This window comes from Chryseobacterium jejuense, assembly GCF_900100075.1.
Lineage (GTDB): Bacteria > Bacteroidota > Bacteroidia > Flavobacteriales > Weeksellaceae > Chryseobacterium > Chryseobacterium jejuense.
Genome location: NZ_FNEG01000002.1, coordinates 519,043 through 634,385, shown reverse-complemented (window position 1 = coordinate 634,385; position 115,343 = coordinate 519,043). Strand labels below are relative to the sequence as shown.

Below are 115,343 nucleotides of genomic sequence, written 5' to 3'. Positions count from 1 at the left end.
TGTTATATTTTCAAACTGTGGATATTGATGTTCAGAAATAATAACATTAATTCCTCTGTCTATAGCAGCTTCAATGAACTTCTCACCAGAATTTTTATGGGTGTTGATCGCTATAAAAGCCATATTTTTAATTGAATAAATAATCCTGCTGTCATAGGCTATATTTTTAACCACTAAATTCTTGTCTCCAATAACTTCTGCATTGGTGATCTCTGCAATTTGTTGTACTGTATAGTTCATTGGTACCCTTTCTGCTTTATTTTAAGGTGAAATTGCAAAAAGGTAAAATTGCAAAGAGGGCAGAAGAGCTCATTGTTGTAAGCAGATCTCCTTTTGAAATTTTACAATATTGCTTTTTCGTTTTTCATTTATATTATATGAAGTGAATATATTTTTATGGTTTCGAGTTTTTATCTCTTTCAGTTATTTTCTTTTTGAAAGTACTTCATCAATAAAAACACGACGGCTTACGGCTTCGTAGCTTTCAGTTTCACCCAGCTCTACCAGATTATCTCCTTGGGAGGTTCTCATAGAATAGTTGGCAAGGTTACCTGTTCTCTTACAAATAGCATGCACTTTCGTTACATATTCTGCAGTAGCCATCAAATTAGGCATAGGCCCGAAAGGACGGCCGAGAAAATCCATATCTAAACCTGCAATTACCACTCTCACACCACTGTTAGCCAATTGATTGGCTATCTCAACAATGCTTTCGTCAAAAAACTGAGCTTCATCTATTCCTACCACATCACAATTGGATGCCAGCAGAAGAATCTCATTCGGATTATCTACTGCAGTACTGCGGATTTTATTCTGATTATGAGAAACAACATCCTCTTCAGAATACCGGATATCCAGTTTCGGTTTAAAAATTTCTACATTCTGTCCTGCCATTTCTGCTCTACGTAATCTTCGGATCAACTCCTCGGTTTTACCCGAAAACATAGAGCCACAAATCACTTCCATCCAACCACTTTGTTTGGAATGATTAATTGTATTTTCTAAAAACATTTGTTAAATTAGCCGTATATTTTCAACATCAAAAGTAAGCAATTTTAATAAGAATCTTATCATGCAAAATATCCAAGATTTAAAGGAAAAGATTTTATTTGAGGCTAAGAATATCATTGATAATCTTGACAAAATAAATAACGTAGACGAATTACTTTCCAAGCAAGATCTTGTGGATGAGCTTGCTAACAGGATTTCTTTTTTGAAATTACTGGAAAAGAATATCGAATATTTCATAGCAGAAGAACCTGTTTTACATTCAGACAGTCTTCCTGTTTCTTTTGTTTCAGGTGAAGCAGATCATCATCATCATGACTCAGGAAACGAAGTAACGGAAGAAGAAGCCATTTTTAATAATGAGCTGAACGAAATTGATGAACATGAAAATGATAGTTTTATCACCGGAATTGAGGAAGAAGAGGTTTTTAATAATCAACTGAACGAGATTGTTGAAAATGAATTCCATGAAAACATCATAAGCTTTGTAGCAGAAAATAATGAAGAAAGAGCTGTTGAAAATGTTCAGAATTCAGTTGCTTCTGAAGAGGTAACGGAAGAAGAGGCAATTTTCAATAACCAGTTGAATGAAATTGAAGAAAATGAACATTCTATTGCCCCTGAAGCGGTTTTAAGCTTTGTGGATGAAGAGAAAATTCTTGCGGATGCTCACCCGGATTCAGATGAAGATATTAATGAAGATATGTTCGGGGATGAAGTGACAGAAGAAGAAGCGATCTTTAATAATCAACTGAATGAAATAGATACTGAAGACGACGAAGCAGAACATAAAAAAGAGGTAGATTTTGCAGAAGTAAGTAATACCAAAGAAAATAATGTCAGAGAAACCATTCCAAGTATCTTCGATACTGAAATGCTGGATGATGAAATACTGATTGAAGAAAATGAAGAACAATTTGTAACGTCTAATATATCTTTAGAACAAGGAGAACTGGCCTCTGAAACTTCCAATGTTGAAAATATTGTAAATGACATTAAAAATGACCATTTTGAAGAAGAAAAAGTGGAAGAAAAGGTTCTCGCTGAAGTATATGACAGAAGAAAAATTGTTGAAATAGACAAACCTGTTCCCGAAGAAACAGAAAGACATCCTTCTGATGAAAGTTTTGAGAATTTAGACGAATATCATCAGGAGAAAAAAATAAAATTAGCCAATATCAAAGGGTTGAAAGCAGTTCAGTCCCTGTTTGATGATGATCCGCTGGAAAGAGATTTTCCAAAAGAAAACCAGCCAGAATCTGTAAAAGAAGACACAGGAAGTATTCTGAAATCTAACATTCCTACCAACTTTATGGAAGTTGAGAAGCAAAAACCAGAGTTTAAACTGGATTTGAATGACAGAATTGCTTTTTCAAAAATGTTGTTTGATGGAAGCCAGGCAGATCTGAATGATGCAATTGCCTATCTGAACCAGTTCAGAACATTAGAAGAAGCCAAGGAATACCTGAGTGATCTTTATTATGATAGAAAATGGAGTAAGGTGGATGAATATGCTCAGCGACTTTGGATATTGGTGGAAAATAAATTTTTATAATTTTGAGCGGAATCCTATATTTTGTTCCCACACCCGTTGGGAACCTGGAAGATATGACTTTCAGGGCAATAAATGTCCTGAAAGATGTAGATTATATTTTATGTGAAGACACCAGAACTTCCGGAATACTTTTAAAACATTTTGAAATCTCTAAGCCTTTAAAATCGTATCATTTACACAATGAACATCAGGCAACGGAGAAAGTAATTACAGACCTTAAAAACGGTCAAAATATCGCAATCATAACTGATGCGGGAACGCCTGGGATTTCAGATCCGGGATATTTATTGGCAAAAGCAGGAGCAGACAATGATATAGAAATGATCTGTCTTCCTGGAGCAACAGCTTTAATCCCGGCTTTAGTAGTTTCCGGGCTTCCAAATAATGAATTTTTATTTGCAGGATTTTTACCGCAAAAAAAAGGAAGACAAACCAAATTAAAGCAGCTTGCTGAAGAAAAGAAAACCATTGTATTGTACGAAAGTCCGCACAAGATCAATACCACATTAGAGCAGATCAAGGAATTCTTTGGTGAAAATACCAGAGCAAGTTTAAGCCGTGAAATTTCCAAGAAATTTGAAGAAACCAAACGCGGAACAATCAATGAATTAATTGAATTTTCCAAGAGTAAAACTTTAAAAGGGGAAATTGTTCTTATTGTCAATAATTCTATTTAATTTTTAATTGAAAAAACTAATTTTTGTATTGTGTTCTACGGTTTGTATAGCGCAAACTAACCAATACACTAAGGTTCTTCTTTCCAAAAAGACAGGGAAGGAGGTAAGTTCATATTCTGATGGTTTTGGAATAGCCTATGATCCTGTTTCCAAAAAGCAGGGCATTGTAGATGCTAAAGGAAATATTACCTTCGAATCTTCGAATAGAGGTGGAATTTCTCACATTTTTAAAAACAGATTTATTCTTTATTCTGAGGAAGGAGACAGAAGAAAATCTGCAATTATTGATGAAAAAGGAAATGAGCTGGTTCCTCTTGAAGAACAGGATTTCAATACGCCATGGTGGAGTAAAGAACGTATTATTGCTTCCAGACAGGGAAAAGAAGCTGTTTATGATTTTAGCGGAAAACTCATTATTCCAGATTCAGACAAGGTTCGTTTTGCAGGAAAGGATGCTTTCTTTGTTTTAAAGGACAAAAAATGGTTCCTGTATGACTTTAATGGAAAACAGCTGAGTGATAGAGAATTTAAGGATGATTATAGTTTTGAAAATGGTAAAGCTCTTATCACTAATGAAGAAAATCAAAGAGAAATCATTGGGAAAAACGGACAAACCTTACATAAGTTTTCAAAGAATGTAGTAGATATTAATGCCTATCCTTATCTGATTACGCAAAATAAAGCTACCGGGAAATATGGTCTGATAGATACAGAAGAAAACATGATTGCTGATGAAATCTATAGCGATATCACTCCGGAATACTTTGATAAAAAAGAATACATCTATCTCAGAAAAAGCAATAAAACAACTGTTTTTTATAAGAAAGATCAAAAGCTTTATCCCAATAATTTTAAATATTTATACGCGTTATCCAATCATTTTTTCAGAGTTTACAGTGATAAATCAGATCAATCTGGTATTGTAGATCTGCAGGGGAATATGGTGGTTCCTCAGGAGTATGATTTTATTAAAAACTTTACAGTCTCCGGAAAGGATTTTATTTATCTTAAAAAAGGAAATGAAGAAAAACTTTTAGATAAGGAACTCAAAAATATTCTAAATGAAGGCGATCAGATTGTTGGGTTTTATCCTGAAAATATGATTATCCGAAGACAGAATCAGTATTATCGATTTTCTGTGACCAATAAGACCGCAATTGAACTTAAGGACGTGAGACAGATCAAGAATCAGGATGTTGAATACTTTAATATTCTGAATGAGTATTCAAAACCCCTTGTTTGTATGAATAGCGCAAATCTTTATGGTATTCTGGATGCAAAGGGTACGGAAATTGTTCCGTTTGCTTATGAAGATATTATTGCCTTTGAAAACTTTGAAAATGAAATTGTTGTAAAGAAAGAAGGGAAATATGGCGTCTTAAATTTTCAAAATGAACCATTAACAGACATTATTTACGATAAGTATACCTGGATGAAAGAAGTCTTGAAATTGAGCAAAGACAAAAAAACAGACTTGATTTATTTCACCAGATTTAGAAATGATGTATCAGAACTATAGTATTAAATATAGAAATTGAACAAAAAAGTTCAGTATTTTTATGTTTTCAATGTGTTGAATAACAATTTATAATATCTTTGCAAACCGTTTAATTCTGAAAAAGAATTATGATACTAAGTGAGTCAGCTTTCACTAGCTGAATGAGTTATAAAAAAATAATCGTCAAGAGATATGAAATTATTAGAAGGAAAGGTAGCACTAATTACCGGAGCTACGAGAGGAATCGGGAAGGGTATTGCTGAAATGTATGCTCAACAAGGAGCAAAAGTAGCATTTACTTATGCCGGTTCTGTAGACAAAGCTAAAGAATTAGAAGCAGCTTTAAGTTCTGTAACCCAAATTAAAGGATATCAGTCTGACGCATCAGATTATGATGCCGCTCAAAAATTGGTAGAAGAAGTAATGGCAGAGTTTGGGCAGATTGATATTTTGGTAAACAATGCTGGGATTACAAAAGATAACTTATTATTAAGAATGTCTAAAGAAGACTGGGATCAGGTAATCAAAGTAAACCTTGATTCGGTTTTCAACCTTACAAAAGCGGTTATCAAGCCGATGATGAAGGCAAGATCAGGATCTATCATTAATATGACTTCTGTAGTAGGAATTCAGGGACATGCAGGACAGGCTAACTATGCCGCTTCTAAAGCAGGTGTAATTGGATTTACAAAATCTGTTGCATTAGAACTAGGTTCCAGAAATATCAGATGTAACGCTATTGCTCCTGGATTCATTGAAACAGAAATGACTGCTATTTTAGATGAAAAAATAGTTCAGGAATGGAGAGATGGAATTCCAATGAAAAAAGGAGGGCAACCTGCTGATGTAGCAAATGCTTGTGTTTTCTTAGGAAGTGAAATGGCATCATACATTACCGGACAGACATTGAACGTTGACGGAGGAATGTTAACTTAAAAATATAAAGAGGCTACGCAAAATGGGTAGCCTCTTTTTTTGTTCTTTTAAGAATCATCAAGCTGATCTTATTGAAGCAGACTTCTTACATCTGCATTATCTGAAAAATCTGCGAGAAATTTATCCGTTAAAAATCTGATTTTCCTGTTCCTGAACTCTGATAAAAGTAGTTCGCTTGGAAAGTTCTTTAAGCTTGGAAGCTCCTACATACGTACATGTAGAGCGCACTCCACCTAAAATATCCTTCACAGTTTCAGCAACCGGACCTTTATACGCTACTTTTACGGTTTTCCCTTCAGAAGCGCGGTATTCGGCTACACCACCTGAATGCTTATCCATTGCTGTTTTTGAGCTCATTCCGTAGAATAAACGGTATTTTTTACCATTCTCCTCAATCATTTCACCACCACTTTCATCGTGTCCGGCAAACATTCCACCTAACATGACGAAATCAGCACCACCGCCAAAAGCTTTGGCTACATCTCCCGGAATTTTACAGCCTCCGTCTGCAATAATATGACCTCCTAAACCATGAGCAGCATCAGCACATTCAATAATAGCAGATAATTGCGGGTAACCAACTCCTGTTTTTACACGGGTTGTACATACAGAACCAGGCCCGATACCAACTTTTATGATGTCTGCTCCTACTAAAAGAAGTTCTTCCACCATTTCTCCGGTCACTACGTTTCCGGCTATGATGATCTTATCAGGGAAATTAGCCCTTGCCGTCTTCACAAACTGAACGAAATGCTCAGAATATCCATTGGCAACATCTATGCAGAGAAACTCGATTTTTGGATGCTTTTCAAGGATCAGTCTGATTTTTTCTTCATCTGCTTTTCCGGTGCCAGTGCTTAGAGCAATATACTGATGAATGCTTTCAGGCTGGCTTTGCAGAAACTGATCCCATTCTTCCGGTGTATAATGTTTATGAATAGCTGTGATGATTTTATCTTTAGCCAGTTCTACGGCCATTTCAAAAGTTCCTACAGTGTCCATATTAGCTGCAATAACAGGAACTCCACTCCATCTTTTTTTGGTATGTTTAAAGATAAATTCCCTTTCCAGGTTTACTTCTGAACGGGACTTCAATGTAGAACGCTTTGGGCGGAACATTACATCCTTAAACCCCAGTTTTATGTCATATTCTATACGCATTTTGTAATTATTTGTCAGAATAAAGGTAGTAAATAATCTGAAATGGATTATTTTTGAAGCAATGGATTTTCCTGTAACCTTTCATATTTTCGGCCAAACCATCCTTGCCCATCCTCTTTTTGAGGCGGTAGGAATGTTTCTGGGCATGCGGTATTATTTTTTCCTAAAAAGAAAATCAAAGGAGAAACTATCTTTCAATAGTTCTGCTGCCGTTTTGATAGGGGCAACAGCTGGAGCATTATTAGGATCCAAACTCATTGGAAATCTGGAAAATCCTTACACTATGTTTGATAATTTCAGTTTTCAAAAGTTTTGGTCCAGCAATACAATTGTTGGAGGACTGGCTTTTGGACTTCTGGGGGTAGAATTGGCTAAGAAAGCAGTTGGACATAAAGAAAGTACAGGAGATCTGATTGTTTTTCCCTTAATGCTAGCTATAATTATCGGAAGAATTGGCTGTTTTCTTACAGGAATTCACGAGGAAACTTATGGTATTCCAACAGATTCTGTTTTTGGGATGCATTTGGGAGATCAATATTTGAGGCATCCTGTTGCTTTGTATGAGATAGGCTTTTTGATTGGGCTTTGGATCGTTTTGAAATATGTTCAGAAACAGAAGAAGTATCCATCAGGGTTTCTTTTTCAGCTCTTTATGCTGAGTTATTTTATATTCAGGTTCTTTTTAGACTTTATTAAACCAAGGGTTGAAATTGCGGGAAACCTCGGGACGATTCAACTTGTATGTATTTGTGTAATTATTTACTACATTTATACTGTTAAAAACACTCAAATCACTTATTTAAAATATTCAAGATGAAAACTTTAACTTTTTTAGAAGGCGGTAGCCTTGCAGGTGTTTTTGTTATGATCGTTGGGATGATGGTTATAGGCGCTCTGTTTTTTTCTATAATTGTTACCTTTATTGTAAAGTTTGTCTATGAAAGTAAGGATAGCAGAAAATTCAGCAGAAAACAGTTTATACAGACCTTTGTTATTTGTTTATTGGTCTGCGGGCTAATCAGCGGATATATTTGTGGATAAGCATTTTAAAAATTAATTATGCCAGTAAGAAACTATACCTATTACGATTATACGATCAGTCTTTGTCCGGAATGCCTGAAAAGGGTAGGAGCGAAGATTATTATAGAGGATGAAGCCGTTTTCATGACCAAAAGATGTCCGGATCATGGCTTTTTCAAAACAAAAATTGCTTCTGATGTTCATTATTACAAAAATATAAGAAACTACAATAAAGCTTCGGAAATGCCCCTTCATTTCGGAACAGATGTGGAGTACGGATGTCCTTATGATTGTGGTCTTTGTGTAGATCATGAGCAGCATAGTTGTCTTTCCATTGTAGAAGTTACAGATCGTTGTAATCTGACCTGTCCAACCTGTTATGCAATGTCTTCTCCACATTATGGAAGCCACAGAAGTTTGGAGGAGATTGAGGCCATGTTTGATGTGATTGTTAAAAATGAAGGAGAGCCTGATGTAGTTCAGATCAGTGGTGGAGAGCCTACCATCCATCCGGAATTTTTTAAAATTATGGATATTGCCAAGTCTAAACCCATTAAACATTTAATGTTGAATACAAATGGGATAAGAATTGCCAATGATCCGGGTTTTGCTGAGAAACTGGCTACTTATGCTCCTGAGTTTGAAGTGTATCTTCAGTTTGATTCTTTTAAACCGGAAGTTTTGGAAGATTTCAGAGGAAAAGATCTTACTTCTGTAAGGATGAAGGCTCTAGAAAAATTGAATGAACTCAACCTTTCCACTACGTTGGTAATTGTTCTTCAAAAAGATAAAAATATTGATGAAATCGGAAAGATTATTGATTTTGCTTTAAAACAGAAATGTGTAAGAGGAATTACCTTCCAGCCAGTAGAAATTGCGGGAAGAAACAGAGAGGATTCTGCTCATGAGAAAATCACTTTAACGGAGGTAAGACAGGAAATTCTGAATCAGTTCCCGCTTTTAAATTCTGATGATATTATTCCGGTTCCGTGTAATCCGGATGCCCTTGCAATGGGCTATATATTAAAACTTCAAGGGGAGATTATTCCTTTAACCCGATATATCAATCCTGCCGATCTTCTGAATAATGAATCTAAAAATACCATTGTTTACGAACAGGATGCAGGGCTTCATATGCAGTTGCTGGATATCTTCAGCACTGGTATTTCAGTAGATAAAGTACAACCTAAAGTTAACCAGTTACTTTGTTGTTTGCCGGAAGTATGTGCGCCGGATCTTGATTATGATAATCTGTTTAGAATCATCATTATGAACTTCATGGACGCTCATGATTTTGATGTGAGAGCAGTGAAGAAATCCTGTGTTCATATAGTTAATAAAGATCTGAAATTAATTCCATTTGAAACCATGAACCTTTTCTACAGAGATGATAAGAAAAGCTATCTGGAAGAATTGAGGAAGGAAGATAAAGTGTTGTTTTAACATAGAAATAAATTAATATTTCAACATTTTTAAGCATAATCATCTGCGTTATCTGTCAAATCTTCGAGAACTAAAAAAATAAAAAGCGTGAAATCAAATTTCACGCTTTTTCTATCTTTAAATAGCAATTTTATTTAGTTTCTTTTACGGCATCAAAAGCCATTACTTCTTCCAACGTTTTCATATATTCATACGCTGTAAGGTCAAATTTTACCGGGACGATAGAAATGTATCCGTTAGCCAAAGCTGTTTCATCAGCATCTTCAGACTCATCCATATTGTTAAAGTAACCTGTTAACCAGTAATACTTTTTCCCGTGTGGATTTACTCTCTCATCAAAGCTTTCTTCCCATTTCGCATTAGCCTGTTTGCAAACTTTTATCCCTTTTATTTCTGATGCAGGAAGTTTCGGAATGTTCACATTCAGGACGATTCCTTTAGGCATTGGATTTTCAAGCGTTCTTCTTACAATATTCTGAATAAACTCTTTAGCCTGAGTAAAATCTGCTTCCCAACTGAAATCCAGTAATGAGAATCCAATTGCAGGAATTCCTTCTACACCAGCTTCTACAGCGGCAGACATTGTTCCTGAATAAATTACATTGATGGATGAATTGGCACCATGATTAATCCCTGAAACTACAATATCGGGTCTTCTTGTCAGAATTTTATCAAGAGCCATTTTTACGCAATCTACAGGCGTTCCACTACATGAATAATCTGTTTGTGGGCCATCAAGCTTAACTTCTTCATAGCTTAGTGTAGAATTAATAGTAATAGCGTGGCCTTTACCACTTTGAGGAGAGTCTGGGGCTACCACAATTACGTCTCCGATTTCGTTCATAAAGCTGATTAGATTTCTGATACCGGGAGCTGTAATTCCATCATCATTAGTAACCAGAATAAGCGGTCTTTCCATATATTATCTTAATTTTTTTATACAAATGCAGTACAATCTGTTCATTTGAGAATTGAACAAAAAGAATTTTCAACACATCAAATGTAGTTAAAAATAAGACGCAATAAAACAGCAGATTTGTCATTCTCTGATTTAATTTTAGGAATAAACCGTCTGTATTTTAGTAAGAAAAGAAAGCTGGGGGCAGGAAGAGAAAAGTTTTTAATGTTTAAATAACCATAAAATTTTAGTATCAATTGGTCCTCTCCAAATGGCAAATTACCATTGAAATGGAAGATGGAGTATTGCCATCCCTTATCATTCATCATTTATCACTCATGGCTTATTCCAACAGTTTTCTTCCTGTAATGATGTTATAAAGAACAACAATAATTGCAATGACAAGCAAAACATGTATTAAATAACCCGAACTGATTCCAGGAATTATTTCCAAAATTCCTAAAAACCATACCACTATGCAGATGACTGCAATTAACCATAATAAACTTCTCATGATATTACATTTTAAAGTTATCTATTTAATTATCAGCATATTTTATGCCCTTGTGTAATAAGTTACCTTTTGTAGTACCGCTTTATGAATATTTTATAAGTCTTTTCTCATAGATTATTTTTTTGAAGATGAAAGGAATAGGGCTTGTGTACTTTGTATGTGATGATAGTGAAGTGTTCAGAAAATAAAGCATAAAGATTTGATTGAATAAAAATTCTTAAAACTGTGTGATATTTATAAATAAGGTATTAAATTTGATAGTTTGTAACAGTCTGCAAATTATTGCTACTTATTACAATACTTATTTTTCAAAAAATTAATAAATAAAGACAGTTTATGTGGAAAAATTTCAAACTGAATAAATTTTTACTACTGATTCCATTAACCAGTCTAATGTTTTGCTTCAACTCGCCAAAGAACGATGATGAAAAGATGCAGACAATAATGGTGAGCGTAAAAAACACTCTTTCTTACCTGCATTATAGTCCAAAGCCTATCAATGATGCCTACTCAAAAGATGTTTATAAACATTATTTCGAATTGGTAGATCCTGCCAAAAGATATTTCCTGCAGTCTGATATGGATGAATTCAGCAAGCATGAAACAAAGCTTGATGATTATATCAATCAGGGCGATCTGAGTTTCTATAAACTTACAATTGACAGGCTTTATCAAAGAGTAGACGAGATTGATAAGATTACCCAGGACATTTTCAGTAAGCCTATTAACCTTCAGGAAGAAGAAACACTTACGCTGGAGCCAAAGCTTAAAAAAGTACCTGCCAACAAGCAGGAACAGTATAATGAATGGAAAAAATTCATCAAATACAACATCCTTCAGGAAGTTGAATCGATGAACAGCAAAGAAGAGGCTCAGAAAGAGAAGAAAGATTCTGTTCAGAAGTACAAATTAAATGATACCATCAAGCTTAAAGTTCTTACTCAGGATGAGAAGGTTAAAAAAGCTACAGATGAGGTGAAAGATCTTGTAAAAGAGACCTTTACCAGGTTCAAAAAGAGAAAAAAAATGGATTGGTTTACGGTGTATATGAATGCTTATACCGAAGTATTCGATCCACATACCAACTATTATTCTCCAAAAGATAAAGAAGACTTTGATACTCAGTTTACAGGAAAAGTAATCGGAATCGGAGCTTTAATCCAAGAGAAAAAAGGAAACCTTTATCTTGGTGCTCTTACTATTGGAGCCCCGGCATGGAAATCTAAGCAGCTTTCTGAAGGGGATAAGATTCTGAAAGTAAAATCTAAACCAAAAGATGATGCTGTAAATGTAGTAGGAATGCTTTCTGATGAAGCGGTAAGATTAATCAGAGGAGAAAAAGGAACCCCTGTTACCTTAACCGTTCAGAAAAAAGACGGAACAATCAAAGATGTAACTATGATTCGTGAAGAGGTTGCTATTGAAGATACTTTTGCAAGAAGTATTGTAGTAAATGCTCCGAATGGTAAGAAATATGGATTTATTAACCTACCAAGCTTTAACGCTGATTTTGAAAATTCAAAAGGAAGAAATGCTTCTGATGATATCAAAAATGAGATTGTAAAGCTTAAAGGGCAAAATATTGAAGGAATTATCCTTGATCTTAGAAACAACGGTGGTGGATCTTTAACGGAAGTAGGAGATATTATGGGACTTTTCATGGAGGCCGGACCTTATGTACAGGTGAAGGATGGAAATGGAAAAATACAGACCCTGAAGAACAAAAATGAGACTCCTATCTGGACAGGTCCGCTTGTGATTATGCAAAACGAGCTTTCTGCATCGGCTTCTGAGATCTTAGCAGGTGTAATGCAGGATAATGGAAGAGCTGTGGTGATTGGATCTCCACAATCTTTCGGAAAAGGGACTGTTCAGACTTTTGTAGATTTGAACAGATTCCTGAATACAGAAGATGATTTCGGATCTTTAAAACTGACTATTCAAAAGTTCTATAGAATTACAGGTGAGTCTACACAGAGAAAAGGAATTGTATCTGATATTCAGATGAAAGATTTCTTTACGTATGCCGAAGTAGGAGAGCGTTATGATGATTTTGCCCTGGCTTGGGATAAAATTCCAGCTACCAAATTCGAAAAACTGAATTTCTTTAACATTCAGGCCCTTGAGAAAGCAAGTGCAGACAGAATGGCTAAGAACAAAAACTACCAGCTTCTGTTAGAATCAGCTCAATGGAGAGAAAAGCTGGATAAAGAAGAAAACATTACACTGAACATCAATAAATTCAATGATGTCATGAAGCACAGAAAATCTCAGATTGAAAAATTCAAAGTGCTGACTAAGTTTGAGAACGGATTACAGTTTATTATGTATCCAAGTGAAGTTGAAAGAGAGAAAAAAGACGAAGCTTTCAAAAAGAAATCTGAAATGTGGATCAAGAATCTTAAAAAAGATCTTTACCTGCAGGAAGCAATGAATATTGTATCAGATATGGGAGTAAAGTCATAAACATAAAAAAACCGATAATGAAAATTATCGGTTTTTTTATTGTGTAAATAAATGATTACTTAATTTCTACACATCCCACTCTTCCTCCGGCATTTCCTGTAGGCTGAGTATGGAAATCGTCTGCTGCAGCGTGTACAATAAGACCTTTTCCGATGATGTTTTTAGATTCATCTGTACAACCAAGACACCATTTATCAGTCTTGAAAGTTAAAACGGCTGTACCGTTCTGATCGGCCACCAAATTTCCTATATCTCCCATATGGAAGTGCTCAGCTCCCCATTTTCCATGATCGTTCTTAGATGGGTTCCAGTGTCCGCCTGTAGAGGTTCCGTCTGCTGCAGAGCAGTCTCCTTTTTCATGAATGTGTACTGCATGGATTCCAGGGGTAAGATTCGTTACATTCAGTTTCATGATGACATCATTTCCCTGTTGGGTAAACTTTGCTGTTCCACCTGTTTGAGTTCCGCTTTTGGCATTTACGCTGTACGTTTTTGTAGTTCCGCATGAAACGGCTAAAAATGCACATCCTGCCAATAATGCTAATGTTTGTACTTTCATTTTTAAATGATTTATAGTGATATTTAGGTTAAATTTATAAAAGATTTTCCAGAACGCTTTATGATTACAGCCTTTTTTCTGAAAGAATATCTGAGGAAGCATCTTAATTATATCTTGTTTACCCTCACAATGTGTAGTTTTACCCTCATAATAATTTAAATTGAAAGACGAATAAAATTGTTTATTTTTATCTTTTTGGATGAAGGTCACAGTTTTCTTTTACAATCAATACCACACATTTGAAGAGCATTAAGAATGGTTATTCTATATACATTTATTAGTGAAGAGAAGCATCAGTATTTTTTAGATCAGTATTTAAACTCTTTTCCCGAGAGCTTTAGACTGGATATCTTGAAATACAGAAGGTGGCAGGATGCCCAGCTTTCCCTGTTAGGCAGGGTTCTTTTACAGTTAGGATTAAAGTCTCATTATCACATTGATGAGGTGCAGATCTTAAGGTTTCCTGATAATAAACCTTATTTGAAGGATCATCCTCTTCATTTCAATATTTCTCATTCTAGAGAACTTGTAATTTGTGCTATTGGAGAATTTCCCATAGGAATTGATGTCGAATTTATAGATGATAAAATCAATTATGTGGACTTTCAGTTTCAGATGACAAGGCGTGAATTCGATAAAATTGAACGTTCTGAAGATCAGATTAGAGATTTTTTCTTGTATTGGACACAAAAAGAATCGGTAATGAAAGCTCATGGGGGAGGCATGATGATTCCTCTAGATTCTTTTGAAATTGTAAATGATGAATGCGAGATTGAATGTAAAAAATTCTTTACAAAGGAAATATTTATTGATGAAAATTATCAGATTTGCATAGCTTCCGATGATAAAAGCATTAAAAAAAAGGCACTTTTTTTGGTAACTCCTGAAATTTGAGTTAATTGTTTTTAACACTTTGTAAACCCTTTTATTTGTGTGAATTTCAGTTATTTAATATCAATTATAAAATCATTGTTTAGTGATAAAAATTCATTTTTTTACCGTTTTTTTTTTGAAAATTCATTTTTAACATATATCTTTACTCGGAGAAAAAAAAATTATTTAAACACTAAGATTTAATACAAATGAAGAAAAAAGTATTACTGATGATTACCTTCAGTTTTAGCGTGCTTTCCCTTGCACAGGTCGGTATCAAAAAAGATAATCCCCATCTCAGTTCAGACCTTGAACTGGGCTCCAACAACAAGACACTTCTTTTAAACAGAGTTCCCAACACTGCTGCTGTCGCAAACCCCGTTAATGGTATGATGATTTATGACCAATCAGAAGAATGTGTAAAAGCATATCAGAATGGTAAATGGTCTAAATGTCTCGGGAAAGGACTGATCGGAAAAAAAGCATTAGCCAGTCCCATTTCTTTATTATGTACTTCGGCAACTGTATCTCCCAATCCTGTTTCAGGCCAGGCTTTTAAAGGAACTTTGACAATTCCCTATACGGGAGGAAACGGGAGTAGCTATGAAGCACAATCTATTCAGACCAATGGATTAACTGCTACTTTACCTGTAGGAAACTTCGTCGTAGGGAACGGAAGCTTACAGTATTCTATTACCGGAATCCCAGACCGGACGGGGAATATCACTTTTAATGCAAATATTGCAGGAAATACCTGTTCAGTTGTTTCTAAATAATGCAATAGACATTTTTCCGGTAACCAGTTTCAAATCATTGTAATATCATTAAGTAATTTCAATGTACACCCGTCATTACCTTGAGTAATATACAAGGTTTATGTACTACATCTATACAGATATTTAAGAATCTGTTTACTGGAACTTGCTATTCTTTATTTTCATTGCAACTTCAATGAAAGAATATTTATATAGACAAATTTTATTAAACCACAACAAAAATTCAACATGAAAAAAAAATTATTATTACCTATCTACATTAGTATTAGCTCTTTTTCCCTTGCTCAGGTTGGGATTAATCAACCCAATCCTAATTTAAGTGCAGATCTTGAACTGGGATCTAGCAATAAGAGTTTATTACTGAACAGAATTGCTAATACAGGAGTGATTAATAATCCGGTAAACGGAATGTTAATCTATGATGTATCAGAACAATGTGTAAAGGCTTTTCAAGGAGGAGCCTGGTCACAATGTTTTTGGAAAGAGAATCCGACTTTTGCTTTAAATTGCGGAGCGGCTGCATTTGCTCCTAGCTCTGCAACACAAGGACTATCGTATACAGGAACTTTGACTATCCCTTATACGAATGGGGACGGAAGTGCTTACGCTGGACAGACTTTTCAGGCTAACGGCTTAACTGTCACCCTTGCTCCAGGTACTTTTGCTACTGGAAACGGGACTTTACAGCTTTCTGTAAATGGCTTTCCTATCAGTTCCGGGACTACAACATTTAATGTTACCATAAACGGAAGTACATGTTCTAATCTTTCACTTGCAGTAAATCCCGGAACCCCTGTAATTCCATCAAACATAACACTGGAAGGAAGATATTTTATCGCTTCTGTTTATGATCAGGATTATTCACCATTTACTACACCTACAGGACCTGCTACAACAGCAAGACCTGTTGCGGCAGACGGAACTCCTGAAACACTGGTTGATCTTCAGGGAGTAATTCCTACATCTGGCCTTACCGTTTATATTCCTGCTACAGCTACTGGAAGTGGAACTGTTGGTGCATGGAGTCAAACGATTAATATTCCTGCTAATCTTACAGAAGATGGAATTTCAAGAAATATTACCCTTTCATGGAACTCTCAGTCATATAATGCGACTACTAAATCAATTACTGCAACTCTGAAATCTGAAGTGGGAACATTAAATGCACGTAAACTGGATGTAAATGCAGGGATTGGAAATGATTATCTTGGAGTGTTATTAGGAAAATTCTTATTCCCTAACTCCGGAACTCAGAAAGGATATGAGGTTCGTATCATAGCGGCTATTCCGGATAGAATGTTTAATGAACCTGATGTTCAGGGGAATTTCAATCATAACTTCCTTTATCTTCCAATACAGGCTGAAGATAATAATGTATGGTTGAATCACAATTTAGGAGCAGATTATACCAATGTGAACGGACCTAACTTTAATCTTGGTCAAAAAGCAACATCTTCATCTGATTATCGTGCATACGGATCCTTATTCCAATGGGGAAGAAGACCTGATGCTCATGAACTGATTAACTGGACAGGACCTAATAGCGGAACTCCTGCTAATGGAACTACAGGTACGAAAAGTGATGTACCACCTAATCCATTATTTATTGCTGTGGGTGGAGACTGGAGAGTAAACCCTAATTCTAATTTATGGGATAATTCAACGTCTACGAATAACCCATGTCCTGTAGGATTTAAAGTTCCAACGAGAGCTCAGTTGACAAACTATCTGAACACGAATGTCATAAATGGAGCTTCTGGAGCTTCTGCAAGTAAACTGGGCTTAACGGTTCCGGGAATAAGAGACGCAGGGCAAGGAACATTATCCTCTGTATATACAGGACAACAAGGATTTTATTGGAGTAGTACAACTGATGCTGTTGCTAATCCTGCAGCTTATGTATTACAGATTCCAACATTTGGAACAGCTAATACAACTAGTGGATCTTCCAAATCACAAGGAAGTTCAGTTCGTTGTATTAAAGAGTAAAAGAACCCTTGAAATATCATTATTTAATAGCGGCCTACAGTATGTTGGTTGCTATTAAATAATGATTAAATAATCATTAAAAGTAAAAAATATCTTCTTAAAATATTATTTTTGAATAAGAACACATGCTTAATAGATAAAAAAACATCTCATTCTTTATTGAGTTTAGATGGTGGTGAAAATCACATAAACCTTGAGGTATTTAGTCTGGCCAAGTAACACAGTCTGTTACTGGTTTTGATTAAGTAATGCTGCTGAAAAAACAATCTATACTCACTTTAATTCTAAATATTCACTCTTATATGCGAAGCTTGTTATAAAACAGGTTCCAGTTATTCTCTTTTGTAAATTCAAAGGTGAGGCTGCTGCTTATTGATATTCTGAAACATGTTTCAGGAAGGCTTCAAAGGAATGTAGTGAATAAAAAAACGTACCTAAACCTAACCTAATCTACCGTCCTTCGGGATATACTGCTATGAAGCTAACACCTTATCAATCGACCTTTTATAATGAATGGATACTAAATCCATCCAGAAGTGACTATAATATTATATTTGACCAGTCTATGTCCGGATATGTAGATATCCAGAGACTGAATTCAAGTTTAGTCAGATTTGTTAACAATAATTTACTATTGAACAGTAATGTTGTAAGTGAGTCAGAAAATTTGGTTTGGAAGCACAGACCTTTGCTTTCTGAAGAGGCACAAATATTAACATTTATTGCAGAGGAACCCAATCCTGATGAAGTTTTACAGCTTGCTTTGCATCCTTTTGATTTAGAAAAAGAGCAGCTGGCAAGATTTTATGCCATCAAGCTGAATAATGGCGGCTATAGAATCATTCATATATTTTCCCATATTCTTGTTGATGGATTGAGTGCTAACAGTATCTATGCTGAGCTCAGTACTTTTTACAATGATCTTAGCTATGTAAATCCTATCAGTCTTACAGCACAGGGGGAACGATATGAAAAACTGAGAAACCAACTTGAAGATATACTGGCGAAAGGAAAAACAGAAATGTCAGATTTCTGGAAATCAGGGTTGAAGGAAGTAGAAAATATCGGGTTTAAATTTTTACAAACTTCAGATTCACTTCTCCTTGATTTTCAGGAAAAAGAACATATTCTGACTAATCCGGTAAGTGAACAGCGATTTCATTTTCCCGAATCAGTATCTCTTAAAGTAAGACAACTGATTTCAAAATATAAACTGACGCCCTATACTTACGGGCAGCTGGTTTTTGCAGTTTTACTTCATAGGATTTCAGGAGTTAATGATTTGGTAATCAATTACCCTGTTGGAATTGCAGAAGGGCAGGACTTTATCTTTGGAGCCCATATTAATACCATTTTAAAAGGATACAGATTCGAGCAGAAGTCTTCTCTTCAGGATCTTATCCATCAAAATATAGAATATACTAATCAATTAAAAACAAGTAAGGCCAGATATCTACCTATTGAGGAACTTATCAGCTATGCACCAACTTCCAATATATTAGAATTTGGTTTTGTTCAAACCAGTCTTAAAGACGTGGTTATTCATTATGAAGGAGCCAGTAATGTAATCATTAACAGTGATTTGAATGTCGATTTGGTTGGGAAGTTGTCGTTCGAGCAGGAAGTAAGAGATGGACAGATTAATTATAAGGTTCGTTACGCGAATCAAAAACTTGATGCTGAACTGATTTCCAGTTTTGTAGACATGTATCAGAGACTGTTCATTGAAATATTGGAAGATTTATTGGAAGGGAATAATGATAAATTAATTTCTCAATACAAACTCTTAAATGAAAATTCCTATCAGACGATAATAAACAGCTGGAATACGATAGATTGGGATCATCAGAAGAGTAAAACAATTCATCAGGCCTTTGAAAATCAGGTGTTAAAAACTCCTGAGGATACTGCATTAGTGTATCAGGGTATTAAGCTCACTTACCAAGAACTTAATGAGAAGTCCAATCGTTTGGCTCATTATTTAATCAATGCTTTTGATCTTAAGCCAGATGAACTTGTTCCATTATGTCTGGAAAGATCTGAAAATATGGTGATTGCTATTTTAGCAGTATTGAAATCCGGAGCAGCTTACGTTCCTATGGATCCTTCTTATCCAGTAGACAGAATTGAGCATATTCTTCAAGATACAAGAGCCAGAGTGATTCTTGCAGAAGAGAGTACTGTGGATAAAGTAAATTACCTTTCTCCACAATATTTATCATTAAATGACCAGAACTTCAATAGTTTGATGAACTTACAACAGACATCAAATCCTGTAACTGAAGTTTCTGCATCTAACCTTGCTTATGTGATTTATACCAGCGGAACTACAGGACTTCCGAAAGGAGTAATGGTAGAACATCAGAGTGTCATTAATGTTGTAGATAAGGTAAGAGAAGCATATGGTTTTTCTGAAGGAGAAAAGATAACAGCCTATACTTCTTATGTTTTTGATGTTTCCGTATCGGAATTTTTCAATGCTTTGCTATACGGAAATGAGCTTCATGTATTGGATGAAACCACTAAAAAAGATGCAGATCTTATTAGTAAGTATTTATTAGAAAATAAGATTGCTTATACTTATTTACCACCGGTAATGCTATCTGTTTTACCACGAATAGATTATCCTTCAGTGAAAGGTTTCCTGTATGCAGGAGAACCGTGTGATTATGAAACAGGAAAATACTGGTCGGAAGAAAAGGTGCTTTATAACCTGTATGGCCCTACAGAAGCCACTATTTATGCGATCTACAAACAAATAGAGCATGGAGATGTTCATGTTATCGGTAGACCCGTAGGAAACAGTTCTGCATACATTATGGATGCATGTCATCAGTTGTCACCAGTAGGAGCAGTAGGAGAGTTATATCTGGGCGGAGTAGGCATTGCAAGAGGATATCTGAACCGTCCTGAACTTACTGAAGAACGTTTTATAGAAAACCCTTTCCAAACTGAACTCCAAAAGCATAAAAAAGTAAACGGGAAGTTATATAAAACCGGAGATCTGGTACGATGGCTTCCTGATGGAAATATAGAATATATTGGCAGAAACGATTTCCAGGTAAAAATTCGTGGTTACAGAATAGAATTAGGAGAAATTGAGGAAAGATTATCTCAGCACCCTGATATCAAGCAGTCTGTAGTTCTGGCCAAAGAAAATAATACGGGAATGAAATACCTGGCGGGGTATTATGTAGCTGAAGAAGAACTGGATGCTGAAAAGCTGACAGAATATTTATCAGAAACATTGCCTGAATACATGGTACCAAATGTTTTTGTTCAATTAACAGCTTTACCGTTAACGATTAATGGGAAATTAGACAGAAAACAGCTGCCTGAGCCTGAATTCAGTGGAGAAAGAGAATATACCGGTCCTAAAAATGAATTACAGGAAAAACTATGTACTATTTATGGTCAAATCTTAGGACTTGAGCCTGCAAGCATTGGTATTCATGATGATTTCTTCCGCCTTGGAGGAAATAGTATTATGGCCATTAAACTTATCAGTAAGATCAAACAGGAGCTGGAGATTCCGGTAAATGTATCCATGGTATTTGGGCATAAAACAGTGGCTTCATTGTCTCATATACTTGATAAAAACAATGCTGTTTCTGAACCCATAATCATCAACGCGATACCGGTTTCGAAACCTGAAGAGCAGCGTCTGTCTTTTGCACAGGAAAGGCTTTGGTTCATAGAGTCCTACGAAGGAAGCAGCAGTGTTTACAATGTTCCAATGGTATTTAAATTGGGAAAAAATATTTCCCGAGAATATCTTCAACAGGTTTTTGATCTGTTGATGCAGCGCCATGAAATATTGCGAAGTATTATTCTTACAACAGAAGACGGAGTAGGATATCAGAAGGTAACCGACCAAAAGATCAAGATTCATTTCGGACAGGTAGAAACCAGAACAGAACTTGACCAGGCTATAGATTATGTAGCGAATAAAGTTTTCCATTTAGATCAGGAACTTCCGATAAGTGCTTCTGTTTTCAGCATGGAGGAATATGATTATCTGTCAGTAGTGATTCACCATATCGCTTTTGATGGATGGTCTACGGAGATCTTCATCAATGAATTCAATATTATTTACCAAGCACTTATCGAAAGAAAAAATCCTGAACTTCCGGCATTACCTATTCAATATAAAGACTTTGCACTATGGCAGAGAAATTACCTCTCAGGAGAAGTACTTAATGAGCAGACTTCTTATTGGAAAAATAAACTAGAAGGATTCCAGACCCTGGATCTTCCTTTAGATTTTAAGAGACTTGCCCAAGTTTCTTATACAGGAGCAACAAATTATTTTGATCTTCCGGAACTGCTTGCTTCAGACTTACAACAGCTTTCAAAAGATCTTGGAGTAAGTTTATACAGCGTGATGCTGAGCGGATATTATCTGATGTTATCTGCTTATTCAGGACAGGATGATATCATTATAGGAAGTCCGGTTGCCAACCGTCATCATGCAGGCCTTGAAAATATCATAGGGTTCTTTGTTAACACTTTTGCTTTAAGAGAAACAATAGATCCCGATCAGCAGATAAAAGATTTCATTGTACAGGTTTCAGAGTCTATCACCAATGCTCAGTCTCATCAGGATCTTCCTTTTGAAAAACTGGTAGAGGAAATGGGTGTAGAACAGGATAATTCAAGAAACCCAATTTTTCAGGTGATGTTTGGGATTCAAAGCTTTGAAGAAAAAGGGTCCCATACAAATAACGATACAATACTTCTTCCTTTTGATGGAGATATTGATTATAAATCTGCCAAATTTGATCTGACAATGATGATTGATGTTCATGGAGACAGCATCCGTGGAATATTCAATTATGCAGTTGCACTTTTCAAAAACGAAACGATTATCCGTATGAAAGAGACGTATATGCTTATCCTGAACCAATTGGTTGAAACAGGAAATACCGTCTCAAAAAATAATAAAATTAAAAACCTTCAACTTCTGAATGATGAAGATTATCAGAAGATTACGAAGGATTGGAACGATATTGAAAACAATTATCCTGAAGGGTATACTATTCATCAATTATTTGAAGATCAGGTAGCAAAAACATCCAATGCTACGGCTTTGGTATATCAGAATATCAGATTATCTTATCAGGAATTGAACGAAAGAGCCAATCGCCTGGCTCATCATCTCATTGATGCATATAATGTGCAGCCAAATGAGTTGATTCCTATATGTTTAGAGCGCTCAGAAAATATGCTTGTAGCCATTTTGAGTGTTTTAAAAGCAGGTGCAGCCTATGTGCCAATGGATCCTCAATATCCGGCAGATAGAATCCAGCATATTCTTCAAGATACCCAAGCAAAAGTAGTCCTTACGGAAGAAACATCGAAAGATAAAATAGAAGCAGAGAATGTGCATATTATATCCTTAAATGAGCTTGCATTTAAAGCCCTTCTGGAAACAGCATCTTCTCATAATCCTGTTACAAAAGTTACTCCGGAGAACCTTTCCTATGTCATTTATACCAGTGGAACTACCGGAATGCCTAAAGGAGTAATGATAGAGCATCAGAATGTAGTGAATGTAGTTTCTCAGATCAGAGATGCCTATGGTTTCAGTGAGGGAGAAAAGATAACAGCCTATACTTCTTATGTTTTTGATGTATCGGTATCAGAATTTTTCAATACCCTGTTATACGGAAATGAGCTGCATCTCCTTGATGAAGCCCTTAAAAAAGATGCAGATTCCATAAGTCGTTACCTTTTAGATCACGATATTGCTTATACTTATCTGCCACCGGTGATGCTTTCGGTATTGCCAAGAATAGAATATCCTTCTCTGAAAGGAATGCTGTATGCCGGAGAACCTTGTGATTATGAAACCGGTAAATACTGGTCAGAATATACCAAACTTTATAACCTTTACGGACCAACAGAAGCTACCATTTATGCTACTTACAAACAGGTAGAACATGGTGATGTACATCTTATAGGACGTCCTGTTCATAATACTTCAGCATATGTATTGGACGCCTATTATCGTCCCGTTCCTGTAGGTGCTATTGGAGAACTTTATCTTGGTGGAAACGGTATTGCAAGAGGATATCTGAACAGACCGGATCTTACTTCCGAACGTTTCATTTTAAATCCTTTCCAGACTCCAATACAGAAAATCAGATGGAAAAATGGAAAAATCTATAAGACCGGAGACTTGGTGCGTCTTCATGCAGATGGAAATATTGAGTATATCAGTAGAAACGATTTCCAGGTAAAAATCCGTGGTTATAGAATAGAATTAGGTGAAATTGAAACCAGAATTCAGGAATATACAGGTGTAAAACAGGCGGTGGTTCTTGCGAAAGAAAATAAGGAAGGAATGAAGTTTCTTGTCGGATACTATGTGTCTGATGAGGTTATAGATCAGACTCAACTTTCTGAATTTTTATCGAAAACATTGCCGGAATATATGATTCCTGCAGTCTATGTGAATCTTGATGCCCTTCCTTTAACAATCAACGGAAAATTAGACAGAAGAGCATTACCTGAACCTGAATTTACAAGCATCCAAAAATATACAGCTCCACAAACAGAGCTTCAGGAAAATCTTTGCCGTATTTATGGGGAAATATTAGGCCTTGACGCTGAAGAGATCAGTATTCATGATGATTTCTTCCGTTTGGGAGGAAACAGTATTATGGCGATAAAGCTGATTAGTAAGATTAAAAATTATCTGGATCTTCGTATTCAGGTAACTTCTGTATTTAATCATAAAACCATTGCTTCTCTTGCTTCCTTTCTGGAAACGGAATTCCAGGAAGAGAATATACATATTGAGCCAGTCATGGTTTCCTCACCTGAGGACCAGCGTTTATCTTTTGCACAGGAAAGGCTTTGGTTTATCGAGGCGTATGAAGGCGGAAGCAGCGCGTATAATATTCCGATGGTGCTTACTTTGAGCCCGGATGTAAAGTTGGAGGAACTTCAACAATCTCTGGAAACGGTCATTATGAGACACGAAGTCCTTCGATCTGTAATAAAAACAACCGCAGAAGGAATAGGATATCAGGTTGTTACAGACTCTCTACCGGAATTTAAAATAGTAGATGTAAAAACTGAAGAAGAACTGGACGTAGCGATTAATTCTGTGGCTAATAAGGTATTCCGTCTGGAAGAAGATCTTCCTGTGGATATCACTTTGTTTAGGCTGAAAAATCAGTTTTATTTATCTGTTGTAGTCCATCATATTGCGTTTGACGGATGGTCTGTAGATATCGTGTTGAAAGAAATTCAGACGGTATATGAAGCTTTAATTAATAAAACCTCTCATCAACTTCCTGATCTTGCTGTTCAGTATAAAGACTTTGCCCTTTGGCAGAGAAATTACCTGAAAGGAGAAGTACTGGATAAGCAAATTAATTACTGGAAGGGTATATTAGAAGACTTCGAGTCACTTAATTTACCCCTTGATTTTAAACGTCCGGCTCAGATTTCTTATGAAGGAGCTGCCATTTATTTTGATTTGTCTTCAGAAGTGTCTTCAGGATTAAGAACAATTTCCAGAGACCTTGGAGTAAGTTTATACAGTGTGATGCTGGGAGGATATTATCTAATGCTTTCGGCTTATTCAGGTCAGGAGGATATTATTGTGGGAAGCCCAATCTCCAACCGTCATCATGCGGGTCTTGAAGATATTGTAGGTTTCTTTGTCAATACATTGGCACTGAGAGGAAACGTTAATTCTGAACAGAATTTTAAAAACTTTATTCTTAAGGGATCTCAATCTGTAACAGAAGCGCAGTCTCACCAGGACCTTCCGTTTGAAAAATTGGTGGAAGAGTTGGGTGTAGAACAGGATATGTCCCGTCATCCGGTATTCCAGGTGATGTTTGGTGTTCAAAGCTTTGGAAGGGAAACTCAAAAAGATGCTCTATTCTCCCTTTTTGAAGGTGAAATAGATTATCAGGCTGCGAAGTTTGATTTGACTACGATGATTGATGATGGTGAAGAGAAGATAAAAGGAATGTTTAATTATGCGGTTTCCCTTTTCAGTAAAGATACCATCCTGAAAATGAAAGACACCTATATTCTGCTTTTAGAACAGATTGCGGCGATAGGTGCTGAGAATGCAGCGAGTATTAAAATCAATGATTTCCAATTTCTTAACAATACAGAGTACAAAAAAGTAACAGAAGACTGGAATAACACCGTTTCTGAATATCCATCTGAAAAAACCATTCATCAGCTTTTTGAAGATCAGGCTGTAAAAACGCCAGATCATATTGCATTGGTATATCGGGATATTCAATTTTCCTACAAAGAATTAAATGAAAGATCAAACCGATTAGCCAACTATTTGATCGGAAAATATAATATTCAACCGGACGAAATTATTCCTCTGTGTCTGGAACGTTCTGAAAATATGCTGATTGCTATTTTAGGAGTTCTAAAATCGGGGGGAGCTTATGTGCCAATTGATCCGTCATATCCTTCAGACAGAATCAAACATATTCTTGAAGATACTCAAGCCAGATTAGTGATAGGTCAGGAAAGCACAGTTGAGAAATTAAAAGATCACAATATTGAATGTATTTCTCTGGATGAGGTTCAATATAAAGTACAACTGGAAATAGCTGACCCAAACAATCCAATTACTCAAACAAAGCCTGAAAATTTAGCATATGTAATCTACACCAGTGGAACAACGGGACTTCCGAAAGGAGTAATGGTAGAACATCGTGGAGTTTCAAACCTTACGACTCAATTTGCCGAAAACCTGGAGTTAAATACCAGAGAGGCTGCCACGAAAAATTGTCTTTGGTATGCTAACTATGTCTTTGATGCACACGTTGCAGAACTTTTCCCAGTCATTACCCATGGTCATAGCATTTATCTGTTAGATAAAGAAAAACAGACTGATATTGTAGCATTGCAAAACTATATCAGTGAAAATAATATCAGGATTGCAACCATTCCGCCTGTACTTCTTACTAAGGACTATATTTTACCTTTAGAGAAGCTTATTGTTGCGGGAGATGTAACCAATCCACAGCTGATGGCTCTTTATCAGGCAGAAGGAGTAGATATTGTTAATGCTTATGGACCTACGGAAGGAACAGTATGTGCAACCCTTCATTATTACAAAGAAGATAATAATCCGTTGAATATAGGGTGTCCAATTGGAAATATGACATCTTATGTTTTGGATGCTGATTTGCGCCCGGTTCCCGTTGGAGCAATAGGAGAGCTGTATATTGGAGGAACAGGGATTACTAGAGGATATCTGAATCGTCCCGAACTTACAGAAGAACGATTTATTATCAATCCTTTCCAAAGGTTAGAAGAAAAAGCGAAAGGTTTAAATAGTCGATTGTATAAAACCGGTGACCTGGTACGCTGGCTTTCTAATGGAGAGTTAGAATACATGGGAAGAAATGATTTCCAGGTAAAAATCCGAGGCTATAGAATCGAATTAGGAGAAATTGAAAATACGCTAGTACGTTATCCGGGAATTCGCCAGACAGCAGTTTTAGCTAAAGAAAATAAAGCCGGATTGAAATATCTGGCCGGTTATTATGTTTCAGATTCCGAAATAGATGCTCATCTTCTGTCTGAATATGTATCAGAATCTTTACCAGAATATATGGCTCCTGCAGTTTTCGTTCATCTAGAGGCTTTACCACTCACGATTAACGGAAAACTGGACAGAAAACAACTTCCGGAACCTGAATTTACAGGAAGCAAAAATTATATTGCTCCACAAACCGAACTTCAGACCAAACTATGCCAGATTTATGGTAGTGTATTGGGAATTGATGCTGAAACTATTAGTATTCATGATGATTTCTTTAGATTAGGAGGGGATAGTATCATCAGTATTCAGTTGGTGGGAAGAATCAGGCAGCAGCTTGAGGTAAAGGTAAGTGTAAAAGAGGTATTCACATCCAGAACAGCAGCAGTACTGTCTTTGCTTATTGAAGAGAAGAAACAGAACGAACAAACACAAATTGCAACAGAACAAGGGATCCTGGGGGGAGAAGTATCCTTACTTCCTGTTCAGGAGTGGTTCTTTAGCCAGAAAGAACAAGGATATCTGGGCGATTTCAATCATTGGAATCAGACCTTCCTTGTCAATGTTCCTGAACTTGATAAAGAATTATTGGAAGAATCTATCCAGCATTTGATAGAAAGGCATGATGCATTCCGGTTAAAATTTGAAAGAAGGAATAATGAATATATTCAGACCTATGGAAGCGCTCAGGTTTTCCCATCTCTTAAGTATCTGGATGTTTCAGCTCTGAACCAGGAAGATCTGTCAAAAACCCTAACAGAGTGGCAATCTGGTTTTGATATTGAACAAGGCTCATTGTTTCAGATAGGATACATTAGCGGATATGAAGATGGAAGTGCGAGACTTTATTTTGCTTTTCATCATTTGATTATTGATGCAGTAAGCTGGAGAATTATTACAGAAGACATAAAAAATATCTATCTGTCTCTTGAAAAAGGAGATAAAGAAAAAGTTCTTTCTCACACGAAAGGCAGCAGCTACCGTCAATGGGTGAATGCTGTAAAAAGCTATCGCTCTGAAGAGGCTGAATCCAGAATTAAAGAATTACTATACTGGAATACAAGTGCAGAAATAACAGAAGCTCATAATAAAGCACTGGATCGTTTAATAATAAAAGATTCTTATCGCAGTAGTCTGATTTTAAATAAAGAAATAACAGAAGCTTTAATCCGAAATACACATCACGTTTATCAGACTCAGATCAATGATCTATTACTTACAGCTTTGTCAATTTCTCTTTCAAAATTAACGGGAGAGGAATGTCATTCTGTTCTTTTAGAAAGCCATGGTCGTGAAGAAGTATTTCAGCATCTTGACATTACAGAAACCGTTGGGTGGTTCACTACAATGTTCCCTTTACTTTTGAAAAATGGAAAAGGATTGATAGATACCATCGTTTTGACCAAAGAATCCCTGAGAAGTATCCCTCATAATGGAATTGGCTATGGAAGCCTGGTAGGATATACAGAATGTGAGCTGCCAAAGATCAGTTTCAATTATTTAGGGCAATTAGATCAGGAAACAGGAGAAAAAAGTTGGTTTATTGCTGCTGAAGATACCGGATCAGGAATAGGAAAAAATAACCGCGACAGCCATTATATCAGCATGAATGGTGCTGTTGTAGATGGGCAATTACGCTTCGAAATTGCAGGATATCTTACAGAGGAGCAAATTAGATTGTTTACAGAAGATTTTAAAGCTAATATTGAAACCATCGTTGAAACCCTTTCTCAGGAAACACAAAGTTACCTCACTCCATCCGATGTAGATGATGTGGTAGACTTTGAGCAGCTTACAGAGATACAGAAAACGGCGGAAATAGAAGGTGTATATCTTGCCAACAGTTTACAGGAAGGGTTCGTGTATCATGCTTTGAATCAGGGGGAAAAAGATGATGCTTACAGAGTACAGCTATTATGGGATTACAATGCCGTTCTTGATATTGAAAATCTAAAGAAAGCCTGGGGGCTTACCCAAGCGGCTTATCCTTCATTAAGGATGAGGTTCGACTGGAATGGGGAGATTGTTCAGGTTATTAATAAAAATGGAAATGTAGACTGGCGCTATCAGGATATCAGTGAGATAGGTGATTCTGCTCAGGAAGCGTTGATTAAAGAAATTACAGCAAAAGACCGTTTTGAAGGGTATGATCTTTCCAAAGGGGATCTTTTCAGAGTGTATCTGTTTAAACGTTCAGAAAACCAATATACCTGTCTGTTCAGTAACCATCATGCTATCCTGGATGGATGGAGCATACCTGTTATTTTGAACAGTATTCATACAAATTACCTGAACCTTACTAAAAGTCAGGAGATTACCATTGTACCGGACCGCGCTTATACAGATACTCAGAAATACCTTCGGGATCATAAAGAAACGGGCAGAAAGTTCTGGAATACTTATATGAAATCTTTGGAAGATCATGAGGATTTAAGCGGATTAATTAAAGCATCTCAGAGACCTGTAGATTTAGGAACCTATCGTCACATTCAAGATCCTCAACAGGTAAAAATGAGGATAGCAGGGAATCAGTATGACTTGCTTAAAGCCTTTACAAAAACTCATGGATTAACTGTAAATGCTATCTTACAATATCTGTGGCACCAACAGCTGAGAATCTATAGCGGATTGAGTACAACAATTGTAGGAACAACAGTATCGGGACGAAGCTTACCGGTAGACGGAATAGAATTGTCTGCAGGATTATACATCAACACATTACCCTTAATTGTTACCCATGAGGAAGGAAAAGTAATTGACCAAATCAAAGAAATTCAGAACAGGATCAGTGATATTAATACCCATAGTGATATCAATCTGGCAGAACTTCACCATGATGGACGCAGAATTTTCAGCAGTTTATTTGTATTTGAAAATTATCCTGTACCAGAGGGGGAAGATCATAATGAACTTGGCTTTGTATTTAGAGACGCCGTGGAGAAACTGGATTATCCATTAGGAGTTGTGGCATTTGAAAGAGGAAATGAAATATCATTTACCTTAAATTACGAAGGCTACCTGTTCGAAAAAGATACGATGGATCAATTGATTGAAGGAATGGAAATGATTCTTAATCAGATTATTGACAATCAGGATATAACTTCAAATCAACTTTCTCTTTTAACGGAAAAACAATATAAAAACCTTACCGAGGACTGGAATGATACCTGGAATTTTATTTCCACACAAAAGACTATTCATCAGTTATTTGAAGATCAGGTTTTAAAAACTCCGGATCATACTGCGCTGATATTTAAAGATATACAATTCTCTTACAAAGAGTTGAATGAGCAGGCTAATCGTTTAGCTAATTATCTTAGAGGAAATTATAATATTAAGCCAGATGATCTGATACCGCTTTGTCTGGATCGTTCTGAGTACATGCTTATTGCAATTCTTGCTGTAATGAAAGCAGGTGCAGCGTATGTGCCGATAGATCCGTCATATCCTGCGGAAAGGACTCACCATATCCTTAAAGACACAAACCCTCTGCTGGTTCTTGCTCAGGAAAGTACAAGAGAGACCCTATCTCAAAATTTGGAAGAAAAGATAGATGTCTTATCTCTCGACAGCCCGTATTTCAGCAGTACGCTCGCAAGAATGAATGCCAATAACCCGCTTACTGAGGCTGGGGAAGAAAACCTTGCTTATGTAATCTATACCAGTGGAACTACGGGTATGCCTAAAGGGGTAATGATTGAACATAAAGGCGCGGTTAATTTAATTAATGATCTCTATCCTCGCTATGGATTAAACAGTTCTGATGTTATTCTGCAGTTTGCCAACTATGTGTTTGATGCTTCTATAGAGCAGATGTTGCTGGCTATATTAAATGGAAATACATTGGTATTTATAGAAAGTCAGAAGCTGTTACTTAACGAAGATGCTTTTGTAAAAACATTGATCGATCATAACGTTTCCTATATCCATCTTACCCCGTCAGTATTGCAAAGTATTGATATCACTAAGGTGAAAAGCTTACGTGTATTGAACTCAGGAGGGGAAGCCTTACCTACAGATCTGCATAACAAATTAAAGGATGAAGCATTTAAATTAGTCAATTCTTATGGCCCTACTGAGACTACAGTTACCTCTCTTGTTAATACCAATAACAAAGTAAATAATATTGGAAGACCCATCAGCAATACAAATATTTATGTGCTTGATGCTTACCATCGTCCGGTACCGGTAGGTGCTGTAGGAGAGCTTTATATTGGGGGTGCAGGTGTAGCCAGAGGCTATTTGAACCGCTTCGAACTCACTTTAGAGCGCTTTCAGGAAAATCCTTTCCAGACAGAAGAACAGAAAGGAAAAGGTGAAAACGGACGTATTTATAAAACAGGTGATTTGGTACGCTATCTGCCTTCCGGAGAGCTTGAATACATGGGCAGAAATGACTTCCAGGTAAAGATTCGTGGGTATAGAATAGAGCTGGGCGAAATTGAAAACAGGCTGCAGGAATATCCAGAGGTGAGGCAATCTGTTGTATTGGCTAAAGAAAATAAAGCAGGACTTAAATACCTTGTAGGCTATTATGTTTCAGACTCTCCAATAGATTCTGGAAAGCTTACTTCGTTCTTATCACAGACGTTGCCGGAATATATGGTTCCCGTAGCATTTATTCATCTGAATTCACTGCCGTTAACCATCAATGGAAAACTGGATCGTAGAGGTCTGCCTGAACCTGAATTTACAACAGGATCGGATTATACAGCTCCTGAAAATGAGTTGCAAGAACAATTATGTCACATTTATGCTCAGGTTCTTGGTCTTGATGCATCAAACATAGGAATTCATGATGATTTCTTCAGATTAGGAGGAAATAGTATCATGGCGATCAAACTTATTAGCAAGATTAAACAAGTTCTTGGAATCAGGGTAGAAGTAGCTGCAATTTTCAGTCATAAAACGATTGCGTCTTTGGCTGATGTTTTAATGGATGAAACTCATATTGAAGAGCAGGTTACAATTACCTCTATAAAAGTTAATGCTCCTGAAGAACAGAGATTATCTTTTGCTCAGGAAAGGCTTTGGTTCATAGAAACCTATGAAGGCGGAAGCAGTGCCTACAATATTCCAATGACGGCAATTCTGGATGAAAAAATTGATACTTCAGTCTTGCAGAAAGCTTTTGAAAAAGTTATTAAACGTCATGAAGTTTTACGCTCTGTCATTAAAACCACAGAAGATGGTGTAGGCTATCAGGTGGTTACAGACACTATGCCTGAATGGAAAGAGACCGAAATAAGTACAAGAGAAGGTTTAGATGAAGCCATAAACAGATGTGCCAATAAAATCTTCCGACTTGAGACGGAGATTCCTATTGAAATTAACATTTTCAAGTTTGAAAACAGACATTATCTGTCAGCAGTCATTCACCATATTGCTTTTGATGGATGGTCTACGGATATCTTCCTCAAAGAAATCCAAACAATCTATAAAGCTCTTGTTAATGATGAAAATGCTGAGGAACTTTCTCAGTTGCAGGTTCAATACAAAGACTATGCTTTATGGCAGCGTAATTATCTTTCAGGACAGCGTCTTGAAAACCAGATTAGCTATTGGAAGAATCAGCTTCAAGATTTTCAGAATCTGGATCTTCCGACAGATTTCAGAAGGCCTTCTCAAATTTCTTACGAAGGAGAAAATCTATATTTCAGTTTAGATGGAGAACAGAGCGAAAAACTGAGAGCTTTATCTAAAAATCTTGGAATAAGCCTGTATTCTGTTATGCTGGGAGGCTATTATCTGATGCTTTCTGCGTATTCAGGACAAGATGATATTGTGGTAGGAAGCCCTATTGCCAATCGTCACCATCCTGGGCTGGAAGATATCATTGGGTTCTTTGTCAATACATTGGCATTGAGAGAATCATTAGATCCCAAGCAAAACCTTAAAGATTTCCTTCTTCAGGTATCAAAATCAGTTACCGAAGCACAGTCTCATCAGGATCTGCCATTCGAGAAGCTTGTAGAGGAGCTTGGAGTAGAGCAGGATACCTCAAGACATCCTGTTTTCCAGGTCATGTTTGGTCTTCAGAGCTTTGGAGGTGATTCCTCTTCTCAAAATAATCAGGATGCCTTGTTTTATCCTTTTGATGGAGAAATAGACTATCAAGTGGCTAAATTTGATCTGACGACCATGATTGATGATGGAGAAGATCAGATCAAAGGAATGTTCAATTTTGCTAAAGCTATTTTCTCAAAAGAAACGGTAAGCAATATGATTCGTTCCTATGAATTTTTGCTGGATCAAATGACAGGAGATGGAGGGCAAAAAGGAATTAGACTATCTGAATTGAACTTAGTTTCTCATGTTCAATATAAAAAATTAACAGAAGAATGGAATGACACCTATAAAGCATATCCATCAGAAATAACAATCCACCAGCTTTTTGAAGATCAGGTGAAAAATACTCCTGCTCAAACAGCATTGGTGTATCAGAATACAAGCTTCTCTTATCAGGAATTAAATGAAAAGGCTAATCAGCTGGCTCATTATCTGATCGAGCATTATGGGCTTCAACCGGATGATCTGGTACCAATATGTCTGGAGCGATCTGAAAATATATTGATTGCCATTCTTGCCATACTAAAATCCGGAGCAGCTTATGTTCCGATGGACCCTTCTTACCCATCAGACAGAATACAGCATATTCTTCAGGATACTCAGGCGAAATTGGTTATTGGACAGGAAAGTACAGCAGGAAAACTGGAAACTACAGCTGTTGAGGTTCTCACTATAGATGAGGTAAGTCTTCAAGCACAACTTGAAATAATGTCATCTGGAAACCTTGTAACCCAGGCAAATGCTAATCACCTTGCTTATGTAATCTACACCAGCGGAACAACTGGATTACCAAAAGGAGTGATGATTGAACATTCAGGAGTGATAAACCTCATTGAATCAATGATAAAAGCTCACCGACTTCAAGAATATCAGGAAGTAGGTTGTTACTCAAACTATGTATTTGATGCCTTTGTATATGAAGCATTCCCGGTATTATGTAATGGAAATACTTTGTGGCTGTACAGTAATGAACTTAGAACATCAGTAGGAGAACTTAATGAGTACATCAAAGAAAATAATATTGAAGTTTCATTCATTCCACCGGTTCTGTTAAGAGAAATTGTAGAGAATGGAACCAACCTGAAACTGATATTTGCCGGAGGTGAAAGCTTCCCTGCTCTGGATAAAAATGTTGACGATATTATTTTTGTGAACGAATATGGTCCAACAGAAGGAACTGTTTGTGTTACACTTCATTACTATAAAGAAGATAGAAATCCATTGAATATAGGTGGTCCGATTGCCAATACCTATGCATATGTTCTTGATCAGCAAAATCGATTAGTGCCTGTTGGAGCTGTAGGCGAATTGTACATTGGTGGAGCGGGTATTGCAAGAGGGTATCTGAACCGCTCTGAACTTACCGAAGAACGTTTCATTTCAAATCCATTCCAGACTTCAGAACAGAAAGAAAGAAGAGAAAATACGCGTTTATACAAAACCGGAGATTTAGTTCGATGGCTACCAAATGGAGAGCTGGAATATGCAGGAAGAAACGACTTCCAGGTGAAAATCCGTGGCTATCGTATTGAATTAGGGGAGATAGAAAATACTTTATTAGGGTATTCTGAAATTCGTCAGGTTGCTGTATTGGCCAAAGAAAATAAATCCGGATTGAAATATCTGGCTGCGTATTATGTTTCTGATGAGGCTCTAGATTCAGAACTGCTTTCAGAATATCTATCTGTATCTCTTCCTGAATACATGGTTCCTGGTGCTTTTGTGCATTTAACGGCTTTACCGGTAACGATCAACGGAAAATTAGACAGAAAAGCACTGCCTGAACCGGATTTCACAGGCAGTAAAGAATATACAGCTCCGGAAACAACCCTTCAGAAACAGCTTTGCCAGGTTTATGGTGAAATATTAGGATTGGATGCAGAAACCATTAGCATTCATGATGATTTCTTCAGATTGGGTGGAAACAGTATCATGGCCATTAAACTGATCAGTAAGATTAAACAGGCTTTACAGATACAAGTAGAAGTTTCCAAAATATTCAATCATAAAACCATTGCTTTATTATCAACTGTTTTATCAGAAGAAACCCATGGAAATGATCATGTTATTATTACCCCGGTAGAGGTAAATACGCCTGAAGAACAGAGTTTATCTTTTGCCCAGGAAAGATTGTGGTTTATTGAAAATTATGAAGGCGGAACCAGCGCCTATAATATTCCAATGGCCTTCCTTTTGGATAAAAAAACAGATATTACAGCCCTTTGTAAAGCATTGGATGCTATTGTAATGCGTCATGAAGTGCTTCGTTCAGTCATTCGCACGACCGATGAAGGGAAAGGCTGGCAATTGGTTATGAATGATATTCCTGTTATTCATCAGTTTGAGGTGAAAACAATGCAGGAACTGGAAGAAAAAGTAAGCCGTGTGGCTAATAAAATCTTCAAGTTGGAAGAAGAACTGCCTATAGATATCAACATCTTTAAGCTTGAAGAAAACCATTATTTATCAGTCGTTATTCATCATATCGCATTTGACGGATGGTCTACAGATATTTTCTTAAAAGAATTAATCAGTATTTACAATGCAATTAAAGAAGGTAAACCACATGAATTACCTGCATTAAAGATCCAATACAAAGATTTTGCATTATGGCAGCGTAATTATCTTACCGGAGAAAGACTTGAACAACAGATCGGTTACTGGAAAAACAAACTTGGAGGATTTCAGAATCTTGATCTGGCAACAGACTTCAAGAGACCGGCTCAGATATCCTATGAAGGAGAAAATATCTATTTCAGCCTTAATGAGGAGCAGACTCAAAAGTTAAAAAACCTATCAAAAGATCTTGGAGTAAGCCTTTATAGCATTGTATTGGGTGGTTATTACCTTATGCTTTCTGCGTATTCCGGACAGGATGATATTATTGTAGGAAGTCCTATTGCTAACCGTCACCATGCAGGTCTTGAAGATATGATCGGATTCTTTGTCAATACCCTCGCACTCCGAGAAAATATTGACCCGAATCAGCAGATAAAAGACTTTATTTTACAGGTAGCCCAATCAGTAACAGAAGCACAGTCTTATCAGGATCTTCCTTTTGAAAAATTGGTAGAAGAACTTGGTGTAGAGAAGGATACTTCCAGACATCCAGTATTCCAGGTGATGTTTGGCCTTCAGAGTTTTGGGGAAGAAGTTTCCCAACCGGAAAATGAAACTACGTTGCTATATCCTTTTAATGGAAATATTGATTATCAGGTAGCTAAGTTTGATTTAACGACGATGATTAATGATATCGGTCATAGTTTACAGGGAATGTTCAACTATGCGAAATCTGTTTTCTCAAAAGAAACCGTTCAGAATATGTTGAATACCTATCTGTTCCTGCTTGGTCAGATTGCAGAAATCAATGATACTGAAAGCCTTGCTATATCCGAATTGGATTTGATTTCTGAAGAACAACATACAGCAGTTTCCAAACTCTGGTCTTCTGGGGTTCACTATCCAAGTGATACTACTATTCATAAGCTATTTGAAAATCAGGTTGAAAGAACATCAGATCATATAGCCGTTGTATATCAGGACGTAAGCCTCTCTTATCGTGAGCTAAATGAACGTTCCAACCGTTTGGCGAATTATCTTATAGAAACGTATGATATTCAGCCGGATGACCTTATTCCTTTGTGCCTGGAGCGTTCCGAAGAAATGCTTGTGGCTATTCTGGCAGTACTAAAATCCGGTGGAGCTTATGTTCCAATGGATCCATCATATCCTGCTGACAGAATCAAACATATTCTTACAGATACGGGCGCAAAAATTGTCATCACACAAGGCGGTTCTGAACTTAGTGTCCTTGAAGCCTGCGGAGAAGAAACTTCCATGCTTATATTGAACGATCCGGAACTGGAAACAGTTCTTGAAAACAGCAGCATTGAAAACCCGGTTACTTCTGTAGCTTCTAGTCATTTGGCGTATGTAATCTACACCAGTGGAACCACGGGAATGCCAAAAGGCGTAATGCAGGAACACCGCAATGTAGCGCGTTTATTCAGTGCCACCGATCATTGGTATCAGTTTAATGACAGGGATGTATGGAGTTTATTCCATTCCTATGTATTTGACTTTAGTGTATGGGAAATCTGGGGAGCCTTGTTTTATGGAGGAAAATTATTAGTACCATCATCTGAACAGACCAAAGACACGAATTTATTCTTCAACTTATGTTTAGAAGAAGGCTTAACGGTACTCAACCAAACCCCTACTGCCTTCTACCAGTTTATTGATACGGCACTTCAAAGAGAAGAACAGCTGGCAAACCTTCGCTATGTGATTTTCGGAGGAGAAGCGTTAAATCTGGCCTCTTTAAAACCTTGGTATGAGCGTTATCATTCTGCACCAACATTGATTAATATGTATGGAATTACTGAGACTACCGTCCATGTAACCTACAAGAAATTAAGTGCAGACGACTTGGATAAAGCATCATTAATCGGGGAGAATATTCCAGATCAGGGAATGTATATTCTAGATAAACACCTTCGAGCCGTTCCTGTAGGAGCTGTAGGAGAGTTGTATGTAGGCGGAGCCGGAATAGCAAGAGGTTATCTGAACCGTGAAGAACTCACTGCAGAACGTTTTATCAGCAATCCTTTCCAGACTTTGGAAGAAAAAGAGCAGGGAACGAACGGAATTCTGTACAAAACAGGAGACTTGGTACGCTATCTAGCTGATGGAGAACTGGAATATATTGGAAGAAATGACTTCCAGGTGAAGATCCGTGGCTACAGAATTGAGCTAGGTGAGATTGAAAACAGACTTCAGGAATATTCTGAAGTAAAACAAGCTGTGGTCCTCGCTAAAGAAAACAAAGCCGGATTGAAATATCTTGTTGGATATTATGTCTCAGAAAAAGCGAATGAAGTAAACAATCTTACTACATTTTTATCAGAAGTATTACCAGAATACATGGTTCCTGCTGCTTTTGTTCACTTAACTTCATTACCATTGACCATCAATGGTAAGTTAGACAGAAGAGCATTACCGGAACCAGAATTTACGGGAGGCAGAGAATATACGGCCCCAGAAACTGAATTACAGGAGAAATTATGCCAGATCTATGGCGAAGTCCTTGGATTAGATGCCTCAGGAATCGGTATTCATGATGATTTCTTCAGATTAGGTGGTGACAGTATTATCAGTATTCAACTTGTCAGCAGAATCAGACAAAGACTTGATATAAGAGTTAGTGTTAAAGATATTTTTACATCCAGATCAGTCTTAAAGCTTTCCGAATTAATGGAAAGTAAGGCCAAAGAAGAACAAACTCAGATTCTTACAGAGCAAGGTCAGCTTACCGGAAGTTTGTCTTTCCTTCCTATTCAGGAATGGTTCTTCAATTTGGTTGAAGAAGGGTATGTAGGAGATCTTAATCATTGGAATCAATCTTTCCTGATTACTGTTCCTGAGCTTACTACAGAATTACTGAAACAAAGTATAAAGCTGCTTATTGAAAAGCATGATGCCTTCAGAATCTATTATCCAAAAGAAAATAATACATACACTCAACAGTACGGAATAGAATATATACCGGAAATTAAAGATCTTGATATTTCAGGAATGTCATCAGAAGAAATTTCTAAAGTATTCACACAATGGCAGTCTCATTTTGATATAGAAAAAGGACCTTTATTCCAGATTGGATATGTTCATGGATACGAAGATGGAAGTGCAAGAATTTTCTTTGTATTGCACCACCTTATTATTGATGCCGTAAGCTGGAGAATTATTACAGAAGATCTGAAAAATATATATCAGACCCTTGAAAAAGGAAACCAGCCCGAAGCTTATGTAAAAGGAAGCAGCTACCGCCAATGGACTGAGGCTGTAAAAGGATATCTTTTTGATAATCCTGAAGCCAGAACCAAAGAACTTGCTTACTGGAGTAATACAGCAGAAAATGTTGAGAAAAACAATACTATTTTAGCTGAAGTATCCTCTCAGGATTATCATTTTGCTAATCTTAGTCTTGAAGAAAGCTATACGGAAAAGCTGATTAGGGAGATCCATCATGTATATCATACACAGATCAATGATATATTGTTATCTGCTCTTGCTTCTGCGCTTTCAGACCTTACCGGAACGTCAGGACACGCCGTTCTTCTGGAGGGTCACGGACGTGAAGAGGTGTTCAATAATCTGGATATTACAGAAACAGTGGGATGGTTTACTTCCATGTATCCATTACTGTTGCAAACCGGGAAAGACGTAAAAGATACCGTTGTTTTAACTAAAGAATCTCTGAGAAGCATTCCAAATAATGGAATTGGATATGGGAGTCTTGTAGGATATACGGAACAGGCACTTCCAAAAATCAGTTTCAATTATCTTGGGCAGCTTGACCAGGAAGAAAATACAGGCGAGAAAACCTGGTATATTTCAGGAGAAAACAGCGGAAACTCTATGGGTGATAAAAACCGTGACAGCTATATCATTAGTGTCAACGGAGCCATTGCTGACGGGCAGCTTCGCTTTGGGATCTCGGGATATCTTTCACAGGATCAAGTAGATCTGCTTACCCAAAAATTTGAAGAGTATATCAAACAGATTGTTGATGAATTAACCACAGAACAAAGAACCTGGCTTACTCCTTCAGATACACAGAATATCGTAGGTAAAGATCAGCTGATGTATATTCAGGAATCCAGAGCAGTAGAAGGAGTATACCTGGCCAACAGCTTACAGGAAGGATTTGTATATCATGCATTGAATCAAGGAGATACTGATGATGCTTACCGTGTACAACTGGTATGGGATTATCTTTCTGAAATGAATCTTGAACAGCTGAAAAAAGCATGGATATATACTCAAAATCAGCTTCCTACATTAAGATTAAGATTTGACTGGAGTGAAGAAATTGTTCAGATCATTAACAAAAAAGGAACTCTTGACTGGCGTTATCACGACCTGAGTGAAATGAACAAAGATCAACAGGAAGATTTGATTGCGGAACTGACTCATAAAGACCGTTTTGAAGTATATGATCTTGCAAAAGGAAGCCTTTTCAGAATATACCTGTTCAAACGTTCAGAGCAGCATTACACGTGTCTTTTCAGTAATCATCACGCCATTCTTGATGGATGGAGTATGCCAATATTCTTGACGCTTATTCACGAGGCCTATCTAAAATTAATTAAAAATCAGAAACTTTCTCCGGCACCGGATGAAGCGTATGCAGAAGCCCAAAAGTATCTTCAGAACCATAAAGATTCTAATGCAGACTTCTGGAAAGGCTACATGGGACTTCTTGAAGATCGTGAAGATATAAGTGGCTGGATCAAAGAATCTAAGAAACATATTGATCTTTCAGAATATAAACAGATTGTAGACCACCGTTCGATAAAAATGTCGATTGTGGGTGAACAATACCAGCAATTGAAGAATTTTACAGCAAAGAACGGATTTACTATCAATGCTGTACTTCAATACTTATGGCATAAACAATTGGCGATTTACAGCGGAACGCAGTCTACGGTGGTAGGAACTACGGTTTCCGGAAGAAGTATACCGGTAGATGGAATTGAATCATCAGTTGGTTTGTATATCAATACTTTACCATTAATTGTCAGCCATTCTGAGGGTAAAGTCGCAGATATTATTTCAGAAATCCAGAACAGAATCAGTGAGCTTAATACGCATAGCAGTGTAAATCTCGCCAGTCTTCAACATGATGGGCGAAGAATTTTCAGCAGCTTGTTTGTATATGAAAACTATCCAGCCCCGAAAGGAGATGAGGATAACGAATTGTCATTTGTTTTCAAAGGTTCGGTAGAACGTCTGGATTATCCATTGGGTATCGTAGCTTATGAAGCGGGTGAAGAGATATGGCTAAATATCAGCTATGAAGGATATCTGTTTGAAGAAGCCATGATCCAGCAATTAATCAGTGGAATGAACACTGTTTTGGATCAGATTCTTGAAAACTCAGAAATTTCATCTGACCAGTTATCTTATCTGACCAAGGAAGAATATAAAACGGTTTCTAAACTCTGGTCTTCCGGAGTTCACTATCCAAGTGATACTACTATTCATAAGCTATTTGAAAATCAGGTTGAAAGAACACCAGATCATATAGCCGTTGTATATCAGGACGTAAGACTCTCTTATCGAGAGCTAAATGACCGTTCCAACCGCTTGGCGAATTATCTTATTGAAACATATGATATTCAGCCAGATGATCTTATTCCTTTATGTCTGGAGCGTTCCGAAGAAATGCTTGTAGCTATTCTGGCTGTGTTAAAATCCGGTGGAGCTTATGTTCCAATGGATCCATCATATCCAGCCGACAGAATCAAACATATTCTGACAGATACGGGCGCAAAAATTGTCATCACACAAGGCGGTTCTGAACTTAATGTCCTTGAAGCCTGTGGAGATACTACTTCCATGCTTATTTTAAACGCTCCTAAGCTTGAAACTGTTCTGAAAAACAGCAGTATTGAAAATCCGGTTACTTCCGTGGAATCCTCTCATCTGGCCTATGTAATCTACACCAGTGGAACCACAGGAATGCCAAAAGGCGTAATGCAGGAACACCGCAATGTAGCGCGTTTGTTTAGTGCTACTGATCATTGGTATCAGTTTAATGACAAGGATGTATGGAGTTTATTCCATTCCTATGTATTTGACTTTAGTGTATGGGAAATCTGGGGAGCATTATTCTATGGTGGAAAATTATTAGTTCCCTCATCTGAACAAACTAAAGACACGAATTTATTCTTCAGCTTATGTCTGAAAGAAGGCTTAACGGTGCTCAACCAAACTCCAACGGCGTTCTATCAGTTTATTGATACAGCACTTCAGAGAGAAGAGCGGTTAGCAAACCTTCGCTATGTGATTTTCGGAGGAGAAGCGTTAAATCTGGCCTCTTTAAAACCTTGGTATGAGCGTTATCATTCTGCACCAACATTGATTAATATGTATGGAATTACTGAGACGACTGTCCATGTAACCTACAAGAAATTAAGCGCAGAAGACTTGGATAAAGCATCCTTAATCGGGGAGAATATTCCTGACCAAGGTATGTACATCCTTGATAAACATCTTCGTGCCGTTCCTGTAGGAGCAGTAGGAGAGTTGTATGTAGGCGGAGCCGGAATTGCCAGAGGTTATCTAAACCGTGAAGAACTCACTGCCGAACGTTTTATCAGCAATCCTTTCCAGACTTTGAAAGAGAAGAATCAAGGAACGAACGGTATCTTGTATAAAACAGGAGACTTGGTACGTTACCTTGCAGATGGAGAACTGGAATACATTGGAAGAAATGACTTCCAGGTTAAGATCCGTGGCTACAGAATTGAGCTAGGTGAGATTGAAAACAGGCTTCAGGAATATTCTGAAGTAAAACAAGCTGTGGTTCTCGCTAAAGAAAACAAAGCCGGATTGAAATATCTTGTTGGATATTATGTATCAGAACAAGCAAATGAAGTAAGTGATCTTACCGCATTCTTATCAGAGGTATTACCAGAATACATGGTTCCTGCAGCGTTTGTTCACTTAACATCATTACCATTAACCATCAATGGTAAATTAGACAGAAGAGCCTTACCGGAGCCTGAATTTACTGGAGGCAGAGAATACACAGCCCCTGAGACCGAATTACAGGAGAAATTATGTCAGATCTATGGAGAAGTCCTTGGATTAGACGCTTCTGGTATTGGTATTCATGATGATTTCTTCAGTCTTGGAGGAAACAGTATTATGGCCATCAAATTAATAAGCTCCATCAAACGAACCTTGAATATGCAGGTTGGCGTAGCTGTGATATTTGGCCATAAAACAGTAGCCTCACTTTCAGAAGCATTAAATGATCAAAATAATATTGATGAACAGGTTACCATTATACCAATAAAAGTAAATACTCCTGAAGAGCAAAAACTATCATTTGCTCAGGAAAGACTTTGGTTTATTGAAACCTATGAAGGAGGAAGCAGTGCCTATAACATTCCTATGACTGTTCGTCTGAATGAAAAAACAGATCTTTCAGTAATAGGAAAGGCACTCGAAACCATTGTAATACGACATGAAGTATTACGAACCATTATCCGTTCAACCGACGAAGGAAAAGGATATCAGTTGATTCTTGACCAGGTTCCGACCATTCATTTACACGATGTAAATACAAAAGAGGAACTGGATGCAGAAATCAACAGAGTTTCCAATAAAATCTTCCGTCTGGATGAAGAACTTCCTATAGAAATTAGCGTTTTTAGGTTAGGAGACCACCATCATCTGTCAGTTGTGATTCATCACATTGCATTTGATGGTTGGTCAACGGATATTTTCTTAAAAGAAATACAAACAATTTACAACGCCCTTATCAAGGGTGAAGAACCTCAACTTCCTGAAGTTAAGGTTCAATATAAAGACTTTGCATTGTGGCAGAGAAATTACCTTTCCGGAGAGAGACTTGACCGTCAGGTAGACTATTGGAAAACAAAACTGGATGATTTCCAGACTTTGAACCTTCCTGTTGATTTTAAGAGACCTAATCAGGTTTCTTATGACGGAGAAACCATCCATTTTGTACTGTCTTCGAAACTAGCTCAAGGTCTGAGAAAAACATCTAAAGAGCTGGGTGTAAGTTTATACAGTGTGATGCTTGGAGGCTATTACTTGATGTTGTCTGCTTATTCCGGTCAGGATGATATTGTAGTAGGAAGTCCTATTGCCAACAGGCATCATGCAGGTCTTGAAGACATGATTGGATTCTTTGTGAATACATTGGCCTTAAGAGAAACCATTGATGCAGAGCAAAACGTGAAAGACTTTATTCTTCAGATTGCTCAGTCCGTAATTGAGGCACAGTCTCATCAGGATGTTCCGTTCGAAAAACTGGTTGAAGAACTAGGTGTTGAGCAGGATATGTCCCGTCATCCGGTATTCCAGGTGATGTTTGGTCTTCAGAGCTTTGGTAGAAGTACTGATGATGCAGAAGTGTTATTCCACCCTTATGAAGGAGATACGGATTATGATGTGGCTAAGTTTGATTTGTCCACTATGATTGATGATGGAGAAAAAACCATTCAGGGAATGTTCAATTTTGCTAAGGCAATTTTCGCAAGGGAAACGGTTAATAATATGATTGATTCTTACCTGTATCTGCTTGAACAGGCCTTTGGTAATGAGATCAATCTGGAAACAACCAAACTGCTTGATCTTCGTTTGATATCAAAGGATATTGATAAAAAAATAACAGAAGAATGGAATGCTACAGAAGTATTTTATCCTTCTGATACAACCATTCACAAATTATTCGAAAAACAGGTTGCGAAAACTCCAAATCAGATTGCAGTAGTGTATCAGGACGTAAGACTGTCTTATCGTGAGCTTAATGAACGTGTGAACCGTTTGGCGAATCATCTTATTGAAACGTATGGTCTTCAGCCGGATGATATTGTTCCATTATGTCTGAACCGTTCAGAGCAAATGTTGATTGCTATTCTGGCAGTATTAAAATCCGGTGCAGCGTATGTACCGATGGATCCTTCATATCCTGCAGACAGAATAGAACATATTCTTCAGGATACGGCAGCAAAAATTATTTTGGCAGAAGAAAATACATCAGAAAAAGTAAAAAATACATCAGCTGAAGTTATTTCACTCGATACAATCACTTTTCAAGCAATTCTGGAAACCATGTCTTCAGAAAATCCTGTGACAGAAGTGAAACCTGAGAATTTAGCTTATGTCATTTACACCAGTGGTACCACAGGACTTCCAAAAGGAGTAATGATTGAGCATAAAAGTGTGGCCAACTTAATAGAGCAGGAAGCCAAAGAATTTGGTCTGAAATCAGACTCTGTTCATAAAAACTGCCTGTGGTATGCTAACTATGTGTTTGATGCGCATGTATGGGAACTATATCCATCCATTACCCATGGACACAGCATTTACATCCTTGAAAAAGATAAACAAACCGATCTTATTGCTTTACAGGAGTATATACATGAAAATAATATCAGTATTGCGACCATACCACCAGTACTTCTTACAAAAGATCATATTCTTCCTTTAGAAAAAATGGTGGTGGCAGGAGATGTTACCAACCCTCAGGTGATGAAGCTGTATAAAGAATATGGAGTAGATTTGATCAATGCCTATGGGCCTACAGAAAGTACAGTATGTGCCACTTTACACCATTATAAAGAAGATGGCAATCCGTTGAACATCGGAGGGGCTATTGGCAATATGACCGTATATGTTCTGGATGATTATCAACGTCCTGTTCCTGTAGGAGCAGCTGGTGAGCTTTATATCGGTGGAGCTGGTATTGCCAGAGGCTATCTGAACCGTCCTGAACTTACAGAAGAACGTTTTATTTCCAATCCTTTCCAAACTCCTGAACAACATGTAAAAGGAGAGAATGGAAAATTGTATAAAACCGGAGACTTGGTTCGCTGGTTATCCAATGGTGAGCTTGAATACATCGGAAGAAATGACTTCCAGGTTAAAATCCGTGGCTATCGTATTGAATTAGGAGAGATTGAGAATACTTTACTAAGTTATCCAGGCATCCGTCAGGTTGCTGTAATAGCGAAAGAAAATAAATCAGGGATTAAATACCTTTCCGGATACTATGTTGCTGATACAGCGCTTGATACAGCGCTTCTTTCAGAATATTTATCTGAAACCCTTCCTGAATATATGGTTCCCGGAGCTTTTGTTCATTTAACAACTCTACCATTAACCATCAATGGAAAACTGGATAAAAGAGCTTTACCGGAACCTAATTTCACAGGAAACAAAGAATACTCTGCTCCGGAAACTGAACTTCAAAGAAATCTCGTAGAAATCTATGGAGAAGTGTTGGGTATCAAGACCGAAAGTATCAGTATTCATGATGATTTCTTCAGATTAGGAGGTGATAGTATTATCAGTATTCAGCTGGTAGGAAAAATAAAACAACGCTTGGATGTAAGGTTGAGTGTGAAGGAAATATTCTCCTCAAGAACTGCAGCAGCATTGGCTGTTTTGATGGAAGAGAAAAAGTCAGAAACAGAAGTTGAGATCCTTACAGAACAGGGAATTCTTACGGGAGAAGTTCCGTTTTTACCTGTTCAGGAATGGTTCTTTAGCGAAAAAGAAAAGGGGTACCTGGCGGATTCGAACCACTGGAATCAGGCATTCTTGATTAATGTTCCGGAACTGGATAGCAGTCTTTTAGAGAAAAGCATTGAGCTCCTTATTGAAAAGCATGATGCATTCAGACTGTCTTATCCTGTTGAAAACGGAAATTATAATCAGTATTATAATGACCAAAATACAGTAACGGAAATCAATTATCTTGATGCTTCCCAATTGAGTAAGGAAGAGCTTTCCCATATATTCACCACATGGCAGCAGCAGTTTGATATTGAAAAAGGACCACTTTACAATATTGGATATATCACAGGATATCAGGATAAAACTGCAAGAATTTTCTTTGCTTTCCATCACCTTATTATTGATACTGTGAGCTGGAGAATTATTCTTGAAGATCTCAGAAACATCTATCAGACGCTTGAAAAAGGAGAACATTATCAGATTAAGAAAGGCAGCAGCTACCGCCAATGGGTACAGGCTATTAAAAATTATAAATCTGAAGATCCTGAATCCAGAGACAAAGATTTGACCTATTGGAAGGTAATAACCTCTGATGTAGATCAAAGTAATCAGATCCTTGAGGAAATTTCCGGGACCGAATACCATCATGATATCCTTCTTTTAGATCAGGATACTACAGAAAAACTGATTAGAGGAAGCCACCACGTATACCATACAGAAATCAATGATCTGCTATTGGCAGCGTTGTCATCAGCACTTACAGATTTCACCGGGACATCCCGACATGCGATTGTATTGGAAGGGCATGGCCGTGAAGATGTCTTCACTAATCTGGATATTACAGAAACGGTAGGCTGGTTTACTTCCATGTATCCGCTATTGTTGGAAACAGGAATCAATGTGAGCGATACGGTAATATTGACCAAAGAGGCTTTAAGAGAAATTCAGGATCATGGTATTGGCTACGGAGGCCTTGTAGGCTATACTAACCATGAACTTCCGAAGATTGGATTTAATTATCTGGGACAACTGGATCAGGAAGACCATTCAGGAGAAAAAACATGGTTTATTGCAGCAGAAGATACAGGTCTTTCAATAGGAAAAGAGAACAGAGACAGCCATATTATTAGTATCAATGGTGGAGTATTGAACGGGCAGCTTCGTTTCAGTATTTCAGGATATCTTACTCAGCAACAGGTAGAAAAGCTTACACAATCCTTTAAAGAACATATCATCCATGTGGTTGAAGAACTTTCTCAAAATACCCGCAGCTTCCTTACCCGTTCGGATATTGATTATATCATCGATCAAAAACAGCTCTCATCAGTTCAGGAATCAGAAGAAGTAGAGAAAATATATCTGGCGAACAGTCTTCAGGAAGGATTTGTATATCATGCACTGAACCAGGGTGATACAGATGATGCCTATCGCGTGCAATTAGTTTGGGATTACCTTTCGGATATAAATGTTGAGGCTCTTAAAGAAGCATGGTCTTACACTCAACAGCAGTTTCCTGCACTGAGACTTAGATTTGATTGGAATGGAGAAATCATCCAGATCATTGATAAAAAAGGAATCTTAGACTGGCGTTATCTGGATTTGAGTACCATGAATGAAAAAGAGCAGGAAGAATGGATTAGAGAAGCTACTCAAAAAGATAGATTTGAAGTATATGATTTATCAAAAGGAGGATTATTCAGAGTATATCTGTTTAAACGTTCTGATAAGCATTATACCTGTCTTTTCAGCAACCATCACGCGGTGTTGGATGGCTGGAGTATGCCTATAGTGCTGACAAGTATTCATGATATCTACCTGAAACTAACGAAAAAACAGGATCTGAATATTGTAACAGATCATGCCTATATCAAAACCCAGGAATACCTTCAGCAGCACAAAGAGGGTAGCCGAAGCTTCTGGAATGCTTATATGAACCTTCTCGAAGATCGTGAAGACCTTAGCAGTCTGCTCAAAGAATCCCAAAAATATATTGATTTGGGAACCTATCGTCAGATTAAAGATCATCAGGCTGTAAAAATGATGATCATTGAAGAAGAGTATCAGCAACTGAAAAAGTTCACTGTGGAAAACGGATTTACCATTAATGCTGTATTGCAGTACTTGTGGCACAGCCAGTTAAGCATTTACGGAGGGGTTGAAACTACTGTTGTAGGGACAACTGTATCCGGACGAAGTCTTCCTGTAGATGACATAGAATCATCAGCTGGACTCTTTATCAATACACTTCCATTAATTGTACAACATATAGAAGGCAAAGTGGTGGATGTTATTTCTGATATTCAACAGCGAATCAGTGAACTGAATACCCACAGTGATGTAAATCTTGCAGAACTTCATCAGGATGCAAGACGTATTTTCAGCAGTTTATTTGTTTACGAAAATTATCCTGTGCCACAAGGCGGAGATGATAACAATGAGTTAGGATTTGTGTTCAAAGATTCAGTTGAAAAACTGGATTATCCATTAGGAATTATGGCATTTGAACAGGGTGAAAGTGTAACCTTGAAGATCAACTATGAAGGCGTTCTTTTTGAACAGCATACGATGGAGCAGCTGATTGATGGAATGAAAACGGTTCTTGCCCAAATTCTTGAAAATGGAAAAATTACTTCCGATGAATTCTTGCATATTTCTGACAACCAGCTTAAACTAATGGAAAAGTGGAATGCCGTAGAATCAGATTACCCTTCTGATAAAACCATTCACCAGCTATTTGAAGAGCAAGTACTCAAAACTCCGGAAAATATAGCATTGGTATATCAGGATGTGGTATTGACATACAGAGAACTGAACGAAAGAGCAAACCGCTTAGCCCATTATTTGATAAGCACTTATGATCTTCAGCCGGATGAATTAGTTCCATTATGTTTAGATCGTTCAGAAGATATGCTGATTGCCATTTTAGCGGTTTTAAAATCCGGAGCGGCCTATGTACCGATGGATCCTTCTTATCCTGTAGAAAGAATAGAGCACATTCTTCAGGATACGGGTGCAAAACTGATTTTAAGTCAGGAAAGTACCGCAGAAAAGCTGAAAAATATAAGCTCAGATGTGATCTCTTTAGATGAGGTTACCTTTAAAGCACTGCTTGAAACCTCTGATGCTAAAAATCCTGTTACCAATGCTAAACCAAACAATTTAGCATACGTTATTTTCACCAGTGGAACCACCGGATTACCTAAAGGAGTAATGGTTGAACACAGAAATGTGGCCAACCTGATCCACCAGGAAGCTAAAGAATTCGGATTGTTGGGAACTGAAGTTCAAAAGAATTGTTTATGGTATGCGAATTATGTATTTGATGCCCACGTTTGGGAATTGTATCCATCCATTACCCATGGACATGCGATCTACATTTTAGAAAAAGACCTTCAGACTGATTTGTCCGCTTTAAAAGAGTATATCGAAGCAAATAACATCAGCATTGCCACCATTCCACCTGTACTTTTAACTAAGGAATATATTTTACCGTTAGAGATCCTTGTTGTAGCAGGAGACGTTACCAATCCACAGGTAATGGCGATGTATAAAGAGCATGGAGTAGATCTTATCAATGCTTACGGGCCAACAGAAACAACAGTATGTGCTACGCTGCATCACTATAATGAAGATGAAAATCCGGTGAATATCGGAGGCCCAATCGGAAATATGACCGCTTATGTATTGGATAATTATCATCGTATTGTTCCTGTAGGAGCGGTAGGAGAACTGTACATAGGCGGAGCAGGAATTGCAAGAGGTTATCTGAACAGAATAGATCTTACAGAAGAACGTTTCATTGCAAACCCTTTCCAGACGGAAGATCAGAAAGCAAATGGAGTGAACGGGCGTTTATACAAAACCGGAGACTTAGTACGCTGGCTATCCAATGGAGAGCTTGAATATATTGGAAGAAATGACTTCCAGGTGAAGATCCGTGGCTATAGAATTGAGCTTGGTGAAATTGAAAATAAATTACTGGGTTATCCTGAAATCAGCCAGGTTGCTGTTTTAGCTAAGGAAAATAAGGAAGGTTTGAAATACCTTGCCGGATATTATGTATCAGATGCAGCCATAGATTCATCCTTGCTGTCAGAGCACCTTTCAGAATCACTTCCTGAATATATGGTTCCGGGAATTTATATTCATTTAACCTCTTTACCTCTGACAATCAATGGTAAATTGGATAAAAAAGCGTTACCTGAACCAGAATTTACAGGAAGCACGCATTATGTTGCTCCTGAAAATGAATTACAGGAAAAACTATGCAAGGTGTATGGTGAAGTATTAGGAATCAATCCTGGAACGATCAGTATTCATGATGATTTCTTCAGACTGGGTGGGAATAGTATCATGGCTGTTAAGCTCATCAGCAAAATCAGACAGGATCTGGATCTACAGGTTAATGTAGGAATGGTATTTAACCATAAAACAGTAGCCTCTCTTTCCAATGCTTTATCTCATGAAAATAATGAAAAGCAGATAGAGCTTGTTCCAATCAAGGTTAATTCTCCGGAAGAACAAAGATTATCCTTTGCTCAGGAAAGACTATGGTTTATAGAATCCTATGAAGGCGGAAGCAGTGCCTATAATATTCCTATCGTTACAAGGTTAGATGACAGCATTCAGCTTACTCTTTTTGAGGAATCTTTGAGAACAGTGGTAATGCGACACGATATACTTCGTTCCATGATTCATACCACTGAAAATGGAACAGGATATCAGAAAGTTACAGAACTCGTTCCTGAAATTAAAGTTTCAGAAGTAGATAATGAGGAGGAATTAGAAAGTTCCATCAACAAATGCGTGAATAAAGTGTTCAGACTGGATGAGGAACTTCCTATAGAAATCAATATCTTCAGGCTGGCTGGGCAGGCTTATCTGTCTATCGTGATTCATCACATTGCTTTCGATGGATGGTCTACCGATGTTTTCCTAAAAGAAACAGCCTCTGTTTATTACGCTCTTGTTGAAGGTAAAGAACCGGAACTTTCCTCTATAAAAGTTCAATACAAAGACTTTGCCCTATGGCAGCGTAATTATCTTTCAGGAGAACGTCTTGAAAATCAGATTGGCTATTGGAAAAATAAGCTGGATGATTTCCAGAATCTGGATTTGCCTTCAGACTTCAAAAGGCCAGTTCAAATATCCTATGAAGGAGAAAATCTATATTTCCACCTGAATAAAGAACAGGGAGAAAAGCTTAGAGCCCTTTCCCAAAAATTGGGCGTAAGTCTTTACAGCCTTATGTTAGGAGGCTATTATCTGATGCTGTCTGCTTATTCCGGTCAGGATGATATTGTAGTGGGAAGCCCGATTGCCAACCGCCATCATGCAGGTTTTGAAGATATGATCGGTTTCTTTGTCAATACATTGGCATTAAGAGAAAAAGTAGATCCGGCACAGAATATCAGCAATTTCATTCTTCAGGTATCAAAATCAGTTAATGAAGCCCAGTCTCATCAGGATCTTCCATTTGAAAAGCTGGTAGATGAGCTTGGCGTGGAACAGGATACTTCAAGACACCCGATTTTCCAGATAATGTTTGGTCTTCAAAGCGTTGATAAAGCGTTGAAAGCGAGTGAAGGAGATGTATTATTCCATTCTTTTGCAGGAGAAGTAGACTATAAGGCTGCTAAATTCGATCTGACTACGATGATTGATGATGATGGAGAAAACATGCGTATCATGTTCAATTATGCAAAAGCTTTGTTTACAGAAGAAACCATTACCCGGATGGCAGGTTCTTATCAGCTTCTTTTAGATCAGATCATAGAGAATAATCCGGATGATACTCTAATCGGTAATCTTTCATTGATATCAGAAGAAGAAACACTTCAGATAGAGCATTGGAATGCCACACAGGAAGATTATCCATCAGAAATGACGATTCACAAGGTATTTGAATATCAGGCTGAAAAAAATCCTGATACCATAGCTTTGGTTTATAATGATGTTAAACTTTCATATCGTGAACTGAATGAACGGGCAAACCGTTTAGCAAATCATTTGATTCATCAGTATCAGCTTAAACCGGATGATCTGGTGCCATTATGTCTAGAAAGATCCGAAAATATGTTGATTGCCATCCTTGCCGTATTAAAAGCCGGAGCTGCTTATGTACCAATGGATCCATCATATCCTGTGGACAGAATAGGACATATTTTAGAAGATACTCAGGCAAAACTGGTCATTGCACAGGAAAGTACAGTAGAGAAATTACAGAATATAGAAGTCATTTCCCTCGATGAAGTTACGCTTAAAGCAACACTTGAGACAGAAGTGACTAATAACCCTGTTACAGAAGTTCATTCACGAAATCTTGCTTATGTAATCTACACCAGTGGAACAACAGGACTCCCTAAAGGAGTAATGATTGAACATGCAGGAGTGATAAACCTCATCATATCAATGATTAAGGCACACCGACTTGAAGAATATCAGGAAGTAGGATGCTATTCAAACTATGTATTTGATGCTTTTGTGTATGAAGCCTTCCCCGTATTGTGTAACGGAAATACCTTATGGTTATACAACAATGAGCTTAGAACCTCAGTAAATGAACTTAATGATTATATTAAAACCAATGCTATAGAAGTTTCCTTTATCCCACCGGTTCTGTTAAGAGAAATTGTGGAAAATGGAACTAGTCTGAAACTGATCTTCGCAGGAGGAGAAAGTTTCCCGGCATTGGATAAAAATATTGAAAACATTACCCTTGTCAATGAATATGGGCCAACAGAAGGAACCGTATGTGTTACCCTTCACGATTACAAAGAAGATAAAAACCCGTTAAACATTGGCGGAGCCATTGCCAATACAACTTTGTATGTTCTGGATGCTCAATATCGCCCTGTTCCTGTAGGAGCGGTAGGAGAATTGTTTATTGGTGGAGCTGGTATTGCCAGAGGCTATCTGAACAGACCTGAACTTACTGAAGAACGGTTCATGGTAAATCCATTCCAGACAGCAGGAGAAAAAGAACGAAATGAAAACAACCGTTTATACAGAACAGGGGATTTAGTTCGCTGGCTGCCAAACGGAGAACTGGAATATAGAGGAAGAAATGACTTCCAGGTGAAAATCCGTGGGCATAGAATTGAATTAGGAGAAATTGAGAATACCTTGCTTCAATTTGAAGGCATCCGCCAGACAGCTGTTCTTGCCAAAGAAAATAAATCAGGTTTAAAATACCTGGCAGCTTACTATGTCTCTGATTCAGCAATTGATACTAATCTTCTTTCTGAATTTGTATCAGAATCTCTTCCAGAATATATGGTGCCGGGTGCCTTTGTTCACTTGACTGAACTCCCGCTTACCATTAACGGAAAATTAGACAGAAGAGCATTACCAGAACCTGAATTTACAGCAGGTAAAGATTATGTAGCTGCTGAAACAGAACTTCAGTCTGCGCTTTGCCAGATCTATGGCGACGTTCTAGGACTCGCCCCTGAGACGATTAGTATTCATGATGATTTCTTCAGATTGGGTGGAGACAGTATTATCAGTATTCAGTTGGTAGGGAAGATCCGCCAGCAGTTAGAAGTAAGAGTAAGCGTAAAAGAAGTCTTTACTGACCGAACGGTAGCTTCATTGTCCCAACTAATAGAAAATAAAAAAGACAGTAGTGAAGCCAATATTCTTACTGAACAGGGAATCCTGACAGGAGAAGTTCCGCTTCTTCCAGTGCAGGAATGGTTCTTTGAACAAAAAGAATCCGGTTATCTGGCTGAATTCAATCACTGGAATCAGGCCTTCTTAATCAATGTTCCGGAGCTTGACAAAGATCTTTTTGAACTGGCTGTAGAGCAATTGTTAACGAAGCATGATGCCTTCAGACTAAGATATACAGGACGTTCGCAAGAGTATAAAACAGGGCCAAAAGTTACTGAAATTAAGTATCTTGATGCTTCTGATCTGAAGCAGGAAGAGCTAGCCAATATATTTACAGACTGGCAGTCTAATTTCGATATTGAAAACGGACCATTATACCAAATTGGATATATCAATGGCAATCAGGATGGAAGTGTAAGAGTATTCTTTGCTTTCCATCACATTATTATTGATGCGGTGAGCTGGAGAATCCTTACTGAAGACCTGAAAAATATCTATCAGACCCTTGAAAAAGGAGAAAACTATCAGATTCAGAAAGGAAGCAGCTACCGCCAATGGGTAGAAGCCATCAGAACCTATAAAAAAGACAATCCGGAATCCAGAGATCAAGAAATTGCTTACTGGAACCATATTGCCGATACCGTTGAGGAAAGTAATTCAACATTATCTAAACTGATTACTGAAGAATATCACCATGGTCATCTTCAATTAGATAAAGAATCCACCGGAACGTTGATTCGTGGAGTACATCATGTATATCATACTCAGATTAACGATTTGCTGTTGTCTGCTTTAGCTTCAGCTCTTACTAAAGTTACCGGAGATCAGCGTCATGCTATTCTATTGGAAGGTCATGGGCGTGAGGAAGTATTCAGTCAGTTAGACATTACCGAAACAATGGGTTGGTTTACTACGATGTATCCGGTTCAGCTGGAAACAGGAAAATCCACAAAAGAAACCGTTGTTCTAACCAAAGAATCCTTAAGGAGTATTCCGAATAATGGAATTGGTTATGGTAGCCTGATAGGATACACAAACCGGGAATTACCGAAGATCAGCTTCAATTACTTAGGTCAGCTTGACCAGGATGATGCATCTGGAGAGAAAACATGGTTTATTGCAGCTGAAAATAGTGGTGCCGGAGTGGGAGCTTCGAACCGTGACAGCCATTTTGTAAGTATTAATGGTGCTGTAGTTGATGGACAGCTTAGATTCGGAATTTCAGGATACCTTTCTGATGAAAAGATCACGCTTTTAGCCGAAAGCTTCAAACAGAACCTTGAAGCCATCATTAAGAACCTTTCAGAAGAAAACAGAAGCTATCTTACGGTATCAGATGTAGACTATGTAGTAGAAAATGTTCAGCTTTTAGCTATTCAGGAGAAAGGAGAAATAGAAGGAGTATATCTTGCGAACAGCTTGCAGGAAGGATTCGTATACCATGCTCTGAATCAGGGAGAAACGGATGATGCCTACAGAGTACAGCTGATGTGGGATTATCAGGCTAAAATCAATACAGATAAACTTAAAAATTCCTGGGCGTTAACTCAGGCACAATATCCATCGCTGAGAATCCGATTTGATTGGAATGGAGAAATTGTACAGATCGTAGACAAAGAAGGAAAATTAGACTGGCGATACGAAGATATCAGTACGATGTCTGAAGAGGCTCAGGAAGATTTGATCCAGAAAATCACGGATAATGATCGTCTGGAAGCATATAATCTTTCTAAAGGAAATCTTTTCAGAGTATATATTTTCAAACGCAGCGAAGAACATTACAGCTGTCTGTTCAGTAATCACCATGCTATTCTGGATGGTTGGAGTATGCCGGTTATTATGAATAGTGTTCATGATGCTTATCTGCACCAGCTTCACGGTCAGGAACCAATCTTGTTGGCAGATTCTGCATATGCGGCGAGTCAGAAATATTTACAGGCCAATAAAAAAGCAGGACGTAGCTTTTGGAATCAGTATATGACCCTTCTGGAAGATCAGGAAGACCTGAAAAGCCTTGTAAAAGAAGACCAAAGACAGATAGACCTGGGAACTTACCGCCACATTAAAGACCATCAGAAGGTAACAATGCTGGTGAGTGGAGACAGATACAATAGCCTGAAAGATCTTACGAAAGCTCATGGATTAACGGTGAATGCCGTAATGCAGTATTTATGGCACAGCCAGTTGAAACTGTACAGCGGATTGCAGACCACCGTGGTAGGAACCACCGTTTCAGGAAGAAATTTACCTGTTGACGGGATAGAATCCTCAGCTGGATTGTATATCAATACCTTACCATTAATTGTAAATCATGAAGGAGGACGTGTCATAGATCGTATGATGGATATCCAAAACAGGATCAGTGAACTCAATACCCATAGTGATATTAACCTTGCAGAACTTCACCATGATGGACGCCGTATTTTCAGCAGCTTATTTGTGTACGAAAATTATCCTGTACCAAAAGGAGGCGGAAATAATGAGTTAGGTTTTATCTTCAGGGATTCCGTTGAAAAGCTGGATTATCCGCTCAGCGTAATGGCTTCAGAACAGAGAGATCGTGTGACGCTAAAAATCAACTATGAAGGCTTTATTTTTGAATCGGAAACGATGGAGCAGCTGGTAAAAGGAATGGAATTGATGCTGGATCAGATCATAAAAGATCCTGATATGGACTCCAATAGTATTTCATATATTGCTGATAATCATTTTGATTTGTTGAATTTATGGAATGATTCTGCAGATTTAAATACTTCACATAATACAACCCTTCATCAGCGATTTGAAGAACAGATAGCCAGAACACCGAATCATATCGCATTGGTTTACAGAGATATCCGATTGACTTATAAAGAACTGAACGAAAGATCCAATCGTTTGGCAAACTATCTGCTTCAAACTTATGATATTCAGCCGGATGATCTTGTTCCACTATGCCTGGAACGTTCAGAAAATATGCTGATTGCTATTTTGGCCGTATTAAAATCCGGAGCAGCGTATGTTCCAATGGATCCTTCCTATCCAACAGAAAGAATAGAACATATTCTTAAAGATACAAATGCTAAAATCATCATAAGCCAGGAGAGTACAAAAGATAAAATACAGGTGCTGGATAAAGCTGAGGTTATTTCCTTTGATGATCTTGAGTTACAGTTAGCTGTTAACAGAATGTCATCAAAAACGCCAGTTACTTCGGTAACTCCGGAAAACCTAGCCTATATAATCTATACCAGTGGAACTACAGGACTTCCGAAAGGAGTCATGATTGAACATAGAAATGTAGTGAATGTAGTAGATCAGGTAAGAGAAGCTTACGGTTTCAGCGAAGGTGAAAAGATAACAGCTTATACCTCATATGTTTTTGATGTTTCAGTATCTGAGTTTTTCAATACATTATTGTTCGGAAATGAACTTCATATCTTGGATGAAGAAACGAAGAAAGATGCAGATTCAATAAGCAGATACCTGTTAACCCATGAAATTGATTATGCTTATTTACCACCTGTAATGCTTTCTGTATTGCCACGTATAGAATATCCAAACCTTAAAGGATTGCTGTACGCAGGAGAACCGTGTGATTATGAAACCGGTAAATACTGGTCAGAATATACTCAACTTTATAACCTGTATGGCCCAACCGAAGCAACAATCTATGCAACGTATAAAAAAGTGGAGCATGGTGATGTACAGCTTATTGGCCGTCCTGTAGGGAATTCTACAACCTATATTTTGGATGGTTATGGTCGCTTACTTCCTGTAGGAGCTGTCGGAGAGCTTTATCTTGGTGGTGCAGGCATTGCCAGAGGCTATCTGAACAGAGAAGACCTTACAGAAGAACGATTTGTAGATAATCCTTATCAGACTACAGAACAGAAGAAAACTGGAGAAAACGCACGTTTATACAAAACAGGAGATTTAGTTCGCTATTTGGCCGATGGAAATATAGAGTATATTGGCCGTAATGACTTCCAGGTGAAGATTCGTGGCTATAGAATAGAGCTGGGAGAAATAGAAAACAGACTTTCTCAACATCCTCAAATAAGACAATCTGTTGTATTGGCTAAGGATAATACAAATGGCATGAAATATCTTGCCGGCTACTATGTTTCAGATACAGCATTAGAGATAGAAAAGCTAACTGCATTTTTATCAGAAACATTGCCGGAATATATGATTCCTTCTGCTTTTATTCACTTAAAATCATTGCCGTTAACCATCAATGGTAAGCTTGATAGAAAGCTATTACCTGAGCCTGAATTTACAGGCGGAAATGAATATACAGCTCCAATGAATGATCTTCAGAAAAAGCTGTGTACTATTTATGGAGAAGTATTGGGAATTAACCCGGAATATATCAGTATTCATGATGATTTCTTCAGATTAGGCGGAAATAGCATCATGGCTATTAAGCTTATTGGGAAGATTAAACAGGAATTGGAATTACAAACCAGCGTATCAATGGTATTCAACCATAAGACCATTGCTTTATTGGAAGGAGCATTAACAACCGAAGAAACCGATGTTGAGAACATTGAAATAATCCCTGTTGAGGTTAGCTCACCGGAAGAACAACGTTTGTCTTTTGCTCAGGAAAGACTTTGGTTTATAGAATCTTATGAAGGCGGAAGCAGTGCTTATAATATTCCAATGATTGTTACCTTGGGTGCTGAAACTAATATTCCTGCCTTATGTAAGGCTTTAGAGTTTATAATTCAACGCCATGAAATACTCCGCACCTTTATTTTGACGACAGAAAATGGAGTGGGCTATCAGGTGGTAACTAACCATATTCCGGAAATTAAAACCATAGAAGCAGGAAGTAGAGAAGAACTGGAGGAATTGGTTAACAGAAGCGCTCATAAAGTATTCCGTTTGGAAGAAGAGATCCCTGTTGAGATCAATATTTTCAGATTAGCTGATATCACTTACCTTTCAGTGGTTATTCATCACATTGCTTTTGATGGCTGGTCTACCGATATATTCCTGAAAGAAGTAGCCGAAGCCTATAAGGCAAAGGTGACAGGACAACAGCTTGAACTTCCTGAATTAACAATCCAATACAAGGATTTTGCATTATGGCAGCGAAACTATCTTACAGGAGAACGTCTTGATCGTCAGATTGAATATTGGAAAACAAAATTAGATGACCATCAGAGCTTAGATCTTCCGGTAGACTTCCACAGACCTGCTGAAATTTCCTATGAAGGAGATACCATCGCATTCAATATTCCTGAAGAAACAGCACTTGGATTGAAAGAAATCTCTAAAAACCTTGGGGTGAGTCTATATAATGTGATGCTGAGCGGTTACTATCTTACCCTTTCTGCCTATTCAGGTCAGGATGATATTATCGTGGGAAGCCCTATTGCCAACCGTCATTATGCAGGCCTTGAAGATCTTATCGGATTCTTTGTTAATACTTTGGTTTTAAGAGAAAAGATTGATTCTGAACAAGATATCAGAGATTTCATTCTACAGGTATCAAAATCCGTAACAGAAGCCCAATCTCATCAGGATCTTCCATTTGAAAAATTGGTGGAAGAACTAGGGGTGGAACAGGATTCCTCAAGACATCCTGTCTTCCAGGTAATGTTTGGAATTCAGACCAGCAATAGCGGAGAGGCTGCAACTCAAGGAGAAGAAGCTATTTTCCAGCCTTTTGATGGTAATATAGACTATCAGGCAGCAAAATTTGATCTTACAACGATGATTAATGAAAGCCCTGCTGGAATACAGATGACCTTCAACTATGCGACGTCTTTATTTAAAAAAGAGACCATCAGCCGTATAGCAGATACCTATCAATATTTGTTGAGTCAGATTGTAGAATTCGGAGCGTCCAATGTTAAAAATCTGAAGATAGGAGAGATATCTCTTCTGTCAGAAACAGAGAATAAACAGATCACAGAAGGATTGAATGATAACAGAAAAGCATACCAGGATAAAAATACCATTCATCAGCAGATTGAAGCTCAGGCTATCAAAACACCTAATGCTACAGCTTTGGTATATCAGAATGTAAGATTATCTTATAAGGAGTTGAATAACAGAGCTAATCAATTGGCAAATTACCTTATCAAAGAATACAAGCTTCAGCCGGATGATTTGGTTCCGTTATGCCTTGAACGTTCTGAAGAGATGTTGATAGCCATTCTTGCCGTATTAAAAGCTGGAGCAGCTTATGTTCCGATGGATCCTTCATATCCTGCAGAAAGAATCAGCCATATTTTAAAAGATACCGGAGCTGAGGTTATTCTTATTCATGAAGGAGTAGAGAGCAAATTCAGTGATGTTTCTTTGGATGTAAACCTGATTTCATTGAACAGCAGAGAATTAGTTGATAAACTGGCTGCAGCAGATCATCATAATCCTGTGACTCAGGTATCTTCAGATCATTTAGCTTATGTGATCTACACCAGTGGAACCACAGGACTACCAAAAGGAGTAATGATCGAACATAAAGGAGTTATCAATCTGATTGATGCCATGACAGAAGTTCATCAGCTTGAAAAATATCAGAATGTAGGCGTATACTCCAATTATGTATTTGATGCCTTTGTATACGAGATATTCCCGTCTTTATGTAACGGAAATACCCTTTGGTTGTACAGCAATGATTTGAGAACTTCAGTACATGATCTTAATGATTATATTAAAGCAAATACTGTAGAGGTTTCCTTTATTCCGCCAGTCTTGTTGAGAGAACTTGTGGACAGTGGAACAAATCTGAAACTGATTCATGCTGGAGGAGAAAGCTTCCCGGCTCTTGATAAAAATATTGAGAACATTACCCTTATCAATGAATATGGACCAACAGAAGGAACCGTTTGTATCACACTTCATGATTACAAAGAAGACAAAAATCCACTGAACATTGGCAAAGCCATTGCAAATACAAGTTTATATGTTCTCGACAACCAATATCGTCCTGTTCCAACAGGAGCAGTAGGAGAGTTGTATATTGGTGGAGCCGGTATTGCAAGAGGATATCTGAACAGACCTGAACTTACTGAAGAACGTTTTATGGTAAATCCATTCCAGACAGAAAATCAGAAAGAAAGAGGAGAAAACAGCCGTTTATACAGAACAGGAGATCTAGTACGCAGATTAGCCAATGGAGATCTTGAATATATGGGAAGAAATGATTTCCAGGTGAAAATCCGAGGGCATAGAATTGAGTTGGGTGAAATCGAAAATACATTATTAGGCTGTGAAGGGATTCGTCAGGCCGCTGTATTGGTAAAAGAAAATAAAGGCGGAATAAAATACCTGGTAGGATATTATGTATCTGATCCTTTAATTGATCCACAGTTACTATCAGAGTTCCTAATGGAAACTCTTCCTGAGTATATGATCCCTAATATTTTTGTCCATCTTGAACAGCTTCCACTAACCATCAATGGAAAACTAGACAGAAGACAGCTTCCTGAACCTGAGTTTACAGGGATTACTGAATATACAGCTCCAGTAAACGAACTTCAGAAACAACTGGCTGAGATTTATGCTGAAGTTTTAGGTATTGATTCCGAAAGTATAAGCATTCATGATGATTTCTTCAAATTAGGAGGGAACAGTATTATGGTTATCAAGCTGATAAGCAGAATAAGAGCATTATTGGATGTTCAAATCAAGATCCTGGATATTTTCAAAGAAAGGACTATTAGCAAATTATCGGTGATTCTTGGCAGCTATGGCAAAGAATATAAAACGATATCCACGCTGGGCGGAATTAATAACAAACCCAATATTTTCCTTATTCATCCCGGAAATGGTGGAAGTGAAGTGTATCAGTCTCTTGCAGGACAGCTTACATCAGATTATGACTGCTATGGAGTAGATTCTTATAATCTGTATCATGAAGAGAAAATTGATAATCTTAGCAGGCTGGCCAATTATTATTTGGATCACATGCATGTCATACAGGAGCAGACCCAACAGGAAGAGTATATTTTGCTGGGTTGGTCTTTGGGTGGAAATATTGCATTGGAGATCGCTTCTGAATTGGAGAAAAGAGGGCACCAGAAAATTAAGGTCTATCTCCTGGATACGATTCTGTATGCATCAGATCAGACATTAATAGATTTCCTTTCATTCCCTACAGATGAAGAATTAAGTAACAGGCTGGCCGTTCCGATTGGTGACAGTCATTTTATAGCCACTAAAAACTTCATGTCAGCAGAGTTTACGATTGCTAAAGAACCTATTTCCAATAATCTGAACTCAACCCAGATTGTACTACTGAAAGCAATGCAGAGCGGAGATACATTCAATGAATCATTTAATAATCACATTAAAAATTCAATGTATAATAATATAGATTCCATCGTAGACAACAGAGATTTACTTTCTGTTTACCCTATTGAAGCTTCGCATCAGATGATGTTGGAGAAAGAAGAGCAGATCCTGGATATCATTAATCAAACCGTTGGAAAATAACAAAGACATGGGAGATTACGGTCTCCCATGCTTTCATGTAAAAACGAAAAGAAAAACCTATGAACAGAATAACATCATCCAAACCACAGATATTTTTATTGCACTATGCAGGGGGAGACAGAAACTCCTTTCGCCCTTTAATAGAAGAATTACAGGCTTATTTTCAGATAGAAACTCCGGAGCTTCCGGGAAGAGGAGACCGAATGTCTGAACCTCCTTTGAAAGATAAAAAGGAAGCTATAGCAGACGTATTGGAACAGATAAAACGTACCCGGCAGAAAGATGTTCCTTATTTAATTTATGGTCACAGCATGGGAGCAATATTGGGATTTGAACTTTGCCACGCTATGGAAAAAGAGAGCGATGCCCCTGTACATTTTGTTGCTACAGGATATCCAGGACCAGGAATAAAAGATACTCCGCCTATTGCAGATCTTCCCAAAACAGAATTTTTTGCTGAAGTAAAAAAACTGGGCGGAATTTCCGATGAGGTAATGCAGTATGAAGAATTATTAGACTTTTTTGAGCCTTTATTGAGAGGAGATTTCGGACTTCTGGAGAACAAAACTAACCAGACTCCTGATATAAAAATACAAACCCCAATTTATGCGGTAATGGGTAAAAGTGAAAAATATGCCCTGAATATAAGAAACTGGGCCAAGTATACAGAAGCAGCATGTGAGTGTCAGATTGTTAACGGAAACCATTTTTTCATCAATCAGAATTTCAATTATCTGTCGCAGGTTATCAAAAACCTCATGAATACAGCAACAGTTAAATAGCAATTCTCTATTCACTACTAACGAACAATATGTTATGGCTAAAGAAAAAAATTACGCATTAGTTTTTATCTACATTACCATTCTGATTGATATTATCGGAATAGGAATTGTTGCTCCTGTATTACCCACGCTTATTTTAAAATTATCAAAAGGAGATTTAAGCGCTACAACACAATATATCGGGTGGTTTATATCCATATACGCTTTCATACAGTTTATATTTGCTCCTATTCTGGGAAGTCTTAGCGATCGGTATGGACGTCGTCCCTTATTACTATGGTCTCTGTTGGGACTTGGAATAGATTATATCATTCTTGCTATGGCTCCCAATCTCATTTGGCTTTTTGTAGGAAGAATAATTGCAGGAGTTATGGGGTCCAGTATGACTACAGCAACGGCATATGTAGCTGATATAAGTACTCCTGAAAAAAAGAGTCAGAATTTTGGAATGATAAGTGCTGTTGCAGGGCTCGGTTTAATTATTGGTCCTGTAATTGGAGGTGTATTAGGACAATATGGTGAACGGATTCCTTTCTATGCTGCTGCAGGATTGAGTATTATCAATTTCATGTATGGCGTTTTTGTTTTACCTGAATCACTGAAAAAGAGTAAGCGGAGACCATTCTCCTGGAAAACAGCCAACCCTATAGGTGCAATGAAAAGTATTAAAAAAGAAATACTGGCACCCTCCCTGATCTTTGCATTTGTATTTATTGCTTTGGCAGGGCATGCCATGCAGAGTACATGGAATGTATACGGAATTGAAAAATTTAATTGGAAAGCAGATATGATCGGGTATTCATTAGGGTTTTTTGGAGTTTTAATGGTAATATCCCAAGGATTGCTCATAGGATTGTTTATTAATAAACTAGGGCAGAAGAAGTCAATAATGATTTGTCTGCTCATTTACTGTGTCAGTTTGTTTTTATTTAGTCTCATCAATCAATCATGGATGGCTTTTGTGGTTATCATTCCCTATGCACTGGGAGGAATGGCCACTCCTATACTTCAAAGCCTGATATCATCAAAAGTTCCTGATAACAAACAGGGGTTACTACAGGGAGGTTTATCAAGCATTGGAAGTATTACCGCAGTTTTTGGACCTTTATTGATGACCAATATATTTGCTTATTTTACATCAGGACATGCTCCTTTCATCTTCAGCGGAGCTCCGTTTGTCCTTGCTTCTGTTTTGGCAACGATAGGGAGTGTTTTTGTATATGCAGCCCTAAAAAATGAGAAGTCCTGAAAATAGCAATAAAAAACAATTAAATACTGTTTCAGATCGATACCTTTGTTCATCAACAGTTTTGAATTGGAAGAATACAAAAAACGGATTGTAAAAACCATACAATATATCGATACAAATCTTGACGCTGATCTCTCGCTGGAAAAAATTGCAGAGGTTAGCGCCTATTCGCCGTTTCATTTTCATAGAATATTCAAGCTGGTTACAGGAGAAACCCTTCAGAACTATATTATCAGAAGAAAAATAGAAAAAAGTGCTTTTCTTCTGGCTGTGCATAAAAATATCGAGATGAAGGAAATCTACTTTGATCTTGGTTTTTCAAATCCTTCTGTTTTCAGCAAAACCTTTAAAAAATATTACGGATTAGCACCGTCAGAATTTCGTAAATCAGCTCCCAAAGTATTTCACAAGATTTTACAAACACAAAGCAAGAACGGACAAATTGATACGGTTTTCAGCCAATACATTTGCACTATTGAAAACCTATTAAATTGGACAACAATGAATTTAAAAATCGAAGTAAAAGAAATGCCGGAAATGAATCTGGCAGCAGTGATGAGTCTTGGAATTGCTGGGGTAGAACCTTCTTACAATGTCTTGATAGACTGGGCGAAAAAGAAACACTTATTTCCTCGTGAAAATGTAAAAATGATTTCTGTGTATCATGACAGTTTTAAAGTAACACCGCCGGATAAGGTAAGAATTCATGCCTGTATGCTGTTGGATGGAAAGCTGGAAGAACCAACAGGAGAAATATTTTCAGAAACTATAGAAGCCGGAAAATTTATTATTGGCAGCGGTGAAGTTACACTCAATGATTTTGAGCAATGCTGGGTCTCATTATTTTTATGGATGAATGAACATAATTACTCCACACGGAGAACCTTTCCGTTTGAGATCTATCATTCCAATTTTAAAGAACATCCTGAAGGGAAAATGATCGTGGATTTTTGCATCCCGATCCAGTAATTAAACTCAGGTCAAAAGGCCTGGAGCTAGGAGTTCGAATAAGAAAGTAATGAATTTGATAGTGAATACTAATATTTACAACAAAGAGTAACTTCCTGCTTTCAAGCTTTTTTACCATTCAGTAACAAAAGAATGCCCTTCAGTAATAATTTTTTTACAGGAGGGCTTTTTCATATTATTTTTGATCCAGAAATTAATAACCATGAAAACACAAGGACATAAAATACTTCTTCTGATAGCATTGATTGCTTTTACACTGGGATATTCTCAGGTAAAAATTTCAGGAAGAGTTGTATTTAAAAATAAAGGGGTAAGTGAAGTAAATGTTACATTAAAAGACACTTATGATGGAGCAACTACTGATGCACAAGGTAACTATTCTTTTGAAACTTCAGAAAAGGGAAGCCATTCGATTACTTTCACCCATCCTAAATACGAAGACGTAGAAAAAGTAATTAACATTGAAAATCAAGGGTTTATTGTTAATGCTGATCTTAAGGAACAAATCAGTGAAATAGATGCTGTAGTGGTTTCCGCAGGTTCAATTGAAGCCAGCGATCGAAAAAGAGCAACCGCATTATTAAGCCCCATTGATATTTATACCACAGCAGGCTCTGATGGACAAATAACATCAGCTTTAACCTACCTTCCAGGCGTTCAGAAAGTAGGAGAGTCCGGAGGGTTGTTCATTAGAGGAGGTACAGGGGCTGAATCTAAGATCTTTATGGACGGAAGTCTTATCAATAATTATTTTTCTAATTCTGTACCCGGAATTGCAGGAAGAGATCAGTTTAATACCTCACTTTTCAAAGGAAATATATTTTCCAGTGGCGGATATTCTGCATTGTATGGGCAGGCTCTTTCGGGAGTTCTGATGTTGGAAAGTGTGGATTTACCGGATGAGAGTTCTTATAATTTGGGTGTTTCTCCTATCTTTTTAGATGCTGGATTTCAAAAATTGGGGGCTCAAAAAAATTATTCCTTTGGAGCTTCAGCAGGTTATTCTCTTTTAAGCCTGATGCAGAAGGTTTTTAATTTTAATACTGATTTTATTGACGCGCCTCAGGGATTCAACAGTGATTTTAACTTTAGATTTAAAACTAAGTCGGGAGGATTTTTTAAATATTACGGAATGTATAATTCCAATAAAATGGGAGTGAGAACAGAAAGCCTGGAACCTGAATACGAGTTCGGATTGGTAAGATTAAAAGGGAAAACAACCTATCACAACCTGTCTTTCAGACAAAAATTTGGAAAATATCTCCTCAATGTAAGTGGTTCCTATTCTTATAACCAATCAGATCTTAATTTTTCTACAGAAACCAACGGGGTGGAAGATAGGAACAGCAAATTGCTGACCGATGGAAATTATATTAATTTTAAAACGGTTCTTGAAAGAAAAATTAACAAAATCAGTGCTTTAAGAGGTGGTTTTGAACTCAATAATACCGATGAAAACCTAAACTTTGAAAGTGTTCAGAAAAATTATAAAGATTTAATTTCAGCTGCATTTATAGAAACAGATCTTGGATTCAGTAACGCATTGTCTGCAAAGATCGGATTGAGAGCAGAAAACTCATCTTATCTTGGCAAAAGTAATATAGCACCACGCTTTGCGCTGGCATACCGTCTTGCTGATAAATGGACCACTAACATCGCCTATGGAATTTTTTATCAGAATCCTGAAAGCAAGTACATTAATGGACCAGCTAATCTGGATTTTCAAAAGTCGCAACATTATATTTTTCAGTTACTAAGAAGTTCAGAAGGAAGAAGTCTGCGTTTTGAGGCTTTTTACAAAAAATATGACCAGCTCATCAAAACATTTAATATTCTTCCTGGAAAAGAACAAAACCAGCAGGTTCAGACAGCCCTAAACAATGATGGCTATGGTTATGCAAAAGGGCTAGAACTATTTTGGAGAGATAACAAAAAGACGTTTAAAAATATAGATTATTGGTTAACGTACTCCTTTCTGGACTCCAAAAGAGACTTCATCAATTATCCGGCAAGCTTAAAACCAGGTTTTGCAGCAGAACATACCCTTTCAGCAGTTGTCAAAAGATTTATTCCGGAATGGAAACTGGGCGTAAATTTATCCTATACCTATGCTAAAGGCCGCCCTTATTATGATATTGCCACCGAAATAAAAAATGGAGAAGCATTCAATTATACAAGAAATGAAGGGAGGTTGAAAGACTACAATGCTTTAAACATCAGTTTCAATTATCTTCCTGCAATAGGAAAAAAAGAGGCGAAAGCATTTCCTGTATTTGTATTAAGTATTTCCAATGTTCTTGGATCTAAAAATATATACGGATATAACTTTTCAGCCAATGGGTCAAGAAGCTCGGCTGTAGTTCCACCAGTTAATACCTTTGTTTTTATAGGAGCTTTTATAAGTTTCGGAGTAGATAAAACAGAGGATGCGATTAATAATAACTTATAAAAACATAACTTCGAATACATAATATACTAACTTTTAAAATTTGATATCATGAAAAAATACCTTTTAAGTTTTGCTTTAGGCTTAATGAGTTTAACTGCTTTTGCACAGACAGATTATGAAAAAATAATGTCTGAAAAAATCACCAAAATAGAATCTTGCAAAACCCCGGAAGACTTTCAGACCCTGTCTAATGATTTCCAGAGAATAGGAAGTAAGGAAAGCTCACAATGGCTGCCACCATACTATGCTGCATTGTCTCAGATTCAAAAAGGAAGAATTATGATGAGAAATGGAAATATGCAGGATTTGGATGGAGTAGCAGCACAGGCAGAAAAATATCTGGGGACTGCTCAAAGTCTTGCCGGAGCTGATAATGCAGAGATCCATTTGTTGAAAAAAATGGCCTATTCACTTAGAATGATGGTTAATCCGCAACAACGCTTTATGACAGACGGAGCAAGAGCATCTGAAGAACTCACTAGAGCTGAAAAGCTTGAACCTGCCAATCCGAGAATCGCGCTTATTAAAGCAGAAGATATCTATTTTACCCCTGAACAGTATGGCGGGAGTAAAAGTAAAGGAATAGAAATGTTTAAAGATGCGCTCGCAAAATTTAATGCTTATAAACCTAAAACAGCATTAGATCCGAACTGGGGCAGAGGAGAAGCTGAATATTTCTTAAGCTTACCTGTAGAAAACAAATAATAGAAAAAAACCTTCACTGCATGAAGGTTTTTTTATGCCGTTTAGCACCATGCATGATATAGAAAGAACGCTATACATATATTATGATAGTTTTAAAAACCCATTATCAAATGGTGCAGTTCAGTAGTAAAAACTAACCCTTCGGTAAGAAATAATTTTTGATACCTTTAATAAAAGCTAATTTTGAATCAAGAAAACGTATCATGAAACGTAAGAATATTATTACCATACTTTGGATTTCATTCCTAGTCTCTATGTTTTTCTTTTTTGCATTTACAGAAGAGAAAAATCTGGAAAACTTTGGATTAACCATACTCATTTCATTGATGTATGCTTTTGTTTTGGGAGGCGGGAATGGAGCCCTCAATACCTTTCTTAATAAAAGGTTCCCTTGGTCTGAAGATATGTCCAAAAGAGCGGTGATAAGTATTATTTCCGTTATTATTGTCAATATCATATTGGTCTATTTTTGTAATTACATCAATTTTGTAATCATCCAAAAAGCGGCTACAACAGGAGAATATTTTTCCGGAGAATATAATTTTGCCAATTGGTTTACCATTAATATAGCATTGCTTATTTCTGCTTTTCTCCATGCAAAGAGCTTTATGCAGGAGCTGAAGAAGACCTCCAGAAAAGAAGTGGTAGAACAGAAACTCATTGCAAAGTCTGCTAATGCACAATTTGAAAGTTTAAAAAATCAGCTGGACCCTCATTTTCTTTTCAATTCTTTAAATGTTTTAAGTTCATTAATTGATGAAAACCCTCATCAGGCACAGAAGTTTACCGCTTCAATGTCAAAGATTTACCGTTATGTACTTGAACAGAAAGATAAAGAGTTGGTAACCGTGGAAGATGAAATAGAATTTGCAAAAACCTACTGTGATCTTTTAAAAACAAGGTTCGAAGACAGCGTTGATTTTATTTTTGATGTTACGAAAGAAGACTATCGAAAATATGTTGTACCATTGTCTTTGCAGCTTCTTTTAGAGAACTGTATCAAGCACAATTTTGCCACTTCATCAAAGCCATTGGTCATCAGAATATTTTCAAAAGATGATATCCTTTGCATTGAGAATAATTTACAGGTAAGAGAGCAGATTAAAGAAAGCTCTGGAATTGGATTGGCTAATATTGTACAACGTTATTCTCTGCTTACCAAAAGGAATGTTTTCATTGAAAAATCTGAAGATTATTTTAAAGTAAAACTTCCGATGCTGATTAATAAACCTAATATTGTCAATGAAAAACAAGATGATGATCTTAAAGCGTATAAGAAAGCCCAGAAGAGAATGAAGGAAATCAAGGATTTCTATATTAATCTCATTTCTTACTGTATTGTAATTCCCTTTTTAGTCTTTATTAACTTTTTTACCAAAAGCTCATTTCATTGGTTTTGGTTTCCGGTATTTGGATGGGGAATTGGGGTAGCTTCTCATGCTTTTCAGGTTTTTGGAGTTGGAGAATCCTGGCAGGAAAAGAAGATTCGTGAAATTATGAATAATCAAAAAAATAATAACGATGGAAAAATTTGACGAAAATGATATTGAATATCAGAAAGCAAAACGATATGTAGAGAAGTTAAGAGGTTTTTATGCCCATTTATTTGTCTATATTATTGTGAATGTATTGATTGTTTTTTACAATTATACCCATCTGAAACCTGGGGAAAGCTATTTCGAGTTCAAAAATTTCTTTACACTCACATTCTGGGGTATTGGATTGTTGGCCCATGCAGCTACTATTTTTCTCTCAAAAAGCGGTTATTTACATAATTGGGAAGAAAAAAAGATCCGGGAACTGATAGAAAAAGAGAAGAAAGATTTGTAGGATAAAAGACTGCTTTTATTCAAAAACTTAATTAAATCTCTTGATTTTCTTTGACTTTTCAACTAAAAACACCTTAAATAATCATCAAAATGAAAGCTTTACAAATTCTGTACATACTATCTATGATTGTGTGGTTTCTCAGTGAGTTTCTTTATAAAAACATGCTGAAATCCGGTAAAGATGATAGAAAAGGAAAGGACAAATCTACTCTTAATATTCTATGGCTGGCTATTCCTTTTTCAATTGTAGCAGCCGTAACCATTTCTAATCTATCAACATTGCCCATTACCCATGAAAGCTGGATCATGTATTTAGGAGAAGCGCTTATCATTATTGGGATTATTTTCAGATTTATCATTATCAGATCTTTAGGGAAATATTTTACAGTGGATGTTACCATTAAAGAAGACCACAAGATCAAAAAAGAAGGCTTTTATAAATATTTGAGGCATCCATCCTACGCCTTTTCCCTGCTTACCTCATTGGGACTTGGATTGTACCTTAATAACTGGCTGTCGCTTGTTTTAGCCTTTTTACCTCCGTTTTTAGCTTTTGCCTACAGAATTAAAATTGAAGAACAGGCTCTCGTAGAACAATTTGGTGATGAATACATAGAATATAGAAAAACAACAAAAAAACTCATCCCGTTTCTTTACTAAATTTCCTTACCATAGAATTATTTTTATTCTAACATCTTGTCTATAAGGCTATGTGCCTATGTGGTTTAGTTTTTTGTAACCACATAGACACATAGAATATTTCATTAAAATATACACTAGCTGAAAATCTTTGATTTTCTTGCGTCTTAGCCCACCATTCTTTTTTATTCCTTTGCGCCCTTGCGTTTTCCAACAATCAGTATTCAAAGTAATCCAGATTTCAAATCAATAAGAATTCATTTCATCTGTGTTTTTTACCACTCGGGAAGCATAATCTACCGTTCGGTCATATAAAATTGATTGGAGGGTCTTTTCCGCCATACATTTGACTCAAGAAAAACAAATTAACCTTTAAAAATTAAAAAGATGGAAACCTTTAATAAAGAAACAACTGCTTACGAAAGAGCCGCTAAAAGAGTAAAAGAATTGAAAGAATTCTACGGAAACCTTACTTCTTACTGTATCGTAATTCCCTTTTTAGCTTTTTTGAACCTTATGACGTCTCCAGGCCATTTATGGTTCTTATGGCCAATGTTGGGATGGGGAATAGGAATAGCATTTCATGCTGTAACAGTATTCGGAATTGGGAAAAGCTGGGAAGAGAAGAAGATCAAAGAACTGATGGAGGAAGAGAAAGGAAAAATGAAAACATTATAATAACTTTAAAAACAATAAATCATGGATTATAACAGTGCGTACAACAGAGTTCAGAAGGTGAAAAAATTCTATAAAAACCTAATGTGGTTTGGAATTATATCAGCAATTATTATCGGGAACGACTGGTTTAATGATGAATTGCGTTATCAAATTTTTGGTGGACATTTATTTTTGGGTATCTGGGCATTAATTCTGGTGATGAAAGCAACCTCTTTATTCATATTTAACGATGAATGGGAAAAAGGAATCATCGAAAAAGAAGCCGAAAAAAATAAAAAAACGATAGATTTTTAAATCTGATTATTTTACCTAATTTTATTTCCAAATTTTAAAACTAAAACTACGAGCTCAATGATTAAGACTGTTATTATCGAAGACGAAAAACCAGCTTCAAGGAAATTAGAGAGAATGTTGAGTAATTTTCCTGATATTGAGGTGGTTACTAAAATAGAATCTGTAGAAGAGGGGGTTGCCTGGTTTTCTGAAAATGAGCATCCACAGCTGATCTTTTCAGACATTGTTCTTGGAGACGGATTGTCATTCGATATCTTTGAAAAAATTCCTACCAAAGGATTTATCATTTATACAACAGCATTTGATCAGTATACCCTAAAAGCCTTTAAATTAAATAGTATAGATTACCTGTTGAAACCAATTCTTGAAGAAGATCTTTCAGGAGCTATTGAGAAATTCAAGTCTTTTCTTCCTTCCAATAATGACATCGGATCTCAGGATATCAAGCAGCTGATAAGAAAAGAAAAATCTATTCTTTCAAGGGTTTTAGTAAAAATAGGATACAACCTGAAAATTGTTCAGACCCAGGAAATAAGTTGTTTTTTCAGTGAGAATAAGATTGTGTATCTTCAGACAGATGATCGTTCCTATCCATCAGATTTTACATTGGATGAACTGGCGGAAATTCTGGACGAAAAAAAGTTTTTCCGTGTTAACAGGCAATTTATTATCAATTCTGATTATATCAAAAACATTCATACCTCACCTTACTACAAAGTAGATCTCGAATTTCAGCCCCAAGAGGAAATAACCGTAAGCAGGGACCGGGTGAAAGACTTCAAAGACTGGTTAGTAAGTTAAACTGAGAAGTTATTTCCACAAAGCCCACATCACTAATCACCAAAAAACAGAATCATGGACCTCATTTTACTTCTTTTCAGACTTCTCCTCTCCATTTTTTCAGCCTGATTTACCGGGAATAAAAATCACTGGCAGATTTTGTAAACTGATGAAAAGCTTCTGTTATTTCAGTCTTGTGCTTATGCGTCAGCGGAAAAGGAACCATATGAGAATAATCAAAAGGATAATCCTTTATTTCAACACTTACATTGATATTTCTGTAGCCACCCTGCAGGGTGTTTAAGGCTTCCATGGGAGGTGCAACACTATCTTTTTCCAAAACATAAGCTTTGATCTGAGACTGAATCTCATGAATTCTTTCCTCTCTTTCTCTTTGGAAATAATTGTATCGCAGCATTTTTTTAAACCAGCTTTCTTGTGGATGAAGTTCATCATCCTGATAATGTTTCAGCCTGTTATCAAATTTAAAATCAGAACTTAATAACTCTGTAAAAACAGACTGCATTTTAATCGTAGCCTGGGAATCCATAATATATTTGGATATCGGAAACATCCGGTCAATGGTCATGCCGCCACAAAAACAAAAAACTTTGGATGCAGTGAAAAAACCATGTGGATCAGCCATTTTGATAATCATGGAAAGAAATGAGCCTATTGAATATCCAAACAAATCAAGGCTTGCATCCGGAGCTATACTTTTAACCTTGTGGGCTTTAATTTCCTTCACTACTTCAATGATATCTGAATAGGTTTGTAATCCTGACCAGAAAATTCGTTGTGGGTGAGCTTCCAGTCTGGAACTTGTGGCAGCATTCACATAAGAAAAATGAGTGTTTTCAGGATATTTTTCCTTTCTGAACTTAACAATTTCTGTCATCTGATGACGGTCGCTCCATATTGCTTCAGCACGATCCATATGAAAGGCAATCGGAAATAGCATAACCGCTTTACGGGTTTTCTGAGCTAACTCATAAGCCCATGGAAGATACTTATCCCATTTCTTCTCATTCAGCCCATGGAAAAAGATAATACAGCCATCAGCTGTTTCTACATCAGCCCTTTTAAGAATATGATACTCAAACTTTTTATTGCATTCAATATCAAAATCTTTGATATCTATTGAAGGCTGATGATATACCTGATAGGCATTTTCATTGATTTTTAATGATTGATTGTGGTTAAGACAATCCGTATTCTCAGAACCATGAAGAAGGTCAGAAACCTTAGATTCAAAAGGAATAGACTCAATGGTTATGTTCAAATCCCTGATTTCCACAATCTCTTTTCTGGAATCAAAATGCCTTTTCAAAACTTCATACAATTCATAATATTCCATAGCAAGATCATTGAGGGTTCATATTTAGAACAATGAAATTAGGCAATTATTGCAGTAAAGTATTGATTTTTAAAGGCTAAAAGTATTCCAGGCATAAGACAAATAAAAATAAACCCGAAACAATTTTGCTTCGGGTAGATATGGTGAATAGATGATGATGTTTATATTTTCTTTTTTCCATCGGTAATGGTTCCATATTTCTGAACCATTACTGAAGTAAGCGCTACCAGAATAACACAAATAAAAAGATCTGATTTTTCCGGATGGTAGATTTCCTGGTAAATATGATACCCTAAAAGCATAGAGACAACCCATATTAAAACACTGTTGGCAGATGCGAACTGATTGTTGAATGTAGAAGTTTTCATAATATATCTTTTATTGTTGTTTACTCAGTAAGTATGACAATTCAGGATACGTTACAGAAAAACTTCAAAAAATAAAAAATATCTTCCCCACTCCTAAAAACTGTACTTCATCCTGCACCCCACACCTCGAAAACTCGTACTCCGCACCTCGTTTACCTATAATCAATCCTGTTAGACTCAGTATCCTCAAGCTGTTTAAGAATAGATTCCGGAATCTCATCACTGTCGATTGGGAAGCTGATAGAATCCGAAATGAAACTTTTTCTGTCAGCTTTCCGGAAGATTTCAAACAGGGCAATAGGTTCTTGGTTAAAGCTGATACAGGTGCTGATAAAGTGAAGCTCATGCAGCTTATAATCTGGGTTTTTGAGCTTTTCCTTGCTATCTTTTATTCTTGATATAAAGTGTCTTTGCCGGATAAAAGTATTGCTGTTCATGATGATAAAAATATAATCGGAATATGCCGTTACTTTTCCGAAATATTTATGGTGATCCCCGCCACTTCTTTCTATAAAATACTCTCCAGTGGTTTCAGACTTGTAGATTTCCATAGCAGAACGCCATATCCTGTCTTCCCGGGCCTGTATGGGATTTTCAGGAAGATTTCTGTTATATGAATACCAACAGCCTACAAGACGGTCTAAAAGGGCTGTATTCTGATTCACATTGTTCATGTCAATCTTAAGATCATTAAAGTTGAAAGATTCCGTATTGGAATTGATAAAATCAATATAATTGGAGTATCCTAAAACCTTGACAATCAAACTTAATTTTGCAAGATTCGGCCTGCTTAAAATAGCATTTTCATTTTGACTGAATTTCTTCAATTTATTGATAATCAGGTGTTCATAAAGATAATTGGTCCCCAGAAGATCGGGATTTTTCTTTATTTCCTTTTCCGAATGCTCAGCAATGATGAGCTCATTAAGTTCAGCACAGATGTACGACCATTCGGTTTTGGTAACATCTTCCCAATGATTTTTCTTTAAAAAATGCCGACTTAAAAAAGTCATCAGCTTTTCAAGATGCAGAATATCTTCCTTTTTCATATTTTGATTTTGTAAGACTAATTTAAGATTTTTATCAAACCAAATAAGATTTTTGAACGACTTTTATATTATGAAATCCATTGAAATTTGAGTAGAAAAACAAAAGAAAAAACAATGGAAACAAGAATGTTATTAAAAGATGAGTCCCTTTGGAACAGAATCCAGGGATTTTCACTGGATGCTTCCGATGCCGATTTCCCTTTTTCGAAAAAACTGGCAAAAGAAGAGAACTGGAGCCTGGAATTTACCAGAAAAGCTATTGAAGAATATAAAAAGTTTGTCTACCTCTGCTGCATCCTTCCCAAAGGAGCTTCTCCAAGTGAAATTGTGGATAAAGTCTGGCACCTGCATTTAATTTACACCCAAAGTTACTGGGAAGATTTCTGTCCGAATATTTTAAAAAGGCCCTTGCATCACCATCCATCAAAAGGAGGATTTAATGAAAAGCTTAAACATCAGAACTGGTTTACAGACACCTTAAAAAGTTATCGGGATATTTTCCAGTCTGAAGCTCCTGAGGATATTTGGCTGAATAGAAACAATGCTGAAAAAACAAAAAACAAATCGCAAATATGGAAGTTTATCCCATTCCTGATGCTCATTCTGCTGCTTACTTCCTGCCTTGGAGAGGTGATAACAACAATCAGTTCTATCTTCTTTTCCTTCGTAGGAATTATCATTTTTGGGGGAATCATCTCTTCCATTAAAAAGGGTAAAAATAATAATGGCGGAAATACTGATTCAAGTAGTGGCGGAAGCAGTTGCAGTGGCGGAAGTAGCTGTGGCGGAGGCTGCGGTGGGGGATGTGGCGGTTGCGGAGGATGTGGCGGGTAAAAAGAATAATAAAAAAAATAAAAATCAATCATGAAAAAGCTAATCATTCATTTTATACCGGTTGTAATAAGTGGTATATGGCTTATTGCTGAATATCAGACACTCAATCCGATAACACTGAAGGGACCAGATTTCCTGAAATTCTATTTAATTCTGGTACTGGGGTTTTATGGCTCAATCTTTATCGTAAAATCGGTAGGGGGAAGAGTTTCACCAACAACTTTTTATTTTCTAATGGGTATTGGCTGTTTGGGAATTGTCAAACTGATCCGGGGAATCATGTTGGGAAAACCAATTGGATTCTTAGCTATGATATTAATTGCAGAGTTGATTATTGCATTTTTATTGATGAGTTGGACATCTAATGATAAACTTAAACAATAAAAAACAAACCCGAAACAAAATGCTTCGGGCTTTATATAAAATATTGTGATTAATTGTTTTCTTTATCTTTTACTTGCTTATAACCATATTTTCTGACCATAATAGAGGTAAGAACCACCAGAATAAGACTTAGGCCAATATTGGATTCAGCCGGATGTACAATGGTCTGATAAAGATTGTAGCCAAAAATAGCAGATACCAAAGCGATTAAAATATTGTTGGCATAAGCATACTGATTTTTTGTAGTTGTTTTCATAATGGTATTTTTTATTGTTATTTACTCAGTAAGTATGACAATTCTCAATACGTTACAAAAATATTTTCAGAAATTATTTCTTAAAAAAAACAAACCCGAAACAAAAGTTGCTTCGGGCTTTATATATCACTAAGTATTGCTCTTAATTTTGTCTGATTTCTGGTTCAATGAATATATCGGTATCATGGATCTCTAACCACGAAAGCACTATGAAATCACACCGCTTCCAATAAGTTCCTCATCTATATACCATGAAGCAAATTGTCCTTCAGCAATAGCAGATTGAGGCTCTTCAAACTCAACATAAAAAGCATCTTCAAATTGGTAAATAGTTGCTTTTTGTAAAGCCTGTCTGTATCTGAATCTGGCCATTACTTCCATAGATTCTCCATTTTGAAGTTTCATATCCTCACGAACCCAATGAAGTTCAGAATTGTCTATTTTTAATGCTTTTTTGTACAGTCCCGGGAAGTGACTTCCTTCTCCAACAAAAATAATATTGTTTTCCATGTCTCTGGAAACAATGAAACAGCTTTCTTTATGTCCACCAATTCCTAATCCTCTACTTTGTCCGATCGTGAAAAATTGAGCACCCTGGTGCTTTCCAATCACTTTTCCATCGGCTTTTTTATAATTGATCTTTCTTGATAAGAAATTAAGCTCTTCTTCTTTGGTAGAAAATTCAGGTGCTTCTTCAGCAAATAAAGGGGAATCTTTGAAAATTTCTACGATTTCACCTTCATTCGGCTTTAATTGTTGCTGTAAAAACTGTGGCAGGCTCACCTTTCCGATAAAACATAATCCCTGAGAATCTTTTTTATCAGCTGTTACCAATCCGATCTCTTTTGCGATCTCTCTTACCTGAGGTTTAGTAAGTTCTCCGATAGGGAATAAAGCTTTTGATAACTGATCCTGGCTTAGCTGGCAAAGGAAATAAGACTGGTCCTTATTATTGTCTTTTCCTGCCAAAAGATGGAAAATTTCCTTGCCGTTCTCATCAAAAGTTGAGTTTACCCTTGCATAATGTCCGGTAGCTACTTTATCAGCACCTAAAGACATGGCGGTCTTCATAAAAACATCGAATTTTACTTCTCTGTTACACAAAACATCAGGATTCGGAGTTCTTCCTCTTTGATATTCCTCGAACATATAATCTACAATACGTTCCTTGTAAAGTTCGCTCATATCGATTACCTGAAATGGAATTCCCAGCTTTTGGGCTACCATTAATGCATCGTTACTGTCTTCAATCCATGGACATTCATCTTCCAATGTTACCGAAGCATCATTCCAGTTTCTCATAAACAAAGCCACTACTTCATGACCTTGCTGTTGTAGCAAATAAGCGGTAACGCTTGAGTCTACACCTCCTGAGAGGCCTACTACTATTTTCATTGTATTTCAATTTTACGAAACTCTTAACGGGAGTTCTTAGTTTGACGCTGCAAAAATACAACTAAATAAATTCGTAAAAAAACCATAATTTTAAACATTGATAAAAACGATAGTCATATCAAAGCCACCAATCATAACGTTTACAACATCCAAAAGCAGATTGAATAGGGATGGATTATAAATTTTAGAACAAAATAAAAAATTAAATATGAAAAAGTTTATTATTTCGATGATGCTACTGACTTCAGCATCCGTCTTTTCTCAGGTTTCAGTAGGTACTCCCGTACAAGAAAACAACAAATGGACTTTCGGTGGCGGGATTGGTGTGGGATTTGGAAGCAACAGCTATTTTAGTTTGCAGGCTTCCCCAAGAGTGGGGTATAGAATTACCGATGATCTGGAAGGAGGAGTAGCGGGTAGTGTGACGTGGCAAACGTCTAATTATCATTCCTCCACCATGTTCGGAGTAGGACCATTTGCTAATTATTACATTGCAAGAACATTTTTCTTGAGTGCTAATTTTCAACATTATTTTATCAATTATAAAGATAAATATTACGATTATAAAGATAGCAGAGAAGAAAATGCACTTTATCTTGGAGGTGGTTATATGCAAAGAATCGGAAACAATTCTTTTTTGCAGTTAGGATTGATGTATAATGTACTTTGGAAAGAAAGATCGAGTGTGTTTTCGAGTGGCTTGGTTCCAAACATCGGATTTGTAGTGGGACTTTAGCCATTATATCTATTGAAAAGGCTTAGCTGTATTTTTAAAACATCATAATATAAATTCAATAGGGATGGGCTTTTTAGCCCATCTAATAAAAATATTAAAATCACATTGGCTTTAGCCAAAACGTATAAAAAACAAAAAGCACCAGGAGTTTTCCCAGTGCTTTTTTATTAAAATTAAATTATTTATTTAAGATTGAGGCGAAGATTTTTCAGCCGCTGATGATTTCTTAGCTTTTGAAGTTTTTCCCCCTACTAACCCATCTTTTGCTTCGTTAAGCTCAAGAATTACAGTTTCACCTTCGTTCAGTTGTTTATTCACAAGCATTTCTGCCAATAAATCCTCAATGTACTTCTGAATAGCTCTCTTCAATGGTCTTGCACCGAAGTCTTTATCCCATCCTTTTTCAGAAATAAAGTCTTTTGCTTCCTCAGTTAATTCCACTTTATAGCCTAACTTTTCAAGTCTGCCATATAGTTTGTTCAGTTCAATATCAATGATTTTCTTGATATCATCCTGTACAAGAGAGTTGAAGATCACAATGTCATCAATTCTGTTTAAGAATTCCGGAGCAAATGCTTTTTTAAGGGCATTTTCAATGGTGCTTCTTGCTCTTGAATCTGAAGTTGTTTTCTTAGCTGAAGTACCAAATCCTACACCATCTCCGAAATCTTTAAGATCTCTTGTTCCAATGTTAGAAGTAAGGATAATGATCGTATTTCTAAAGTCGATTTTTCTACCTAAACTATCTGTAACATGTCCTTCATCAAGAATCTGTAACAGGATATTGAATACATCCGGGTGAGCTTTTTCAATCTCATCCAAAAGAACCACAGCATAAGGTTTTCTTCTTACCGCTTCAGTCAGCTGACCACCTTCTTCGTATCCAACGTATCCCGGAGGCGCACCCACTAATCTTGAAACAGCGAATTTTTCCATGTATTCACTCATGTCGATTCGGATCAAAGACTCATCAGACTCAAAAAGCTCTCTTGCCATTACTTTTGCAAGCTCGGTTTTACCAACCCCTGTTGTTCCAAGGAAGATAAAGGTACCAATAGGACGGTTAGGATCTTTAAGACCTGCTCTGTTTCTTTGAATAGCTTTCACTACCTTTTTCACAGCATCTTCCTGACCAATAACTTTTCCGTTAAGTTTTTCATCCATTTGAGCCAGTTTGTCAAGTTCGTTTTTACCAACTTTCGTTACCGGAACTCCACTCATCATAGAAACCACTTCCGCTACATTTTCTTCACTTACGGTTTCTTTTTTCTCTTTTACATCCTTATCCCATTTGTCCTGGGCAGCATTCAGTTCCATCTGAAGACGTTCTTCCTCATCTTTAAGCTTTCTTGCTTCAAGATAATCCTGAGCCTTCACAGCTTTTTGTTTCAATTCCTTGATCTCTTCAATTTTCTTTTCAAAATCAATGATCTCGGTAGGAACTTTCATGTTCTTGATGTAAACTCTTGAACCAGCCTCATCCATTGCATCAATAGCTTTGTCCGGAAGGAAACGGTCTGTAATATATCTGGATGTCAAATTGACACAAGCCAGAATTGCTTCAGGAGTATAAATTACATTATGGTGCTCTTCATATTTATCTTTAATCTGGTTCAGAATCTGAATGGTTTCATCAATAGAAGTAGGTTCCACCATTACTTTCTGGAATCTTCTCTCTAAAGCTCCGTCTTTTTCAATATACTGACGGTATTCATCCAGAGTAGTTGCTCCAATGCATTGAATCTCACCTCTAGCTAACGCAGGTTTGAACATATTGGATGCGTCTAAACTTCCTGTAGAACTTCCTGCACCTACGATAGTGTGAAGCTCATCAATAAATAAGATGACATCTCTGTTTTTTTCAAGTTCAGTCATGATAGCCTTCATTCTTTCCTCAAACTGACCACGATATTTGGTTCCTGCTACTAAACTAGCAAGGTCTAATGTGATAACACGTTTTCCGTAAAGAACTCGGGAAACTTTTTTCTGCTGAATTCTTAAAGCTAACCCTTCTGCAATTGCAGATTTACCAACCCCGGGCTCCCCGATAAGAAGTGGGTTGTTTTTCTTTCTACGGGATAAGATCTGAGATACTCTCTCAATTTCTTTCTCACGTCCAATTACTGGGTCTAATTTTCCATCCCTTGCTAAAGACGTTAAATCTCTACCAAAGTTGTCCAATGTAGGAGTTTTGCTTTTTGCAGAGCCTAAATTTCCTGTAGGCTTTCTCATTTGCTCAAATTCCTCTCTTTCATCATCGTCATCATAAGCACTCATTTGTGGTGACTGCCCGGAATTTTTAAGCATAGTCTGGTACTCTCTTGAAACACCCTCATAGTCGATGTCATAAGCTCCCAAAATATTTGAAGTAGGATCCTCATATTTATATAGAATACCTAAAAGCAGGTGAACGGTATTAATTTCATTGCTTTTGTACTGTCGGCATTCTAACTCCGCACGCTTAATAGCATGATCTGCCATTTTGGTGAAAGAAATATTGGTAACCTCCTCAGAAATAGGATTTAGACTTGCTGTATTTAGAGTTTCAATTTTTCTTCTGATTTGTGTTAAATCCGCATTGAGGTTTTGAAGGATTTCTTTTGCAGAGTTTTCCGTTTTTATAATACCTAAAAGTAGATGTTCTGTATTAAGAAATTCACTTTTCAGCCTCTTAGCTTCGCTTTTGCTTTGTTTGAACACCTGGCTCAAACCTTGTGAAAACTTATAATCCATAATATATCTCATTAGAATAAAAGCAACAGTGCCATTTATTCATTATCTAAATTACAAATATTTTACCAAAAATCAATAAATGACTTTATGGCAGAAAAAATTTTATTATCTTATTGAAAATGATTAAGTTTGTTATCATTAAAAAATCCCAATGAATCCTGAAATTGTCACTTACGTCGGATACTCAGCCTCAGTTTTTATCGTATTGAGTTTCATACTAAAAGATGTAAGAAAAATCAGAATTGTTAACATGATTGGCTGTGCATGTTTTGTCATTTATGGTTTCTTTAGCGGACCGTTATGGCCGGTCATCATCCCGAATGGACTTATTTGCTTTATTCAAATCTATCATTTATTGCTTGGAAAAAAAGCTTAATGAAGAAAAAAATCATCACATCTGCCTTCAGTAATTTATTTACAGACCAGCGTATTGAAAAGGTATGCCGGACTTTATATGAAAATGGATATGAGATTGAGTTGATTGGAAATGACTGGAATGGTGCAGAAGAAATGCAGCGTCCTTATCCGTTCTCAAGAATTCATTTGGCTTCAAAAAGTTTGAAAACAGCTTATTTTGAATTCAATTGGAAGCTATATCATGAGCTCAAAAAAAAAGCAGATCAAAATACAATTCTTCATGCCAACGATATTGATGCGTTGTATCCCAACTATCTTATTGCTCGGAAATTAAATATTCCTTTGATTTTTGATAGTCATGAGATTTTTTCGGAAATGCCTGCTGTTCAGGGCAAAATGTCACAAAAATTGTGGCGTTATGTCGAAAAGACTGTCATTCCGAAGCTGACATGGATGATAACTGCAAGCGGAAGTTATGGAAAATGGTTTGAAAAAAAATATGGAATAAGTCCGGTAATTGTTCAAAATTCACCCAGAAGATTAGATTTTAAGCTTGATATTCCCCAAAATAACTCTAAAATACTGTTGTATCAGGGAGCCATTAATCCTTTTAGGGGAATTGATAAAGTGATACTTGCCATGCATCATATGGATCATGTACAGTTGAAAATTGCAGGCGATGGGCCGATGAAAAAAGAATATGAAGAGCTTGTAATGAAGGAAAACCTTCAGCATAAGGTTCAGTTTCTTGGAAAATTAAAGCCCGAAGACCTAAGAAAGGTTACATTAACTGCTGATTGCGGAATGAGTATTGAAGAGAATGGGGGAGATAGTTATCTGTATTCTTTACCCAATAAGGTTTTAGATTGTATTCAGGCAAGAGTTCCTTTGATTTTGTCAAAGCTTCCCGAACTTCAGAATATTAAAAGCCAGTTTGATGTGGGGGAGTTAATTAAAGATCATCAGCCGGAAAATATTGCAGCTGCAGTAAAGAAAGTTTTAGCAAAAGGAAGACTTAACTATCAGGTGGAATTGGAAAAAGCATCTGAAGCACTTTGTTGGGAAAATGAAGAAATTAAGCTATTGCACGTTTTTCAGAAAGCTTCTAATTCATTAGGCTTTAAGCAATAGACTGTTTTCATAGCGTAATATTCCTTAAATTAGCTTTGGACTAACACTTTAGGTCTAAAGCATAATTTACTATCTTTGCACAAAGAAATTTGATTTACAATGACCATTAAGGAAAAACAGCAGGAAATTATCGACGAATTTGCGTTTCTTGACGACTGGGAGCAGAAATATGAATACATCATTGACCTTGGAAAAGAACTGAAAGGACTTTCGGAAGATAAGAAAACAGATGAAAATCTCATTAAAGGCTGCCAGAGCAAAGTTTGGATAGATGCTGAATTTAAAGAAGGTAAACTTTTCTTTGATGCAGATTCAGACGGAATTTTACCCAAAGGTATTGTCTCTCTTTTGGTGAGCATTTACAGTGGGCATTCTACTCAGGAAATCCTAGATTCTGACTTTGAGTTTATTTCAGAGATTGGATTACAGGAATTTCTTTCACCATCCAGAGCTAATGGATTGATGGCCATGACTAAACAAATCAAATTTTACGCAGTAGCTTACCAGCTGAAATCATAATCGTGACCAGAATTTTAGCATATCGTTTTTCTGCATTTGGAGATGTTGCCATGACGGTTCCTGTTTTTAAGGAATTTTTAGAGCAAAATCCCGGTGTGGAGATTGTCATGGTTTCCAGAAAGAACTTTGAAGCATTGTTTGCAGGTGTTCCTAATGTTATATTTAAAGGAATTAATGTAGATGACTATAAAGGCTTCTTTGGACTGAGAAGATTGGGAGATGAATTGATTAAAGAATTCAAACCGGATTATATTGCCAACCTTCATGATGTGATCAGAACCAAAATCTTGGATAGGATTTACAGAAGAAAAGGCTTAAAGGTTTTCAAAATAGATAAAGGAAAAGAGGAAAAAGAACATCTTACTGATGTCTGGAATCTGGATAAAGTTCAATTAAAAAAAACAGTTGAACGGTATGCAGATGTTTTCCGTGAAATGGGTTTTAAAGTAGAACTTTCGCAAAAATTAAGACCACTTTCAGAACATAAGTCGGGTATTGGTTTTGCACCTTTTGCTCAACATAAAGGAAAAATGCTTCCACTGGAAAAATCGTTTGAATTGGCCACACTTTTGGCTCAGAAGCATACGGTATACTTCTTTGGAGGCGGAAAAAAAGAAACTGAGACTCTTGAGTCTTGGGAAAATCAGATCCCAAATACGAAAAGTCTTTCCGGAAAATTAAGCCTTACTGAAGAGCTTCAGAAGATTTCGGAACTAGAAGTAATGATCTCTATGGACTCTGCGAATATGCATTTGGCAAGCCTGATGGGAACACGATGTGTTTCTATTTGGTGTGCAACGCACCCTTACGCCGGATTTTTAGGATTCGGACAGAGTGAAGATGATGTAGTACAGGTAAAAGACCTTTCCTGCAGGCCGTGTTCCGTTTTTGGTGATAAGGAATGCTATAGGGGAGATTGGGCTTGTCTTGAAGAGTTCAGTATTCAAAAGGTCGTTGAGAAAATCTGACATCATGAAGTTGTCAATCTGTATTCCTGTCTATAATTTTGATGTCCGTGAATTGGTCTTTGATTTAAAAAAAGAAATTGATAGCCATAACATTGATGCTGAAATTATATTGATAGATGATGCTTCAGATGCTGCCTTTAAAGTAATTAATGAAGAACTTCAAAGTCAGGTGAAAAAGCTGGTTTTCCTGGAAGAAAATATCGGACGTTCCAGGATCCGTAATCTCTTTCTGCAATATTCTTCGGGGGAATACCTCTTATTCCTGGATTGTGATGTTAAAATAGCTGAGAAAGCTTTCCTGTGGAATTATATATCTGAAATAAATAAACAACCCGATTTAGAACTTATCTACGGGAGTTTTATAATTGACCCCCAATATGCGTCCACTCTTAGAAACAGGTATTCTGTGGAAAGAGAAATTTTTTTTGGCAGTCGGTCCTATGATTTTTCATTATTTAAAACCGTAAATTTTATTATCTCAAAAAAAATTTTTGAAAAATTCCCTTTTAACGAAATGTTGACGGAGTATGGATATGAAGATTTCGTTTTCGCTAAACTTTTGGAACAAAATGAAATAAAATTTCTTGCGATGACTAATCCTGTTATTCATGTAGATGATACAAGTAATGCTGTTTTTCTGGGAAAAGCGGAAATAGGGATGGGGTCTTTATTCCGGCTTTCAAAAAATCCACAAAACAATACCTTTATTAAAGATATTAAGGTCTATAAAGCAGCCGTAATATTGAAGCGGTTTGGGCTTGTCCCATTGTTCCTGTCTATTTATAAGGTTTGTGAAAAAAAAATAAGGACTAATCTTCTTTCAGAGAACCCTAGTATACGGTATTTTGATTTTTATAAGTTGGCTATGTTGGTAAGAAAGATGAAATAAATTCAAAATAAATAATAAAAAAACTCTCAGAAATCTGAGAGTTTTTTTGTGGGCCCTGAGGGATTCGAACCCCCGACCCTCTGGGTGTAAACCAGATGCTCTGAACCAACTGAGCTAAGAGCCCGAATTTTTTTTAAAGGTTTCGTCTCCTTTTTGTGGGTCCTGAGGGATTCGAACCCCCGACCCTCTGGGTGTAAACCAGATGCTCTGAACCAACTGAGCTAAGAACCCGAATTTTTTTTAAAGGTTTCGTTTCCTTTCTGTGGGTCCTGAGGGATTCGAACCCCCGACCCTCTGGGTGTAAACCAGATGCTCTGAACCAACTGAGCTAAGAACCCTCTAGACTTTTTTGTTGTTTTCTCGTTTAGAGTGGTGCAAATATACAACTTATTCTTTAAACTTTAAATTTTTTTCTAAAAAATCTCCAACAACAAAGTTACTTCCGCCAATAAAAATCATTTCTTCATTTGTACATCGTTCTTTTGCAGATAGATACGCATCCTGTACGGAATTAAAAATTTTATAAAAAATTTTCGCCTCCTGAAGCAGGTTTTCGTAATCTTCGGGATGTCTTCCCCTGTTGATGGATGGTTTGGCAAAATAAAACTCAGAATTTTCAGGAAGTAAATTCATCACTTCATCTATTTTTTTATCATTTACAAACCCCAAAATGACGTGCTTGTGCCTGTATATAGAATTTAATTGTGAAAAAACATACTCCAAACCTGCCTGATTGTGTCCCGTATCACAAATCGTAAGCGGATTTTGTGAGAACTCAAACCAACGTCCAATGAATCCTGTGTTTTGATGAACATTTAGTAATCCGTTTTTCAGATCAATATCTGTAATATTAATATCCTGTTTTCTTAGTTCCTGAACAATGGCTAAAACTACGCGGATGTTCTTTTTCTGGTAATTCCCTTTCAAATCAGAAGAAAGGTCGGAATGAAGTAGAGTAGCATCTATAAAAGGAGCGTCTTCCTTCATTGCTTTTTCTGTGATCATTGCTTTTACAATTTCATTTTCGTCACCTGAGATAATTGGAATGTTCTTTTTAATAATTCCGGCTTTTTCAGCGGCTATTTCTTCAATAGTATCTCCCAATATATTCTGATGGTCAAGTTGAACATTTGTAATAGCAGAAACCAGAGGCTTTATAATATTAGTAGAATCCAGCCTTCCACCTAATCCTACTTCAATGATTGCAAAATCTACCTGCTGTTGATAAAAATATTCAAAAGCCATAATGGTGGTAAACTCAAAGAACGATGGCTTAATATCCTCCGGAATATTTTTAAGCTTCTGAATAAAATCGAAGACAAACTCTTTATGGCAGTTTTTACCGTCCACTTTAATCCGCTCTGTAAAATCAATAAGATGTGGGGAATTATATAGCCCAACTTTGTAACCGGCTTCCTGAAGGATAGATGACAGCATATTGCTTGAAGATCCCTTCCCATTGGTGCCACCAACATGGATGCATTTTATTTTCTCCTGTGGGTTTCCAAAGTAAGCACAAAGTTTGATGATATTGTCAAGCCCGGGTTTATAAGCCTTTTGCCCATCTATCTGATAGTTGGGCATCTGTACGAAAAGCCAGTCAATAGCTTCCTGATATTGTTCGTTTGTCATGATACAAAATTCTCAAAAGTTTTATTAAAATGAAACTATTTTTTTCAATCTGTAACTTTTTTATATTTACTTCGTCTAATAGGGAAAAATCTTAGTATGAAATCGCGGTGATTTATAAGTAGAAATACAGATGAAGATGACGCGAGGCCATATGACCATTAAAAACAAATAAACATCTACAAAATATGAAAAAAGTTTGGATTATCGTTTTTGGACTAAGTTGTCTGGGTTTAAGTGCTCAGAAGCAATGGTCCTTAAAAGAATGTGTAAGCTATGCAGTGGAGCATAATCTTCAGGTTATCCAAAATCAATATACCAAGCAAAACCAAGAATACAACCTTAAAGCGGCTAAAAAAGATTATTTGCCTTCTGTATCGGGAAGTATGATGAATGGAGTGAGTTTTGGACAGGGATCATTAGGAGCAGGAAGTTATAGAAACGATAGATTCAATAACAGTATTGGAGTAAGTGCTGATGTTTTGGTTTACAATAACGGAAGATTAGAGAAGAATGTAAGAAAGCTTCAGTTTGATGTAGAAGCAAGCCAATATGATATTGAGGCCATCAAAAATGATATCTCTGTACAAATTGCACAACAATACTTAACAGCTTTGCTGAACAAAGAAATTGTTAAGATTTCTCAAAGTGCTGTAGAAAATGCTAAAAAGCAGCATGACAGAGCAAAGATAACCACTCAGGTTGGAACTACTGCTCAAACTGTTTTAGCAGAAGCAGAAGCAGCATGGGCGAGAGAAAAGCAAAACCTTAAAACAGCAGAGATAAATGTAGGAAGAGCTTTGTTTGCCATTGCTCAGCTTTTACAGCTTTCAGATTATAAAGATTTTGATGTAGAAAATGTAGATATTCCTGAAGCATTAGAATCACAGCTGGTAACTGCTGACGAGGTTCTTACAAAAGCTTATGATGTACAACCGCAGATAAAAGCAGCCGAAAGCAGAATAAGATCTGCCGAAGCACAAACTGAGGTAAGTAAAACAGCATTTTGGCCTACATTAACAGCTAGTGCTGGTCTTAATACTTTCTATAATAGATCATTTAATGTTCCTCCAGGTATTGTTCAGGGAACTTTTTTTGAACAATATAAAGATCAGTTTGGACAAAATGTAGGGGTGTCACTTAATATCCCTATCTTCAATAAAGGGAAAACAAAACTACAGGTTGAGCAGTCTAAATTGAATGAAAGTGTGAGTAAAATTACCCTTGAACAGCAGAAGCAGACAGTAAGACAAAATATACAAAAAGCTCAGTTTGATGCTGATGCCAATTATGAATCATACCTTGCGGCATTAGAAGCTGAGAAAAGCTCCAAGCTGGCCCTTGATTTTGCTGATAAAAGCTATGCTGCAGGAAAAACAACCATTTACGACGTTAACGTTGCAAGAAATAATTATGCAAATGCACAGGGATCAGTAGCGCAGGCGAAATATAATTATCTTTTCAGCCTTAAATTATTGAATTTCTATGCGGGAATTCCACTAAGTTTGTAAAATGTCTATCCAATCGTTAGAAAAATATTTACCACAAAATACACTTAATTATTTAAGAATTTGGTTTTCAGACTATTATATTCATATAAAAGTTACGCGAAACAGAAATTCTAAACTGGGAGATTACAGAAAACTTCCAGATAATTCTCATGAAATTACGGTAAACTCAACGCTTACCCCACAACTTTTTTTCTTTGTGCTTACTCACGAGCTGGCGCACCTCATTGCCTTTGAAAAATACGGAAGAAGGATTTCTCCCCATGGCAATGAATGGAAAGAAACCTTTAGAAATATGCTGCTTGAAAGCCTTGAAATTTATGATGAAGAGCTGAAACCTGTCATTGTAAAGTTTTCAAAATCGCCCAAAGCTAATTTTATGGCAAGTCCTGACTTGGTTAGATATTTTCATACTGAGAAGCAGGATGATAGTCTCCATTTTATCGAACAACTTCAAAAAGGAGAATTTTTTATATATCGTAACGAAAAGTATTTATTAGAGGGACTGATTAAAAAAAACTATCTTTGTAAGAACCTGGCTACTGGAAGGAAGTATTCTTTCAAACCTTTAGCAAGGGTAGAAAAATGTAGCTAAGAATGTTAAAATCAGATAGATACTGCGTAATAATGGCTGGGGGGATCGGTAGCAGATTCTGGCCCATGAGTACACAGAAATTTCCAAAACAATTTCAGGATATTTTAGGAACAGGGCGTACCATGATTCAGCAAACGTATGATAGAATCAGTAAGGTAATTCCAAAAGAACATATATTCGTTATCACAAATAAAGAGTATATAGCGCTTTCCCATCAGCAACTTCCGGAAATTCCTGAGGAAAATATTGTGGGAGAACCTCTGATGAAAAATACAGCAGCCTGTAACCTTTACATGGCTAATAAAATTGCTGAAATCAACCCAAATGCTACTATGATTGTTCTTCCGGCAGATCACCTGATTTTGAAGGAAGATGTATTTCTGGAAAAAGTAATTCTGGCATTTGATCTTGCTTCTAAACATGACTATCTGGTAACATTGGGAATTACCCCTACAAGACCTGATACTGGTTATGGATACATTCAGTTTGTAGAAAAGAAAAATTCAGAATATTTCAAAGTAAAAACATTTACAGAAAAGCCAATTCTTGAAATTGCTCAAAGCTTTTTGGAGAGTGGAGATTTTCTTTGGAATGCAGGAATCTTTATCTGGAATATGAAAAGCATTCATCATGCTTTTGAGATGTATCTTCCTGAAATGACCCAACATTTTATGGCTTGTGAATATAATTCTGAAAAAGAAAATAACTGTATAGAAACCATTTATCCAAAAGTTCAGAAAATTTCCATTGATAATGGGATTTTAGAGAAGGCTAAAAATGTATATGTTATTCCATCTGATTTAGGTTGGAGTGATTTGGGAACATGGACTTCTATCTATGAAAATACAGAAAAAGATAAGGATGACAATGCCGTGAAACTAAAGCATTTACTTGCGTATAATTCAAAAGGAAATATTATCCGTTTAAAAAATAATAACAAGGCTGTTATTATTGATGGTCTTGAAAATTACATTGTTGTAGATACAGACAAGGCTCTTCTTATTTGCCCTAGAGAAAATGACCAATTAATTAAAGATTATGTCCTGGATCTGAAAAGTTTCAAGAAAGGAGATAAGTTTATGTAGTATTTGGTATCTTTTATGCTTATTTTTAGGCTATGATTAAATGTACACTCCGATTCACGACTTTAGCACTTTTGCTTTTTACCATCCTGGGATATGCTCAGGAGAAGAAAAAGTTTTCCAGCATTCCTAATGTATTGCAAAGAATTGAACCTGATGCTAAGGTGGATTCCTGGGTTTTGGTATACAACAGCTATGGAAAAGGAGAGGAAATCAAAACTTCTGGCGGAAAGATGAGCTATACACCTCAGTTTTCCGGGTTTAATCTTTTCCCCAACGAAGATAGTTTTTACTATATAGCTTATTCTTCAGGTGGAAAATTGAATTACATTCTTGATACGGAGGCTTTAAAAACTTTTGTAGGAAAAGTAGATAATGCACAGGAAGCAGCAATAATACTCTCTGCTGATGGTTATATGGTGGATGAAGAATTCAAGGACCTGGCAGGCAATTATCATGAAGATCAAAAGAATTATTATCTGGATCTTGGAAAATTAACATCAAAAGAATGCCCTTATCAGAAAACACATTTCACAGTAACGGTTAATAAAACTACCGGGCTTGTAACAAATGTAAAAGATAATGGAACCTATATTGAGCTTTACAATAAAAAATGTGCTAATAACCCAAGACTTTTAAAAGTCGAGAAAAAAGAAGAACCAAAACAAGATGAGCTTAAAAAAACACCAAAGCGCCGATAATACATATGAAACTGAGCGTTTAATACTTCGTCCAATGTCTGCTGAAGACAGAGATTTTATTTTTGAACTTTACAACAGACCTAAATTTATTCAACATATCGGAAACCGAAATGTGAATACAATTGAAGATGCAGAAAACTATATTCTGAATAGATTTGCTCCACAGATTGAAAGGCTGGGATATGGAAACTACCTTTTAGTAACCAAAGAGAGTAATGAAAAAATAGGCGCCGTTGGAATCTTTGAAAGAGAAGGTCTTGATGTTGTAGATATCGGATATTCTTTGTTGGAAGAGTTTGAAGGAAAAGGATATGCTTTTGAAGCCGCTCAAAAGGTGAAATCCATCGGGATGGAAGATTTTGGATTGTCGAAAATATCTGCCATTATTTCAAAAGATAATCTTTCTTCACAAAAACTAATCGAAAAACTGGGCCTGAAATTTAAGAAGTTTGTTACGCTTCCTGGCGAAACAGAAGAATTAAATTATTACGAAACAGAATAAAATCAAACATTATAAAAAAGAAAAATCCACAAAGACTCTTTGTGGATTTTTCTTTTTTATCAGTATTTACAACTATCCTTCTAGAATTTGATCAGCTGCTGTTTTGGAAGTTACTTTTTCAATAACTCTTGTGCACACTCCGTTTTCATCAAAAATAAACGTGGTTCTTACAATTCCCATATAAGTCTTACCAAACGTCTTTTTTTCCTGCCAAACTCCAAATTTTTCGATAATATCACGGGTTTCATCCGCAATAAGATCATAAGGAAAAGCAAATTTGCTATGGAAGTTTTTTTGTTTTTTTACAGAATCTCCACTTACTCCCAACAGTTGATATCCTGCTTTTTCAAGCTTGGAATAATTATCACTCAGATTGCAGGCTTCCACGGTGCATGTTGGAGTGCTTGCCTGAGGATAAAAGAAAACAACTAGCTTTTTTCCGATTAATGTTGATGAAGATATTGCTTCTCCATCCTGATTTGTTCCTTCAAATTGAGGTAATTTATCTCCAACTTTCAGCATAATGATTTATTTTTGTTCAAATTTAAGGGTAAAATGACAAAAAAGCAAAGAGCTGAGCTCGTTCAGATTGAACTGGATAAATTGTATCCTACAACGCCTATTCCTTTGGATCATACAGATTCTTATACTTTAATGGTTGCTGTTGCCCTTTCTGCGCAGACAACAGATAAGAAGGTAAATGAAGTTACCCCAAACCTTTTCGAGGTAGCCGGAACTCCACAGAGAATGGCAAGGCTGGAAGAGTTTCAGATCAAAGAATTAATTAAAGAAATAGGATTATCCAATACCAAAGCCAAGAACTTAAAGAGAATGGCTGAACTTTTACTGGAAAGACATGATGGTATTGTTCCGCAGACTTACGAAGAATTAGAGGCACTTCCTGGCGTAGGACACAAAACAGCATCAGTAGTAATGAGCCAGGGGTTTGGGTTTCCTGCATTTCCAGTGGATACGCACATTCACCGTCTGATGACACAGTGGAAACTTACTTCCGGTAAAAATGTAGTGGAAACAGAGAAAGATGCAAAGAAATTATTTCCGGAAGAGGTATGGAATAAACTTCACCTTCAGATCATTTTCTATGGAAGAGAGTATTCTCCTGCAAGGGGAAAAGGGGAGAAGGACTTTATTACTAAAATGATGTTTGAGAAGTAATGTATTCAATTGATACAAAATAAAAAGTCCTTTCTCTAGAGAAGGGACTTTTTGTTGTAATGTATTTACCCATTGAAGGTTATCAAGTTAGATATCCAATAATCTTCTGTGGTAATTAATCTGTCCCAGATGATAATCCAGATGCGTAATAAGATGAATCAGAAAATAGCCTGTTGTCATGGGTTCCCCAAAAACGATCAATGGATATTCCTTGTCCATTTCACTTTCCGGAAGTTGGCTTAAAACCGAATCTATCATAATTGTCATGGATTCAATTTTTTCAATAAGCTCAGCTCTTGGAATATCTTTTAACGAAAATTCAAGCTCACGATGTCTTACATAGCCTGTATCTCCGAGGTGTGCTCCAATAAAATGATTAAGATTTCCAATAAGATGTAAACAAAGGTTTCCTGCGGAATTGGAAATGTTTTGATCAGTCTTCCAGAGGTTTTCTTCGTTTTGATAAGCTTCGATCTCTGCTTTTAATTTGCTTAGGTCTCTGTGATAAAGAGAGCGTAGAGGTACTGTGATCATTGTGATTGGTTTTGAAATTAAAAAATGGGACAGTTAAGAAATGTCCCATTTGTATTGTGTACTATTTTTGTTTTTTCGCCCAAAGCTCCATCTTTCTGTTTAAAACATCCAATGGAAGACATCCCTGGCTTAATACTTCACCGTGGAAGCTTGCCAGGTTAAACTTATTGCCAAGCTCTTTCTGGTATTTTTCTCTGAGCTCACGGATTCTTAAAGACCCGATTTTATATCCTAAAGCCTGTCCTGGCATCGCCATATATCTTTCTACTTCAGCTACAGCAGATCCCTCATCATAAGAAATATTGCTCAGGAAATATTTAATAGCTTCCTCTCTGCTCATTTTTCCGGTGTGTAAGCCTGTATCTATCACCAACCTTACAGCTCTAAGCATCTGGTCGCTTAAATATCCCATTTTCTGATAAGGATCTGTATACAGCCCAAATTCAGGGCCTAGAGTTTCACAATAATGTGCCCATCCTTCACCATAAGCACCAAACCATCCAAATCTCATGAATTTAGGAAGTTTTGTATTTTCCTGCTGAAGGGAAAACTGGTAATGATGCCCCGGAATGGCTTCGTGTAAAAATAAAGACTCCATTCCTGAAGTAACATTGAATTTGGTGGGATCAGGAAGTGGAACGTAGAAAATTCCTGCTCTTTTTCCATCTGGAGTTCCTGGAATATATTCAGCACTGGCACTGGCTTCTCTGAATTTCTCTGTCTGTCTGATTTCAAACTTTGTTTTTGGTGTTACATTGAACATCGTCTTCAGCTTCGGAGTAATCTTCGTCAGAATACTGTTAAATCCAGCTAAAACCTCTTTAGAAGTCTTATAAGGCATTGCTTTAGGATCTGTTTTCACATGAATAATAAATTCCTCCAATGTTCCTTTAAAACCAACCTGCTGCTTCACCTTTTCCATTTCTGCACGAAGCATAGCGACCTGCTGGAGTCCGATTTTATTAATTTCTTCAGGCGATTTTTTTGTTGTCGTCCAGCTTTTTACATAATAACCGTAGATTTCATTCCCATTTGGAAGACTGTTATATCCATCCGTATCTCTACCTTTTGGTAAATATTCTTTTTCAAGGAATACTCCCATTTTAGTATAGGCAGGAATGATTTTTTTAATGATAGCATCCTTATAAAGTGCTGAAAATTTATCTTTTTGTGCCTGAGTAAAGTTCTTTGGGAAGTTTTTAATGGGGCCATAGAAAATATTCTTTTCCATATCCTGAGTGGTGATTTCCTCTGCTTTCATTTGAGGAATCATTTTAACAATCAGTTTTTTTGGAAGAACTACTTTATTGGTGATTCCATCACGGAAGTTATCAGCTGCTGCATCCATCCACTCCGGGAATTTTTCCATTCTTTTCAGCCAGTCGCTGTAGTCTTTTTCAGTTTTGAAAGGCTGGCTTCCCTGTCCGCTTCCATACAATGGAAAATTTAAAGGCAGACCTCCGAACTGAGTAAAAGGAATATATTCAGGGTGATAAGCATACGCTTCAATTTTATCTTTTAAAGTATAATCCAACACATCATATACTACCTTATCTTCATCAGAAAGAATTTTATAGTCTACATTTTCCAGTTGTTTCTGTACAGAATTGTAAAAGGCAACCTCTCCTGAGATGAAATCTTTATCAATATTGATGGGAAGTTGGTCATTGTATCTTAGATCTCCCTGAGCTGTGGCGTCTAAAGGATATAGTTTAAGATACTGTTCATAATAATTGGATGCAATAGAATCCAGGTTGGTCGGAGTTACCTTTGTAAGGGGAGAATCGGTCTTTTTGCACGAGGCAAGACCAATCGCTAAGCCTATTCCCAGAATACTTTTCGATAAAATACTTTTCATTTTCAGAATCTTTATAAAACAAAAGTAAGTATTATTGGTAGATTCAGACCCATTGTATGAATTGATTTTAAAAAAATAATATTCAAAATCCTTTTCACATTAAATCAATTTTTTATCTTTGTCTAAAACGTTTAACAATCATATTATTACAGTTCTTTTTTAAGAAAAAATGAAAGGGATTTTAAAAATTTACCATCCGGACGAAACGCTAAAATACAATATTAGAAACACTTATTGTAAAGCAGTTTACAGCAACCAGCAACATTTTTTAGAGGTTGAAATTATTACGGATGACAGTTTGGATCACGTAGATGATGATTCATTACAGTATAACTTTCCGCAGCTTTCACTTGAAGTTTTCGATTTTCCTATCGACTCAGCGGAAATAGAAGGAAAAATATTCAAAATCAATGATTCTGATGAGGATACCTATACGGAGGTAGATCTTTTCGATGATGATGAAGCCTATGTCTATGACAATGAGCTTCTTTTCGAGAAGAATGAAGAGGGTGAGCTTCAGATGATATGGAAGGGAACCATTGATGATTTCTATACCGGATCTGATGCTCCGATTCCTTTTAGGTTAAAATGTGAGTTCAAACAGGATGATATTGAAGTAGACGAAGACTAAGCGCTGCTTTTCATTCTTTTTAATACCAGATTTCTTTTCAAAATTGCTTTTGGAAAGAAATTTGCTGTTTATAAATCATAACAAACTTTAAGTTGTTTTTAAGCAATTTTTAAGAGAGCAATTCATAATATTCCACTACATTTGTCGTTGAAACTTTAATAAAATTCACATTTAATGCTGTTAACGGAACTTTCTCAGATTTTATTTGCACAAATCACTACCCCTGCAGTTGCCGCAGACAATTTAGAATTTTCATTCTGGAAAATCATGTTTCACGGAGGAGCCTTCGCTAAAATAGTGATGGCTGTTGTCTTGCTGTTGGGAATATTTTCTTTGTACCTGTTTTTTGAAAGATTTTTCTTTATTAAAAGAGTAACTTCTAAAACAGATTCCAACTTCATGAACAATATTGAAGACTTTATTAAGGAAGGGAAAATAGAAGCTGCCGCAGATTATTGCAAAACACAGAATTCTCCCGAAGGAAGAATTCTTGAAAAAGGAATTTCAAGACTGGGACGTCCTGTTTCAGACATTGTAAGTGCTATGGAGGCTCAGGCGCAGGTAGAAGTTGCCAATATGGAGAAAAACCTGAACCTTTTGGCTGTGGTACCAAGTATTGCACCAATGTTAGGACTTTTGGGAACGGTAATCGGGATGATTATTGCCTTCTTTAATCTATCGCATGCAACAGGATCTTTCTCTCCGAAAACACTTTCGGAAGGTATTTATACTGCGCTGGGACAAACAGCAGTAGGTCTTGCAGTAGCTATTCCAGCAAACTTCTGTTATAATATTCTTTTAACAAGGATTGATAAGTTTGTACTGAAAGCTCAGAATATGTCAGGAGAATTTTTAGATCTAATCAACAAACCTTTATAAATCTTTCTTAAGATGAAAATTCAGAGAAGAAATAAAGCAAATCCGGAATTCAGTTTAGCAGCGATGACAGATGTTATCCTGTTGATGCTGATATTCTTTATGATTACCTCGTCTGCAGCCAATCAAAGTGCTATAGAGGTGAATCTGCCGAAAGCCGGAGCCGTTGAAGATAATATTCCCAATCCTGTTATTGTAAGTATTAAACCGGATGGCTCTTATTTTGTGGATGATAATCCAGTAAATAAAGGAGAACTGGAGAAAATTATTGCCGATAAATTGAACGGACAGATTAACAAATCTTTCACGATCAGAGCAGATGAAAATACCATGCATAAAGACGTTGTTTTTGTAATGGAAATTGCTGAAAAACATAAATTTAACATTGCTATTGCAACTGTTAAGGATAAATAAATGCTAAGAATCATTTTTTAAGATGAGAAGCTATACTGCAAACAAAAACGAGGAAAACCGAGACCGGGTAAAGAGTGCATTACTCTCTATCCTTATCTGGGCTGCCATTTTGCTTTTTGTTTTTTATTATAAATTAAAACCTGAACTGGATAAAGAGCCTGAAGTGATAACCACGATGTTGGTGAACTTCGGAGACAACAGAAATGGGAACGGTGCTGACGAGCCTGCGGAACAGCCTGGAAGCTTAGCAGCTGAAACAGAAGTGGTAACACCTGAGCCCGTAGAAGTTCCTGTTCCAGAAACAAAAACCGAAGTAAAGCCTGAACCGGTAGTGAAGCCTGAGCCCAAGAAAGTAGAAGCGAAGGAAAAAGTGATTACAGGAAATAATTCAAAAAATACAGTTCCTAAAAAAGAGGAATCTAAAAAAGCAGAAAAAAAGGAGGCTACGAGCACAAGTAATGCGAAGAATACTAAAAAATCAGGAGCTGCTAAAGCCAACTCAAAAACCGGAAACGGAGATGGACAAGGAAATGCTGCTATTGGTAAGTTTCTTGGCGGAAAAGGACAAAAGCCAGGTGGACAGGGAGATGGAAATGGTCCTGGAAATGCAGGAGATCCACTAGGCGGAGAAGGAAATGGAGACAGTAAAGTGGGAATTGATAGAAAGCTTGTAGGATATATCCCCGGAACAATGGGGAGAGGTGGAGCACAGCCTTCTCATAGCTGTACGGCGAGTGGTTCCATTACAGTTGCCTATACTGTAGATAAAGCAGGAAATGTGGTATCTGCAAGAAGGGCAGGAGGAATTTCAGATCCTTGTGTATCATCTACATCCGTTAGCTGGGTGAAGAAATATGTAAAGGCCGAGAAAGCCAATGTATCTTCCAGCGGAACTTATAAAATTACATTCTAAAAATATAAAAGCACTTTATTCAAGTGCTTTTTTTAATTCATTTATTCTGTTGATTATTGGAAGGGCAAATATTCCGCTTTTTTGTAGATACAGCTCATAGAATGTTTTTGCTTTATCCTGAAAGTCTTTATTTTGTGCTTCTCTGCTTTTAAAGTAGAAAAGGTTCCCAAGCATCTCATAATAGTCTTTATGGTCTCTTTCCTGTCTTTCATTAACTAAGGCAATCATTTCTTCCTTAGTCATTGAGGAAACCTCTGTGAAGTTCATTTTGAAAATATCCCTCATCAAAGTATCAAAATCCAGCTCTTTTTGTAGTAAACTTTCTTCCGGCTTATCCAGAATTAATTTTTCCAATGCCTGTGTTAACTGGCGGATGAGTCTTAGGGTGAATTCTTTATCTGTAATCATAATGGGTTTAAAGTTTTGAGTTTAATGTTTAAAGTTGTTGATAAACGGGTAAACAGTCTTCATTAAGCAAAGAATAGATAAGCCAACGCAATAGAAGTAATAATACCTACCAAATCAGCTAAAAGCATAGCAATTACCGTATATCTAGTATTCTTAATGGCTACGGCGCCAAAGTAGACTGCAATCACGTAAAATGTCGTATCTGAGCTTCCCTGAAGTACGGCTGCTAATTTCCCCTGGAAACTGTCTGCTCCGAAGGTGGCCATTGTATCAACCATCATTCCTCTTGCTCCGGAACCGGATAAAGGCTTGATTAATGCGGTGGGAAGTCCATCCACAAATCTTGGATCCAGGTGAGCTACATTAGCTACCCATTTCATCCCGTCAATAATAACATCAAAAACTCCTGAAGTTCTTAGAAGGGAGATAGCGATCAACATTCCAACCAGGTAAGGGATAATCTTTACACAGGTAGTGAATCCTTCTTTGGCACCTTCAATAAAGGCATCAAAAACGTTGATTTTTTTATAAACAGCTCCAAGAACGATAGCAAGGAAAATAAAGAGAATAAGCCCATTACTTAATACCTTGCTGAAATCATCAAGCTCGTCTTTGCTCAATTGTACAAGATAGACTACCAATAACCCTATAATTGCTGAAATTCCACCCACGTAAGCGATAACTACCGGACGAAGAAGATTGATCTTTTGATATAAGGAAACAATAATCATAGCTGCCAGGGTTGCTGCAAAGGTTGCAATCATACAAGGCAGGAAAATATCAGTAGGCGTTTTGGATCCCATTGAAGCCCTGATGGCGATAATTGATACAGGAATAAGCGTCATTCCTCCTGCATGAAGACACAGGAACATAATCTGTGAGTTGCTGGCAGTATCTTTATTAGGATTTAAGGTCTGAAGACTTTCCATTGCCTTTAATCCAAACGGAGTGGCTGCATTATCTAATCCTAGAAGATTGGCACTGAAATTCATCAGCATGTGGCCAAATGCCGGGTGGTTTTTAGGAATATCAGGAAATAATTTAGAAAAGAAAGGTTGAATAAATCTACTCAAAAGGTTGATTCCGCCTGCTTTTTCAGCAATACTCATGAATCCCATAAATAGGGTCATAATGCCAATCAGTCCAATGCATATTTTTACGGCAGTTTCTGAAGTTCCAATAACCCCATCAGCTTCCTGAACACGATAAACTGCTACATTTTGTTTTAGAGAATCTGTTTTATAGTGAATTCTGCTGTCTGCAAAATCATTTTTCTTCATCAGGCTGTCCTTCACAACAGGAGTAAGGGTGCTCATAGGTTGAGTTGCGATCTTCACCGTATCACCGCCTTTTCCAACCACCATATCATTGAAAATGGTTTTGTAATGACTTGACGAAATGTATTTTATACTGGCAATGGCAATGGCAATGATAATGAATGCCGACCAAATTCTGCTGAGAACCATTCGATTGATTTAATTGTTTAAACTTATCAAAAATACTTTAAACCACAAAAGCTACAAAAGAATTAAGCAATTAAGTTTTTGAGAAGTGAAAAGAATTACGTTGATAACATTCTCAAGCTTTTGAAAATCATTTGTTTTAACGCAATGTTCGCAAAGATTTTTATTGGTGGATGTAGATTTTACGTTCGCAGCGGCGTTAGCACTTAGCAGAGAACACAAATTAGAATACCTTGCTGAATGAAATGCCCTTGCGCTCAAAAAATATGCATAAAGTTTTTATAATCTCTCTGCGTATTTCTAGCGTTTAAAATAAAATTATACTTAGTCTTCCAGATAAACAAGATGCCCCTCAAAGTCGTCATCTAAGCTCTTTAAAACTTTGGCATCATCCATTTTTTTGACTAATCCATCAACAAAAAAGCTTTTTTCAAAGAATTGGCGGTGGATTCCTGGCAAAAGTTCCATGAAATAATCCATTCCTAACTTGTTGTTATGAAGGTCCATTTTGGTTTCCAAAGGTTGGTTGGGAAACAATTCTTCGTGGAGATCTGTCATTCTTTTACAGAAATCCAGAGCTTTTTCAGGTGAAGAAATTTTACTGCAATACATCATGATGAAACAACACCAAAGCGCATGTCTGAATGCATTTCCTATACCATTGTTAGAAGCTGTTTCAGGAAATTTCGCCTGTGCGATAGTGAATGCTTTAACCGTAGCATGAAAGCTGAGTATTGCAAAAAGAGGATGGGGGAGAACAAGAGATAAGAGACGCATAATCTTCTTAAAACTCATACTCCTGATGGTATTGAAAAATATTTTAAAAGTCCTCATAAATAAAAATCTCTCCCCAATTAGAGAGAGATTGTATTGTTTTTGTTACAGAAACTATGCTTTTGCAGCTAATAAATTAACAGTTTTAGCAACAGTGTCCTGAATTTCAGTTCTTTTTACAATGAAGTCAACAAATCCTTTTTCCTGTAGGAATTCAGAAGTCTGGAAACCTTCCGGTAAATCTCTACCGATCGTTTCACGAATTACTCTTGGTCCTGCGAAACCGATAAGAGCCTTCGGTTCAGCCATAATGATATCAGCAGTCATTGCAAAAGATGCTGTGATCCCACCAAAAGTTGGATCACACAGATAAGCGATATATAAAAGACCTGCTTCTGAAAGCTGAGCCAATTTCGCCTGTACTTTAGCTAACTGCATCAAAGAATAGGTAGCTTCCTGCATTCTTGCTCCTCCGGACTGACAGATAATCATATACGGAAGTTTGTGCTCGATACAGTAGTCTACAGCTCTTCTGATCTTTTCACCCATTACAGAACCTAAAGATCCACCAATAAAAGCAAAATCCATACAAGAAACTACCATTTCAGTTCCTTTTACAGTTCCTACAGCATTTCTGATAGAGTCTGTAAGTTTTGTTTTCGCTTTTACTTCTTTTAAACGGTCTTTATAGGCCTTTGTATCCTTAAAGTTTAAGATATCAATACTTTCAACATTGGCATCCAGTTCGGTAAATTTACCACCGTCAAAAAGGATGTCAAAAAATTCCGCACTTCCTATTCTTACATGAAACCCGTCTTCAGGAGAAACATAGTTATTTCTCTTTAATTCATCATGTTCCACAACTTTTCCAGATGGAGTCTGATGCCATAGACCTTTGGGAACGTCCTTTTTCTCATCAGTAGAGGTGGTAATGTTTTTTGCTTTTCTTTTAAACCAGTCGAATGCCATTTTTAATTGTATTAATGTATAAATGTAAAATGTATCAATGTAAATACACTCTTTTATGAATGCTTTTTACATTGATACAAATGTACAGTTCTTATTTTAAAGTATTTACGTTATTTAAATCTTCAAATGCTTGTACTAATCTTGTAGAGAAAGTATCCTCACCTTTTCTTACCCAAACTCTTGGGTCATAGAATTTTTTGTTAGGCTTTTCTTCTCCTTCAGGGTTTCCGATTTGAGTTCTTAAATATTCTACATTGTTAACCATATAATCTCTAACGCCTTCTGTATATGCAAACTGAAGGTCAGTATCGATATTCATTTTGATTACTCCATAGTCAATTGCCTCTCTGATTTCTTCCAAAGTAGATCCTGAACCTCCGTGGAATACAAAGTTAATTGGCTTATCAGCAGTTCCGAATTTCTCCTGAACATATTTCTGAGAGTTGTCAAGGATTTTTGGGGTAAGAACCACGTTTCCTGGCTTGTAAACTCCGTGTACGTTACCAAATGCTGCAGCAATTGTAAAGTTATCAGAAATAGCTTTTAATTTTTCATAAGTATAAGCTACATCTTCAGGCTGAGTATATAGTTTAGAGTTATCAACGTCTGAGTTGTCAACACCATCTTCTTCACCACCAGTTACTCCGATTTCTACTTCAAGAGTCATCTGAAGTTTAGCCATTCTTTCGAAATATTTAGCTGAAATCTCAAGGTTTTCTTCTAAAGATTCTTCAGAAAGGTCTAACATGTGAGAAGAGTAAAGAGATTTTCCTGTCTGCTTGAAGAATTCTTCGTTAGCATCCATTAATCCATCGATCCAAGGTAATAATTTCTTTGCACAGTGGTCTGTGTGAAGAATTACTGTTGCTCCGTAAGCTTCTGCAAGAGTGTGAATGTGTTTTGCTCCAGCGATAGCTCCTAAGATTGCAGACTTTTGTCCGTCATTGCTTAATCCTTTCCCTGCGTTGAAAGCAGCTCCACCATTTGAAAACTGAATAATTACAGGAGAGTTTAATTTCGCTGCAGTTTCCATCGTAGCGTTTACGTTGCTTGATCCAATTACGTTTACTGCAGGTAATGCAAATTTGTTTTCTTTAGCATACTGAAAAATATCAGTAACTAACTGACCTGTGGCAACTCCTGCCGGAAAAATTCTGCTCATGTTTTACTTTTTATTATAAATTTATTAGGTGTTTAATTTCGCGTAAAGGTAATCATTTTTAAGCAATCACTAATTTCTTTTGTCGCGTCCCCAAAGTAGCTTCTGACGGATGGTTTCGTAAAAGCTCAAATTGTTGGGCTGCACCAAAAGAAGCTGAAAGTCTGCCTTTCTGATGATGATTTCCTTATCAGTTTCAATATGAATCAGTCTGGAGTCTAAAGACAAAGAGTATTGTGGTACTCTGCTTTCCACCCTGAACTTGATTTCCACTTTATCATTTACTACTAAAGGCCTTACATTCAGATTGTGAGGGGCGATAGGAGTGATGACAAAATTTTCGTTATTTGGAGAAATGATAGGGCCACCACAGCTTAAAGAGTAGGCTGTAGAACCAGTAGGAGTAGAGATAATAACCCCGTCACCCCAGAATACATTTAGAAACTCGTTGTTAATATAAGAATCCACCGTGATCATAGAGGTGGTCTCCTTTCTGGAAACGGTTACATCATTTAATGCATAAGGGAAAAATCCTTCCAGGTTCGGGGAAACTACTTGAATGACTGAACGACGGCTTGTTTTTACATCTCCTTTTAAGATAGAATCCAGTTCCTTAAAAGCTTCTTCTTTCGTAAAGAAGGCAAGAAATCCTAGTCTTCCGGTATTTACACCTACTACGGGGATCTCAAGATCTTCAATGAATGTTAGAGAGTTTACAATCGTTCCATCTCCACCAAAAGTGAAGAAAAGATCTACTTCCTTATCTAAAAGGTCCTGTTTATTGTTGAAAGTTTCGAAAATTTTCGAAAACTGAAGTGCTTCAGCCATTTCATCGTACAGAACAGATTTTACACCTCTGGTTTCAAGTTCAGAGATAAACTTGCTTAAATATAAAAAAGTATCAAGATCTTTTTTCTGAGAATATATGGCTACCTTCATGTTATATTTCTATAAATTTTTGGAAAAAACCGAATCGGTCTTTAAACAGATCGGATTTCTCATCAGAATAGTATTTTTCAACAATTCTGTAGTCGTACCGGTCAAAAGTTGAGTCTATCGAGGCCAGGTTTTCATTGCTGATCTTGATGGTAATATGAACTACCTCATCAGACATAAAACTAATGAACCCTCCATAAAATTTCGAGTTATTGCTCTCCACAATATTGGCAATTTCCGTCATTGAATATTTTCTGGCAGGAGTTTCTACAGTAAGAATAGCCCCTGATTCTGAAAATAATGGATAACGGGAAAGGTCCTGAAAAATATCATCACAGGTAATATAGCCTAAATACTTTTCATTCTTATTAATCACTGGGATTACATTAGAATTAAATGTATAAAACAGGCGGATACTATCCATGATATTATTATCATCCAGGATGGCAAATCGTTCGATCTGATGCTCAAGCTCCTTCAAAGTTCCACCATCTTCCTCGTATAAAAAGTCCTTAGCAAGGGCTCCGTAAAAGTGGTGGGATTTTTTGATGAAAACATGTGAATATCCGAAGTCCTCCAATGTCTTTCTTGCCGATTCTATAGAGTCCGACAGGTTAAAACATGGGAAATCTTTTGAGATATAGTCCTTGATAAACATTGTGCTAATTTATAAAAAATTAAACGAAACTTTTTCTGAAAACCCGACTTTTTTTAAGTTGAAACAAAAAAAATGCCGTTAAAATTTGTTTGTAAGGAAAAAAAAAGTACCTTTGTCGCCTTTCATTTTTACTTTTTATTAGATTTATTTCAAACTGCACTGTCTACTAATGACATATGCAGTTTTTTTATTTTAGGGCCTTTGCAAACTCCCACATCACAATTCCACCACATACACTTACATTAAGAGAATGCTTGGTTCCAAGTTGCGGAATCTCTAAGAATACATCCACATTAGGCAGTACCTCATCACTGATTCCTTCCACTTCATTTCCTAAAATTAAAGCATATTTTTTAGACTTATCAATCGTGAAATCTGTAATCATTTGACTACCGGTGGTTTGTTCAATTCCTATGATTTCGTATCCTTTGCTTTTCAAGTCTGAAATAGCGTTGTTGGTGTCTTCTTCATGAGACCAGTCTACACTTTCTGTAGCTCCTAATGCTGCTTTGTGAATCTCACGGTGAGGCGGTTGCGGAGTAATTCCGCAAAGGATTATTTTTTCAATTAAAAAGGCATCTGCCGTTCTGAAGGCTGCACCTACATTGTGCATGCTTCTGATATTATCTAAAATGATGACCAACGGAATTTTTTCAACGTTCTTAAATGTTTCTACATCTATTCTGTTTAGTTCCTCCAGTTTTAGTTTCTGTACCAATTGTATTATTTTGTTGAGATTAATTTTCCGTCTTTATAGACCTCTGTTTTTTCAATGCTTCCGTCTTCACGGTAATGAATTCTGTTGCCATTCCACTTATCATTAACGAATTCCGTTTCACGTTGTACTTTGCCTGAGGGATAAAATGCTTTCCATTTTCCGGTGGCAAGTCCATTATCATAAGTTCCGGTCTGCTTTACTGATTTTCCATCTTCATGAAAGAGTTTGGTTTCTCCATGCAGTTTTGCAAATTTGTAGTTGGAAACTTCTTCGGCAACTCCTTTTGGAGAATAAAAAGTGGCTGTAAAGCTGTTGTCATAAACATTTTTATCACCGTTTCTATAGAGTTCTTTAGCGGTAAGAGCGCCATTTTTATCATAGTAAATCCATTCTTTTACTTTGAAATCTTTCTTGAACTCACCTTTTGCATTTACTTTTCCATTATCATGATAAAAAATAGCATCCCCTTCTTTTTTCCCTTTCTTCCATTCAACCATATTTTTTACCTGTCCGTTGTCATAGAACTCCTTGCAGTTTCCTTCCTGCAATCCGTCTTTATATCCACAAGGTTTCTGTGCAAGACCCATGGTGGAAAAAGAAAAAAACAATAGAAAAATGTATTTCATAGCTATTTTTATTTCAAAAATAGTAAAATACTTATATTTGATTCAAAAATATACTATGAAAAAATTATTTACTTTATTTATACTGATGTTTTCTTTTTGGCATACACAGGCACAGAACACCTACTATCCGCAAGCTTTCTTTGATAAAAAAATGGCTCGGGATATGCTTGCCTTCGGAAATTCAACCATTGAGGGAGTAGCCTCTACCAAACAAAAAAATAATTGGGGAATTAAACCTCTGCTTGGACAGAAACATTATGCTCCGAAAGGAACGGTGATCATGCTTTTTCCGGTGACTCCTTATTTTGAAGAGTTTTATAATATGAGGAAGAAGTATGAAAACAAAAAGACAACAGTTTATATGTCTGAAGAAGCTTTTAAGTATAGAGTAGAAGCTTTAACAGATGACCACGGGAGATTTAAATTTGAAAAACTGAAACCTGGAAAATATTATCTTGAAACTATCGTGAATTTTACGGCAACAGGAAGCTATCAGCAACAGACCGGAACAACAGATACTTATAATGGATTGGGAGGATATCTGTATTCTTCACCAATTTATTCAACCTTTTTCTATGGCTATGATGCCGGCAATAGAGAAAGTAAGTTTGTAGAGATCAAACAGGATGGAGAATTAAAAGAAATCAACCTTTAAAAGGTTGATTTCTTATTTTTTGTTCATAATCTGATGAACATTCTTCTCAATATTCTGAGCTATGGTTTCCATTGGAATATCATTCTCGTCATTGTTGAAAGGATCTTCAATCTCTTCTGCAATTAGTTCCAGACTCATCAGTACATAATACACAAATACCGTAAGCGGGATCATGAAAAGGCCAATGGTAATAACGTAAGCAATAGGAAGAGCGAATACATAAAGAATGATGAACTTCTTAATAAATGACGAATAAGAATAGGGAATAGGTGTATTCTTAATTCGTTCACATCCACCGCATACCTCCAGAAACCCTGAAAGCTGAGTGTCTAAATACAGCATTTCAATCTCTGAAATCTTGCCTTCTTTTTTGAGCTGATTCAGTTTATGGCTTAAAAGGATGATAATTTCACTCGGACCGTGATTTTTCAATGATTTTTCAATTTCTGAGTAGTCTTCATCTAAAGCCAGTCGGGTCGATTCCTTAGAAAGATGTTTGGCTAAAAAGTGAGGAAAATATTTTAAATATCTTGAAATCTGTTCAGCGTCCTGACGGTTATCTCCAAGGATGGTATTGATCTTTATGGCGAAGTTTCGGGTATCATTCACGAGTTTTCCCCATAATTTTCTTCCTTCCCACCATCTGTCATACGCTGTATTGGTTCTGAAAACCAATAAAAGAGAGAGTACAAACCCCAAAAGGGAATGAATCATCCCTACATTACTGATTCCCGATTTTGTAGTAAGATGAAAATATCCCACCTCCAGGTACTGGATTCCCCAGGAATATAGTCCTACCAGAATCATGCTTGGGAAAAGGATCTTCAGGGTATCACTTTTATGCAAGCTGAAAAGGATTTTAATGAAATGTTTCGTGTTGTAGGCTCTCATAAATTCGCTTAATACCACAAATATAATTTTTTCAGAATAAAGTAGGAAGTCTGAAGCTGGAATAGGGAAGGTATTGAAACCGAAGAGTAGATTTAGCCTTTCCAGAAAAATCATTTATGGAATGACATATAGAAGCTTACAGACAAATAGTAACTTCCAGCTTCCTTCTTCTAGCTTCCCTCTCATTCATCTTAATTTTCGCAGTGTTCAAAAAAACACTATTTTTATTTCGCATTAAATACAAAATACATGATCCTCGAAAACGTAGATGTAGTCAATGATATCAGTAAAGAAGATTTTCAGAAGAATTATTTCAAAAAGCAAAAGCCTCTTTTAATTAAGAATTTTGCGAGCCGTTGGGATGCTTTTGACAAATGGAATCTTGGCTATATCCGTGAAAAAGCAGGGGATCAAGAAGTTCCTTTGTATGATAATAAACCAGCTGATGCAGCTAAAAGCTCTGATGCTCCGGTAGCCAATATGAAGATGAAGGATTATATTGATACGATAAAAAGTAAACCTTCAGATCTTAGGATTTTCTTCTATATTATTACAGACAGGCTTCCGGAGCTGCTTAAAAACTTCACGTATCCTGATTTGGGAATTAAGTTTTTCAAAAGGCTCCCCACTTTATTCTTTGGGGGAAGTGAAGCCCATGTATTAATGCATTATGATGTAGATTTGGGTGATTTTATGCATATCCATTTCGAGGGGAAAAAAAGAATTCTGTTATTCGATCAGAAACAGTCTCCGTTTTTATATAAAGTTCCATTGTCCGTTCATACCATCTACGAGGTAGATTATGAGAATCCTGATTACGAAAAATTTCCGGCTCTGAAGTATGCAAAAGGATATGAAATCTTTATGGAACATGGTGATGCTCTTTTTATTCCGGGAGCATTCTGGCACTTTAACAGGTACCTTGAGCCCGGGTTTTCATTATCGTTAAGAGCTCTTCCCAATAAACCGAATGTTTTTGCCAATATGCTGTATCATGTCTTTATTATGAGGTATACAGATAAGATTATGCGTAAGCTGTTTAAAGCTAAATGGATAAACTATAAACAAAAATGGGCGTACAAGAAAAGTTCAGAGGCTTTGGAGAAACATTTAGGAAAAAGATAAGATGGAAGATGGAGGCGGGAAGATGGAAGTTATTTTTGCCGAAAAGTCAGTTTAAGTTTTCCATTAAAACTATTTTATAGAATGATGCATAGAAGTTCACAGACTAATAGAAACTTCCAGCTTCATTATTCCAGCCTTAAAAAGCATTCTATCTATTAATCAGTCCGAAGATTTTGGCATCCACAAATTTTCCTTTTTCAAAAAAATAGTCTCTAAGCGTTCCTTCTTCCTGAAAATTTATAGAAGTCAGAAGTTTTTCGGAGGAAGTGTTGGCTGGATCAATAAAGGCATCCACACGATGTAGTCTCATGCTTTCAAAACCGAAAGTAAGAATAGGAAGAATGGCTTCTTTCATATAAGCCTGTCTCCAGAAAAGAGGATTAAGTTCATATCCAATTTCAGCTTTGAAATGTTCTTTGTACCAGTTATGATAACCACAGGTACCAATCACTTTTCCATCAGATTTCAGTTGCAAAGCCCAGCGGAAGCCTTTTCCTTTCTCAAATTCACTATTGAAATGCTGAATAATTTGCTGTGCATCTTCAAGAGATTTGAAGGTTTCAAGATCATAATATTCCATCACTTCTTCCAGAGAGAAATATTCAAACAAATCTTGGGTGTCATCAAGGGTAAGTTGGCGCAGAATAAGCCTTTCAGTTTCTAAAATAGGAAATTTCATGAAGGTGATTTTATGGTGAAAATACGATTAATTCCTGATAGAGAAAAGTTATTCAGGCATAACCATGAAACAATTCTGCAACCCTGGATTTATTTTTTTAAATTTGGGGCTCATTTTTTACTATGGCAAAATCGAAGAAGGAAACCCCGCTAATGACTCAATATAATACCATCAAGGGAAAATACCCTGATGCGCTTTTACTTTTCAGAGTAGGGGACTTTTATGAAACTTTTGGGCAGGATGCCGTGAAGACCTCACAGATACTGGGTATTGTTCTTACAAAAAGGAATAACGGAGAAGGAAGTGTAGAGCTGGCAGGTTTTCCACATCATTCAATAGACTCTTACCTTCCAAAATTGGTAAGAGCCGGAATGAGAGTTGCTATTTGTGACCAGCTGGAAGATCCTAAAATGGTGAAAGGAATTGTAAAAAGAGGAGTTACGGAACTGGTAACGCCTGGAGTAACCTTCAATGATCAGGTTTTAAATTCCAAGAAAAATAACTTTCTGCTTTCTCTTCATAAGGAAAAGGAGAAATATGGAATTGCTTTAGTAGATATTTCTACCGGCGAGTTTTTGGTAAGCGAGGGTAACCTTGAAAAGCTGCTCCATATTGTCAATACCTTCGATCCGAGTGAAATTATTTTCCAGAGAAGTGTACAGCTTCCGGAGCAGATTAAAAATAAGAATGCTTTTAAACTGGAAGACTGGGCTTTTCAATATAATTTTGCCTACGAAAAATTAACCAATCATTTTAAAACCAATTCCTTAAAAGGGTTTGGAGTGGAGACTCTTCCATTAGCTATTACAGCAGCCGGAGCTATTTTTGCCTATCTGGTAGAAGATACACACCATAACCTGCTTTCTCATATTACCAAACTTCAGATTATTCCACAGGAAGATTATCTGATGATGGATAATTTTACCTTAAGAAATCTGGAAATTGTTTATCCAAGTAACCCACAAGGGAAATCATTGCTGGATATTATTGATAAAACTTCAACTCCAATGGGTGGGAGATTGCTGAGAAGAAGGATTATTCTTCCTTTAAAATCGGTAGATGAAATTTCCAGAAGGCTTTCTCTTATTGATTTCTTAAACGAAAACGATCATCTTAAATATGAAATAGGACAACTGCTAAAATCAATTTCCGATCTTGACCGACTGATGGGAAAACTGGCTGCAGAGAAAATATCTCCTAAAGAGCTGGGTTATCTGCGTCAGAGTTTGATTAATATTCATACAATCAAAGCGTTATTGCACCCACATGCAGACGTGCTGGCTTGGTTAGAACCTTTATTTGATCTTGAAGAACTGATTAAATATCTGCAAAATCATCTGAATGAAGAGCTTCCGGTAAGTATTGCCAAAGGAAATGTTATTCAGAATGGAGTTTCTGAGGAATTGGACAGATTGAGAAATCTTCAGAGCAAAGGGCGAGGATTCCTGGATGAAATGTGCCAGAGAGAAATTGAAAGAACAGGTATTACAAGCCTTAAAATTGATTTTAATAACGTTTTCGGATACTATATTGAAGTTCGAAATACCCATAAAGATAAAGTTCCGAATGACTGGTTGAGAAAACAGACCCTTGTGAATGCCGAGCGATATATCACAGAAGAGCTAAAGGAATATGAAAGCCAGATTCTGGGTGCTGAAGAAAAGATTAGTGTTCTGGAAACTCAGCTGTACAGAAATGTATGTGCTGAAACTATGGTGTATATCGATCAGATTCAGGGGAACTCTAATATTATTGCGCAGATTGATGTTGCTGCAGGATTATCTGAACTGGCTGTTTCAGAAAGCTATACAAAACCTATTCTGAATGACGGTTATGCTATTGATCTGAAAGAAGCAAGGCATCCAATCATTGAAAACGCTCTTCCGTTAGGAGAAAAATATATTCCGAATGATATCTTCCTGGATAAAGATTCCCAACAGATCATCATGGTAACAGGGCCTAACATGGCCGGTAAATCAGCAATTTTGCGTCAGACGGCTATTGTATGTCTTTTGGCTCAGATTGGAAGTTTTGTACCTGCTAAACATGCTGAAATCGGACTGCTGGACAAAATCTTTACAAGGGTAGGAGCAACGGATAATATTTCTGCAGGAGAATCTACTTTCATGGTAGAAATGAATGAAGCTGCCAATATCCTGAATAATATTTCAGAACGAAGCCTTATTCTTTTGGATGAAATTGGCCGTGGAACCTCTACGTATGATGGGGTTTCCATTGCATGGGCTATTGCAGAATATCTTCACCAACATGTTACACAGGCGAAGACTTTATTTGCTACGCATTACCATGAGTTGAATGAGATGACCGTGAATTTTGAAAGAGTGAAAAATTTCCACGTTTCCATTCAGGAAAATAAAGGGAATATTATTTTCATGAGAAAATTGGTTCCCGGTGGCAGTGAACATAGTTTCGGTATTCATGTTGCCAAATTAGCAGGAATGCCTGCCAAAGTGGTGAACAGAGCAAATGAAATCCTAAAAACCCTTGAGGCGAGCAGAAGTCAGGAAGGAGGAGCTTCAGAGAATATCAAAAGGGTAACCGAAGAAAACATGCAACTTTCCTTCTTCCAGCTGGATGATCCGGTGTTGGAGAATATCAGGGAAGAGCTTACCAAAATAGATATCAATACTTTAACACCCATTGAAGCTTTAATGAAGCTCAATGCCATAAAAAAAATGATTGGAGGATAATCCAATCATTTTTCTTTTTATACGATTAGAAGAATGATTAACAGCAGTATCCGTCTTTGCCTCTAGGACCGATGATAAGGAAATGGCTTACTCCTCTGAGTTTACAAGTTCCTTCTGCGCAGTTAACTGCACCACCGTTGATTTCCTTAAGCTCAGTTTTCGTAAGCTTATTTTTTTGAATGACTGATTTTTTCATATCTTTTAATTTGTTTAGTTTGACTATAGTTGGCAACAGAATCCGTTTTGGTCTCCAGCTCCAAGTTGCCATGGTTCATCTATTCCCATACGGCAGAATCCGTCGTAGCAAGTATCACTTCCGTTACCTGTAATTTTTTTTAACTCACTTTTTTTAAGCTTCCTTTTCTGAAGTTTTAATGTTGTTTTCATAAGAACAATTTTAGTTGGATTTGATTATTTGGTTGAGGTTTCTGAAAAGTATTAACAGCAAGGTCCATCCTGAATTCCATAAACACCATATCGTTCTTCTCCGGTATTTCGGTCTGTACAATTAATTACCCGTGGGCAGATTGGGCCTGCTCCATTAATGAATTTCATTTCTTTCTTGGTAAGTTTCTTTTTCTGAATGTTTGATTTTTTCATAATAATTTAGTTTGGTTGTATTCAAATATACAAAATTATCTAAATAACTCTACGGATTGTGAAAAAATTCATTTACGTAAGATCATAAAAAATAGAGTCTTAAGATTTCTGATTTGCAATTATTTATTACATTTGAATATGAAGAATTTACTAAAAATCCTTGCTGTCTTTTTGTTCTGTACGATTTGTAAAGCGCAGCAGATGGAAGTCTCTGTTCTGAAATATGAAGACCTGGAAAAGAAAATCCAATCGGAGAAAGATAAGGTTCTGGTTGTGAATTTTTGGGCCACTACTTGTGCACCTTGTGTGAAGGAACTTCCTCACTTTATGGAAGTCAATAATCAAAACTCAAATAATTCTAAATTTAAGATGATTTTGGTTTCATTAGATAGGTTGGTGGATAAAGAAAGGGTTTTAAAATTCATTAAAAATAAAAATCTGACTGCTGAAGTTGTACTTTTAGACGATATTAAACGCATGAATACCTGGATTCCAAGATTTGAAAAAGAATGGGAAGGAAATATTCCGGTAACTATTTTTTATAAAAACGGAGAGAAAGTATATTTCAATGATGGAGAAATGAGCAAGGAAGATTTAGAAAAGACAATTACTGAAAATCTACAATAAATAATTGAGTATGAAAAATATGAAAACATTAATAGCAGCTTTCATTGCTGGGCTGGGATTGTTAAGTTTTACAACAACGAATCACGATAAAAATGAACCTCAAAAAGAAACTGTTTCAGTGGTAAAGGGTTATGAAGTAGGAGATGAGGCTGCAGATTTTAAACTTAAAAATATTGATGGGAAGATGGTTTCCCTGAGTGATTTTAAAACAGCTAAAGGGTTCATCGTGATCTTCACCTGTAACCATTGTCCGTATGCCAAGAAATATGAAGACAGAATCATTGAGTTGGATAAAAAGTACAAAGCTCAGGGATATCCGGTAATAGCCATTAATCCGAATGATCCGACTGTGCAACCGGAGGATGGATATAAACAAATGATAGAGAGAGCAAAACAGAAAGGTTTTACTTTTCCGTATTTAATGGATGAAGGACAGAAGATCTATCCGCAGTACGGAGCCACAAAAACACCCCATGTTTTTATATTGCAAAAGGAAAACAGTAAGAACATTGTAAAATATATTGGAGCTATTGATAACAATTACGATAACCCAACCGATGTGTCAGAATACTATGCTCAGGATGCCGTAAATGCTTTGATAAAGGGAGAACCGGTGAAAATGACAAAAACTGTAGCGATTGGGTGTACAATCAAAGTAAAGAAATAATATATTTGTCAGAATAAAAATCGGGGTTCTTTTGAATGCCGATTTTTTATGCTCAAACTTTTAATACAACATCAACATGAAATTCCAATTTAGCCTGAAATATCTTCTCATCTCCATTTTTATTTTTCTTATTGAGGTACTTATTGCGACGAAATTGAAGGATATTTTTTTTGTAAGAGCTTATCTTGGAGATGTTATTGTTGTCATACTGCTCTATACTTTAGTAAAGAGCTTCTTCAGGGTAAACAATGAAAAATTGATTCTTGGAATTTTAATATTTTCCTGCTTTATAGAAGTTGCCCAGTATTTCAATATTGCAGAAAAACTAGGCTTCCGTCCTGGAAGCCTGATGTATATTGTGATTGGAAACTCTTTCTCGTGGATTGATATTCTGTGTTATGCCGTAGGTTGTCTGTTACTCTATCTTTTCGTTACAATGACAAAAGGTCAGAACTTAACTTCAACACCCGATCTCTAGTACCTGCTATTAATCTATCTTCCAAAGCTGTCATACTTATCTTCAGCATATTTAATGAATCGGTTCAGTAGGGCTACATTATCTTTTTCCATAGGAGAAAGATCATTATCTACATTATTGGAAACCGGAATATACCAATTTGTCTGCTCGAAAAAGTCTCTGTACGTTTCTTTTTTAAAGGAATAGCCATGTCTTGCAAATACTGAGTTTTTGATAATTTCCATATCCAGTTTTCTTAAATTCTTAAGGTCTTTTTCGTTGAGCTTTTGCTTAGAAGCATTCAGTTTAAAGATGGCATCAGAAGCCACCCGGTTTTTGGATGTAGTGTAGCTTTCCGTTTTTCCATCGTCATCCGTATACTTCTCAACAAAATCTTTAGGATTGTTCCAGTCTACCAGATTGGAATCCGGATCAAGCATAAAGTTAGGGTTATAGACAAAGTCTTTTTTGATGAGTTTAAGAGATTTCAGAGGGGCTTTTACTGCTTTTTTATTAAAGGCATTCCATTTTCCGGTTAAGCTGTCTCCGTTCAGTTTTACTTCAAATCTGCCATCTGTTTTATCGTTTCCTGGTTCATCCAGAATAAAAGATTTGGAAGCCTCATTAAAAATTCCTTTTACGGGACGCTGATTTCCGTTTACAATGCTTTGGCCATAAACACTGTCTTTGGTAATTCTGTTGATCTTGATAGAGATTTTTTTGTAGACATTCTCATCATATTCAGAGCCATCTACATCATCAACTATTTTTTCCATGCCTGCAAAATCACCTGTGTAAACGCCATAATATTCTTTATGAACTTCAGGAATAACAACAGAATCTTTTTTTGCGGTTAGGGAATCTTTGTTGGATTCATTCGTTTTTCCGTCTTTCTTGCAGCTTATCAACGAAACGGCGAGCAGGGAAATTAAAGTGTAATGTAAAGTTTTCATATTAGTTTTTTTGTCATTAAGTATTCAATGATAAGGATGTTGGGAATCCAGCCCAGCCAGGCAATGATTTGGTAAACGTCCATGGGATTGGGATGGAATAAATATACAATAATAACCTTCCACATTCGCAATGTGATGGCTGATAATGTAAAAGCAAAACTCCGCCACATCCATTGCTTGTGCTCTTTAAATCTTTTTTGCCTGGCCAACTGATAAGCTTTGAAAGTGGAAAACCACCATAAAAAGCCCAGCATAACAAATGAAACCTTTGAAAATAGGCCTCCGTTGGCAAAAAATCCCATATAAAGACCTGATGGTGCAGCCAAAAGCAAAATGAGAAAAATATATACTTTCCCCATATTTCTGTGGAAGTTTTTCAGCCCGAAGTCTTTCCGGATGATGGCTAGAA

General features: G+C 36.7%; 79 protein-coding genes, 3 tRNA genes and 2 pseudogenes (2 of these 84 only partly in view). 49 read left to right on the top strand and 35 right to left on the bottom strand.

All coding sequences use genetic code 11. The features are described 5' to 3' along the window. Nucleotides 1–240, bottom strand: partial view of a bifunctional UDP-N-acetylmuramoyl-tripeptide:D-alanyl-D-alanine ligase/alanine racemase gene (locus tag BLS98_RS08290; protein ID WP_089735403.1) — the 5' end (the start) only. Its footprint begins 2,205 nt before the window's first position; 240 of the gene's 2,445 nt are visible here — the first part of the coding sequence; its start codon is at nt 238–240; its stop codon lies beyond the left edge, outside the window. A 183-nt stretch (nt 241–423) separates the two neighbouring features. Next, nucleotides 424–1,011 carry a thymidine kinase gene (locus BLS98_RS08285; protein ID WP_089735401.1) on the bottom strand — a complete coding sequence of 196 codons (588 nt, stop codon included), beginning with the start codon at nt 1,009–1,011 and terminating at the stop codon, nt 424–426. A 61-nt stretch (nt 1,012–1,072) separates the two neighbouring features. Here BLS98_RS08285 and BLS98_RS08280 point away from each other — a divergent pair, with 61 nt between their 5' ends. The 4 genes from BLS98_RS08280 (at nt 1,073) to fabG (ending at nt 5,674) form a co-directional block, all read left to right on the top strand. Then, complete coding sequence (locus BLS98_RS08280; RefSeq protein WP_089735399.1) at nt 1,073–2,563, top strand: hypothetical protein; 1,491 nt, start codon at nt 1,073–1,075, stop codon at nt 2,561–2,563. Nucleotides 2,564–2,565: 2 nt separating this feature from the next. Then, nucleotides 2,566–3,240 (top strand): 16S rRNA (cytidine(1402)-2'-O)-methyltransferase, encoded by a 675-nt coding sequence (gene rsmI, locus BLS98_RS08275; RefSeq protein ID WP_089735397.1) that lies wholly within the window; start codon nt 2,566–2,568, stop codon nt 3,238–3,240. 7 nt (nt 3,241–3,247) lie between these two features. Beyond that, nucleotides 3,248–4,759: a WG repeat-containing protein gene (locus BLS98_RS08270; protein WP_139166090.1), complete on the top strand. Its 1,512-nt coding sequence runs from the start codon at nt 3,248–3,250 to the stop codon at nt 4,757–4,759. A 171-nt stretch (nt 4,760–4,930) separates the two neighbouring features. After that, nucleotides 4,931–5,674: a 3-oxoacyl-[acyl-carrier-protein] reductase gene (fabG, locus tag BLS98_RS08265; protein WP_045492138.1), complete on the top strand. Its 744-nt coding sequence runs from the start codon at nt 4,931–4,933 to the stop codon at nt 5,672–5,674. A gap of 120 nt (nt 5,675–5,794) precedes the next feature. On the opposite strand, the gene BLS98_RS08260 is transcribed toward fabG, so the two are convergent. After that, nucleotides 5,795–6,835: a GMP reductase gene (locus tag BLS98_RS08260; RefSeq protein ID WP_089735393.1), complete on the bottom strand. Its 1,041-nt coding sequence runs from the start codon at nt 6,833–6,835 to the stop codon at nt 5,795–5,797. 61 nt (nt 6,836–6,896) lie between these two features. On the opposite strand from BLS98_RS08260, the gene BLS98_RS08255 reads away from it, so the two are divergent. The 3 genes from BLS98_RS08255 to BLS98_RS08245 are packed head-to-tail and all read left to right on the top strand — an operon-like array spanning nt 6,897 to nt 9,298. Further along, complete coding sequence (locus BLS98_RS08255; RefSeq protein ID WP_089735391.1) at nt 6,897–7,652, top strand: prolipoprotein diacylglyceryl transferase; 756 nt, start codon at nt 6,897–6,899, stop codon at nt 7,650–7,652. After that, nucleotides 7,649–7,876: a hypothetical protein gene (locus BLS98_RS08250; RefSeq protein ID WP_089735389.1), complete on the top strand. Its 228-nt coding sequence runs from the start codon at nt 7,649–7,651 to the stop codon at nt 7,874–7,876. Before BLS98_RS08255 ends, BLS98_RS08250 begins: the two co-directional genes overlap by 4 nt. Before the next feature lie 18 nt (nt 7,877–7,894). Beyond that, on the top strand, nt 7,895–9,298 hold the full coding sequence (locus BLS98_RS08245; protein WP_089735388.1) for a radical SAM protein: 1,404 nt from the start codon (nt 7,895–7,897) through the stop codon (nt 9,296–9,298). 130 nt (nt 9,299–9,428) lie between these two features. Here BLS98_RS08245 and surE read toward each other — a convergent pair whose 3' ends face one another. Together surE and BLS98_RS23030 are read right to left on the bottom strand one after the other, a co-directional pair. Next, nucleotides 9,429–10,217, bottom strand: a complete 789-nt coding sequence (surE, locus tag BLS98_RS08240) for a 5'/3'-nucleotidase SurE (protein WP_089735386.1) — start codon at nt 10,215–10,217, stop codon at nt 9,429–9,431. 322 nt (nt 10,218–10,539) lie between these two features. Beyond that, nucleotides 10,540–10,710 (bottom strand): lmo0937 family membrane protein, encoded by a 171-nt coding sequence (locus tag BLS98_RS23030; RefSeq protein ID WP_111994885.1) that lies wholly within the window; start codon nt 10,708–10,710, stop codon nt 10,540–10,542. Between the two features lie 336 nt (nt 10,711–11,046). Here BLS98_RS23030 and BLS98_RS08235 point away from each other — a divergent pair, with 336 nt between their 5' ends. Then, nucleotides 11,047–13,176 (top strand): carboxy terminal-processing peptidase, encoded by a 2,130-nt coding sequence (locus BLS98_RS08235; protein ID WP_089735384.1) that lies wholly within the window; start codon nt 11,047–11,049, stop codon nt 13,174–13,176. 55 nt (nt 13,177–13,231) lie between these two features. Here BLS98_RS08235 and BLS98_RS08230 read toward each other — a convergent pair whose 3' ends face one another. Then, on the bottom strand, nt 13,232–13,735 hold the full coding sequence (locus BLS98_RS08230; protein WP_089735732.1) for a superoxide dismutase family protein: 504 nt from the start codon (nt 13,733–13,735) through the stop codon (nt 13,232–13,234). 255 nt (nt 13,736–13,990) lie between these two features. On the opposite strand from BLS98_RS08230, the gene BLS98_RS08225 reads away from it, so the two are divergent. From BLS98_RS08225 to BLS98_RS08155, 17 genes and pseudogenes are all read left to right on the top strand, one after another. Continuing rightward, a complete protein-coding gene (locus BLS98_RS08225) occupies nt 13,991–14,629 on the top strand; it encodes a 4'-phosphopantetheinyl transferase family protein (protein WP_089735382.1) in 639 nt (212 codons plus the stop codon). Nucleotides 14,630–14,817: 188 nt separating this feature from the next. Then, complete coding sequence (locus BLS98_RS08220) at nt 14,818–15,384, top strand: hypothetical protein (protein ID WP_089735380.1); 567 nt, start codon at nt 14,818–14,820, stop codon at nt 15,382–15,384. A gap of 228 nt (nt 15,385–15,612) precedes the next feature. After that, complete coding sequence (locus BLS98_RS08215) at nt 15,613–17,373, top strand: fibrobacter succinogenes major paralogous domain-containing protein (protein ID WP_089735378.1); 1,761 nt, start codon at nt 15,613–15,615, stop codon at nt 17,371–17,373. A 475-nt stretch (nt 17,374–17,848) separates the two neighbouring features. Then, nucleotides 17,849–50,500, top strand: a pseudogene (locus tag BLS98_RS08210) (non-ribosomal peptide synthase/polyketide synthase); the annotation flags it as partial. Between the two features lie 21 nt (nt 50,501–50,521). Then, a pseudogene (locus tag BLS98_RS23785) lies at nt 50,522–61,315 on the top strand (amino acid adenylation domain-containing protein); the annotation flags it as partial. A 12-nt stretch (nt 61,316–61,327) separates the two neighbouring features. Beyond that, nucleotides 61,328–62,089 carry a thioesterase domain-containing protein gene (locus BLS98_RS23780; protein ID WP_449384768.1) on the top strand — a complete coding sequence of 254 codons (762 nt, stop codon included), beginning with the start codon at nt 61,328–61,330 and terminating at the stop codon, nt 62,087–62,089. Nucleotides 62,090–62,148: 59 nt separating this feature from the next. After that, nucleotides 62,149–62,871, top strand: a complete 723-nt coding sequence (locus BLS98_RS08205; protein WP_089735375.1) for a thioesterase II family protein — start codon at nt 62,149–62,151, stop codon at nt 62,869–62,871. A 34-nt stretch (nt 62,872–62,905) separates the two neighbouring features. After that, nucleotides 62,906–64,120 carry a TCR/Tet family MFS transporter gene (locus tag BLS98_RS08200; protein WP_089735373.1) on the top strand — a complete coding sequence of 405 codons (1,215 nt, stop codon included), beginning with the start codon at nt 62,906–62,908 and terminating at the stop codon, nt 64,118–64,120. A gap of 66 nt (nt 64,121–64,186) precedes the next feature. Further along, a complete protein-coding gene (locus BLS98_RS08195; RefSeq protein WP_139166089.1) occupies nt 64,187–65,089 on the top strand; it encodes an AraC family transcriptional regulator in 903 nt (300 codons plus the stop codon). A gap of 202 nt (nt 65,090–65,291) precedes the next feature. Beyond that, nucleotides 65,292–67,538 (top strand): TonB-dependent receptor, encoded by a 2,247-nt coding sequence (locus BLS98_RS08190; protein ID WP_089735369.1) that lies wholly within the window; start codon nt 65,292–65,294, stop codon nt 67,536–67,538. Nucleotides 67,539–67,586: 48 nt separating this feature from the next. Continuing rightward, nucleotides 67,587–68,243, top strand: coding sequence for a hypothetical protein (locus tag BLS98_RS08185; RefSeq protein ID WP_089735367.1), 657 nt, complete (start codon nt 67,587–67,589; stop codon nt 68,241–68,243). A gap of 203 nt (nt 68,244–68,446) precedes the next feature. Next, nucleotides 68,447–69,778: a 2TM domain-containing protein gene (locus BLS98_RS08180; protein WP_089735365.1), complete on the top strand. Its 1,332-nt coding sequence runs from the start codon at nt 68,447–68,449 to the stop codon at nt 69,776–69,778. Then, complete coding sequence (locus tag BLS98_RS08175) at nt 69,765–70,073, top strand: 2TM domain-containing protein (protein ID WP_089735362.1); 309 nt, start codon at nt 69,765–69,767, stop codon at nt 70,071–70,073. The genes BLS98_RS08180 and BLS98_RS08175 overlap by 14 nt, the downstream gene beginning before the upstream one ends. An 89-nt stretch (nt 70,074–70,162) precedes the next feature. Next, nucleotides 70,163–70,732, top strand: coding sequence for a methyltransferase family protein (locus tag BLS98_RS08170; protein WP_089735360.1), 570 nt, complete (start codon nt 70,163–70,165; stop codon nt 70,730–70,732). A gap of 366 nt (nt 70,733–71,098) precedes the next feature. Next, the gene (locus BLS98_RS08165; protein ID WP_089735358.1) at nt 71,099–71,389 is read left to right on the top strand and encodes a 2TM domain-containing protein; all 291 of its coding nucleotides are present in this window, start codon (nt 71,099–71,101) and stop codon (nt 71,387–71,389) included. 21 nt (nt 71,390–71,410) lie between these two features. Further along, nucleotides 71,411–71,683 carry a 2TM domain-containing protein gene (locus BLS98_RS08160; protein WP_089735354.1) on the top strand — a complete coding sequence of 91 codons (273 nt, stop codon included), beginning with the start codon at nt 71,411–71,413 and terminating at the stop codon, nt 71,681–71,683. Nucleotides 71,684–71,740: 57 nt separating this feature from the next. Continuing rightward, nucleotides 71,741–72,484, top strand: a complete 744-nt coding sequence (locus BLS98_RS08155) for a LytR/AlgR family response regulator transcription factor (protein WP_089735352.1) — start codon at nt 71,741–71,743, stop codon at nt 72,482–72,484. A gap of 109 nt (nt 72,485–72,593) precedes the next feature. Here BLS98_RS08155 and BLS98_RS08150 read toward each other — a convergent pair whose 3' ends face one another. The 3 genes from BLS98_RS08150 to BLS98_RS08140 all read right to left on the bottom strand — a co-directional run bounded on the left by BLS98_RS08150 (nt 72,594) and on the right by BLS98_RS08140 (nt 75,237). Beyond that, nucleotides 72,594–73,820 carry a DUF6051 family protein gene (locus BLS98_RS08150; protein ID WP_089735351.1) on the bottom strand — a complete coding sequence of 409 codons (1,227 nt, stop codon included), beginning with the start codon at nt 73,818–73,820 and terminating at the stop codon, nt 72,594–72,596. 161 nt (nt 73,821–73,981) lie between these two features. Beyond that, nucleotides 73,982–74,188, bottom strand: a complete 207-nt coding sequence (locus BLS98_RS08145) for a hypothetical protein (protein ID WP_089735349.1) — start codon at nt 74,186–74,188, stop codon at nt 73,982–73,984. Between the two features lie 152 nt (nt 74,189–74,340). Further along, the gene (locus tag BLS98_RS08140; RefSeq protein WP_089735347.1) at nt 74,341–75,237 is read right to left on the bottom strand and encodes a hypothetical protein; all 897 of its coding nucleotides are present in this window, start codon (nt 75,235–75,237) and stop codon (nt 74,341–74,343) included. Nucleotides 75,238–75,351: 114 nt separating this feature from the next. Here BLS98_RS08140 and BLS98_RS08135 point away from each other — a divergent pair, with 114 nt between their 5' ends. Both BLS98_RS08135 and BLS98_RS08130 read left to right on the top strand, forming a co-directional pair. Then, the gene (locus tag BLS98_RS08135; RefSeq protein WP_089735345.1) at nt 75,352–76,071 is read left to right on the top strand and encodes a glycine-rich domain-containing protein; all 720 of its coding nucleotides are present in this window, start codon (nt 75,352–75,354) and stop codon (nt 76,069–76,071) included. Nucleotides 76,072–76,101: 30 nt separating this feature from the next. Beyond that, entirely contained in the window at nt 76,102–76,455 is a 354-nt protein-coding gene (locus BLS98_RS08130; protein WP_089735343.1) for a DUF2207 domain-containing protein, read from the top strand. A 49-nt stretch (nt 76,456–76,504) separates the two neighbouring features. Here BLS98_RS08130 and BLS98_RS08125 read toward each other — a convergent pair whose 3' ends face one another. Then, nucleotides 76,505–76,711 carry a hypothetical protein gene (locus BLS98_RS08125; protein WP_089735341.1) on the bottom strand — a complete coding sequence of 69 codons (207 nt, stop codon included), beginning with the start codon at nt 76,709–76,711 and terminating at the stop codon, nt 76,505–76,507. Nucleotides 76,712–76,918: 207 nt separating this feature from the next. Next, on the bottom strand, nt 76,919–78,106 hold the full coding sequence (mnmA, locus tag BLS98_RS08120; RefSeq protein ID WP_089735339.1) for a tRNA 2-thiouridine(34) synthase MnmA: 1,188 nt from the start codon (nt 78,104–78,106) through the stop codon (nt 76,919–76,921). A 208-nt stretch (nt 78,107–78,314) separates the two neighbouring features. Between mnmA and BLS98_RS08115 the strand changes: the two genes are divergently transcribed. Beyond that, nucleotides 78,315–78,842 (top strand): hypothetical protein, encoded by a 528-nt coding sequence (locus BLS98_RS08115; protein ID WP_089735337.1) that lies wholly within the window; start codon nt 78,315–78,317, stop codon nt 78,840–78,842. 186 nt (nt 78,843–79,028) lie between these two features. On the opposite strand, the gene BLS98_RS08110 is transcribed toward BLS98_RS08115, so the two are convergent. Next, the gene (locus BLS98_RS08110; protein ID WP_089735335.1) at nt 79,029–81,575 is read right to left on the bottom strand and encodes an ATP-dependent Clp protease ATP-binding subunit; all 2,547 of its coding nucleotides are present in this window, start codon (nt 81,573–81,575) and stop codon (nt 79,029–79,031) included. Nucleotides 81,576–81,726: 151 nt separating this feature from the next. Between BLS98_RS08110 and BLS98_RS23555 the strand changes: the two genes are divergently transcribed. The 5 genes from BLS98_RS23555 to BLS98_RS08085 all read left to right on the top strand — a co-directional run bounded on the left by BLS98_RS23555 (nt 81,727) and on the right by BLS98_RS08085 (nt 85,439). Beyond that, complete coding sequence (locus BLS98_RS23555; protein ID WP_089735332.1) at nt 81,727–81,951, top strand: uroporphyrinogen decarboxylase; 225 nt, start codon at nt 81,727–81,729, stop codon at nt 81,949–81,951. Continuing rightward, a complete protein-coding gene (locus BLS98_RS08100; RefSeq protein WP_089735330.1) occupies nt 81,951–83,063 on the top strand; it encodes a glycosyltransferase in 1,113 nt (370 codons plus the stop codon). Before BLS98_RS23555 ends, BLS98_RS08100 begins: the two co-directional genes overlap by 1 nt. Nucleotides 83,064–83,162: 99 nt before the next feature. After that, nucleotides 83,163–83,582 carry a SufE family protein gene (locus tag BLS98_RS08095; protein WP_045492072.1) on the top strand — a complete coding sequence of 140 codons (420 nt, stop codon included), beginning with the start codon at nt 83,163–83,165 and terminating at the stop codon, nt 83,580–83,582. 2 nt (nt 83,583–83,584) lie between these two features. Then, nucleotides 83,585–84,550: a glycosyltransferase family 9 protein gene (locus BLS98_RS08090; RefSeq protein ID WP_228425486.1), complete on the top strand. Its 966-nt coding sequence runs from the start codon at nt 83,585–83,587 to the stop codon at nt 84,548–84,550. Nucleotides 84,551–84,554: 4 nt separating this feature from the next. Further along, on the top strand, nt 84,555–85,439 hold the full coding sequence (locus tag BLS98_RS08085; protein WP_089735328.1) for a glycosyltransferase family 2 protein: 885 nt from the start codon (nt 84,555–84,557) through the stop codon (nt 85,437–85,439). A 49-nt stretch (nt 85,440–85,488) separates the two neighbouring features. Here the strand turns inward: BLS98_RS08085 and BLS98_RS08080 are convergent. The 4 genes from BLS98_RS08080 to BLS98_RS08065 all read right to left on the bottom strand — a co-directional run bounded on the left by BLS98_RS08080 (nt 85,489) and on the right by BLS98_RS08065 (nt 87,071). Then, nucleotides 85,489–85,563 (bottom strand) — tRNA-Val (locus BLS98_RS08080). Between the two features lie 32 nt (nt 85,564–85,595). Continuing rightward, a tRNA-Val gene (locus BLS98_RS08075) sits at nt 85,596–85,670 on the bottom strand. Between the two features lie 32 nt (nt 85,671–85,702). Further along, a tRNA-Val gene (locus BLS98_RS08070) sits at nt 85,703–85,777 on the bottom strand. A gap of 49 nt (nt 85,778–85,826) precedes the next feature. Next, a complete protein-coding gene (locus tag BLS98_RS08065) occupies nt 85,827–87,071 on the bottom strand; it encodes a bifunctional folylpolyglutamate synthase/dihydrofolate synthase (RefSeq protein WP_089735326.1) in 1,245 nt (414 codons plus the stop codon). A 185-nt stretch (nt 87,072–87,256) separates the two neighbouring features. Here BLS98_RS08065 and BLS98_RS08060 point away from each other — a divergent pair, with 185 nt between their 5' ends. From BLS98_RS08060 to BLS98_RS08040, 5 genes are read left to right on the top strand one after another with little or no spacing between them, the layout of a single operon-like run. Beyond that, nucleotides 87,257–88,579, top strand: a complete 1,323-nt coding sequence (locus BLS98_RS08060) for a TolC family protein (RefSeq protein ID WP_089735324.1) — start codon at nt 87,257–87,259, stop codon at nt 88,577–88,579. Nucleotide 88,580: 1 nt separating this feature from the next. Continuing rightward, nucleotides 88,581–89,171, top strand: a complete 591-nt coding sequence (locus BLS98_RS08055) for a SprT-like domain-containing protein (protein ID WP_089735322.1) — start codon at nt 88,581–88,583, stop codon at nt 89,169–89,171. A gap of 32 nt (nt 89,172–89,203) precedes the next feature. Next, complete coding sequence (locus BLS98_RS08050; protein WP_089735727.1) at nt 89,204–90,256, top strand: mannose-1-phosphate guanylyltransferase; 1,053 nt, start codon at nt 89,204–89,206, stop codon at nt 90,254–90,256. A gap of 32 nt (nt 90,257–90,288) precedes the next feature. Then, complete coding sequence (locus BLS98_RS08045; protein ID WP_089735319.1) at nt 90,289–90,954, top strand: hypothetical protein; 666 nt, start codon at nt 90,289–90,291, stop codon at nt 90,952–90,954. After that, entirely contained in the window at nt 90,923–91,456 is a 534-nt protein-coding gene (locus BLS98_RS08040) for a GNAT family N-acetyltransferase (RefSeq protein ID WP_089735317.1), read from the top strand. Before BLS98_RS08045 ends, BLS98_RS08040 begins: the two co-directional genes overlap by 32 nt. A 72-nt stretch (nt 91,457–91,528) precedes the next feature. Here BLS98_RS08040 and bcp read toward each other — a convergent pair whose 3' ends face one another. Further along, nucleotides 91,529–91,978 carry a thioredoxin-dependent thiol peroxidase gene (gene bcp / locus BLS98_RS08035; RefSeq protein WP_089735315.1) on the bottom strand — a complete coding sequence of 150 codons (450 nt, stop codon included), beginning with the start codon at nt 91,976–91,978 and terminating at the stop codon, nt 91,529–91,531. A 33-nt stretch (nt 91,979–92,011) separates the two neighbouring features. On the opposite strand from bcp, the gene BLS98_RS08030 reads away from it, so the two are divergent. Continuing rightward, nucleotides 92,012–92,632 carry an endonuclease III domain-containing protein gene (locus BLS98_RS08030; protein WP_089735313.1) on the top strand — a complete coding sequence of 207 codons (621 nt, stop codon included), beginning with the start codon at nt 92,012–92,014 and terminating at the stop codon, nt 92,630–92,632. Nucleotides 92,633–92,719: 87 nt separating this feature from the next. Here the strand turns inward: BLS98_RS08030 and BLS98_RS08025 are convergent, their stop codons facing one another. After that, complete coding sequence (locus BLS98_RS08025) at nt 92,720–93,166, bottom strand: DinB family protein (RefSeq protein ID WP_089735311.1); 447 nt, start codon at nt 93,164–93,166, stop codon at nt 92,720–92,722. Between the two features lie 61 nt (nt 93,167–93,227). Continuing rightward, nucleotides 93,228–95,024, bottom strand: a complete 1,797-nt coding sequence (locus tag BLS98_RS08020; protein WP_089735309.1) for a DUF885 domain-containing protein — start codon at nt 95,022–95,024, stop codon at nt 93,228–93,230. A gap of 169 nt (nt 95,025–95,193) precedes the next feature. On the opposite strand from BLS98_RS08020, the gene BLS98_RS08015 reads away from it, so the two are divergent. The 4 genes from BLS98_RS08015 to BLS98_RS08000 all read left to right on the top strand — a co-directional run bounded on the left by BLS98_RS08015 (nt 95,194) and on the right by BLS98_RS08000 (nt 97,858). Then, nucleotides 95,194–95,655, top strand: a complete 462-nt coding sequence (locus BLS98_RS08015; RefSeq protein WP_089735307.1) for a hypothetical protein — start codon at nt 95,194–95,196, stop codon at nt 95,653–95,655. A 174-nt stretch (nt 95,656–95,829) separates the two neighbouring features. Beyond that, on the top strand, nt 95,830–96,534 hold the full coding sequence (locus BLS98_RS08010) for a MotA/TolQ/ExbB proton channel family protein (protein WP_089735305.1): 705 nt from the start codon (nt 95,830–95,832) through the stop codon (nt 96,532–96,534). A 12-nt stretch (nt 96,535–96,546) separates the two neighbouring features. Then, nucleotides 96,547–96,945: an ExbD/TolR family protein gene (locus tag BLS98_RS08005; protein ID WP_089735302.1), complete on the top strand. Its 399-nt coding sequence runs from the start codon at nt 96,547–96,549 to the stop codon at nt 96,943–96,945. A gap of 22 nt (nt 96,946–96,967) precedes the next feature. Continuing rightward, on the top strand, nt 96,968–97,858 hold the full coding sequence (locus tag BLS98_RS08000; protein WP_089735300.1) for a ferric siderophore ABC transporter substrate-binding protein: 891 nt from the start codon (nt 96,968–96,970) through the stop codon (nt 97,856–97,858). A 15-nt stretch (nt 97,859–97,873) separates the two neighbouring features. On the opposite strand, the gene BLS98_RS07995 is transcribed toward BLS98_RS08000, so the two are convergent. The 9 genes from BLS98_RS07995 to BLS98_RS07955 all read right to left on the bottom strand — a co-directional run bounded on the left by BLS98_RS07995 (nt 97,874) and on the right by BLS98_RS07955 (nt 105,569). Continuing rightward, entirely contained in the window at nt 97,874–98,266 is a 393-nt protein-coding gene (locus BLS98_RS07995) for a hypothetical protein (RefSeq protein WP_089735298.1), read from the bottom strand. 62 nt (nt 98,267–98,328) lie between these two features. Further along, nucleotides 98,329–99,732: a nucleoside recognition domain-containing protein gene (locus BLS98_RS07990; protein WP_089735296.1), complete on the bottom strand. Its 1,404-nt coding sequence runs from the start codon at nt 99,730–99,732 to the stop codon at nt 98,329–98,331. Nucleotides 99,733–100,053: 321 nt separating this feature from the next. Then, nucleotides 100,054–100,563: a DUF6973 domain-containing protein gene (locus BLS98_RS07985; protein WP_089735294.1), complete on the bottom strand. Its 510-nt coding sequence runs from the start codon at nt 100,561–100,563 to the stop codon at nt 100,054–100,056. Between the two features lie 54 nt (nt 100,564–100,617). Next, nucleotides 100,618–101,472, bottom strand: a complete 855-nt coding sequence (gene accD, locus BLS98_RS07980) for an acetyl-CoA carboxylase, carboxyltransferase subunit beta (protein WP_089735292.1) — start codon at nt 101,470–101,472, stop codon at nt 100,618–100,620. A gap of 91 nt (nt 101,473–101,563) precedes the next feature. Continuing rightward, the gene (fbaA, locus tag BLS98_RS07975) at nt 101,564–102,634 is read right to left on the bottom strand and encodes a class II fructose-bisphosphate aldolase (protein WP_065395591.1); all 1,071 of its coding nucleotides are present in this window, start codon (nt 102,632–102,634) and stop codon (nt 101,564–101,566) included. A 69-nt stretch (nt 102,635–102,703) separates the two neighbouring features. Next, entirely contained in the window at nt 102,704–103,570 is an 867-nt protein-coding gene (locus BLS98_RS07970; protein ID WP_089735290.1) for an NAD kinase, read from the bottom strand. 1 nt (nt 103,571) lies between these two features. Further along, nucleotides 103,572–104,225 carry a CBS domain-containing protein gene (locus BLS98_RS07965; RefSeq protein ID WP_089735288.1) on the bottom strand — a complete coding sequence of 218 codons (654 nt, stop codon included), beginning with the start codon at nt 104,223–104,225 and terminating at the stop codon, nt 103,572–103,574. Nucleotides 104,226–104,412: 187 nt separating this feature from the next. Then, a complete protein-coding gene (locus BLS98_RS07960) occupies nt 104,413–104,943 on the bottom strand; it encodes an RNA methyltransferase (RefSeq protein ID WP_089735285.1) in 531 nt (176 codons plus the stop codon). A gap of 5 nt (nt 104,944–104,948) precedes the next feature. Continuing rightward, a complete protein-coding gene (locus tag BLS98_RS07955) occupies nt 104,949–105,569 on the bottom strand; it encodes a toxin-antitoxin system YwqK family antitoxin (protein WP_089735284.1) in 621 nt (206 codons plus the stop codon). Nucleotides 105,570–105,624: 55 nt separating this feature from the next. On the opposite strand from BLS98_RS07955, the gene BLS98_RS07950 reads away from it, so the two are divergent. Then, nucleotides 105,625–106,224, top strand: a complete 600-nt coding sequence (locus BLS98_RS07950) for a hypothetical protein (protein ID WP_089735282.1) — start codon at nt 105,625–105,627, stop codon at nt 106,222–106,224. A 12-nt stretch (nt 106,225–106,236) separates the two neighbouring features. Here BLS98_RS07950 and BLS98_RS07945 read toward each other — a convergent pair whose 3' ends face one another. Further along, on the bottom strand, nt 106,237–107,229 hold the full coding sequence (locus BLS98_RS07945) for a bestrophin family protein (RefSeq protein WP_228425484.1): 993 nt from the start codon (nt 107,227–107,229) through the stop codon (nt 106,237–106,239). Between the two features lie 135 nt (nt 107,230–107,364). Between BLS98_RS07945 and BLS98_RS07940 the strand changes: the two genes are divergently transcribed. After that, a complete protein-coding gene (locus BLS98_RS07940) occupies nt 107,365–108,240 on the top strand; it encodes a cupin-like domain-containing protein (protein ID WP_089735280.1) in 876 nt (291 codons plus the stop codon). 148 nt (nt 108,241–108,388) lie between these two features. Here BLS98_RS07940 and BLS98_RS07935 read toward each other — a convergent pair whose 3' ends face one another. Then, the gene (locus tag BLS98_RS07935) at nt 108,389–108,919 is read right to left on the bottom strand and encodes a GNAT family N-acetyltransferase (protein ID WP_089735278.1); all 531 of its coding nucleotides are present in this window, start codon (nt 108,917–108,919) and stop codon (nt 108,389–108,391) included. A 122-nt stretch (nt 108,920–109,041) separates the two neighbouring features. On the opposite strand from BLS98_RS07935, the gene mutS reads away from it, so the two are divergent. Next, nucleotides 109,042–111,630 carry a DNA mismatch repair protein MutS gene (gene mutS / locus BLS98_RS07930; RefSeq protein ID WP_089735276.1) on the top strand — a complete coding sequence of 863 codons (2,589 nt, stop codon included), beginning with the start codon at nt 109,042–109,044 and terminating at the stop codon, nt 111,628–111,630. A gap of 37 nt (nt 111,631–111,667) precedes the next feature. On the opposite strand, the gene BLS98_RS23250 is transcribed toward mutS, so the two are convergent. Genes BLS98_RS23250 through BLS98_RS23240 form a run of 3 tightly spaced genes read right to left on the bottom strand, consistent with a single transcriptional unit; the run spans nt 111,668 to nt 112,230 of the window. After that, a complete protein-coding gene (locus tag BLS98_RS23250; RefSeq protein WP_167356187.1) occupies nt 111,668–111,826 on the bottom strand; it encodes a hypothetical protein in 159 nt (52 codons plus the stop codon). Between the two features lie 23 nt (nt 111,827–111,849). Beyond that, nucleotides 111,850–112,017 (bottom strand): hypothetical protein, encoded by a 168-nt coding sequence (locus BLS98_RS23245; RefSeq protein ID WP_167356186.1) that lies wholly within the window; start codon nt 112,015–112,017, stop codon nt 111,850–111,852. 51 nt (nt 112,018–112,068) lie between these two features. Then, nucleotides 112,069–112,230 carry a hypothetical protein gene (locus tag BLS98_RS23240; RefSeq protein ID WP_167356185.1) on the bottom strand — a complete coding sequence of 54 codons (162 nt, stop codon included), beginning with the start codon at nt 112,228–112,230 and terminating at the stop codon, nt 112,069–112,071. Between the two features lie 138 nt (nt 112,231–112,368). Between BLS98_RS23240 and BLS98_RS07925 the strand changes: the two genes are divergently transcribed. From BLS98_RS07925 to BLS98_RS07915, 3 genes are all read left to right on the top strand, one after another. Continuing rightward, nucleotides 112,369–112,857 (top strand): TlpA family protein disulfide reductase, encoded by a 489-nt coding sequence (locus BLS98_RS07925; protein WP_089735274.1) that lies wholly within the window; start codon nt 112,369–112,371, stop codon nt 112,855–112,857. A 10-nt stretch (nt 112,858–112,867) separates the two neighbouring features. After that, the gene (locus tag BLS98_RS07920; RefSeq protein ID WP_089735273.1) at nt 112,868–113,524 is read left to right on the top strand and encodes a thioredoxin family protein; all 657 of its coding nucleotides are present in this window, start codon (nt 112,868–112,870) and stop codon (nt 113,522–113,524) included. A 76-nt stretch (nt 113,525–113,600) separates the two neighbouring features. After that, entirely contained in the window at nt 113,601–114,002 is a 402-nt protein-coding gene (locus BLS98_RS07915; protein ID WP_089735271.1) for a ribosomal maturation YjgA family protein, read from the top strand. Between the two features lie 14 nt (nt 114,003–114,016). Here BLS98_RS07915 and BLS98_RS07910 read toward each other — a convergent pair whose 3' ends face one another. Together BLS98_RS07910 and BLS98_RS07905 are read right to left on the bottom strand one after the other, a co-directional pair. Next, on the bottom strand, nt 114,017–114,934 hold the full coding sequence (locus BLS98_RS07910) for a YARHG domain-containing protein (protein WP_089735269.1): 918 nt from the start codon (nt 114,932–114,934) through the stop codon (nt 114,017–114,019). Then, nucleotides 114,931–115,343, bottom strand: partial view of a DUF2306 domain-containing protein gene (locus tag BLS98_RS07905; protein ID WP_089735267.1) — the 3' portion only. Its footprint extends 223 nt past the window's final position; the window shows 413 of its 636 coding nt (coding positions 224–636); its start codon lies beyond the right edge, outside the window — the gene reads right to left on this strand; its stop codon occupies nt 114,931–114,933. The genes BLS98_RS07910 and BLS98_RS07905 overlap by 4 nt, the downstream gene beginning before the upstream one ends.

Coding starts and splice junctions, on each gene's coding strand:
- surE (WP_089735386.1), bottom strand. CDS start 10,217: ATGGAAAGACCGCTTATTCTGGTTACTAATGATGATGGAATTACAGCT.
- BLS98_RS08000 (WP_089735300.1), top strand. CDS start 96,968: ATGAGAAGCTATACTGCAAACAAAAACGAGGAAAACCGAGACCGGGTA.
- BLS98_RS08260 (WP_089735393.1), bottom strand. CDS start 6,835: ATGCGTATAGAATATGACATAAAACTGGGGTTTAAGGATGTAATGTTC.
- BLS98_RS08220 (WP_089735380.1), top strand. CDS start 14,818: ATGAAGAAAAAAGTATTACTGATGATTACCTTCAGTTTTAGCGTGCTT.
- BLS98_RS07985 (WP_089735294.1), bottom strand. CDS start 100,563: ATGAGGACTTTTAAAATATTTTTCAATACCATCAGGAGTATGAGTTTT.
- BLS98_RS08170 (WP_089735360.1), top strand. CDS start 70,163: ATGAAAGCTTTACAAATTCTGTACATACTATCTATGATTGTGTGGTTT.
- BLS98_RS08010 (WP_089735305.1), top strand. CDS start 95,830: ATGCTGTTAACGGAACTTTCTCAGATTTTATTTGCACAAATCACTACC.
- BLS98_RS08200 (WP_089735373.1), top strand. CDS start 62,906: ATGGCTAAAGAAAAAAATTACGCATTAGTTTTTATCTACATTACCATT.
- BLS98_RS08280 (WP_089735399.1), top strand. CDS start 1,073: ATGCAAAATATCCAAGATTTAAAGGAAAAGATTTTATTTGAGGCTAAG.
- BLS98_RS07920 (WP_089735273.1), top strand. CDS start 112,868: ATGAAAAATATGAAAACATTAATAGCAGCTTTCATTGCTGGGCTGGGA.
- BLS98_RS08040 (WP_089735317.1), top strand. CDS start 90,923: ATGAGCTTAAAAAAACACCAAAGCGCCGATAATACATATGAAACTGAG.
- BLS98_RS07955 (WP_089735284.1), bottom strand. CDS start 105,569: ATGAAATACATTTTTCTATTGTTTTTTTCTTTTTCCACCATGGGTCTT.
- BLS98_RS07935 (WP_089735278.1), bottom strand. CDS start 108,919: ATGAAATTTCCTATTTTAGAAACTGAAAGGCTTATTCTGCGCCAACTT.
- BLS98_RS08110 (WP_089735335.1), bottom strand. CDS start 81,575: ATGGATTATAAGTTTTCACAAGGTTTGAGCCAGGTGTTCAAACAAAGC.
- BLS98_RS07990 (WP_089735296.1), bottom strand. CDS start 99,732: ATGGTTCTCAGCAGAATTTGGTCGGCATTCATTATCATTGCCATTGCC.
- BLS98_RS07945 (WP_228425484.1), bottom strand. CDS start 107,229: ATGATTTTTCTGGAAAGGCTAAATCTACTCTTCGGTTTCAATACCTTC.
- BLS98_RS08250 (WP_089735389.1), top strand. CDS start 7,649: ATGAAAACTTTAACTTTTTTAGAAGGCGGTAGCCTTGCAGGTGTTTTT.
- BLS98_RS08100 (WP_089735330.1), top strand. CDS start 81,951: ATGAAGAAAAAAATCATCACATCTGCCTTCAGTAATTTATTTACAGAC.
- mnmA (WP_089735339.1), bottom strand. CDS start 78,106: ATGAAAATAGTAGTAGGCCTCTCAGGAGGTGTAGACTCAAGCGTTACC.
- BLS98_RS07915 (WP_089735271.1), top strand. CDS start 113,601: ATGAAATTCCAATTTAGCCTGAAATATCTTCTCATCTCCATTTTTATT.
- BLS98_RS08060 (WP_089735324.1), top strand. CDS start 87,257: ATGAAAAAAGTTTGGATTATCGTTTTTGGACTAAGTTGTCTGGGTTTA.
- BLS98_RS08055 (WP_089735322.1), top strand. CDS start 88,581: ATGTCTATCCAATCGTTAGAAAAATATTTACCACAAAATACACTTAAT.
- BLS98_RS07910 (WP_089735269.1), bottom strand. CDS start 114,934: ATGAAAACTTTACATTACACTTTAATTTCCCTGCTCGCCGTTTCGTTG.
- BLS98_RS08160 (WP_089735354.1), top strand. CDS start 71,411: ATGGATTATAACAGTGCGTACAACAGAGTTCAGAAGGTGAAAAAATTC.
- BLS98_RS23245 (WP_167356186.1), bottom strand. CDS start 112,017: ATGAAAACAACATTAAAACTTCAGAAAAGGAAGCTTAAAAAAAGTGAG.
- BLS98_RS23250 (WP_167356187.1), bottom strand. CDS start 111,826: ATGAAAAAATCAGTCATTCAAAAAAATAAGCTTACGAAAACTGAGCTT.
- BLS98_RS07970 (WP_089735290.1), bottom strand. CDS start 103,570: ATGAAGGTAGCCATATATTCTCAGAAAAAAGATCTTGATACTTTTTTA.
- fabG (WP_045492138.1), top strand. CDS start 4,931: ATGAAATTATTAGAAGGAAAGGTAGCACTAATTACCGGAGCTACGAGA.
- BLS98_RS08135 (WP_089735345.1), top strand. CDS start 75,352: ATGGAAACAAGAATGTTATTAAAAGATGAGTCCCTTTGGAACAGAATC.
- BLS98_RS08145 (WP_089735349.1), bottom strand. CDS start 74,188: ATGAAAACTTCTACATTCAACAATCAGTTCGCATCTGCCAACAGTGTT.
- BLS98_RS08230 (WP_089735732.1), bottom strand. CDS start 13,735: ATGAAAGTACAAACATTAGCATTATTGGCAGGATGTGCATTTTTAGCC.
- BLS98_RS08085 (WP_089735328.1), top strand. CDS start 84,555: ATGAAGTTGTCAATCTGTATTCCTGTCTATAATTTTGATGTCCGTGAA.
- BLS98_RS08025 (WP_089735311.1), bottom strand. CDS start 93,166: ATGATCACAGTACCTCTACGCTCTCTTTATCACAGAGACCTAAGCAAA.
- BLS98_RS23030 (WP_111994885.1), bottom strand. CDS start 10,710: ATGAGAAGTTTATTATGGTTAATTGCAGTCATCTGCATAGTGGTATGG.
- BLS98_RS08165 (WP_089735358.1), top strand. CDS start 71,099: ATGGAAACCTTTAATAAAGAAACAACTGCTTACGAAAGAGCCGCTAAA.
- BLS98_RS08045 (WP_089735319.1), top strand. CDS start 90,289: ATGATTAAATGTACACTCCGATTCACGACTTTAGCACTTTTGCTTTTT.
- BLS98_RS08255 (WP_089735391.1), top strand. CDS start 6,897: ATGGATTTTCCTGTAACCTTTCATATTTTCGGCCAAACCATCCTTGCC.
- accD (WP_089735292.1), bottom strand. CDS start 101,472: ATGGCATTCGACTGGTTTAAAAGAAAAGCAAAAAACATTACCACCTCT.
- BLS98_RS07965 (WP_089735288.1), bottom strand. CDS start 104,225: ATGTTTATCAAGGACTATATCTCAAAAGATTTCCCATGTTTTAACCTG.
- BLS98_RS08185 (WP_089735367.1), top strand. CDS start 67,587: ATGAAAAAATACCTTTTAAGTTTTGCTTTAGGCTTAATGAGTTTAACT.
- BLS98_RS23240 (WP_167356185.1), bottom strand. CDS start 112,230: ATGAAAAAATCAAACATTCAGAAAAAGAAACTTACCAAGAAAGAAATG.
- BLS98_RS08180 (WP_089735365.1), top strand. CDS start 68,447: ATGAAACGTAAGAATATTATTACCATACTTTGGATTTCATTCCTAGTC.
- mutS (WP_089735276.1), top strand. CDS start 109,042: ATGGCAAAATCGAAGAAGGAAACCCCGCTAATGACTCAATATAATACC.
- BLS98_RS08125 (WP_089735341.1), bottom strand. CDS start 76,711: ATGAAAACAACTACAAAAAATCAGTATGCTTATGCCAACAATATTTTA.
- BLS98_RS07940 (WP_089735280.1), top strand. CDS start 107,365: ATGATCCTCGAAAACGTAGATGTAGTCAATGATATCAGTAAAGAAGAT.
- BLS98_RS08235 (WP_089735384.1), top strand. CDS start 11,047: ATGTGGAAAAATTTCAAACTGAATAAATTTTTACTACTGATTCCATTA.
- fbaA (WP_065395591.1), bottom strand. CDS start 102,634: ATGAGCAGAATTTTTCCGGCAGGAGTTGCCACAGGTCAGTTAGTTACT.
- BLS98_RS07995 (WP_089735298.1), bottom strand. CDS start 98,266: ATGATTACAGATAAAGAATTCACCCTAAGACTCATCCGCCAGTTAACA.
- BLS98_RS08030 (WP_089735313.1), top strand. CDS start 92,012: ATGACAAAAAAGCAAAGAGCTGAGCTCGTTCAGATTGAACTGGATAAA.
- BLS98_RS08175 (WP_089735362.1), top strand. CDS start 69,765: ATGGAAAAATTTGACGAAAATGATATTGAATATCAGAAAGCAAAACGA.
- BLS98_RS08130 (WP_089735343.1), top strand. CDS start 76,102: ATGAAAAAGCTAATCATTCATTTTATACCGGTTGTAATAAGTGGTATA.
- BLS98_RS08095 (WP_045492072.1), top strand. CDS start 83,163: ATGACCATTAAGGAAAAACAGCAGGAAATTATCGACGAATTTGCGTTT.
- BLS98_RS08020 (WP_089735309.1), bottom strand. CDS start 95,024: ATGAAAAGTATTTTATCGAAAAGTATTCTGGGAATAGGCTTAGCGATT.
- bcp (WP_089735315.1), bottom strand. CDS start 91,978: ATGCTGAAAGTTGGAGATAAATTACCTCAATTTGAAGGAACAAATCAG.
- BLS98_RS08065 (WP_089735326.1), bottom strand. CDS start 87,071: ATGACAAACGAACAATATCAGGAAGCTATTGACTGGCTTTTCGTACAG.
- BLS98_RS08015 (WP_089735307.1), top strand. CDS start 95,194: ATGAAAGGGATTTTAAAAATTTACCATCCGGACGAAACGCTAAAATAC.
- BLS98_RS08005 (WP_089735302.1), top strand. CDS start 96,547: ATGAAAATTCAGAGAAGAAATAAAGCAAATCCGGAATTCAGTTTAGCA.
- BLS98_RS07925 (WP_089735274.1), top strand. CDS start 112,369: ATGAAGAATTTACTAAAAATCCTTGCTGTCTTTTTGTTCTGTACGATT.
- BLS98_RS08190 (WP_089735369.1), top strand. CDS start 65,292: ATGAAAACACAAGGACATAAAATACTTCTTCTGATAGCATTGATTGCT.
- BLS98_RS08285 (WP_089735401.1), bottom strand. CDS start 1,011: ATGTTTTTAGAAAATACAATTAATCATTCCAAACAAAGTGGTTGGATG.
- BLS98_RS08155 (WP_089735352.1), top strand. CDS start 71,741: ATGATTAAGACTGTTATTATCGAAGACGAAAAACCAGCTTCAAGGAAA.
- BLS98_RS08140 (WP_089735347.1), bottom strand. CDS start 75,237: ATGAAAAAGGAAGATATTCTGCATCTTGAAAAGCTGATGACTTTTTTA.
- BLS98_RS08205 (WP_089735375.1), top strand. CDS start 62,149: ATGAACAGAATAACATCATCCAAACCACAGATATTTTTATTGCACTAT.
- BLS98_RS08215 (WP_089735378.1), top strand. CDS start 15,613: ATGAAAAAAAAATTATTATTACCTATCTACATTAGTATTAGCTCTTTT.
- BLS98_RS08050 (WP_089735727.1), top strand. CDS start 89,204: ATGGCTGGGGGGATCGGTAGCAGATTCTGGCCCATGAGTACACAGAAA.
- BLS98_RS08150 (WP_089735351.1), bottom strand. CDS start 73,820: ATGGAATATTATGAATTGTATGAAGTTTTGAAAAGGCATTTTGATTCC.
- BLS98_RS08115 (WP_089735337.1), top strand. CDS start 78,315: ATGAAAAAGTTTATTATTTCGATGATGCTACTGACTTCAGCATCCGTC.
- BLS98_RS07950 (WP_089735282.1), top strand. CDS start 105,625: ATGAAAAAATTATTTACTTTATTTATACTGATGTTTTCTTTTTGGCAT.
- BLS98_RS23555 (WP_089735332.1), top strand. CDS start 81,727: ATGAATCCTGAAATTGTCACTTACGTCGGATACTCAGCCTCAGTTTTT.
- BLS98_RS08245 (WP_089735388.1), top strand. CDS start 7,895: ATGCCAGTAAGAAACTATACCTATTACGATTATACGATCAGTCTTTGT.
- BLS98_RS08225 (WP_089735382.1), top strand. CDS start 13,991: ATGGTTATTCTATATACATTTATTAGTGAAGAGAAGCATCAGTATTTT.